The organism is Sphingomonas sp. PEI4 (assembly GCF_056679955.1).
The window spans coordinates 2,690,508-2,801,786 of the sequence record NZ_CM155258.1; the positions used below are offsets into that span (position 1 = coordinate 2,690,508).

At 66.3% G+C, this 111,279-nt stretch carries 109 protein-coding genes (2 of these 109 running past the window's edge); 53 read left to right on the forward strand and 56 right to left on the reverse strand.

Annotated elements, in window-relative coordinates:
* Positions 1–1,429 carry the 5' portion of an AcrB/AcrD/AcrF family protein gene (locus AC1MLZ_RS12510; RefSeq protein WP_480958753.1) on the reverse strand. 374 nt of this gene lie to the left of the window's left edge, so the window shows 1,429 of its 1,803 coding nt (coding positions 1–1,429); the start codon lies at positions 1,427–1,429; the stop codon falls past the left edge of the window.
* A gap of 90 nt (positions 1,430–1,519) precedes the next feature.
* On the opposite strand from AC1MLZ_RS12510, the gene AC1MLZ_RS12515 reads away from it, so the two are divergent.
* Together AC1MLZ_RS12515 and AC1MLZ_RS12520 are read left to right on the forward strand one after the other, a co-directional pair.
* Positions 1,520–1,945 (forward strand): GtrA family protein, encoded by a 426-nt coding sequence (locus AC1MLZ_RS12515; protein ID WP_480958754.1) that lies wholly within the window; start codon positions 1,520–1,522, stop codon positions 1,943–1,945.
* Between the two features lie 28 nt (positions 1,946–1,973).
* Positions 1,974–2,702, forward strand: coding sequence for a class I SAM-dependent methyltransferase (locus AC1MLZ_RS12520; protein ID WP_480958755.1), 729 nt, complete (start codon positions 1,974–1,976; stop codon positions 2,700–2,702).
* A gap of 261 nt (positions 2,703–2,963) precedes the next feature.
* On the opposite strand, the gene AC1MLZ_RS12525 is transcribed toward AC1MLZ_RS12520, so the two are convergent.
* Genes AC1MLZ_RS12525 through AC1MLZ_RS12535 form a run of 3 tightly spaced genes read right to left on the reverse strand, consistent with a single transcriptional unit; the run spans position 2,964 to position 6,546 of the window.
* Positions 2,964–4,016, reverse strand: a complete 1,053-nt coding sequence (locus AC1MLZ_RS12525; RefSeq protein WP_480958756.1) for a glycosyltransferase family 2 protein — start codon at positions 4,014–4,016, stop codon at positions 2,964–2,966.
* Positions 4,017–4,063: 47 nt separating this feature from the next.
* Entirely contained in the window at positions 4,064–6,169 is a 2,106-nt protein-coding gene (locus tag AC1MLZ_RS12530) for a RelA/SpoT family protein (protein WP_480958757.1), read from the reverse strand.
* Between the two features lie 47 nt (positions 6,170–6,216).
* A complete protein-coding gene (locus AC1MLZ_RS12535) occupies positions 6,217–6,546 on the reverse strand; it encodes a CC_3452 family protein (RefSeq protein WP_480958758.1) in 330 nt (109 codons plus the stop codon).
* Between the two features lie 197 nt (positions 6,547–6,743).
* Between AC1MLZ_RS12535 and AC1MLZ_RS12540 the strand changes: the two genes are divergently transcribed.
* Positions 6,744–7,166 carry a winged helix-turn-helix transcriptional regulator gene (locus tag AC1MLZ_RS12540; RefSeq protein ID WP_480961543.1) on the forward strand — a complete coding sequence of 141 codons (423 nt, stop codon included), beginning with the start codon at positions 6,744–6,746 and terminating at the stop codon, positions 7,164–7,166.
* A gap of 90 nt (positions 7,167–7,256) precedes the next feature.
* Here the strand turns inward: AC1MLZ_RS12540 and AC1MLZ_RS12545 are convergent, their stop codons facing one another.
* From AC1MLZ_RS12545 to AC1MLZ_RS12555, 3 genes are read right to left on the reverse strand one after another with little or no spacing between them, the layout of a single operon-like run.
* Positions 7,257–7,682, reverse strand: a complete 426-nt coding sequence (locus tag AC1MLZ_RS12545; RefSeq protein ID WP_480958759.1) for an acyl-CoA thioesterase — start codon at positions 7,680–7,682, stop codon at positions 7,257–7,259.
* 1 nt (position 7,683) lies between these two features.
* Entirely contained in the window at positions 7,684–8,460 is a 777-nt protein-coding gene (locus AC1MLZ_RS12550; RefSeq protein WP_480958760.1) for a sulfite exporter TauE/SafE family protein, read from the reverse strand.
* 7 nt (positions 8,461–8,467) lie between these two features.
* Positions 8,468–9,676: an LL-diaminopimelate aminotransferase gene (locus AC1MLZ_RS12555; RefSeq protein WP_480958761.1), complete on the reverse strand. Its 1,209-nt coding sequence runs from the start codon at positions 9,674–9,676 to the stop codon at positions 8,468–8,470.
* A 324-nt stretch (positions 9,677–10,000) separates the two neighbouring features.
* Here AC1MLZ_RS12555 and AC1MLZ_RS12560 point away from each other — a divergent pair, with 324 nt between their 5' ends.
* The 3 genes from AC1MLZ_RS12560 to clpS all read left to right on the forward strand — a co-directional run bounded on the left by AC1MLZ_RS12560 (position 10,001) and on the right by clpS (position 13,088).
* Entirely contained in the window at positions 10,001–11,713 is a 1,713-nt protein-coding gene (locus tag AC1MLZ_RS12560; RefSeq protein ID WP_480958762.1) for a PHA/PHB synthase family protein, read from the forward strand.
* Between the two features lie 105 nt (positions 11,714–11,818).
* Complete coding sequence (locus AC1MLZ_RS12565; protein ID WP_480958763.1) at positions 11,819–12,547, forward strand: phasin family protein; 729 nt, start codon at positions 11,819–11,821, stop codon at positions 12,545–12,547.
* A gap of 193 nt (positions 12,548–12,740) precedes the next feature.
* The gene (gene clpS / locus AC1MLZ_RS12570) at positions 12,741–13,088 is read left to right on the forward strand and encodes an ATP-dependent Clp protease adapter ClpS (RefSeq protein ID WP_480961544.1); all 348 of its coding nucleotides are present in this window, start codon (positions 12,741–12,743) and stop codon (positions 13,086–13,088) included.
* 155 nt (positions 13,089–13,243) lie between these two features.
* Here clpS and AC1MLZ_RS12575 read toward each other — a convergent pair whose 3' ends face one another.
* A complete protein-coding gene (locus AC1MLZ_RS12575) occupies positions 13,244–13,927 on the reverse strand; it encodes a Crp/Fnr family transcriptional regulator (protein ID WP_480961545.1) in 684 nt (227 codons plus the stop codon).
* 249 nt (positions 13,928–14,176) lie between these two features.
* On the opposite strand from AC1MLZ_RS12575, the gene murA reads away from it, so the two are divergent.
* Positions 14,177–15,460, forward strand: a complete 1,284-nt coding sequence (gene murA, locus AC1MLZ_RS12580; RefSeq protein ID WP_480958764.1) for a UDP-N-acetylglucosamine 1-carboxyvinyltransferase — start codon at positions 14,177–14,179, stop codon at positions 15,458–15,460.
* Positions 15,461–15,848: 388 nt separating this feature from the next.
* Here murA and phbB read toward each other — a convergent pair whose 3' ends face one another.
* The 4 genes from phbB to AC1MLZ_RS12600 all read right to left on the reverse strand — a co-directional run bounded on the left by phbB (position 15,849) and on the right by AC1MLZ_RS12600 (position 21,645).
* Positions 15,849–16,571 (reverse strand): acetoacetyl-CoA reductase, encoded by a 723-nt coding sequence (gene phbB / locus AC1MLZ_RS12585; protein ID WP_480958765.1) that lies wholly within the window; start codon positions 16,569–16,571, stop codon positions 15,849–15,851.
* 33 nt (positions 16,572–16,604) lie between these two features.
* Positions 16,605–17,612 carry a ferrochelatase gene (hemH, locus tag AC1MLZ_RS12590; RefSeq protein ID WP_480958766.1) on the reverse strand — a complete coding sequence of 336 codons (1,008 nt, stop codon included), beginning with the start codon at positions 17,610–17,612 and terminating at the stop codon, positions 16,605–16,607.
* Positions 17,609–19,795 carry a xanthine dehydrogenase family protein molybdopterin-binding subunit gene (locus tag AC1MLZ_RS12595; protein ID WP_480958767.1) on the reverse strand — a complete coding sequence of 729 codons (2,187 nt, stop codon included), beginning with the start codon at positions 19,793–19,795 and terminating at the stop codon, positions 17,609–17,611. Before AC1MLZ_RS12595 ends, hemH begins: the two co-directional genes overlap by 4 nt.
* Positions 19,796–19,956: 161 nt before the next feature.
* Positions 19,957–21,645, reverse strand: coding sequence for a class I adenylate-forming enzyme family protein (locus AC1MLZ_RS12600; protein ID WP_480958768.1), 1,689 nt, complete (start codon positions 21,643–21,645; stop codon positions 19,957–19,959).
* A gap of 70 nt (positions 21,646–21,715) precedes the next feature.
* On the opposite strand from AC1MLZ_RS12600, the gene lgt reads away from it, so the two are divergent.
* The 6 genes from lgt (at position 21,716) to AC1MLZ_RS12630 (ending at position 27,216) form a co-directional block, all read left to right on the forward strand.
* Complete coding sequence (gene lgt, locus AC1MLZ_RS12605; RefSeq protein ID WP_480961546.1) at positions 21,716–22,597, forward strand: prolipoprotein diacylglyceryl transferase; 882 nt, start codon at positions 21,716–21,718, stop codon at positions 22,595–22,597.
* A gap of 90 nt (positions 22,598–22,687) precedes the next feature.
* On the forward strand, positions 22,688–23,725 hold the full coding sequence (locus AC1MLZ_RS12610; protein WP_480958769.1) for a class I SAM-dependent methyltransferase: 1,038 nt from the start codon (positions 22,688–22,690) through the stop codon (positions 23,723–23,725).
* Complete coding sequence (locus AC1MLZ_RS12615; protein ID WP_480958770.1) at positions 23,722–24,234, forward strand: N-acetyltransferase family protein; 513 nt, start codon at positions 23,722–23,724, stop codon at positions 24,232–24,234. The genes AC1MLZ_RS12610 and AC1MLZ_RS12615 overlap by 4 nt, the downstream gene beginning before the upstream one ends.
* Before the next feature lie 159 nt (positions 24,235–24,393).
* Positions 24,394–25,152, forward strand: coding sequence for a peptidoglycan editing factor PgeF (pgeF, locus tag AC1MLZ_RS12620; protein ID WP_480958771.1), 759 nt, complete (start codon positions 24,394–24,396; stop codon positions 25,150–25,152).
* Positions 25,153–25,242: 90 nt separating this feature from the next.
* Positions 25,243–26,577 carry a cystathionine gamma-synthase family protein gene (locus tag AC1MLZ_RS12625; RefSeq protein WP_480958772.1) on the forward strand — a complete coding sequence of 445 codons (1,335 nt, stop codon included), beginning with the start codon at positions 25,243–25,245 and terminating at the stop codon, positions 26,575–26,577.
* 120 nt (positions 26,578–26,697) lie between these two features.
* Positions 26,698–27,216, forward strand: coding sequence for a phosphoribosyltransferase (locus AC1MLZ_RS12630; RefSeq protein ID WP_480958773.1), 519 nt, complete (start codon positions 26,698–26,700; stop codon positions 27,214–27,216).
* A gap of 285 nt (positions 27,217–27,501) precedes the next feature.
* On the opposite strand, the gene AC1MLZ_RS12635 is transcribed toward AC1MLZ_RS12630, so the two are convergent.
* Positions 27,502–27,885 (reverse strand): glycine zipper 2TM domain-containing protein, encoded by a 384-nt coding sequence (locus tag AC1MLZ_RS12635; protein WP_480958774.1) that lies wholly within the window; start codon positions 27,883–27,885, stop codon positions 27,502–27,504.
* A 155-nt stretch (positions 27,886–28,040) separates the two neighbouring features.
* On the opposite strand from AC1MLZ_RS12635, the gene AC1MLZ_RS12640 reads away from it, so the two are divergent.
* Positions 28,041–29,066, forward strand: a complete 1,026-nt coding sequence (locus AC1MLZ_RS12640; protein ID WP_480958775.1) for an esterase-like activity of phytase family protein — start codon at positions 28,041–28,043, stop codon at positions 29,064–29,066.
* Positions 29,067–29,276: 210 nt separating this feature from the next.
* Here the strand turns inward: AC1MLZ_RS12640 and rpmB are convergent, their stop codons facing one another.
* Positions 29,277–29,576, reverse strand: coding sequence for a 50S ribosomal protein L28 (gene rpmB / locus AC1MLZ_RS12645; RefSeq protein WP_056053386.1), 300 nt, complete (start codon positions 29,574–29,576; stop codon positions 29,277–29,279).
* Between the two features lie 160 nt (positions 29,577–29,736).
* Between rpmB and AC1MLZ_RS12650 the strand changes: the two genes are divergently transcribed.
* Both AC1MLZ_RS12650 and AC1MLZ_RS12655 read left to right on the forward strand, forming a co-directional pair.
* Positions 29,737–29,955, forward strand: coding sequence for a hypothetical protein (locus AC1MLZ_RS12650; RefSeq protein WP_480958776.1), 219 nt, complete (start codon positions 29,737–29,739; stop codon positions 29,953–29,955).
* A gap of 60 nt (positions 29,956–30,015) precedes the next feature.
* A complete protein-coding gene (locus AC1MLZ_RS12655) occupies positions 30,016–30,444 on the forward strand; it encodes a nucleoside deaminase (protein WP_480961547.1) in 429 nt (142 codons plus the stop codon).
* Positions 30,445–30,586: 142 nt separating this feature from the next.
* On the opposite strand, the gene pepN is transcribed toward AC1MLZ_RS12655, so the two are convergent.
* On the reverse strand, positions 30,587–33,175 hold the full coding sequence (pepN, locus tag AC1MLZ_RS12660) for an aminopeptidase N (protein WP_480958777.1): 2,589 nt from the start codon (positions 33,173–33,175) through the stop codon (positions 30,587–30,589).
* A gap of 104 nt (positions 33,176–33,279) precedes the next feature.
* On the opposite strand from pepN, the gene AC1MLZ_RS12665 reads away from it, so the two are divergent.
* Both AC1MLZ_RS12665 and AC1MLZ_RS12670 read left to right on the forward strand, forming a co-directional pair.
* Complete coding sequence (locus tag AC1MLZ_RS12665; protein ID WP_480958778.1) at positions 33,280–34,962, forward strand: M28 family metallopeptidase; 1,683 nt, start codon at positions 33,280–33,282, stop codon at positions 34,960–34,962.
* Positions 34,959–35,795 carry a Rossmann-fold NAD(P)-binding domain-containing protein gene (locus AC1MLZ_RS12670; RefSeq protein ID WP_480958779.1) on the forward strand — a complete coding sequence of 279 codons (837 nt, stop codon included), beginning with the start codon at positions 34,959–34,961 and terminating at the stop codon, positions 35,793–35,795. Before AC1MLZ_RS12665 ends, AC1MLZ_RS12670 begins: the two co-directional genes overlap by 4 nt.
* On the opposite strand, the gene AC1MLZ_RS12675 is transcribed toward AC1MLZ_RS12670, so the two are convergent.
* From AC1MLZ_RS12675 to AC1MLZ_RS12685, 3 genes are all read right to left on the reverse strand, one after another.
* A complete protein-coding gene (locus AC1MLZ_RS12675; RefSeq protein ID WP_480958780.1) occupies positions 35,708–36,628 on the reverse strand; it encodes a DMT family transporter in 921 nt (306 codons plus the stop codon). The genes AC1MLZ_RS12670 and AC1MLZ_RS12675 overlap by 88 nt on opposite strands.
* Positions 36,625–37,626 (reverse strand): threonine aldolase family protein, encoded by a 1,002-nt coding sequence (locus AC1MLZ_RS12680; RefSeq protein WP_480958781.1) that lies wholly within the window; start codon positions 37,624–37,626, stop codon positions 36,625–36,627. The genes AC1MLZ_RS12675 and AC1MLZ_RS12680 overlap by 4 nt, the downstream gene beginning before the upstream one ends.
* A gap of 157 nt (positions 37,627–37,783) precedes the next feature.
* Entirely contained in the window at positions 37,784–39,937 is a 2,154-nt protein-coding gene (locus AC1MLZ_RS12685; protein ID WP_480958782.1) for a transglycosylase domain-containing protein, read from the reverse strand.
* A 188-nt stretch (positions 39,938–40,125) separates the two neighbouring features.
* On the opposite strand from AC1MLZ_RS12685, the gene AC1MLZ_RS12690 reads away from it, so the two are divergent.
* On the forward strand, positions 40,126–40,746 hold the full coding sequence (locus AC1MLZ_RS12690) for an NADPH-dependent FMN reductase (RefSeq protein ID WP_480958783.1): 621 nt from the start codon (positions 40,126–40,128) through the stop codon (positions 40,744–40,746).
* Positions 40,747–40,888: 142 nt separating this feature from the next.
* On the opposite strand, the gene AC1MLZ_RS12695 is transcribed toward AC1MLZ_RS12690, so the two are convergent.
* Genes AC1MLZ_RS12695 through AC1MLZ_RS12705 form a run of 3 tightly spaced genes read right to left on the reverse strand, consistent with a single transcriptional unit; the run spans position 40,889 to position 46,887 of the window.
* A complete protein-coding gene (locus AC1MLZ_RS12695; protein ID WP_480958784.1) occupies positions 40,889–42,445 on the reverse strand; it encodes an efflux transporter outer membrane subunit in 1,557 nt (518 codons plus the stop codon).
* Between the two features lie 17 nt (positions 42,446–42,462).
* Positions 42,463–45,660 (reverse strand): efflux RND transporter permease subunit, encoded by a 3,198-nt coding sequence (locus AC1MLZ_RS12700; RefSeq protein WP_480958785.1) that lies wholly within the window; start codon positions 45,658–45,660, stop codon positions 42,463–42,465.
* A 6-nt stretch (positions 45,661–45,666) separates the two neighbouring features.
* A complete protein-coding gene (locus AC1MLZ_RS12705) occupies positions 45,667–46,887 on the reverse strand; it encodes an efflux RND transporter periplasmic adaptor subunit (RefSeq protein ID WP_480958786.1) in 1,221 nt (406 codons plus the stop codon).
* A 213-nt stretch (positions 46,888–47,100) separates the two neighbouring features.
* Here AC1MLZ_RS12705 and AC1MLZ_RS12710 point away from each other — a divergent pair, with 213 nt between their 5' ends.
* Entirely contained in the window at positions 47,101–47,592 is a 492-nt protein-coding gene (locus tag AC1MLZ_RS12710) for a TetR/AcrR family transcriptional regulator (protein WP_480958787.1), read from the forward strand.
* A gap of 11 nt (positions 47,593–47,603) precedes the next feature.
* Here the strand turns inward: AC1MLZ_RS12710 and AC1MLZ_RS12715 are convergent, their stop codons facing one another.
* From AC1MLZ_RS12715 to AC1MLZ_RS12750, 8 genes are all read right to left on the reverse strand, one after another.
* Positions 47,604–48,635: a sensor histidine kinase gene (locus AC1MLZ_RS12715; protein ID WP_480958788.1), complete on the reverse strand. Its 1,032-nt coding sequence runs from the start codon at positions 48,633–48,635 to the stop codon at positions 47,604–47,606.
* The gene (locus tag AC1MLZ_RS12720; protein ID WP_307087643.1) at positions 48,632–49,072 is read right to left on the reverse strand and encodes a response regulator; all 441 of its coding nucleotides are present in this window, start codon (positions 49,070–49,072) and stop codon (positions 48,632–48,634) included. Before AC1MLZ_RS12720 ends, AC1MLZ_RS12715 begins: the two co-directional genes overlap by 4 nt.
* On the reverse strand, positions 49,069–50,574 hold the full coding sequence (locus AC1MLZ_RS12725; protein ID WP_480958789.1) for a sensor histidine kinase: 1,506 nt from the start codon (positions 50,572–50,574) through the stop codon (positions 49,069–49,071). The genes AC1MLZ_RS12720 and AC1MLZ_RS12725 overlap by 4 nt, the downstream gene beginning before the upstream one ends.
* A gap of 60 nt (positions 50,575–50,634) precedes the next feature.
* Positions 50,635–51,414, reverse strand: coding sequence for an exonuclease domain-containing protein (locus tag AC1MLZ_RS12730; RefSeq protein ID WP_480958790.1), 780 nt, complete (start codon positions 51,412–51,414; stop codon positions 50,635–50,637).
* A gap of 27 nt (positions 51,415–51,441) precedes the next feature.
* A complete protein-coding gene (locus tag AC1MLZ_RS12735; RefSeq protein WP_480958791.1) occupies positions 51,442–51,891 on the reverse strand; it encodes a PH domain-containing protein in 450 nt (149 codons plus the stop codon).
* Positions 51,892–52,106: 215 nt separating this feature from the next.
* A complete protein-coding gene (gene pgmG / locus AC1MLZ_RS12740; protein ID WP_480958792.1) occupies positions 52,107–53,480 on the reverse strand; it encodes a phosphoglucomutase/phosphomannomutase PgmG in 1,374 nt (457 codons plus the stop codon).
* A gap of 89 nt (positions 53,481–53,569) precedes the next feature.
* Complete coding sequence (locus AC1MLZ_RS12745) at positions 53,570–53,827, reverse strand: DnaJ domain-containing protein (protein WP_480958793.1); 258 nt, start codon at positions 53,825–53,827, stop codon at positions 53,570–53,572.
* Positions 53,824–54,600, reverse strand: coding sequence for a division plane positioning ATPase MipZ (locus tag AC1MLZ_RS12750; RefSeq protein WP_480958794.1), 777 nt, complete (start codon positions 54,598–54,600; stop codon positions 53,824–53,826). The genes AC1MLZ_RS12745 and AC1MLZ_RS12750 overlap by 4 nt, the downstream gene beginning before the upstream one ends.
* 138 nt (positions 54,601–54,738) lie before the next feature.
* Here AC1MLZ_RS12750 and panC point away from each other — a divergent pair, with 138 nt between their 5' ends.
* Positions 54,739–55,575: a pantoate--beta-alanine ligase gene (gene panC / locus AC1MLZ_RS12755; protein ID WP_480958795.1), complete on the forward strand. Its 837-nt coding sequence runs from the start codon at positions 54,739–54,741 to the stop codon at positions 55,573–55,575.
* Positions 55,576–55,681: 106 nt separating this feature from the next.
* Complete coding sequence (locus AC1MLZ_RS12760; RefSeq protein ID WP_480958796.1) at positions 55,682–55,975, forward strand: hypothetical protein; 294 nt, start codon at positions 55,682–55,684, stop codon at positions 55,973–55,975.
* Positions 55,976–56,154: 179 nt separating this feature from the next.
* Here AC1MLZ_RS12760 and topA read toward each other — a convergent pair whose 3' ends face one another.
* Positions 56,155–58,758 carry a type I DNA topoisomerase gene (gene topA / locus AC1MLZ_RS12765; protein ID WP_480958797.1) on the reverse strand — a complete coding sequence of 868 codons (2,604 nt, stop codon included), beginning with the start codon at positions 58,756–58,758 and terminating at the stop codon, positions 56,155–56,157.
* Positions 58,759–59,294: 536 nt separating this feature from the next.
* Here topA and AC1MLZ_RS12770 point away from each other — a divergent pair.
* On the forward strand, positions 59,295–59,546 hold the full coding sequence (locus tag AC1MLZ_RS12770; protein WP_480958798.1) for a hypothetical protein: 252 nt from the start codon (positions 59,295–59,297) through the stop codon (positions 59,544–59,546).
* Between the two features lies 1 nt (position 59,547).
* Here AC1MLZ_RS12770 and dprA read toward each other — a convergent pair whose 3' ends face one another.
* Both dprA and plsY read right to left on the reverse strand, forming a co-directional pair.
* A complete protein-coding gene (dprA, locus tag AC1MLZ_RS12775; RefSeq protein ID WP_480958799.1) occupies positions 59,548–60,639 on the reverse strand; it encodes a DNA-processing protein DprA in 1,092 nt (363 codons plus the stop codon).
* On the reverse strand, positions 60,632–61,249 hold the full coding sequence (plsY, locus tag AC1MLZ_RS12780; RefSeq protein ID WP_480958800.1) for a glycerol-3-phosphate 1-O-acyltransferase PlsY: 618 nt from the start codon (positions 61,247–61,249) through the stop codon (positions 60,632–60,634). Before plsY ends, dprA begins: the two co-directional genes overlap by 8 nt.
* 295 nt (positions 61,250–61,544) lie before the next feature.
* On the opposite strand from plsY, the gene murI reads away from it, so the two are divergent.
* Entirely contained in the window at positions 61,545–62,333 is a 789-nt protein-coding gene (murI, locus tag AC1MLZ_RS12785) for a glutamate racemase (RefSeq protein WP_480958801.1), read from the forward strand.
* Between the two features lie 136 nt (positions 62,334–62,469).
* Positions 62,470–63,732, forward strand: a complete 1,263-nt coding sequence (hemA, locus tag AC1MLZ_RS12790) for a 5-aminolevulinate synthase (RefSeq protein WP_480961548.1) — start codon at positions 62,470–62,472, stop codon at positions 63,730–63,732.
* A gap of 30 nt (positions 63,733–63,762) precedes the next feature.
* Here hemA and AC1MLZ_RS12795 read toward each other — a convergent pair whose 3' ends face one another.
* The 5 genes from AC1MLZ_RS12795 to AC1MLZ_RS12815 all read right to left on the reverse strand — a co-directional run bounded on the left by AC1MLZ_RS12795 (position 63,763) and on the right by AC1MLZ_RS12815 (position 66,550).
* Entirely contained in the window at positions 63,763–64,320 is a 558-nt protein-coding gene (locus tag AC1MLZ_RS12795) for a Uma2 family endonuclease (RefSeq protein ID WP_480958802.1), read from the reverse strand.
* Positions 64,321–64,371: 51 nt separating this feature from the next.
* Positions 64,372–64,833 carry a DUF3429 domain-containing protein gene (locus AC1MLZ_RS12800; protein WP_480958803.1) on the reverse strand — a complete coding sequence of 154 codons (462 nt, stop codon included), beginning with the start codon at positions 64,831–64,833 and terminating at the stop codon, positions 64,372–64,374.
* Positions 64,833–65,555, reverse strand: coding sequence for an anti-sigma factor (locus AC1MLZ_RS12805; protein WP_480958804.1), 723 nt, complete (start codon positions 65,553–65,555; stop codon positions 64,833–64,835). The genes AC1MLZ_RS12800 and AC1MLZ_RS12805 overlap by 1 nt, the downstream gene beginning before the upstream one ends.
* Positions 65,548–66,066, reverse strand: a complete 519-nt coding sequence (locus AC1MLZ_RS12810) for a sigma-70 family RNA polymerase sigma factor (protein WP_480961549.1) — start codon at positions 66,064–66,066, stop codon at positions 65,548–65,550. The genes AC1MLZ_RS12805 and AC1MLZ_RS12810 overlap by 8 nt, the downstream gene beginning before the upstream one ends.
* Positions 66,067–66,127: 61 nt before the next feature.
* Positions 66,128–66,550, reverse strand: a complete 423-nt coding sequence (locus AC1MLZ_RS12815; RefSeq protein WP_480958805.1) for a hypothetical protein — start codon at positions 66,548–66,550, stop codon at positions 66,128–66,130.
* A gap of 237 nt (positions 66,551–66,787) precedes the next feature.
* Between AC1MLZ_RS12815 and rpiB the strand changes: the two genes are divergently transcribed.
* The 5 genes from rpiB to AC1MLZ_RS12840 all read left to right on the forward strand — a co-directional run bounded on the left by rpiB (position 66,788) and on the right by AC1MLZ_RS12840 (position 70,472).
* Positions 66,788–67,228 carry a ribose 5-phosphate isomerase B gene (rpiB, locus tag AC1MLZ_RS12820; protein ID WP_480958806.1) on the forward strand — a complete coding sequence of 147 codons (441 nt, stop codon included), beginning with the start codon at positions 66,788–66,790 and terminating at the stop codon, positions 67,226–67,228.
* Positions 67,225–68,535, forward strand: coding sequence for a serine hydroxymethyltransferase (locus AC1MLZ_RS12825; protein WP_056487310.1), 1,311 nt, complete (start codon positions 67,225–67,227; stop codon positions 68,533–68,535). The genes rpiB and AC1MLZ_RS12825 overlap by 4 nt, the downstream gene beginning before the upstream one ends.
* A gap of 3 nt (positions 68,536–68,538) precedes the next feature.
* Complete coding sequence (locus AC1MLZ_RS12830; RefSeq protein ID WP_480958807.1) at positions 68,539–68,718, forward strand: hypothetical protein; 180 nt, start codon at positions 68,539–68,541, stop codon at positions 68,716–68,718.
* The gene (gene nrdR, locus AC1MLZ_RS12835; RefSeq protein ID WP_332799855.1) at positions 68,719–69,183 is read left to right on the forward strand and encodes a transcriptional regulator NrdR; all 465 of its coding nucleotides are present in this window, start codon (positions 68,719–68,721) and stop codon (positions 69,181–69,183) included.
* A 203-nt stretch (positions 69,184–69,386) separates the two neighbouring features.
* Positions 69,387–70,472, forward strand: coding sequence for a TrmH family RNA methyltransferase (locus AC1MLZ_RS12840; protein WP_480958808.1), 1,086 nt, complete (start codon positions 69,387–69,389; stop codon positions 70,470–70,472).
* A gap of 112 nt (positions 70,473–70,584) precedes the next feature.
* Here the strand turns inward: AC1MLZ_RS12840 and AC1MLZ_RS12845 are convergent, their stop codons facing one another.
* On the reverse strand, positions 70,585–70,884 hold the full coding sequence (locus AC1MLZ_RS12845; RefSeq protein ID WP_480958809.1) for a chorismate mutase: 300 nt from the start codon (positions 70,882–70,884) through the stop codon (positions 70,585–70,587).
* A 259-nt stretch (positions 70,885–71,143) separates the two neighbouring features.
* Here AC1MLZ_RS12845 and rpsD point away from each other — a divergent pair, with 259 nt between their 5' ends.
* The 3 genes from rpsD to AC1MLZ_RS12860 all read left to right on the forward strand — a co-directional run bounded on the left by rpsD (position 71,144) and on the right by AC1MLZ_RS12860 (position 74,547).
* Positions 71,144–71,758 carry a 30S ribosomal protein S4 gene (rpsD, locus tag AC1MLZ_RS12850; RefSeq protein ID WP_480958810.1) on the forward strand — a complete coding sequence of 205 codons (615 nt, stop codon included), beginning with the start codon at positions 71,144–71,146 and terminating at the stop codon, positions 71,756–71,758.
* 188 nt (positions 71,759–71,946) lie between these two features.
* Positions 71,947–73,578 carry a M28 family peptidase gene (locus AC1MLZ_RS12855; RefSeq protein ID WP_480958811.1) on the forward strand — a complete coding sequence of 544 codons (1,632 nt, stop codon included), beginning with the start codon at positions 71,947–71,949 and terminating at the stop codon, positions 73,576–73,578.
* A complete protein-coding gene (locus tag AC1MLZ_RS12860; RefSeq protein WP_480958812.1) occupies positions 73,579–74,547 on the forward strand; it encodes an agmatine deiminase family protein in 969 nt (322 codons plus the stop codon).
* Positions 74,548–74,793: 246 nt separating this feature from the next.
* Here AC1MLZ_RS12860 and AC1MLZ_RS12865 read toward each other — a convergent pair whose 3' ends face one another.
* The 11 genes from AC1MLZ_RS12865 to coxB form a co-directional block, all read right to left on the reverse strand.
* Complete coding sequence (locus AC1MLZ_RS12865; RefSeq protein ID WP_121904766.1) at positions 74,794–75,663, reverse strand: class I SAM-dependent methyltransferase; 870 nt, start codon at positions 75,661–75,663, stop codon at positions 74,794–74,796.
* Positions 75,664–75,673: 10 nt separating this feature from the next.
* Positions 75,674–77,074 (reverse strand): threonine synthase, encoded by a 1,401-nt coding sequence (gene thrC, locus AC1MLZ_RS12870; RefSeq protein WP_480958813.1) that lies wholly within the window; start codon positions 77,072–77,074, stop codon positions 75,674–75,676.
* Between the two features lie 134 nt (positions 77,075–77,208).
* The gene (locus AC1MLZ_RS12875) at positions 77,209–77,844 is read right to left on the reverse strand and encodes an SURF1 family cytochrome oxidase biogenesis protein (protein WP_480958814.1); all 636 of its coding nucleotides are present in this window, start codon (positions 77,842–77,844) and stop codon (positions 77,209–77,211) included.
* Positions 77,841–78,224, reverse strand: coding sequence for a DUF983 domain-containing protein (locus AC1MLZ_RS12880; RefSeq protein ID WP_480958815.1), 384 nt, complete (start codon positions 78,222–78,224; stop codon positions 77,841–77,843). Before AC1MLZ_RS12880 ends, AC1MLZ_RS12875 begins: the two co-directional genes overlap by 4 nt.
* 297 nt (positions 78,225–78,521) lie before the next feature.
* The gene (locus tag AC1MLZ_RS12885) at positions 78,522–79,448 is read right to left on the reverse strand and encodes a cytochrome c oxidase subunit 3 (RefSeq protein WP_480958816.1); all 927 of its coding nucleotides are present in this window, start codon (positions 79,446–79,448) and stop codon (positions 78,522–78,524) included.
* A gap of 31 nt (positions 79,449–79,479) precedes the next feature.
* Positions 79,480–80,031: a cytochrome c oxidase assembly protein gene (locus AC1MLZ_RS12890; RefSeq protein ID WP_480958817.1), complete on the reverse strand. Its 552-nt coding sequence runs from the start codon at positions 80,029–80,031 to the stop codon at positions 79,480–79,482.
* On the reverse strand, positions 80,031–80,180 hold the full coding sequence (locus AC1MLZ_RS12895) for a hypothetical protein (protein ID WP_480958818.1): 150 nt from the start codon (positions 80,178–80,180) through the stop codon (positions 80,031–80,033). The genes AC1MLZ_RS12890 and AC1MLZ_RS12895 overlap by 1 nt, the downstream gene beginning before the upstream one ends.
* Positions 80,177–81,076, reverse strand: coding sequence for a heme o synthase (locus tag AC1MLZ_RS12900; protein WP_480958819.1), 900 nt, complete (start codon positions 81,074–81,076; stop codon positions 80,177–80,179). Before AC1MLZ_RS12900 ends, AC1MLZ_RS12895 begins: the two co-directional genes overlap by 4 nt.
* 59 nt (positions 81,077–81,135) lie before the next feature.
* Positions 81,136–82,650, reverse strand: a complete 1,515-nt coding sequence (locus AC1MLZ_RS12905) for a hypothetical protein (RefSeq protein ID WP_480958820.1) — start codon at positions 82,648–82,650, stop codon at positions 81,136–81,138.
* 215 nt (positions 82,651–82,865) lie between these two features.
* Positions 82,866–84,530 carry a cytochrome c oxidase subunit I gene (gene ctaD / locus AC1MLZ_RS12910; protein ID WP_480958821.1) on the reverse strand — a complete coding sequence of 555 codons (1,665 nt, stop codon included), beginning with the start codon at positions 84,528–84,530 and terminating at the stop codon, positions 82,866–82,868.
* Between the two features lies 1 nt (position 84,531).
* On the reverse strand, positions 84,532–85,686 hold the full coding sequence (gene coxB / locus AC1MLZ_RS12915; protein WP_480958822.1) for a cytochrome c oxidase subunit II: 1,155 nt from the start codon (positions 85,684–85,686) through the stop codon (positions 84,532–84,534).
* Between the two features lie 228 nt (positions 85,687–85,914).
* Here coxB and pyrE point away from each other — a divergent pair, with 228 nt between their 5' ends.
* From pyrE to AC1MLZ_RS12940, 5 genes are all read left to right on the forward strand, one after another.
* Positions 85,915–86,496 carry an orotate phosphoribosyltransferase gene (pyrE, locus tag AC1MLZ_RS12920; protein WP_480958823.1) on the forward strand — a complete coding sequence of 194 codons (582 nt, stop codon included), beginning with the start codon at positions 85,915–85,917 and terminating at the stop codon, positions 86,494–86,496.
* Entirely contained in the window at positions 86,493–87,221 is a 729-nt protein-coding gene (locus AC1MLZ_RS12925) for a pyridoxine 5'-phosphate synthase (RefSeq protein ID WP_480958824.1), read from the forward strand. The genes pyrE and AC1MLZ_RS12925 overlap by 4 nt, the downstream gene beginning before the upstream one ends.
* A 168-nt stretch (positions 87,222–87,389) precedes the next feature.
* Positions 87,390–87,824: a holo-ACP synthase gene (gene acpS / locus AC1MLZ_RS12930; protein ID WP_480958825.1), complete on the forward strand. Its 435-nt coding sequence runs from the start codon at positions 87,390–87,392 to the stop codon at positions 87,822–87,824.
* On the forward strand, positions 87,821–88,816 hold the full coding sequence (gene lepB, locus AC1MLZ_RS12935) for a signal peptidase I (protein WP_480958826.1): 996 nt from the start codon (positions 87,821–87,823) through the stop codon (positions 88,814–88,816). Before acpS ends, lepB begins: the two co-directional genes overlap by 4 nt.
* 43 nt (positions 88,817–88,859) lie before the next feature.
* Positions 88,860–89,891 (forward strand): AI-2E family transporter, encoded by a 1,032-nt coding sequence (locus AC1MLZ_RS12940; RefSeq protein ID WP_480961550.1) that lies wholly within the window; start codon positions 88,860–88,862, stop codon positions 89,889–89,891.
* Between the two features lie 135 nt (positions 89,892–90,026).
* On the opposite strand, the gene AC1MLZ_RS12945 is transcribed toward AC1MLZ_RS12940, so the two are convergent.
* Positions 90,027–91,091: a glycosyltransferase gene (locus tag AC1MLZ_RS12945; RefSeq protein ID WP_480958827.1), complete on the reverse strand. Its 1,065-nt coding sequence runs from the start codon at positions 91,089–91,091 to the stop codon at positions 90,027–90,029.
* A gap of 190 nt (positions 91,092–91,281) precedes the next feature.
* On the opposite strand from AC1MLZ_RS12945, the gene AC1MLZ_RS12950 reads away from it, so the two are divergent.
* From AC1MLZ_RS12950 to AC1MLZ_RS12960, 3 genes are read left to right on the forward strand one after another with little or no spacing between them, the layout of a single operon-like run.
* Complete coding sequence (locus tag AC1MLZ_RS12950) at positions 91,282–92,214, forward strand: hypothetical protein (RefSeq protein ID WP_480958828.1); 933 nt, start codon at positions 91,282–91,284, stop codon at positions 92,212–92,214.
* Positions 92,211–92,717 carry a DUF2141 domain-containing protein gene (locus AC1MLZ_RS12955; protein WP_480958829.1) on the forward strand — a complete coding sequence of 169 codons (507 nt, stop codon included), beginning with the start codon at positions 92,211–92,213 and terminating at the stop codon, positions 92,715–92,717. Before AC1MLZ_RS12950 ends, AC1MLZ_RS12955 begins: the two co-directional genes overlap by 4 nt.
* A complete protein-coding gene (locus tag AC1MLZ_RS12960) occupies positions 92,717–93,901 on the forward strand; it encodes a glycosyltransferase (protein ID WP_480958830.1) in 1,185 nt (394 codons plus the stop codon). Before AC1MLZ_RS12955 ends, AC1MLZ_RS12960 begins: the two co-directional genes overlap by 1 nt.
* Here AC1MLZ_RS12960 and AC1MLZ_RS12965 read toward each other — a convergent pair.
* Together AC1MLZ_RS12965 and ubiG are read right to left on the reverse strand one after the other, a co-directional pair.
* Positions 93,843–95,255: a glycosyltransferase family 39 protein gene (locus AC1MLZ_RS12965; protein WP_480958831.1), complete on the reverse strand. Its 1,413-nt coding sequence runs from the start codon at positions 95,253–95,255 to the stop codon at positions 93,843–93,845. The two genes, AC1MLZ_RS12960 and AC1MLZ_RS12965, sit on opposite strands and share 59 nt — an antisense overlap.
* 231 nt (positions 95,256–95,486) lie before the next feature.
* On the reverse strand, positions 95,487–96,227 hold the full coding sequence (gene ubiG / locus AC1MLZ_RS12970; protein WP_480958832.1) for a bifunctional 2-polyprenyl-6-hydroxyphenol methylase/3-demethylubiquinol 3-O-methyltransferase UbiG: 741 nt from the start codon (positions 96,225–96,227) through the stop codon (positions 95,487–95,489).
* 52 nt (positions 96,228–96,279) lie between these two features.
* On the opposite strand from ubiG, the gene AC1MLZ_RS12975 reads away from it, so the two are divergent.
* The 9 genes from AC1MLZ_RS12975 (at position 96,280) to pal (ending at position 104,882) form a co-directional block, all read left to right on the forward strand.
* Complete coding sequence (locus AC1MLZ_RS12975) at positions 96,280–97,533, forward strand: aspartate kinase (RefSeq protein ID WP_480961551.1); 1,254 nt, start codon at positions 96,280–96,282, stop codon at positions 97,531–97,533.
* A 136-nt stretch (positions 97,534–97,669) separates the two neighbouring features.
* Complete coding sequence (locus tag AC1MLZ_RS12980; protein WP_480961552.1) at positions 97,670–98,656, forward strand: NAD(P)H-dependent flavin oxidoreductase; 987 nt, start codon at positions 97,670–97,672, stop codon at positions 98,654–98,656.
* A gap of 433 nt (positions 98,657–99,089) precedes the next feature.
* The gene (locus AC1MLZ_RS12985) at positions 99,090–99,848 is read left to right on the forward strand and encodes a hypothetical protein (protein WP_480958833.1); all 759 of its coding nucleotides are present in this window, start codon (positions 99,090–99,092) and stop codon (positions 99,846–99,848) included.
* Between the two features lie 108 nt (positions 99,849–99,956).
* A complete protein-coding gene (locus AC1MLZ_RS12990) occupies positions 99,957–100,415 on the forward strand; it encodes a YbgC/FadM family acyl-CoA thioesterase (RefSeq protein WP_480958834.1) in 459 nt (152 codons plus the stop codon).
* Positions 100,412–101,104, forward strand: coding sequence for a protein TolQ (gene tolQ, locus AC1MLZ_RS12995; protein ID WP_248523962.1), 693 nt, complete (start codon positions 100,412–100,414; stop codon positions 101,102–101,104). The genes AC1MLZ_RS12990 and tolQ overlap by 4 nt, the downstream gene beginning before the upstream one ends.
* A 123-nt stretch (positions 101,105–101,227) precedes the next feature.
* On the forward strand, positions 101,228–101,665 hold the full coding sequence (tolR, locus tag AC1MLZ_RS13000; protein WP_248523964.1) for a protein TolR: 438 nt from the start codon (positions 101,228–101,230) through the stop codon (positions 101,663–101,665).
* Between the two features lie 13 nt (positions 101,666–101,678).
* Positions 101,679–102,713 (forward strand): cell envelope biogenesis protein TolA, encoded by a 1,035-nt coding sequence (locus tag AC1MLZ_RS13005; protein ID WP_480958835.1) that lies wholly within the window; start codon positions 101,679–101,681, stop codon positions 102,711–102,713.
* A gap of 218 nt (positions 102,714–102,931) precedes the next feature.
* On the forward strand, positions 102,932–104,302 hold the full coding sequence (gene tolB / locus AC1MLZ_RS13010; protein WP_480961553.1) for a Tol-Pal system beta propeller repeat protein TolB: 1,371 nt from the start codon (positions 102,932–102,934) through the stop codon (positions 104,300–104,302).
* A gap of 52 nt (positions 104,303–104,354) precedes the next feature.
* Positions 104,355–104,882 (forward strand): peptidoglycan-associated lipoprotein Pal, encoded by a 528-nt coding sequence (gene pal / locus AC1MLZ_RS13015; protein ID WP_480958836.1) that lies wholly within the window; start codon positions 104,355–104,357, stop codon positions 104,880–104,882.
* A 147-nt stretch (positions 104,883–105,029) separates the two neighbouring features.
* Here pal and AC1MLZ_RS13020 read toward each other — a convergent pair whose 3' ends face one another.
* From AC1MLZ_RS13020 to AC1MLZ_RS13035, 4 genes are all read right to left on the reverse strand, one after another.
* Positions 105,030–105,881, reverse strand: coding sequence for a S1/P1 nuclease (locus AC1MLZ_RS13020; protein ID WP_480958837.1), 852 nt, complete (start codon positions 105,879–105,881; stop codon positions 105,030–105,032).
* Positions 105,878–106,798 carry an isoaspartyl peptidase/L-asparaginase family protein gene (locus AC1MLZ_RS13025; RefSeq protein ID WP_480958838.1) on the reverse strand — a complete coding sequence of 307 codons (921 nt, stop codon included), beginning with the start codon at positions 106,796–106,798 and terminating at the stop codon, positions 105,878–105,880. The genes AC1MLZ_RS13020 and AC1MLZ_RS13025 overlap by 4 nt, the downstream gene beginning before the upstream one ends.
* Positions 106,795–107,934 (reverse strand): acyltransferase family protein, encoded by a 1,140-nt coding sequence (locus AC1MLZ_RS13030; RefSeq protein ID WP_480958839.1) that lies wholly within the window; start codon positions 107,932–107,934, stop codon positions 106,795–106,797. Before AC1MLZ_RS13030 ends, AC1MLZ_RS13025 begins: the two co-directional genes overlap by 4 nt.
* A 68-nt stretch (positions 107,935–108,002) precedes the next feature.
* On the reverse strand, positions 108,003–108,524 hold the full coding sequence (locus tag AC1MLZ_RS13035) for a DUF1993 domain-containing protein (RefSeq protein WP_480958840.1): 522 nt from the start codon (positions 108,522–108,524) through the stop codon (positions 108,003–108,005).
* Between the two features lie 115 nt (positions 108,525–108,639).
* Between AC1MLZ_RS13035 and ispG the strand changes: the two genes are divergently transcribed.
* The 3 genes from ispG to AC1MLZ_RS13050 all read left to right on the forward strand — a co-directional run.
* Positions 108,640–109,776 carry a flavodoxin-dependent (E)-4-hydroxy-3-methylbut-2-enyl-diphosphate synthase gene (gene ispG / locus AC1MLZ_RS13040; protein ID WP_480958841.1) on the forward strand — a complete coding sequence of 379 codons (1,137 nt, stop codon included), beginning with the start codon at positions 108,640–108,642 and terminating at the stop codon, positions 109,774–109,776.
* Between the two features lie 433 nt (positions 109,777–110,209).
* Positions 110,210–110,536: a hypothetical protein gene (locus AC1MLZ_RS13045; RefSeq protein WP_480958842.1), complete on the forward strand. Its 327-nt coding sequence runs from the start codon at positions 110,210–110,212 to the stop codon at positions 110,534–110,536.
* Between the two features lie 15 nt (positions 110,537–110,551).
* Positions 110,552–111,279, forward strand: partial view of a DMT family transporter gene (locus AC1MLZ_RS13050; protein WP_480958843.1) — the 5' portion only. 172 nt of this gene lie beyond the right edge of the window; the window shows 728 of its 900 coding nt (coding positions 1–728); its start codon is at positions 110,552–110,554; the stop codon falls past the right edge of the window.

Below are 111,279 nucleotides of genomic sequence, written 5' to 3' on the forward strand. Positions count from 1 at the left end.
AGTTGCCGGTCGCCGAATTGACGCGCTTCTCATAGGGCTTCGGCCGGTCGATCGGGAGGTACTTGATCACCATCCCGGCGAACAGCCCGGAGACGACCAGGAACGCACCGACCGTCCCCAGCACGCGAACGGCAATCGATCGGTTGCCGAGCAGACGCGGCAGGATCAGCCAGCCCAGCGCGGTCGCACCGGGAATCGCCAGCATCTGCGCGGCGGGCCCTGCGCGGACCTGCCACAACAGCATCGCGCAGGCGAACGCGGTGAACAGCGCGACGGCGGTCCAGCCGACGGCACGCGCATCGCGACGTGCCCGCCACGCGGCGAAGATCGCGCCGATCAGGCCGATGATCGGCAGCGATGCCATTGCAAAACCGACCCGGAAGCTGTGCTTGTAGATCGGCTTTGCCTCGCGGACATTGTCCAGCCAGTTGCGTTGCAGCTCGGGCGAGATGCCCTCGGGCCGTCCAAGGCACTGCGGGAAGACGAGGGCAAAGCCGGCGACGATCGCCGCACCGGCCGCGACCGCCAGCGCCAGCCGCATACCGCGCGAGGCCGGGCCGAACCGCGCGAGCAGGAACAGCAGCATCCCCGCCGCGATCATCACGCTCAGCCATACCGGGGTCAGCGCATCGCAGCGCATCGCCTGGTTGGCGTTCGACGCGAACAGCGCGAACCCGAGCGTGCTGCCGCCGCCGAGCGTCAGCGCGTAGATCGACAGGCGCTCGGCCTCCGACCGGTCCCACACCCAGCGCAAGGCGATGATCGCGCCTGCCATCGCCGCGTAGGGCAACAGTTCGAGGCCGATCGACAGCGACACCGCGCTCGCGATGCCGACCATCGCGCCACCGCGACGACCGTTCGGATCGCAGAGGCCAGCGACCGTCAGGCTCAGCATCGCCAGCTGCCAGCCGTGATGATCGATCCGCTCGGGCATGAACATCAGCATCGTGCCGACCGCGCCGACGAGGAACACGATCGCCAGCGGCCATGCATAGGGGCTGATCAATCGCCGCACGGTCGCGCCGATGCCCAGCATCGCGATCGACAGCGGCAGCAGCGGCGCGATACCGCACGCGAGCCGCTCGGCCCAGCTGTTGCTGGTGAACAGGCGGAAGAACAGGATCAGCCCGGCGATCGGCAGGTCGACGATGCGGCTCCAGTGGATGTCGAAACCGACCGGCGGGTTGAGCCGGTAGTTGCGCAGATCGTACCAGCCCTGCCCGTCGAGCAACGCGCGGACCTGCATCAGGCGCATGTTGTCGTCGGTATCGCCGAGCGACAGCCAGCGGATTTGCCCCCAGCGATCGAAGATCGACCAAGCCGCCACCGCCACCCAGGCGAGCAGCGTCAGCGCGATCCAATGCCGATCGAGTTCGTCGAGCAGCGTGTTCCGCAGCGTCGACTGCTCGGGGGGGGGTGCCTGATCCAAAACGCTTTCCTCCAGCCCGCACGCACACTAGATGCGCGGGCTTGTCTTCGCGGTTGCTCTATCGCGGCGCGGGTAAAGAACAAGGCGGGCATGCAGGCGATTTGGCGACACATGGAGCAGATGCGGGCGAGCGGCGTGCTCGGCCAGCTCGTGCGCTTCGGCATCGCCGGCGGTATTTCCAGCGTCGTGTATTCGCTCGTCTACCTGCCGCTGACGGCGTATGTCTTCCCGCCCCGCCAGGCGGTGGCGGCGGTGCCGTTCGCGTTCGCGGTCGCGGTGGTCGTCGGGTTCTTCCTGCACAGCCGCTGGAGCTTCAAGGGCCATGCGAAGGAACCGGGCGCTGGCCGGCATGTGAAGTTCGTGATCGTCCAGGGCTCGGGGCTGGCGCTCAACGCGGTTATTACGTGGATCGGGACGGCACTGCTCCATCTGCATCCGTGGGTTCCGCTGGTCCCCGCCGTTTTCCTCGCCGCGATCGTGACGTTCGTGCTCAACCGTTTCTGGGTTTTCAACTGATGCTTCCAACGAATTGGGCGAACTACTGATGGACCGCATCGTCTACGACCGGATGGCCGCCCACGATTCCACCCACTGGTGGTACCGCGCGCGCCGCGACATCCTGGCCGATTACCTGACCCGCTACGGCGCGTTGCCGAAGGATGCGAAGATCCTCGAGATCGGTTGCGGCACCGGGCATAATCTCCCGATGCTGGCCGAGTTCGGCGAGATCGACGCGATCGAGATCGATCCGGCGGCGCGCGAGATCGCCAGCGAGCGGCTCGGCAAGCCGGTCGGCGCGGCGCCCTTGCCCGAGCTGCCGGGCGTACCGCGTGGCCATTACGACCTGATCGCGGTGCTGGACGTGGTCGAGCATATCCAGGACGACGTCGCTGCGTTGAAGGCGATGGCGGATTGCCTTGCGCCCGGCGGCAAGATCCTGATCGCGGTGCCGGCGCATGCGTGGCTGTGGAGCGCGCACGACGTGGTGAACCATCACCATCGGCGGTATTCGAAGGCGACGTTGCAGGCGGCGATCGAGACGGCCGGGTTGAAGCCGGAAAAGCTCGGCTATTTCAACTCGCTGCTGTTCCCGCTGGCGGCGGCGGCGCGGATCGCAGGACGGATGACCGGGCGCGACGACAGCGACGATTCACCGCCGCCGAAGCTGGTGAATGCGCTGTTCGAGAAGATTTTCCGGCTGGAGCGGCATCTGGTCGGCCGCGTGCCGATGACGCCGGGCGTTTCGATCGTGACGCTGGCGGTGCCGCGGTAAAATAGGCTCGGGCCCTGTCACGCCCCTTTGTCCGTTCGTCCTGAGCGAAGTCGAAGGACAGGTCACGCGCGCAGGTGCTTCGACTTCGCTCAGCACGAACGGAGGGGGGCGCTGGGGCGCACCTCCAACCACCACCCGGGCGAAGGGCCGGGCTCAATTGGAAAGATCGCAGTAACAAAGCGCAGGCCCCAGTTGGCGACGTCCCCCACTGGGCCCCGGCCTCCGCCGGGGTGGTGCGAGAGTTCGGATGAGCGGTGTTCGTCAGTCGGTGCGGATTGGAAGGAACGCTTCAGGCAGCCGCACCACGTCCACCGGTTCCGCGCGAAACCCGAGCGTCGCCTTGCCCTGGATCGGCCCTGCCACGTCAGCCACGATATACAGCGGCCGACGCTTGGACTCGACGTACAGCCGCCCGAGATACTCGCCGATCATCCCCAGCACGAACATCTGCACAGCACCCAGGAACACCGTGACGAGCATCGTCGAGGTCCAGCCCTGCACGGCACTCCCCGATAGCCAGCCGATCGCGATATAGACGAACAGCAGCAGCGACACGCCGGTGAGCGCGAGTCCAGCGTGGCTGGCGAAACGCAGCGGGGCGGTGGAGAAGCCGGTGACGGCGTCGAACGCGAGGCGAATCATCTTCGCCAGCGGGTAGTTCGTCTCGCCGGCCAGCCGCTCCGCGCGGTCATACGGGAAGGGGACCTGCTTGAAGCCGATCCAGGCGACCATGCCGCGGATGAAGCGGGCTTGCTCGGGGAGCGACAGGAATGCGTCGAGCGCGCGCCGGCTCATCAGGCGGAAATCGCCGGTGTCGAGCGGGATCGGCGTATCCGTCATCCGCGTCAGCATGCGGTAGAACGCGGCGGCGGTCGCCTTCTTGAACACGGTTTCGCCGGCGCGCTGGCGGCGTACCGCGTAGACGACGTCGGCTTGGCTAGCCGCCATCGCCGCGCGCATATCGGACAGCAGTTCGGGTGGGTCCTGAAGATCGGCGTCGATGATCAGGATCTGCTCGCCGGCGCACAGGTCCAAGCCGGCGGTGAGTGCCAACTGGTGGCCGTGGTTGCGCGACAGGTTGATCGCGACCAGCCGCGGATCGGCGGCGGCGAGGCGTTGCATCACGGGCCAGCTGTCGTCGCGGGAGCCGTCGTTGATCAGGACGATCTCGTAATCGTCGCCGACCGCGACCTTTGCCGCGCCGGAAATGCGCGCGTGCAGGATGTCGAGGCATGCCGCCTCGTTGTAGCAGGGGACGACGATCGAAAGGGCCGGGATCGAAAGGGCCGGGATCGAAAGGGATGGACGGTTCATCTCCCCCGTCTAGCGTCCGCCGCGCCCGCCGTCATCGACAGATGTTTCTACACCCGCTCCACGGTATGCACCGCATCCGCCGCGCGCAGGCCAGCCATCAGCCGCATGAGTTGTTGCACGTCGTGCACCTCGACATCGATCTCGTTGGTGTGGAAGCTCTTGTCGCGCGTATCGAGCCGCAGGTTGATGATGTTCGCCTTGTGCCCGCCGATGATCGTCGAGACGATGCCGAGCGAACCCGGCTCGTTCTTCACCATCACCGATATGCGTGCGACGGCGCCCTCGGTCTCGTCGCCCCATGCCACGTCGACCCAGTCGGTCTCGTTTTCCGATCGCTCGGCGAGCTCGGCCAGGACCTTGCAGTCGATCGCGTGGACCTCGATCCCGGCATCGGGCCGACGCAACCCGACGATCCGATCGCCCGGTACCGGATGGCAGCACGTCGCCAGGTCGTAGGCGACGCCGGGGGTGAGGCCCTTGATCGAGATCGCGCTCGATTGCGGCGCGAGCGCATGCGTGACGTCCGCGCCCGCCGAGCCGGGCATCAGTGCTTCCATCACCGCGGCATCGGACAGGGTTCGCCGCGCGATCGCGACCATCAGCGAAGAATCGTCGGGCAGCTTCAAGCGCTTCAGGGCATGCGACAGCGCATCCGTCCCGATCTGCGCGGGCAGGCGGGTGACGATATCCTCGTACAAGGTCTGGCCAAGTGCGATCTGCTCGACGCGCTCCTTCTGGCGGAGGTGACGGCGGATCGCGGCGAGCGCCTTGCCGGTCGTCGCGACGTTGAGCCATTGCGGCTGCGGCGACTGGCCCTTTGAGCGCAGGATCTGCACTTGGTCGCCATTCTCGATCACCGTCGACAGCGGCACGACCCGGCCGTTGATCTTTGCGCCGACTGCCTGGTCGCCGAGATCGGTGTGCACCGCATAGGCGAAGTCGATCGAGGTCGCGCCCTTCGGAAGCTGGATCAACTCGCCCTTCGGCGTGAACGCGAAGATGCGATCGGTGTACATCGCCATGCGCGTGTGTTCGAGCAGCTCTTCCGGGCTCTCGGCGGTATCGAGGATCTCGACGAGGTCACGGATCCAGCTGACCTGCCGGTCGCTGCCGTTGATCTGCTGCTTGTAGGCCCAGTGCGCGGCGAGCCCGAACTCGGCCTGTGCATGCATGTCGGCGGTGCGGATCTGGATCTCGATCCGCGCGCTGTCGGCATGGATCACCGAGGTGTGCAGCGACCTGTAGCCGTTGCGCTTGGGCGTCGAGATATAATCCTTGAACCGGCCCGGCACCATCGGCCAGCGCTGGTGGATGATGCCGAGCGTGCGGTAGCAATCCTCCTCGGTCGGAACGATCGCGCGGAACGCCATCACGTCCGAGAGCTGCTCGAAGCTGATGTGCCGCTCCGACATCTTGCGGAAGATCGAATAGGGATGCTTCTCGCGCCCCGAAATCTCCGCCTCGACGCCGGCGCGGGCGAGCACCGATTTCAACCCCGACGCGATTTTCTCGATGCGGTCGCCGTCGCCCTGCTTGAGCTGTTCGAGGCGGCGATTGATCGATTCGGAGGCTTCGGGCTCGAGCTGTTCGAACGCCAGCGACTGCATCTCGCGCATGAACTCGTACATGCCGATCCGCTCGGCGAGCGGCGCGTAGATGTCCATCGTCTCCTTGGCGATGCGACGGCGCTTCTCGGGCTTGGCGATGTGGTGAAGCGTGCGCATGTTGTGGAGGCGGTCGGCGAGCTTCACCAGCAACACGCGGATGTCGTCGGACATCGCGAGGAGGAATTTGCGGAGGTTCTCCGCGGCGCGTTCGTTTTCGGTCTGTGCTTCGATCTTCGACAGCTTCGTCACGCCGTCGACGAGGCGCGCGACTGACGGACCGAACAGCCGCTCGATCTCCTCGGGCGTGGCGACGGTATCCTCGATCGTGTCGTGCAGGATCGCGGTGGCGATCGTCTCCGCGTCGAGATGCAGGTCGGTGAGGATGCCCGCCACCTCGATCGGATGGCTGAAATACGGATCGCCGCTCGCGCGCTTTTGCGACCCGTGCGCCTGCATCGAGAAGACATAGGCGCGGTTCAGCATCGCCTCGTCGGCGTCGGGATCGTAGTCGAGGACGCGATCGACCAGTTCATATTGGCGCAACACAGCCCCTTGATGGGGCCGGGCCGCGCCCTTTTGCAACAAAATCCTCGTTATTTCGCGTGGTTGTTGCACGCGGCCAGCGCTTCGGCGTCATAGGCCTTGCCCGCGACCGTGAAACTGGCGAGCGGCCCGGCGCGCTTGGCGACGGCGGCGCAGAGGATCACGTCGCGTTGTGGCGCCTTGCTCGCGACGAACGCCGCATTCTCCCAGCGCCACGGCGTACCGTTGGTGATGAGCCGCGTGGAGGCGGGCGCCGCGGCGGGGACGGCGATGTAATAATTGACCAGGGTCTGGGCCGATGTCGGTGTCGCGACCAGTGCGACGAACCCCGTCGCCAGAGCGGGGACGGCGGTCAGAAGGGCGCGGGTGATGCGAGACATCGGTCGACTCCTAAAAGGTTTCTAATTGCTACCTATCGAGATGCGTTTTCAGTTGCAACTGAAAACCGACTGCCATTCCCTTCCGGCGTTTCGCTCCGGCATTTTATGCGGTACCGTTGCTGTCCAATAAGGATGACGCCGTGGGAAAATTGCGTGAACCCCTGCTCGAATGCAGTCTGCCCGCCGCGCTGGAGGCGATGGGCGAGCGCTGGTCGTTCCTGATCCTGCGGGCCTCGTTCAACGGCCTGCACCATTTCGAGGAGTTCCAGTCGGAACTGGGAATTGCGCGCAATATCCTCGCAAACCGGCTGGCGCGGCTGGTCGAGCATGGGATTCTCGAGCGGCAGCCTATCCCGGAGGATCGGCGCAAGATCGCCTACGGCCTGACCGACAAGGGCTTCGCGCTGCTCCCGACGATGATCGCGCTGCGGCAATGGGGCGAGCGGTGGGAGACGTGCGTGCCGGCTTTCCCGATCCTGGTCGACGCGCGCGATCGGCGGCCGTTGCAGCCGGTGTCGGTGCGGTCGCATGATGGACGCGTGCTGAGTAAGGGGGATTTGATATGGGCCCTGCCCGGGGATGTGGCCGAGGATGGCGTGGCGGCTGAGGCGGCGGAGTAACCTCTGGCGGTCCATCCTTCCTTGTTCTCCCGCGAAGGCGGGAGCCCAGTCTGGACCCCCGCCTTCGCGGGGGAACACGCTAGCTTCGGATTATTGAGTAGGTAGCGCGTTGAGCACCACGCGGACCCCATCCGGCAGGGGCACCGGCCGCCCGGTTTCCAGATCGACGTGCACGCTGACCATCGTGATTACCGTGTGCAATTCCCCCGTCTCCGCATGCGCGAGTTCGAAGCGCTTCGTCAGGCTGGTCGTGCCGAGTTTCTCGATCCGCACGAACGCCTCGACCGTGTCGCCCAACCGGAACGGCTTGAGGTAATCGATCTCCGTCCGGCGGACGTTGAACTCGGTGGTCGGCCAGATCTCCGGCAGCGCGTCCGCGATCCCGGTCCATTCCCAGAACTCGGTGACTGCGACATCGGCATATTCGAGATAGCGCGAGTTGAAGACGATGCGCTGGCCGTCGATCTCGGCGTAGCGCACGCGGAAGCGGGTGGAGAAGGCGAAGCCCGGCCTCATGTCAGAAGATCAGCTTCACGCCGACCAGCGCCAGCACGGTCGCGAGCACAGGGACCAGCACGCGGTCGGAGACACGCGTCGCGATCAAGCTGCCGACGATGATCCCGGGGATCGAACCGATCAGCAGCGACACGAGCAGGTCGACGTCGACCGAACCGAGGATCCAGTGGCCGATCCCGCCGAGCAATGTCAGCGGTACGGCGTGCGCGATGTCCGAGCCGACCAGTCGGTTGATCGGCAGCGTGGGGTAAAGAATGAGCAGCGCGGTCATGCCGAGCGCGCCAGCCCCGACCGACGTCAGCGAGACCAGCACACCCAAAACCGCGCCGAGCAGGATCGTCAGCATCGCCTGGCGCTCGCCGCCGACCGTGCCGATCCGCGGGGTCAGCCACACGACGATCCGTGCGCGCAGGAACGTCGCGACCGCCGACAGGATCAGCGTGACGCCGAGCACGACGGTGATCGTATGCCCCGTATCGCGCGACCTTTCGCCGAGATGGTTGAGCACCAGTAACGTCGCGATCGCCGCAGGGACGCTGCCGGTGGCAAGCCGCCGCACCACGCGCCAGTCGACCGTCCCGCGCCAGCCATGCACCGTCGTCCCGACCGTCTTGGTCGCCGAAGCGTACAGCAGGTCGGTGCCGACCGCGGTGGCGGGGTGGAAGCCGAAGACGAGCACCAGCAGCGGCGTCATCAGCGACCCGCCGCCGACACCCGTCAGCCCGACGATGAGGCCGACGAGCACGCCGGCCACCGAATATAACGGATTGATATCCACTAAGCGGTCAGCCGGCGCCACGCGCGGGCGTGTTCACGCCCATCGACTGGAGGTATTTCTTCACGTTGCGCGCCGCCTGGCGGAGCCGCTGTTCGTTCTCGACCATTGCGATCCTCACATAGCCCTCGCCGTTTTCGCCGTAGCCCACCCCTGGGGCGACCGCGACGTGCGCGTGAGTCAGCAATTGTTTGGTGAACTCAAGGCTACCTAAATGCGCGAGCGCGGGCGGCAAAGGCGCCCACGCGAACATGCTCGCACGGGGGCTCGGGATATCCCAGCCGGCACGTCCGAAGCTCTCGACCATGACGTCGCGACGCTTGTGATAGAGCTGGCGGTTGCGCTCGACGATGTCCTGCGGGCCGTTGAGTGCGGCGCAGGCGGCGGCCTGGATCGGCGTGAATGCGCCGTAATCGAGGTACGATTTCACCCGGCTCATTGCCGCGATCAACGTCTTGTTGCCGACCGCGAAGCCGATCCGCCAGCCGGCCATCGAATAGGTCTTGCTGAGCGAGGTGAACTCGATCGCGATGTCCTTGGCGCCGGGCACCTGGAGGATCGAGGGGGTCGGATTGCCGTCGTAATACAGCTCGGAATAGGCGAGGTCGGAGATGATCCAGACGTGGTTCTCCTTCGCCCATGCGACGAGCCGCTCGTAGAAAGCGAGATCGACCGCCTCGGCCGTCGGGTTCGACGGATAATTGACGACCAGGATCGACGGGCGCGGGACGGTGAACGCCATCGCGCGTTCGAGGCTCTCGAAATACGCCTCGTCGGGGGTGGTCGGCACCGCGCGGATCGTCGCGCCGGCGATGATGAAGCCGAACGTGTGGATCGGATAGGACGGGTTGGGCGCAAGCACGACGTCGCCGGGCGCGGTGATCGCGGTGGCCAGACTCGCGAGCCCTTCCTTCGAGCCCATCGTCACGACGACCTCGGTCTCGGGATCGACGTCGACGCCGAAGCGGCGGCCGTAATAATTTGCCTGGGCCTTGCGGAGGCCGGGAATGCCCTTCGACTGCGAATAGCCGTGCGCGCCGGGTTTGCGTGCGACTTCGACGAGCTTCTCGATGACGTGCTCGGGGGGCGGCAGATCGGGATTGCCCATGCCGAGATCGATGATGTCCTCCCCGCCCGCGCGCGCCGCCGCCCGCATCGCGTTCACTTCGGCGATGACGTAAGGTGGCAAGCGTTTGATGCGGTAGAAGTCTTCGGACATGATCAGCCTCAAGCTGGAGGAGCGGGTGCTGTACCGCAGGTGAGAGGGGGCGTCATCCGCCTCATTCGTCGTCCGGGCGAAAGCCGGGGTATTCTGGTTCGCTTCAGGTCGATCCTCCCCCGCGAGGGGGAGGTGGCACCGAAGGTGACGGAGGGGGAGGCAGGCGCCGCCTCTGCTCCGTGTCCTCCCCCTCCGTCTGGCAAGGGCCAGCCACCTCCCCCTGGCGGGGGAGGATCGTCAGGTCCCGACGCCGATACTGTTAATGCGGCCACGCTTTCGCTTGACCGATACCTGCGTTAAGCTCTGGAAAAAGCAGAGGACGTCATGGCCGAAACTCCTCCTATTCCGACCCTCCCCGATCTCCAGCACTGGACCTGGGTGATGGGGCGTGCGCAGCAGATGATGATGGAGCAGGGGCTCGCGGCGATGCAGGCCAAGCCCGAGGCGATCCCGGCGATTCCGGGCCTCACCGATCCCGCCACGCTGGAACGCGCGCGCGATTTCTGGACCGAGAGCCTGACGCTGTGGCAGCGCTTTCTCGATCCCGCCATGGCGCCCGAACCCGCCCCCGTCACCGACAAGCGCTTCAAGGCGCCGCAGTGGCGCGAACCCGTGTTCGACCTGATCCGGCAGAGCTATCAGCTGATCGGCGATCACATGCTGCGCGGGGTCGAGGCAATCGACGGCCTCGACCCGAAGCAGAAGGAGCAGTTGCGGTTCGCGACCAAGGGGTTCGTCGATGCCATGAGCCCGACCAATTTCGCGCTGACCAATCCGCAGGTGATCGAGAAGACGATCGAGACGCGCGGCGAGAATCTGCTGAAGGGCCTGCAGAACATGATGGCGGATCTTGCCCGCGGGCAGGTGACGCATACGCCCGACGGCGCGTTCGAGCTCGGCCGCAACCTGGCGATGACGCCGGGCAAGGTGGTGAAACGCACGCCGCTCTACGAGCTGATCCAGTACAGTCCGGCCACCGAGAGCGTGCTGGCGACGCCGCTCGTCATCTTTCCGCCGTGGATCAACCGGTTCTACATTCTCGACCTGACGCCGGAGAAGAGCTTCATCCGCTGGGCGGTGGAGCAGGGCATCACCGTGTTCATGGTGTCGTGGAAATCGGCCGACGCGAGCATGAAGGACGTGGTCTGGGACGATTATGTCGGCGCGCAAGTCGACGCGATCGACACGGTTCGCGCCGCGCTCGACGTGCCGGCTGTGCATACGATCGGGTATTGCGTGGCGGGGACGACGTTGGCCGCGACGCTTGCGCTGCTGGCGGCACGGGGCGAGGCGGCGAAGGTGGCGAGCGCGACGTTCTTTACCGCCCAGGTCGATTTCGCACAGGCGGGCGAACTGCAGCATTTCATCGACGACGAGCAGTTGAAGATGGTCGCGTCGCTATCGCCTGAGGGGTTCCTCGACGGGCGCTACATGGCGACGACGTTCAACCTGTTGCGCGGGCGCGACTTGATCTGGAACTACGTCACACAGAATTACCTGCTGGGGCAGGATTACGTGCCGTTCGACCTGCTTCACTGGAACGGCGACACCACCAACCTGCCGGCGAAATGGCATCTGAGCTATCTGACCGACCTGTACCGCGACAACCTGCTGGTGACGCCGGGGGCGATCAGCGTGGACGGGACGCCGATCGATCTGACCAAGGTTTCCACGCGGAGCTATGTCCAGGCGGGGCGTGAGGATCATATCGCGCCGGCCGAAAGTGTCTGGAAACTCACGCACTTGTTCGCCGGGCCGTTGAAGTTCGTGCTGGCGGGGTCGGGGCATATTGCGGGCGTGGTCAACCCACCGGCTGCGGGCAAGTATCAATATTGGACCAATCCTGGCGCGCACACGACGCTGGAGGACTTCGTTGCCGGCGCGACGGAGACGAAGGGGAGCTGGTGGCCGGATTGGGTCGAATGGTTGCGCGGACATGGCGCCGAGGCGGTCGCGGCGGACGGTGCGCGGCTGCCGGGTGAGGGGGCGCTCGAAGCGCTTGGCGAGGCGCCCGGCGAGTATGTGAAAAGCCGGTAGCGCTACCTTACGCTCACGTCATGGTGCGATGCACAATTAAATTGTGCAGCGCGTAAATTCGTGTACAAAGACCGCGACATAACTCCGAAGAGAGGTGCGTGGATGGTGGATATCGTGAAACGGACGGCCAAGGCCGGATCGAAGCCCGTCGCCGCTGCGAAACCGATCGCTGCCGTCAAGGCCGCGACCGCCAAAACCTTCACCCGGACTGTCGCCAAGCCGGCGAAACCGGCACCCAAGCCGATCGCCAAGACGCCGGCACCTCAACCTCTCGCGGCTGCTTTTGTATCGCCGCACACGGACATTCCCGCCCCGATTCCGGCCGCCGCGCCAACGGGGATCCCAGCTAGCGAAACCCTAGCCAGCGAAACAAAGGACGCCACGATGGACACGATCCAGAGCATCACCGAAAAGACCAAGGCCCTCTTCACGGGCGCGAACACCGCCGAGTTCACCGAGCAGGCCAAGGGCGCGATGGAAAAGTCGGCAAAGATGGCGGAAGATTTCGTCGCCTTCGGCAAGGGCAACGTCGAGGCGCTCGTCGAGTCGTCGAAGATCGCCGCGAAGAACGTCGAGGCGCTCGGCCATGAAGCTGCCGAGTACGCCAAGACCTCGTTCGAGAGCGCGACCGAAGCCGCCAAGACGCTCGCCGCCGCCAAGTCGCCGACCGAGTTCATGAAGCTGCAGGGCGATTATGCGCGCACCGCGTTCGACACGATGATCGCCGAGGGTTCGCGCTCGACCGAGCGTATGCTGAAGATGTTCGGCGAGTTCGCACAGCCGATCTCGAACCGCGTTGCGGTCGCGACCGACAAGATGAAGATCTCGGCGTAAGTTACGCGATGCCGTCTTTGGGCGGCAGGTGACGAAAAAGGGGCGGCCGTCGTGCGACGGTCGCCCCTTTTGCGTTTGCGGTTTTCGCGCGACGTTTGCGGGCGCCCCCTTGCCCTTGCCCCCCGGCATGCCATATTTTGGCAGCATGCTTTTGACCCCTGAAATGACGACTCCCCAGCGGACGGGCGAGCAGATGGCCGAGCGCCGCGACGATGGTGGCGAGGACGGTAACGGCACCGGGGGCGGCACCGGCGCCGGCATCGCGACCAAGACGCGCGCGAAGACCAAACAGCCGACGCCGTACCGCGTGCTGATGCTCAACGACGACTATACGCCGATGGAGTTCGTGGTGCTGTGTCTCCAGCGCTTCTTCCGCATGGACATGGAGGCTGCGACTCGCGTCATGCTGCACGTTCACCAGAAGGGCGTCGGGGTCTGCGGGACGTTCAGTTACGAGGTGGCGGAGACGAAGGTGTCGCAGGTGATGGATTTTGCGAAGCAGAACCAGCATCCGTTGCAGTGCACGCTGGAGAAGGCGTGAGCTTCACCGTTTGAGTTAATCCTCCTCCGCCAGGGGGAGGTGGCACCGAAGGTGACGGAGGGGGAGGCACGCGACCACCTCTGTTCCGTATCCGCCCCCTCCGTCTGGCAAGGGCCAGCCACCTCCCCCTGGCGGGGGAGAATTAGAGAGCGTTTCTACCGCGCCGGTGGCAACCAGCGCAGGTCTAGCCCGTCAAACCGGTCGATGTAGTTCGCGGCTTGCGCCAGTTGCATTTCGTTGAGCAATGTCACCCGGCCCATTTCGCGGCGGATCAGGCCGTCTTCCTCCAACTGCCGCAACATCCGGTTGACGTGGACTGCGGTAAGGCCGGTGGCATCGCCGATCTCCTCCTGCGTCAGGCCGAGCGTGAAGTTGTTGCCCATCGCGCGGTCGCGCATCCGCAATCGGTTGCGCATCTCGATCAGCAGCGCGGCGATCCGTGCCTTGGCCGAGGTGCGGCCGAGTGCGGCGAGACGGTCGGTCAGCGCGACCTTCTCCATCTGATTCATGACCATGATCAGCGCCGACAGCCGCGGGTGATCGGTGACAAGCCCGGTCATCGCCGAACGATCGAACGAGCAGACCGTGCAATCCGTCAGCGCGACCACCGTCTCGGGCGAATCGCGATAGACGAGCGCAGAGACGGCCAGCATGTCGCCGGCATAGAGGAAGCGTAAAATCTGGCGGCTGCCGTCATGGAGCAAGACATAGCTCATCGCCATGCCGCGCTGCAGGATGAAGAGTTCGGCCTGCGGATCATTTTCGCGCACGAGGACGGCACCGCGACGCAAGTCTCGCGGGCGCTCCTCCAACCGCGCTAGCGCAGCCTTCTCGTTCATCGACAGGTCGATGAGATCGCCGACGCGGTCGGCGAAGCAGCTGTGCGGCACTCTGTATTGGTCCCCGATGTTCGGGAACCACAGAGCAAAGCTAGGATTTCCGCGCATTAAAGTCGATCAAGCGGGGGGAAAGCACCACCGAGGGAACGGGGCGTCCCAACGCGCGACTCGACCTTGGTGCAGCGTCCGCCCGTCGCCCGATCGGTGCGCGGCCCTTGCGCGGAACGCCAGCCGCGATAGACACCCCGAATGGACCGTATTCTCATTCGCGGCGGCAATCGCCTGTCCGGGCGCTTGCCCATCTCCGGGGCGAAGAACGCCGCGCTCACGCTGATGCCGTGCGCGCTGCTGACCGAAGAACCGCTGACGCTGCGCAACCTGCCGCGGCTGGCGGACGTCGACGGCTTCGGCCACCTGCTCAACCAGCTTGGCGCATCGACCGCGATCCAGGGGACGCGGCCGGAGGATTTCGGCCGGGTGATGACGATCCGCGCGGGTAACCTTACGTCGACCGAGGCGCCGTACGACATCGTGCGGAAGATGCGCGCGTCGATCCTGGTGCTCGGGCCGCTGCTCGGGCGTGGCGGCGAGGCGACGGTGTCGCTGCCGGGGGGCTGTGCGATCGGCAACCGGCCGATCGACCTGCATCTGCGCGCTTTGGAAGCGATTGGTGCCGAACTCGAGATGGCGGCGGGCTATGTGAAGGCGATTGCGCCGGGCGGGCGCCTGCCGGGCGGACGCTTCCGCTTCCCGATCGTGTCGGTGGGCGCGACCGAGAACGTCGTGATGGCGGCGGTGTTGGCCAAGGGCACGTCGGTGATCGAGAACGCCGCGCGCGAGCCCGAGATCGTCGACCTGTGCAATTGCCTCGTCGCGATGGGTGCGTCGATCGACGGGATCGGTACCGAGACGCTGACGATCGAAGGCCGCGACCGATTGCACGGCGCGACCTATGCGGTGATGCCCGACCGGATCGAGGCGGGCAGCTACGCCTGCGCCGCGGCGATCACCGGCGGCGACCTGGAGCTGGTCGGCGTGGCGATCCCGGACATGGGCGCGACGATCGACGCGCTGGTCGAGGCGGGGGTTTCCGTGACGCCGACCAAGGACGGCGTGCGCATCGCGTCGGACGGCAAGCTGAAACCGCTGACGCTGTCGACTGCGCCGTATCCTGGGTTCGCGACCGACATGCAGGCGCAGTTCATGGCCATGCTGTGCATGGCGGATGGCGCCAGCGTGCTGACCGAGACGATCTTCGAGAACCGCTACATGCACGTGCCGGAGCTGGCGCGGATGGGGGCGGATATCCAGGTGCGTGGGCGGACCGCCGTGGTGCGTGGCGTCGACAAGCTGGTGGGGGCGCAGGTTATGGCGACCGATCTGCGGGCTTCGATGAGCTTGATCTTGGCCGGGCTGGCGGCGGATGGCGAGACGTCTGTGGGTCGGGTGTATCACCTTGATCGCGGGTATGAGCGGTTGGAGGAGAAGCTGAGCGCGGTCGGGGCGGATATCGAGCGCGCTAGCGACGGGTAATGCTTCGGGGGTGAGGTCATTGCTCGATCGGGGCAGCCGACAGCACTGTTCTGGCAAGACACAGTCAAAGACGACCCGTCACCCCGGGCTTGTTCCGGGGTCCACGGCACCGCAAACTCACCATTCTTGATCGTGCGGCACGGTGGATGCCGGAACGAGCCCGGCATGACGGAAAGTGGGGGAGGTCAACCCTTCCTCGTTCCCCCGCGAAGGCGGGGGCCCAGGATCAAGCAAGACCGTCCTCGGTAGTCCGGTAGACATCTACTCAGCGCCGCCGGCAAAGCCGCCGTCGGACGGGTTCGGCCTCGCCGACCCGCCGGCCGTGCCGGGCGCTGTCCGCTTCGCTTTGCTCGCGGGCATCGGCTGCGCTTTGCGCTGCCTGCGCCCGTCAGTACATGTGCTGCCCGCCATTGATGCTCAGCGTAGACCCGGTAACGAACCCGCCCTCTTCCGAGCACAGGAAAGCGACTCCCCGAGCGATCTCGGTCGCCTGGCCCAGTCGCCCGACCGGGATCTTCGCGACGATCTTCTCCAGCACGTCGGCTGGCACCGCCGCCACCATGTCGGTATCGATATACCCCGGCGCAATCGCGTTGACCGTCACGCCCGCGCGCGCGCCCTCCTGCGCCAAGGCTTTCGTGAAGCCGTGGATGCCGGACTTCGCCGCAGCATAGTTCACCTGGCCGTACTGCCCAGCCTGCCCGTTGATCGAGCCGATGTTGACGATCCGCCCCCATTTGCGCGTGCGCATGCCGGGGAACACCGCCTTGGCCATGTTGAAACACCCGCCAAGATTGGTGTCCATCACCTCTTTCCAATCCTGGTACGTCATCTTCAGGATGGTGCCGTCGCGCGTGATGCCGGCGTTGTTCACGACGATATCGACGTCGCCCAGATCGGCAGCGACCTGCGCGCAGCCCGCCTGGCACGCGTCATAATCGGCGACGTCCCACTTGTATGCGGCGATGCCCGTGCGCTCGGTAAACTCCGTCGCGCGCGCGTCATTGCCGGCATAGGTGGCGGCGACGGTCAGGCCCATGTCCTGTAGCGCGAGGCTGATCGCTTCGCCGATTCCGCGCGTACCACCGGTTACAATTGCTACGCGTGCCATCAGTCTCTCCCAGGTTCAGCCTTTTGCCGGAGGCTAGCCAGCCCGCACCCATCCTTCAAGCTCGCGCGCTAAAATGCTGCGCAACATTTCTACGCCGACCGGGCTGTCGTTGAGGCAGGGGAGATAGGCGAAATCCGTGCCGCCGGCTTCCTCGAAGCTCTCGCGCCCGCGGATCGACAGCTCCTCCAGCGTCTCCAGGCAATCGGCGGAGAAGCCGGGTGCGAAGATCGCCACCTTGGTCTTGCCTGCCTTGGCGAGCGCGACGAGCGTCTCGTCGGTCGCCGGGCCGAGCCATTTCTGCGGCCCGAACCGCGACTGGAACGCGATCGTCAGTTCGCGGCCCATACGTTCACCGAGCAACCGCGCGGTCTTCTGGCAGTGGCAATGATACGGATCGCCCAACTGCAACGTGCGCTTCGGCATCCCGTGGAAGCTCGCGACGATCGCATCGGGGGTAAAATCGAGCGCGGCAAGGCCCTCTTCAAGCGAGTCCTTCAACGCATCGATATACAGCGTGTCATCATAGTAAGGCGGGAGCGTGCGGATCGCCGGCTGCCAGCGCAGGCCTGCCAGATGCTTGAACGCCTTGTCGTTCGCGGTCGCGGTCGTTGCTGCGCAATATTGCGGGTAGAGCGGTGCGAGCAGGATACGCTCGCAACCTGCGGCCTTCATGGCCGTCAGTCGGTCCGAGATTGACGGATTGCCGTAGCGCATAGCCCAGTCGACCAGCACTTCCGGTCCGAACGCATCCTTCAACGCCGCCGCCTGCAACCGGGTGATGGCGGCCAGCGGCGAGCCGTCGTCGCGCCAGACCTGCGCATAGGCGTGCGCGGACTTTTTCGGGCGGGTGTTGAGGATGATGCCGCGCAGGATCGGCTGCCACGCGATCTGCGGGATTTCGACGACTCGCGAATCGGACAGGAACTCGCCGAGATAGCGCTTCACCGATTTCGCATCGGGGCCGTCGGGGGTGCCGAGGTTCATCAGCAGCACGCCGATCTTGGGTTTCGGGATCGGGGGGTGGTCTGTGGGCAGGGTCATGGTGCTGGTCTTAAAGGCAAATTGCGGATGCGAAAGCCTGTTGACGCATACAGTGCGTTGGCAATCGCCGGCGCGACCGCGGGGACGCCGAGTTCGCCGACGCCGCCGGGGGCCTCGTCGCTGCGAATCACCTCGACGGTGATGTCGGGCGTGTCGGCGAGGCGGGGCAGGGCGATCGTGTCGAACCCGCGTGCGTCGGCGAGGCCGCGGGTGAAGCCGGTCGATGCGCCAAGCGCGGCGGCCATGCCGAAGATCAGTCCGCCCTCGATCTGTTGCGCCACGATGTCGGGGTTGATCTGCGCGCCGCAATCGACTGCGGCGACGAGGCGGTCGACCACGGGGCGCTGGTCCGCGCCCATGTGCGCCTCTGCCATCACCGCGATATAGCTGCCTCGGAAGGCGTGGGCTGCGATCCCCTGGCCGCTGCCGGCGACGCCGCCGTTCCAGCCGCCAAGTGCCGCCGCGGTCGAGAGGCAGCGCGCGAGTCGCGGTTCGCCGCCGAGCATGCCGATGCGGAACGACATCGGTTCGGACTGCGCCGCGCGCGCGAGTTCGTCGAGGAAGCATTCGGTGAAGAACGCGGTGTAGCCATGCGCGCCGCCGCGAAGGTGGCCGGTGGGGAGGCCGATGTCGGCGGGGTGGTGGTCGATTGCGTAGGCCGGGATGCGGTAGGCGGGCGTTGCGCCGGCCACGGCGTAGCGATCGCCCTTGGTGCCGATCAGCGCGGCTTCGGTGGCGAGTCCCGGCATCATGCGGCGTGCCATCTCGGCGCCGGTGGAGGGGGCGGCGATGTTTGCCGACCAGCCCATGATCGCGCCGTTGGGGGCGAGGCGTGCGGCCATTTTTGCGACTGCGGGCGGGCGGTAGTGGTCGTGGAGCGAGTCTTCGCCGCGCGACCAGACGAGGCTGACCGGGCGGCGGAGTTTGACTGCCAGGACGGCGGCTTGCTCCGCGACGTCGTGTTCGAGTGCTGCGCCGAACGATCCGCCGATCAGCATCGGGTGGACGACGACGGCGTCTTCGCTGAGGTTCGCTGCGCGCGCCGCCGCCGATCGCGCAAGACCGGGGGCTTGAGTCGCTAGCCAGAGTTCGAGGCGGCCGTTGGAGAAGGAGGCGGTTGCGCTGCGTGTCTCGATCGCGGCGTGCAGGCCGAGGCCGGCGCGGTAGGTCGCGGTGACGAGCTTGGCGCCTTGGAAGGTCGCGGCGACGTCGCCTGCGGACGCCATCGGCGTGCCGGGACGTGCGAGCGCGGCGTCTAGCGCTGCATCGATTGACGTGGAGTCGGGTAGGCGGGCGTCGTTCTCGAACCGGGGCGCGAGCGCGTCGAGCGCCTTTTGTGCGGCCCACCATGTCGTTGCTACTGTCGCCACCCAGCGCGGGTTCTCGACTACCGACAATACGCCGCGGATACGGTCGGCGGCGGCGCGGTCGACCTTTGTCAGGTGACCGCCGACCGGGCCCTGGCGAATCGCGGCGTGGACCATGTCGGCGAGGCGGACGTCACCGGCGAAGTTGGCCGAACCGTCGACCTTCGAGGGTGTGTCGAGCCGGGGGACCGACTTGCCGACAAGCTTGCCCGCGCCCTGGATGCCGAGCGGGAGGGGATCGGGGAGGGTGAACTTCGCGGCTTCCTCGGCGAGTTCGGCAAAGCGGATGCGCTTGGCTTGGTATGTGCAAAAGCCGGCGTCGACGTTGACCTGGGTCCAGTCGGCGTCCCAGCGTTTGGCCGCCGCCATGCAGAGCAGCGCGCGGGCGCCTGCGCCGGCCTCGCGGCAGGCTTGCTCGAACATTCGGATCGAACTGGATCCGCCGGTGAGCATGGGTTCCGCGAGGCTGTCCGGGAGGCGGTCGAACAGGCCTTCGAACAGGTCGTGCGTGCCGATTGGGTTGGCGTAGAGCGGGTTGAGGGGGGCGGGCTCGACGCCGATCGTGCGCCAGTCCGCGCCGAGTTCGTCCGCGACGATCTGGGGGAGGGTGGTGTAGACGCCCTGACCGTGTTCGGCTTGCGGGACGGCGACGGTGACGTGGCCGTCGGTGCCGATCTTGAGCCAGGCGCCGAACGGGGTTTCGCCGGGGTTGGCGACGAGGTTGGGAGCGTAGTGGCGCGGCCAGAGGCTCCATGCGACGACGAGACCGATCCCCGCGCCGCCGCCGACGAGTATGCTGCGCCTGTTGATCGTCATGCTGAGCGCTCTAATCCTTCTCCCCTGCGGGGAGAAGGTGGCGCGGCAGCGTCGGATGAGGGGGCGTGGGACTCCGACGCGCCGCCGGGGAGACTCACGCCCCTCACCCTTCCGTCGCCTTCGGCTCCTCCTTCCCTCTCCCCGGAGGGGAGAGGGACAGTTTAGGTTAGCGCTCGGTACGTGGCTTTCAGCGTGACCTTGTCGATCTTCTCCGTCCCCAGTCTTGGCAGCGGCTGCTCCGAAATCCAGATCCGCTGCGGTATCTTGAACGCGGCGATGTGCTGGTGGAGGAACGCGCAGAGATCGTCCGACGTCAGCGTTTCGCCGTCCTGCGGCACGACTACCGCGCCGGGGACCTCGCCGAAGCGTTCGTCCGCGAGGCCGAAGACGGCGGCCTCCGCGACTGCCGGATGCTCGTAGAGCGCCGCCTCGACCTCCTGGCACGAGATGTTCTCGCCGCCGCGGATGATGATGTCCTTCTTGCGGTCGACGATGAACAGATAGCCGTCGTCGTCGAGGTAACCGATGTCGCCGGTGCGGAAATAGCCGTCCGACGTGAACGCCGCGGCGGTCGCGTCGGGGCGGTTCCAATATTCCTTGAAGTTGCAGATCGAGCGGATGCAGACCTCGCCGCGCTGGCCCTGGTCGACTGGGTGGCCGGCATCGTCGAGGATCGCGAGGTCGACCAACGGCGCGCTGGGGCGGCCGGCCGAATTGGGCTTGGCGAGGTAATTGCTGCGCCAGTTGCCGGTGCCGACCGCGTTAGTTTCTGTCAGGCCATAGCCGATCAGCGGCGCGCTTCCGCCCATCTCCTCGTCTATGCGGCGGACGTGATCGACCGGGCGCGGGGCGCCGCCCGCGGCGAAATCTGTGACGGTCGAGAGGTCGTAGTTGGCGCGATCGGGGTGGTTGAGGATCTCGAAGCTCATCAGCGGCACGCCGACGAAATAGGTGACGCCCTCCGCTTCGATCAGCCGCATCGCCTCGCCCGCGTCCCATTTGGGCATCAGCACGAGTTTGCGCCCCATCGCGAAGCTCTGGAGGAACACCGGCACTTCCCCGGTGATGTGGAACAGCGGGATCGTCAGCAGCGTGACCGGCTGGCCGACCGGCGGCGATCCTTGCACGGTGGCGATGCCGAGCATCATCATCGCCTGGCCGAGATAGTTGAAGATGCCCTGCACGACCGCGCGGTGTTCGGAGAGCGCGCCCTTCGACTGGCCGGTCGAACCCGACGTGAAGAGGATCGTCGCGTGATCCTCCGGGCCGAGCAGCGGCAGGTCGGCGGTGTGATCGTCCTTCGCGAACACGGCTCCGAGCGCTTCGGCGAGCGGTCGCGAATCATCGATCTCGACTACCGGCGCGCGCAGGGCCGCGATCTGCATGAGCCGTTTCACGCGCGGCGGATCGGCGAACACGAGCGTGCAATCGACCTCGCCGATAGCCGTCTCCAGTTCCTCCGACTGCCACCATCCGTTGAGCAAAGTCGCGACGCCGCCGGCCATGATGATGCCCATGTAGAGCACGATCCACGACGGCGAATTGCGCATCGCGATCCCGACGCGGTCGCCCTTCGCGATCCCGTACCCGCCGACCAGCGCCCGCGCGCAACGTTCGGCGGCGGCATAGACCTCGCCGAACGTCAGTCGCTCGTCGCCCGAGACGAGGAAGACGGTCTCCCGGTGCTCGTTGGCGTAGTGCGCGAAATAGTAGCTGAGCGCGGGCGGGGCGGCGGCGATCGTCGGCAGCGTGACGCCGAACCGCTCGGCCGAACCGAGCGCCAGCATGCCGTCGGGGGCGGTCAGCGCGGCCATCGTCGAATCCATAGCTAGGTCTAGCTCGGTCCGCATATCGCTCTCCTACTTGGTCTTATCGTTATGGCTCTTTATGCAGGGGCGAACGCGTGGGGAAAAGCCTTTGATCCTGTCGACCATTTCGGCTGCCGTCGGCAGTCACATTCGCTTCGAGGATTTGGGCTTGCATCCCGACGTCTTCTCGATCGGCTTCTTCACGCTGCGCTGGTACAGCCTTGCCTATATCGGCGGGATCCTGCTCGGCTGGTGGTACCTGCTGAAGCTGCTCGCACAGCCCGGCGCACCGATGGCGCGGCGGCATGCCGACGACCTGGTGTTTTACGCGACGCTCGGCATCATCCTTGGCGGGCGACTCGGCTATGTGATCTTCTACGCGCCCGAGATGTTCCTGCATCCGCTGCGGATCTTTAGGCTCTGGGACGGCGGGATGTCGTTCCACGGCGGCGTCATCGGCACGTCGATCGGGCTGATCCTGTTTGCGCGGAAGCACCAGCTCAACTGGTTGCGCGTGCACGATTATATCGCGTGCTGCGTACCGTTCGGACTGTTCTTCGGGCGGCTGGCGAACTTCGTGAATGGCGAGCTCTGGGGTAAGCCGACCGACGTCGCGTGGGGGATCATCTTCGAGCGCACCGTGCCGTTCGGGATGGTCGAGCCGGCGCGGCACCCGAGCCAGCTTTACGAGGCGGGGCTGGAGGGCATAGTCCTGTTCGCGCTGCTGTGGTTCGCGTTCTGGAAGACCAAGGCGCGGTATGACCCGGGCAAGCTCGTCGGGTTGTTCGTGCTCGGCTACGGCCTTGCGCGGTTCACGGCGGAGTTCTTCCGCGAGCCTGATTCGCAGTTGCGGGCCTTTGCCGAGCAAACCGGGCTGCACATGGGCCAGTGGCTGTGCGTGCCGATGATCGTCGGTGGGGCGTATTTGATTGCGACGTCGGCCAAGCGGCGGGTGCGGGTCGAGTCGATCGCGGGGTCGCAGAGCGTCGCTTAACTAGGCCCAACCTACCCTTCTTTGTTCTCCCGCGAAGGCGGGAGCCCAGACTGGATCCCCGCCTTCGCGGGGACACAAGGTTCTTCGTTGATGACTGACACCGCCCTCCCGGAACGCCTTGCCCGTGCGATCGCACTCGCGGGCCCGATCCCCGTCGCGCAGTATATGGCGGCCGCCAACGCGCAGTATTATGCGACACGCGATCCGCTGGGGGCGGGGGGCGATTTCACCACTGCGCCCGAGATCAGCCAGATGTTCGGTGAGCTTGTCGGCCTCTGGTGCGCCGATCTTTGGGACCGCGCGGGGCGGCCTGATGTGGCGTGGGTCGAGCTTGGGCCGGGCCGGGGGACTCTGGCCGCGGATGCGCTGCGGGCGATGGCGAAAGCGGGGTTCGAACCCGAAATACACTTCGTCGAGACCAGTCCAACCCTCCGCAAAGCCCAGGCAGAGCGCGTGCCGGCTGCGGCGTGGCACGACACGATCGATACGCTCCCGACCGATCGGCCGCTGATCGTCGTCGCCAACGAGTTCTTCGATGCGCTGCCGATCCGGCAACTCGTCAAGCGCGAGCAGTGGCACGAACGGCTCGTCGCCGCGCAGGACCTGCTGTTCCTGCCGATCGCGGGGACGCCGCTGCCCGACGCGGTCATTCCCGAACCGTTCCGCGATGCTCCTGCGGGGTCGATCCTCGAAACCTCGCCCGCCGCTGTCACCATCATCCGCGGTCTCGCAAAGCGGATCGCCGCGCAGGGCGGTGCGCTGATCGCGATCGATTATGGCTATGAGGGGCCGGCGCTGGGCGACAGCTTGCAGGCGGTCCGCGGGCATGCCTTCGCGAACCCGTTCGAGGCGCCCGGCGAGCATGACCTGACTGCGCATGTCGACTTCACCACGCTCGCCGCCGCGGCGCAGGCCGAGGGCGCGGTCGCGTGGGGGCCGGTGACGCAGCGCGACCTGCTCGGCGGGCTCGGGATCGATTCGCGGACGTCGACGCTCGCCAAGGCGTCGCCTGGGCGGGCGGAAGCCTTGGCTGCGGATCGGAGGAGGTTGATGGACGACATGGGTATTCTCTTCAAAGCGCTCGCGATTACCGCGCCGAATTGGCCAACCCCGGCGGCATTTGCATGATCGCCTACCGCGATGCCGTGCCAGGCGACGGGGCAGAACTCGCCGCGATGGCGAGGCGGTCGTTCACCGACACGTTCGGCACGCTATATCGGCCCGAAGACCTTGCCGTGTTTCTCGACCAGACTTTCGGGGAGCAGGGGCTGCCGGCACAGCTGTCCGATCCTGCCTTCACGGTGCGCGTGGCGGTGGACGAGTCGGATGCGATCGTCGGGTTTGCCAAGATTGGACCCGTGGCGTTTCCGGGCGACTGGCCGACGACGGCGATCGAACTTCACCAGCTTTACGTGCGTGGTGACCAGCATGGCGCGGGTGTTGGTCCGGCGTTGATGGACTGGGCGATCGATACCGCACAAATCGGTGGGCGGACGGAGATTATCCTCAGCGTGTATGTGGATAACCACCGGGCGCACCGGTTCTACCAGCGCTACGGCTTCGTCGAGATCGGGCGGTATGTGTTCATGGTCGGGGAGCAGCCGGATGATGACCGGATCATGCGGCTGCTGTTGTGACGGTCTGCGCTACCGTTACCGTGCGGAACTACACCACCCCGGCGGAGGCCGGGGCCCAATTGGAAAGGTCGCGGTAACGATGCGCAGTACTCTGTCAGCAACGTCCCCCAATTGGGCCCCGGCCTTCGCCCGGGTGGATAAGTGGGTGGGGCGGTCGATATGACCATCGACGCAATCCGCGCCAAATCCCTCGGCGATGTCCCGCACGGTTTCCTCGGACGTCGTGGCGGCGTGTCCACCGGGGCCTATGCGAGCCTGAACGTCGGCATCGGCTCGGACGACGCTCCTGAGAACATCACCGAGAACCGCCGCCGCGCGGCTGAAGCCGTCCTTCCCGGCGGGAAGCTCGTCGGTCTCTACCAGGTTCATTCCGCCGACGCCGTCACCGTCATCGAGCCATTCGACGACGCGATCCGTCCGCATGCCGACGCTCTGGTCACCAACCGCCCGGGGCTCGCACTCGGTATCCTCACCGCGGATTGCGCGCCCGTGCTGTTCGCCGACCGGGAGGCTGGCGTCGTCGCGGCGGCGCATGCCGGCTGGAAAGGTGCGCTCGGCGGCGTCACCGATGCGACGATTGTCGCAATGGAGGCGATCGGCGCGCACCGCGACCGGATCGTCGCCGCGGTCGGGCCGTGCATCGCGCGCGCGAGCTACGAGGTCGACGACGCGTTCATCCGCCGGTTCTGCGAGGCGGATCCGGAGAACGAGCGCTTCTTCGCCGACGGTCGTGCGGACCATTACCAGTTCGACCTGGAGGCCTATGTCGTCAGCCGGCTTGCGGTCGCGGGGATCGGCCGGATCGAAGCGCTCGGGCTCGATACCTATACCGATGAGGACCGCTTCTTCAGCTATCGGCGCGCGACCCATCGCGGCGAGCCCTCCTATGGGCGTCAGATCAGCATCATCGGCCTGTAACGGGGGCTGTAACGGGTCCCAAATCCCGTACGGCTCGTTTAGGCTCCACGCATCCGGCCCGCGCCAGACGGGCCACGCAGGAGTAGAATGATGGCCAATACCCCGAATGACGCGAACGAAACCGAAGCCGACCTGACCGGGGTCGCCGCGCGGGTCGCGCCGAAACCATCGATCGGCGAGATTGGTGGGCGCAAGCTGAAGCCGTCCACGCTGATGATGGGCCATGGTTACGATCCGGCGCTGTCGGAAGGCTCGCTCAAGCCGCCGATCTTCCTCACCTCGACCTTCGTCTTCCCCAACGCGGCGGCGGGCAAGCGTCACTTCGAAGGCGTCACCGGCAAGCGTCCCGGCGGTGCCGAGGGGCTCGTCTATTCGCGCTTCAACGGGCCGAACCAGGAGATCCTCGAGGATCGCCTCGGCGTTTGGGAAGAGGCGGAGGACGCGCTCGCCTTTTCATCGGGCATGTCGGCGATCGCGACGCTGTTCCTCGCAATGGTAAAGCCGGGCGACACGATCGTCCATTCGGGGCCGTTGTATGCTGCGACCGAGACTCTGATCGGCCGTGTGCTGGGCAAGTTCGGGGTGAAGTGGCTCGACTTCCCAGCGGGCGCGACGCGTGAGGAGATCGACGCGGTTATGACCGAGGCGGCGACCGGCAATGTCGCGCTGATCTATCTGGAAAGCCCGGCGAACCCGACCAACGCTCTGGTCGATGTGGAAGCGGTCGCCGCGAGCCGGGATGCGATCTTCAAGGGCGAGAAGCCACCGATCGCGATCGACAACACATTCCTGGGGCCGCTGTGGTTCCAGCCGCTCAAGCATGGCGCGGATATCGTCGTGTACTCGCTGACGAAATATGTCGGTGGGCATTCGGATCTCGTGGCGGGCGGCGTGCTTGGCACGAAGGAGCACATCAACACGATCCGGACTATGCGGAACACGATCGGGACGATCACCGATCCGAACACCGCGTGGATGTTGCTGCGGTCGCTGGAGACTTTGGAACTGCGGATGAGCCGCGCGGGTGAGAATGCGGCGAAGGTCTGCGGCTTCCTGCGGCATCATCCGAAGGTGGAGCGGGTCGCGTATCTTGGGTTTCTCGAGGATGAGCCGGGCATGGAGCGGCAGGCAGACATCTATCGTCGCCATTGCACCGGTGGCGGCTCGACCTTCTCGCTGTACCTCAAGGGCGGCGAACGCGAGAGCTTCGCGTTCCTCGACGCGCTGAAGATCGCCAAGCTGGCGGTGTCTTTGGGCGGGACCGAGACGTTGGCGAGCCATCCTGCGGGCATGACGCATCTGTCGGTGCCCGATGCGCGGAAGCAGGCGCTGGGGATCACGGACAATCTCGTCCGGATCTCGATCGGGGTGGAGGATCCGGACGATCTGATCGCCGATTTCGAGCAGGCGCTGGAGACGATCTGAGTAGTGTTCTCCCGCGAACGCGGGAGTCCAGGGTCGCGACCGCTGTGCTCGCAACCCTGGGCTCCTGCTTTCGCAGGAGAACGGCTAGCTCTCACAACTGCAAGCCGGTAGCATCTGCCGATGCCGATCTTTACCCCTATCCCGCAGCACGAGTTCGTCGCCGCGATCCACATCCTCGCCGCCAAGCTGGTGGAGGATACCGAGTGGAAACCCGATTACATCATCGGCATCGGTCGTGGTGGGCTCGTGCCGGCGGTATTCCTCAGCCATGCGATCGGGCTGCCGACGCTGTCGGTCGATTATTCGAGCCAGGTGAAGGACTTCGCCGACGAACCGCTGGTAAAGCTCGCCGCGCGCACCCGCGATGGCGAGCGGTTGCTGTTTCTCGACGACATCAACGATTCGGGGCGGACGATCACGCATCTGCGTGGTGCGCTGGCGGCGGCTGGGGCGGTCGAGGGGGCGGTGCGGTTTGCCATGCTGATCGACAATGTCAGTTCGGCCGAGCGGATCGACTATAGCGCGCGGACGATCGACCGGGCGGTGACGAAGGACTGGTTCGTGTTTCCTTGGGAGGCGGTGGCGCCGGCTGCTGCGATTGCCGAGGATGCGGCTGAGGTGCCTGGGCGGATCGCGTAATTGCCGTTCTCCTGTGAACGCAGGAGCCCAGGGTTGCGCGGGCTGGGCTGAGTAACCCTGGATTCCTGCGTTCGCAGGAAAACAGTGGACGAACAAAGGGCCGGCTTCCGAACGGGAAGCCGGCCCTCGCCCTCGATACGCTACGCGAGGGAACTGGGAAACTGGTTGGGCCCGAACGGGCGGGACGTCGGCAAAGCCGTCGTCGGTCGGGTCAGGCGCTGCCTGCCCGCCGTCCGTGCCGGCGATTGCTCGCTTGCGCTCGCACCGGCCTGGGCGTTGCCAGGCCTATCGGCGGCAATACCGGGGGTTATCCGACTTATCGATCGCGTTGCCGGCGAGGCCACCACCGGCGGCGCCGAGGACTGCGCCCAGTGTCCGGTCACCACGACCTGCGACGGTGTGGCCGAGCAAGCCGCCGGCGAGTGCGCCGATGATCGTGCCGCCGGTGTTGTCGCAACCGCGGCGATTGCGCGCGTTGTAGCGGCGGTCGTTGCCGCGATACTCGCGGGAGCCACGGTCGTAACCACGATCGCGGTAGCCACCACCCTGGTAGCCGTCGTAGCCACGCTCGTAGCGCGAGCCATAACGCTGCGCCTCGGCGGCGGCGGGAACGAGGGCGGTCGCACCCAATGCGAGGGCACTGGCGGCGAGGGTAAAAGTCTTGAACATCGTGCGTCTCCCGTTGGGGATTTCGGCGGCGGCGGGGACCGTGCTTCCATCCTCGATGAGGTGCTTATGGGTGATTCGCATTGAGCCGAGCCTGAATGCCTCCGTTATCCGCCGTTCATGCTTTCGCGCGGCGCCGGAGACCCTATGAGGATGCGATGCGGCGCCTGATCACTGTCCTGTTCGTCGCCGTGAGCGTCTGTGCGATCGTGCCGACCTGGTCCGGCGAAGCGCGGCTCGACCTGCTTGGCAGCCGTGCGCAGCTGACTGCGACGCGCGTGATGCTCGACCGCACCAACCCGCGGCATGTGCGCGTCGGCGGGCTCACCTATCTTGGCGGGGTGGTGCTCGACAGCCGCGATCCGGCGTTCGGGGGATTCTCGTCGCTGGACGTCACGCCGGCCGCGACCGGCAATCGCTTCACGGTGCTGAGCGATGGCGGCAACATCGTCCAGTTCGACATGGGCGCCGACTGGCTTCCGCACCGGGTCGCGTTCAAGAACCTGCCGGCAGGGCCTGGCATCGGTTGGGAAAAGCGCGACCGCGACAGCGAATCAATGGCGATCGATCCGGTAACCGGGAAGATCTGGGTCGGCTTCGAGGATGCCAACTCGATCTGGCGCTATGCGTCGGGATTTGCGCGATACGAGGCGCGGGTGGCGCCCGAAGCTATGCAGAAATGGCCTACCAATGGCGGTCCCGAGTCGATGGCGCGGCTGCCCGATGGGCGATTCGTCGTCATCAGCGAGGAGGCGCACGTGCGTCGAACCGACTGGACCGGATCGGAGAAGGAGCGCCTGCATACGCGACAGGCGTTGAACTTCGCGGGCGACCCGACCCAGGCCGCGCCGCCGCTGCGTTTCGCGTACGAACCTTATGGCCGCTACGATCCGTCGGACGTCACCGCATTGCCGAACGGCGACTTGCTCGTGCTCGATCGTGCGTTTCGGCTGCCGTTTACGTTCTCGGTGCGGATTTCGCTGGTGGCAGCGGAGGACGTAGCGGCGGGGCGAATCGCTCGCGGCCGCCTGATCGCGACGATCGACGCGCCGCTGATCCACGACAATTTCGAGGGGATCGATACGACGATCGAGGACGGCAAGACGATCGTGTGGATCGTGTCGGACGACAACCAGATGTTTCTCCAGCGCACGCTGCTGCTGAAGTTCCGGCTGGATCGGTAGCGGACGATACCGGCCGACCGTCATCCCAGCGGAAGCTGGGATCTCCCCGTTCGGGTCGCAGCGCGCGCCAATTGGGATACCCCAGCTTTCGCTGGGGTGACGGACTGGGAAGGAATACCGGGCTGATGCAGAACCGCGCACCTACAAACGCCGACGGCCCGCCCTGCGGTGTGCAGGGCGGGCCGCGGTGATCGCATCACGACGTCGCTGTTAAGCGGCGACTGCCGATGCTGCGATCTTCTTGACGACTTCGCGCTTCAGGCGACGAACGCGGAGCGACAGCTTGTCGTCCGAGACCTTCACCAGCCAATTGTCGAGTCCGCCATTGTGCTCGACGGTGCGCAGGCCGTGCGTCGAAACGCGCAGCTTGACGCCCTTCTCGAGCGAATCGGAGAGCAAAGTGACGTTCTGCAGGTTCGGCAGGAACGTGCGCTTGGTCTTGTTGTTGGCGTGGGAGACGTTGTTCCCGACCATCCGGCCCTTGCCGGTCAGTTCGCAGATGCGCGACATGTGATTACCTATTCAAGTGTCGGGAGGAACCCCGGAAAGGCGCGCGGATAGCTGGCACGCCGGCTTTCGTCAACCGATTGTGCGCAAAACGTGTCTTGCAACCGGCGGCGTCGAGGGACGTTGTTACGCTATCGAACTGTTCGAATAAAGGGGATGTCTCATGCGTACGCTCTTGTCACTGGTCGCGATCGTCGTGCTGGTCGTGGTCGGCCTGATGTATTTCGGGATCATCAACATCGACCAGACTCGCCCGGGAATGGTCCAGACGCCGAAGTTCCAGGCCGACGTCGGCAAGGTCACGCTGGGCACCGAGAACAAGACCGTCGCCGTGCCGACGATCAACGTCGAGAAGCCGGCCAACAGCCAGGCACCGAACTGAGCTTTACCTGAGGGACCGCGCGGGGCAGGGCTCGAGGCCATGTTCCCGGTCCCTGAACCTATGCGCCGCGCGCTCGATGCGGCACGCGATGCGGCGCTGGCCGGGGAAGTTCCGGTTGGCGCCGTTGTCGTTAAAGACGGCGTTATTATAACTGTGGGCGCCAATGCGCCGCGGGCGTTGTGCGATCCTACCGCGCATGCTGAAATCCAGGCGATTCGCGCGGCGGCTCGCGTGCTGGGGAGCGATCGGCTTGAGGGTTGCGATCTTTGGGTGACGCTGGAGCCTTGTGCGATGTGTGCCGGGGCTATCGCTCATGCGCGGATTGCGCGGCTCTATTATGGGGCGGCCGATGCGAAGGGTGGCGCGGTCGAGCATGGACCGCGGTTTTTCGGTCAGCCGACGTGTCACCACCGGCCTGAGATTTACGCGGGGATTGCGGAGACTGAGGCGGCGGCGATCCTGCGGGAATTCTTTGCGAGTCGCCGGTAGGACGTATCGCATGAGACGGCGCCACCACTTGTAATCCGTCATGCCGGGCTCGTTCCGGCATCCACGGCTCCGCACATTCGAGCGATTGAGTTTGCGGAACCGTGGACCCCGGAACCAGTCCGGGGTGACGGAGTGGGTTTGGTCAGCCTTCGAGACTCTTGGACGCTTGTTCGAACAGGTCCTTTGATAGCCCCGGCGTCTGGACGATCCGCTCCAGCTCCGCTCGCATCAGACCTGACCGAATCGAATCGAACCGACGCCAGCGGCCCAGTGGCGGGAGTAGCTTCGCCGCGGTCTGCGGGTTCAGGCGGTCGAGCGCGATCAACTGGTCCGCGAGAAAGCGATAGCCACTCCCGTCGGCATTGTTGAACGCCCGCTGGTTCGCGCCGAATGCGCCGATCAGCGAGCGGGCGCGGTTGGGGTTGTTGAGGGTGAAGTCGGCATGCTCGGCGAGCGCGGCGACTACCGCGCCGGTATCGTTGCGCGACGACTGTGCTTGCGCCTGGAACCACTTGTCGAGCACCAGCGCGTTGTCGCAATATTGGCTGTAGAAGATGTCGAGCGCGGTGGTGCGGATCTCCGACTCGCTGCTCACCAGCGTCGTCAATGCCCCCATCCGATCGGTCATGTTGTCCGCCGAATCGAACTGCGCGAACGCGAGGTCTGCGGCATCCGCTGCGCCACTCGCCGCGATATAGCCGAGCGCGACCGTCCGCAGGCGACGCAGGCCCTTGCCCTCGGGTGTGTAGGCATAGGGCTGACGCTCACCACGCGCGTAGGCCTGCCGCCATTGCGCCTCCAGCCGCGTGCCGAGATCGCGTCGCAACGCCTCGCGTGCGCGGAAGATCGCCTCGGGATCGACGACGGTCATCTGGTCGCCGATGAAGCTCTCCGGCGGCAGCAACACCGCCTCTGCGACGAACGCGAGGTCGAGATCGGTGTTGGCGAGCGTGTTCGCGACCGCGGCGATCACGCCCTCGTGATCCGCGTTCCCTCCCGCCGAGGCGACCAGCGCATCGAGCATCAGCTGCTGCATCGCCTCGTAGCGCGCGAACGGATCGTCATCGTGTGCGCTGAGGAAGGCGAGATCGGCGGCGGTGCGGTTGGTCTCGACCACCACGGGGGCGGAGAAGCCGCGGTTGATCGACAGCACCGGGCGCTCGGCGAGGCCTTCGAACTCGATCGTGTCGAGCGTGTCGTCGAACAGGACGAGCCGTTCTTCCGTCAGCGCCGTACCGGACTCCGCGCCGAACAGCTTCACACGCAACGGCAGGACCATTGGCGACTTCACCGGCTGGCCGGGCGTTGCGGGCACCTGCTGCGCGAGCCGCAGCGTTGCGCGGTCGCCCTCGTGCGACAGGCTCGCCGAAACGCGGGGGGTGCCAGCCTGGGAGTACCAGAGGCGGAACTGGGTGAGGTCGACGTTGCCGCCTTCCTCCATCGAGGTGACGAAATCCTCGCAGGTGGCGGCGGTGCCGTCGTAGCGGTCGAAATACAGGTCGGTGCCGGCGCGGAAGCCTTTCGGACCCAGGATCGCGGCCATCATCCGGATCAGTTCGGCGCCCTTGTTGTAGATGGTCGCGGTGTAGAAGTTCGAGATCTCCTGGTAGGATTCCGGACGCACGGGGTGGGCGAGCGGGCCGGAATCCTCGGGGAACTGCGAGGCGCGCAGACCGCGGACGTCCTCGATGCGCTTGACCGCGCGCGAGCCCTGGTCGGCGGAGAAGCCCTGGTCGCGGTAGACGGTGAAGCCTTCCTTGAGCGACAGCTGGAACCAGTCGCGGCAGGTGATCCGGTTGCCCGACCAGTTGTGGAAATATTCGTGCGCGACGACCGCGGCGATCGCGTCGTAGTCGTAATCGGTCGCGGTATCCGGGTCGGCAAGGATGTAGCGCGAGTTGAAGATGTTGAGGCCCTTGTTCTCCATCGCGCCGAAGTTGAAGTCGTCGACCGCGACGATGTTGAACACGTCCAGGTCGTACTCGCGGCCATAGGTCGTCTCGTCCCACGCCATTGCGAGTTCGAGCGCCTTCAGCGCGTGATCGGTCTTTGGCAGGTCGGCCTGGCGGACCCAGATGCCGAGCGACACCTCGCGACCCGACATCGTCGTGAAGCTGCCGCGGTTTACGGCGAGATCGCCAGCGACGAGCGCGAAGAGGTAGGAGGGTTTCGGGAACGGATCGTGCCAAGTCGCCCAGTGGCGGCCGTCTTCGAGGTCGCCCTGTGCGACCGGATCGCCGTTCGCGAGCAACACAGGGAAGTGCTTCTTGTCCGAGGTCAGGCGGACCGAATAGACGCTGAGGACGTCGGGGCGGTCGGGGAAATAGGTGATGCGGCGAAAGCCTTCCGCCTCGCATTGGGTGCAGAGATTGCCGCCCGAGGCGTAGAGTCCCATCAACTGCGTGTTGCGATCGGGGGCGATCTCGACCTGCGTTTCCACGACATGCGCGGCGCCGGTGAGGGGGATGACGAGCTGTTCGCCGTCGATCCGCCAGTCGTTGATCGCTACGCCATCGACCGTGATCGAGAGCGGCTTCTGTCCTGCGCCGTCGAGCCGGAGCGGTTCGGCGTGAACGCCGTTGCGCGTGACGGACAAGGTCGCGGTGACGCGCGTGGTCGACGGATCGAGGTCGAAATCCAGCTTCGTCTCGGGGACCAGCCACTCGGGCGGGGTGTAATCCTCGCGGCGGATGACGAGCGGGTGGGCGAGACTGTTCTGGATGTCGAGCATATGCCGCGAATATAGGGCCGTGGCCGCCTATCGCCAGCCAAAGCTTGCGCGGGTTTCGGTGCATGCTACGCGGCTGCAACACGTTCCTTTGCAAGGATTTCCGGATGTATCGTCCTCTTGGCGCGCTTGCGGTGCTCGCGCTTTCTACTTCTGCGCTCGCTCAGACTGCGCCGGTGGCGGCACCCAACAACGCCGAGTTGAACGCAAAGCTCGCTGCGCCGCTGCCGGCGGACCAGGCGGCGATGAAGGCGCATGTGCTGTTCCTTGCGTCGGATGCGATGAAGGGGCGTGAGGCTGGCAGCCCCGAGTTCGACATCGCCGCGCAATATGTCGCGGCGCAATTCTATGCCGCGGGGCTTCGTCCGGGTGGCGATGCGGGCGGTTATCTCCAAGCCGTGCCGCTGGTCAGCTATAAGGCGGCGAGCAAGGGCGATTTCGTCTGGACCGGTCGCGGGGTCGCGCAGCCGCTCGTGTTCGGTCAGGATTACGTGCCGGCCGCGAACGGCGCGAAGGCGGAGACCAGCGTTTCGGCGCCCGTGGTCTTCGTCGGCTATGGCATCGATGCGCCGCAATATGGACAGGACGATTACAAGGGCGTCGACGTGCGCGGCAAGATCGTCGCGTATTTCGGCGGCTCGCCCGCGCGGTTTGGGGGCGAGGAGCGCGCGTTCTTCGGGTCGGGCGGCACCAAGGCGGCGATCGCGCAGGCCAAGGGCGCGGTGGGCGTGATCACGTTGGAGAGCCCGCGTTCGGCCAAGGTGCGGACCTTCGCCAAGCTGGCGGACTCCTACGCGACTCCGCGGATGACGTGGGCGAAACCTGATGGGACCGGCAAGGTCGATGCCCCCGGCGCGCCGTCGCTCGGCACGGTGAGCATGGCCGGTGCGGCCAAGCTGTTCGCCGGCGCGAAGACGCCGTGGAGCCGGATCGTCAAGCAGGCGACGGGCGACAACGCCAAGTTCAAGTCGATGCCGCTGGTCGGCACGCTGACGGTCGCGACCAAGACAAGCTTCGTACCCGCGGCGAGCAGCAACGTCGTCGGCGTGATCCCCGGCAGCGATCCGGTGGTCGGCAAGGAAGTCGTCGTGCTGTCGGCGCATCTCGATCACATCGGCATCACTAAGCCCATTAAGGGCGACGCGCTCAACAACGGTGCGCTCGACAACGCGATCGGCATCGCCAGCCTGATCGAGGAGGCCAAGCGCTTTACGGCCAGCGGGCAGGCGCCGAAACGGACCATCGTGTTCCTGGCCGTCACCGGCGAAGAGAAGGGGCTGGTCGGGTCCGATTATTTCAGCAACCACCCGACCGTGCCGCTGACCTCGATCGTCGCGGACGTGAATCTCGACATGCCGATCCTGACGTACAAGTTCGAGGACATGGTGGTGTTCGGTGCCGAGCGTTCCACGTTGGGGCCGATCGTGCGGAAGGCGGTCGCGGCGATCGGCGTCGGCCTGTCGCCCGATCCGATGCCGGAGGAGGGGATCTTCGTCCGCTCGGACCATTTCCGCTTCGTGCAGAAGGGTATCCCGTCGGTGTTCCTGTGGCCGGGTCAGAAGGGCCCGGGCAAGGCTGCGGTCGCGTATTTCATGGCGAATAATTACCACAAGCCGTCGGACGACCTGACGCAGCCGATCCTGTGGGATCAGGGCGTGCGGTTCGTCGATGCGAACTACCGGATCGCGCGCGAGATCGCCGACGGTGCGCAGCGGCCGGTGTGGAACACGGGCGACTATTTCGGGACGCTCTATAAGGGTCCGATGGCTGGCGCAGCGGTGGTAAAATGAGCCGGCTGCTGGTCTTCGGTCTCGGCTACACCGCGTCGCGGCTTGCCGAGCGGCTGGCGGCGGACGGCTGGCACGTCGTCGGTACGACGCGGGACGGGCGCAATGGTACGCTTCGGTTCGACGACACGGATGCGGTGACCGCGGAGATCGCAGCGGCGACGCATATCCTCTCCTCGGTGCCGCCCGAGCATGAGGCGGACCCGGTGCTCGGGCGCTACGGTTCGCTGTTGCTGCGGACGCGCGCGTGGATCGGGTATCTGTCGTCGACGGGGGTGTACGGCGATGCGCAGGGCGCGTGGGTGGACGAGACTGCGCCGATCGGTAGCGGCCGGCGGAGCGCGCGGGCGGCGGCGGATGCGGACTGGCTCGTGATCGGTGCGCGGACGTTTCGATTGCCGGGGATCTATGGTCCCGGGCGCTCGCCGCTCGACCGGGTGCGCGACGGGAAGGCGCACCGGATCGAGCGGCCGGGGCAGGTGTTCAGCCGCGCGCATGTCGACGATATCGTCTCGGGGGTGATCGCCGGGTTTGGCGCGCCGGCGGGGGCGTATAACCTCGCCGATGACGTGCCCGCGTCGCAGAACGACGTGGTGGCGTTCGCGGCGATGCTGCTTGGGATGCCCGCGCCGCCGTTCGTGACGCTCGAGGAGCTGTCGGCGATGGGGCGCGGATTCTATAACGAGAACCGGCGGGTGGCGAATGGGAAGGCCAAGCGCGTGCTCGGCTGGACGCCCGCCTGGCCCGACTACCGTGCCGGCCTGCGTGCGCTGAGTGCGATGACGAGCCCGATGCCGGACAATATCGCGCCGGCGACCGCCAAGGTCGACCAGTGATAACGCTCGAAGATCGTCGATAGCAGCATCGCGATCACGGGGACGATCACGCCCGAATAGGCCGCCTTGGCCGGGCCGATCGCGCGTATGACGTTGAAATAGAGCGGGAAGGCGAGCGCCGACGCGAACACGCCAAGGTAGAGGATGCCGGCGACATAGCCGAAGCGCGCCTCGAACACCGGCGGTCCGGTGGTGATCCAGGCGAATGCCGCGTCGAGGCTCGCACCGATCAGCATCGCGATCGCGAGCGTCGGCGCCATCGGATAGCGTTTCGCAAACGCGCTGCCCTGGATGACGTTGGCGACCGATGCCGAAAGGACGGCGCACAGGGTCAGCACGATGCCGATCGTCGCCGAGCGCGGCCCGTGCGGATCGACCCGCGCCTCGTTCACGAACAGCAACGCGACCCCTGCCATCGCCACCGCGCACCCGACCATTAGTTGGCGCCCGAGGCGTTGCTTGAGGAAGATGCGGCCGAAGATCGCGTTGGGGACGAGCAGGAGCGCGAACACCACCGCGACGAGGCCGGAGGTGACGTAATGCTCGGCGCGGTAGACGAAGTTGAAGTTGAACGTGAACAGCGCGATCCCGATCACCGCTGCGAACGCATAGCCTCGGGCGTCGAATTTGAAGCTCTCGCGCTTGACCGCTGCATAGATCGCCATCGCGATACTGGCGACGAGGAACCGGTAGCTGATCGACCAACTCGCCGGCACCACTGCGATCTGGTCGCGGATGACGAGCCAGGTCGAGCCCCAGATCAGCGTGACGATGCCGAACGGGATCAGTACCGCGGCGCGGGTCGACTGCGGTGGGTCGGTGGGGCCGGTCACAGCTCGCGGATGGCGTCGGCGAGCAGGCCTACCGCGTCCGCCGGGCTGTCCCACGCAGTGACGAGGCGGATTTCGCCGGCTGCCCAGTCGTAGAAGTCGAAGCCTTTTGCGCGGAGAGCCGCGGCTTCGTCCGGCGTGGCGCGGAGGAAGACTTCGTTTGCTTCGACCGGGTGGACGAGGCGGTCGCCCGCCGCGGCGGCGAGTTTTGCCGCGGCATCGTTGGCGGTCTTGGCGTTGGCGAGCCAGAGGTCGTCGTCGAGCATGGCGAGGATCTGTGCGGCGAGGTAGCGGCCCTTCGACAACAACAGGCCGGCGCGCTTGCGGCGGTATTGCGTGACGGCGGCGAGCTCGGGTTTGAAGAAGACCAGGGCCTCCGCGCTCATCGCACCGTTCTTGACGAAGCCGAAGCTCAGCGCGTCGACGCCCGCGCGCCATGTCATGTCGGCGGGCGAGCAGCCGGCGTGGACCATGGCGTTGGCGAAACGCGCGCCGTCCATGTGGAAGCCGAGCCCTCGCTCTTTGGCGAGAGCGCCGATCGCATCGACTTCGTGGGGTTGGTAGACGCGGCCATATTCGGTGGCGTTGGTGATCGAGATCGCGTGCGGCTGGACGCGGTGGACGTCGTCGGGGATCGCGTCGACGACGGTGCGGATCGTGTCGGGGGTCAGCTTGGCGCCGTCGCCGTCGGCGAGGAAGAGCTTGGCGCCGTGGGTGTAGAATTCGGGCGCGCCGCCCTCGTCGTTCTGGATGTGCGCGTCGCGGTGGCAGACGATGCCGCCGTGCGGGGGGCAGAGTGCGGCGAGCGCGAGGCAGTTGGCGGCGGTGCCGGTGGGGACCCACAGGACGGCCACCTCGGTTTCGAAGAGTTCCGACAGACGGCCGTCGAGCTGCTTGCTCCACGCGTCGCCGGCATAGGCTGTGTCGAGCGAGTCGGCGGCGGCTATCGCGGCCATGACGTGGGGGTGGATGGTGGCGGCATTGTCGGAGAAGAAGCGCATGGGTGAGACATGCTGCGATGCGGTGGTGGCGTCAACGGGGGCATCGCGTGCGCTTCTTTTTCGTCATCCTGGGCTCGACCCAGGATCCAGAGCCACGAGAGGTGTCGTTCGTGGCTCTGGATCCTGACTTTCGTCAGGATGACGGAGTGAGGGGGCGCTACTGCCCCTCGTCGAACCCGGGTTCTTCCTCTGGCGGCCGGCGATCGTCGCGGGGCGGCGGGCCCTCTTCCCGGTCGCGACGCGAGGGGCCGACGGAGATGGTGCCGTCCTCGCCCATCTTCAGGTTGAAGCCGAGGCCTTCGATCTCGCCGCCGAGGGGCAGCACCGAATTGTCCTGGTCGTCCGAAGGTAGCGCGTCCGGATCGACTTCCTCGACTGGCGGTGGCGGTGCCGCGACCGGTGCGATCCCGAGCGCGCTCTGCATGAAGTCGCGCCAGATCCGAGCGGGGATGCCGCCGCCCGAAAGGCCGGGGTTGGAGGAATTGTCGTCGTTGCCGACCCACACGCCGACGACCAGATCGCGGGCGAAGCCGACGAACAGCGCATCCTTGTTGTCCGACGTCGTCCCGGTCTTGCCGAATGCGTCGACGGTCAGGTTCGCCTGCCGCCCGGTGCCATCGCGGATCGAGGCGGCGAGCAGGTCGAGCATCTCGTCGTGGATCTTCGACGGCATCTCGGTCGCGCCGCCGGTCAGCGACTGGTACCAGCCCTTTTCGCGCACGTCGGCAAGGCCGCGAGGCTGTACGGGATATTGCTCGCGCGCGATTGCGGCATAGGCGGCGGTCAGTTCGAGCAACGACACCGTCGAGGTGCCGAGGCCGATCGTCGCCTCGCTCGGGATCGGCGTCGAGATGCCGAGATCGCGCGCCGCCTTGATCACCGCTTTCACGCCGACCTGTTGCGTGAGACGCGCGGCAGCGACGTTGGACGAGCGCGCGAACGCCTGGCGCAGCGTGATCGTCCCCTGATAGCGGCCGTCGCTGTTCTTCGGCGTCCAGTCGCCGATCGTCACCGGGCGGTCCTCGATCGTCGAATCGGGTGTCATCCCCTGGCGCATCGCCGCTAGGTACACGAACAGCTTGAAGGTCGAGCCGGGCTGGCGCCGCGCCTGCGTCGCACGGTTGAACGGGCTTTTGCGGTAATTCTTGCCGCCGACCATCGCGACCACGCGGCCATCGGGACGCATCGCCACCAGCGCGACCTGCGCCTCTCGCAATCCAGCGCGCGCGACGGTGCGCTCCGCCGCGCGTTGCAGGCGGGGATCGAGGGTCGTCTGGACGGTCGCCTCGGTCTTGATCTCGCCGGCCTGGTCGCGCGCTTCGGGTAGGATCCAGTCGGCGAAATAGGTGCCGTTGGGGAGTTGCGACGGGCGGCTGCCGAGCACGCGCTGCGGCTGGACGGCGTCGCCCTCCGCCTTGGTGAGGAAGCCGGCATCGACCATCGCGCCGACCACCACGGCTTCACGCTTGCGCGCGCCTTCGAGGTTGGAGGTGGGGGCGAGACGCGATGGTGCCTTAACCAGCCCGGCCAACATCGCCGCCTGGCCGACGTTGAGCTTGTCGGGGGTGCGGCCGAAATAATGCTTGGCCGCCGCGCTGATCCCGTAGGTGTTGTCGCCGAAATAGACGTTCGAGAGATAGCGCGAGAGGATTTCGTTCTTCGACAGCCATGCCTCGAGCCAGAAGGCGATCATCGCCTCGCGGATCTTTCGTGTCGCGGTGCGGTCCGAATCGAGGAAGGCGTTCTTGGCGAGCTGCTGCGTGATCGTCGAGCCGCCCTGACGCACGCCGCCCGAGCCGAGGTTCGCCCAGGCTGCGCGCGCGATGCCGCGTGGGTCGACGCCCCAATGCGAATAGAAACGCCGGTCCTCGATCGCGAGGAACGCCTGCGTGACGTGCGGCGGGAGCTTGGCCGCGTCGACCGACTTGCCGATAATCGCGCCGCGTCGCGCGATCGGGGTGCCGTCGTCGGCGGTGAGCGTGATCGAGGGTGGGGTGGGCGGCTGGAGCGACTTCGACAGCGGCGCGGTGATCGCCAGCCAGATGATCGCGATCACCAGCAGGACGATGCCGATGCCGAAGCCGCGCAGGATCCAGCGACCGATCGGACGCTTGCGTCGTGGCGCGCTGGGGGTGGTGTAGGCCGCGCCGAAGTCGCGATCATAGGGTTCCGGATCTTCGCCGTCCCGCTCGGCTTCATATTTCTGGCGCAGGCGTTCGCGTTCGGTGATCAGCCGCTCGCGCTCATACGCATAGGGCTCGCGATCGCCGCGCGAACTGGAACGGTCGGGGTCGAAGGGATCGGGGCGCATCGGATCGTTCCAGCGGGTCGGCCAACGGGCGGACTTTTAGTGTGTTATCGTTCTATGACAGCTCGGGCAAGCCTATGCGCATGCCTAACGTGTACCGGGGCTTAGCGACAGCATTCGTGGTGCCCGCCGAGCGAGAACCGGTCGAAGCCCTGTTGTCATCGCGCGGCGAAACGGGGAATAGCAGGACGATGACGTTCGAACAGGGTGATATCGTGACCGCTTCCGAAACTCTTCCTGCCGTTCTGCCGCTAGTGGTCGGCATCGGCGGCACGATCGGCGGCGTTTCGTCGACCGAGCGTGCGCTGCGGATCGCACTCGATGCGGTCGAGAAGCAGGGCTATCGCACGCAGATGTTCGGCGGGGCCGACATGGCGCGGCTGCCGCTGTACGATCCGAAGGCGACGACGCGGACCGCGGACGAGCAGGCGTTCGTGGAGGCCGTACGCAGCGCATCGGCGGTGATCATCGCCAGCCCGGGCTATCATGGCAGCATTTCGGGCGTCGTGAAGAACGCGCTCGATCTGCTGGAGGAGACGTCGCGCGACGAGCGGCCGTATCTGGCGGACATGCCGGTCGGGCTGATCGCGACGGCCTATGGTTGGCAGGCGACGGGGAGCACGATCGCCGCGTTGCGCTCGATCGTCCATGCGCTCCGCGGGTGGCCGACGCCGTTTGCCGCCGCGATCAATACGCAGGTGACGAAGTTCGACGACGAGGGCGGCGCGAGCGATCCTGCGGTGGTCGAGCAGTTGCGTCTGGTTGGGCGTCAGGTTGCACGGTTCGCGCCGTTGTCGGAGCCTGCGAACTAGGGCGCTGCAATCCTCCGCCGCGAGGGGGAGGTGTCGCCGTAGGTGACGAAGGGGAAGGCACGGAACAGCGGTTCCTCTCTCCTCCCCCTCAGACTGGCAAGCGCCAGCCACCTCCCCCTGGCGGGGGAGGATTTTCGATCAGCTAGTTTGGCCGGCGAGTGTCGGGGGACACGGGCGTCGTGACCCCGCCGCCGAGAGCGCGGTACAATTCCACCGAATTGCTGTCGCGGGTCAGGCGGGCGGCGAGCAGGCTTTGCTGCGCCGTGTAGAGTGAGCGCTGCGAGTCGAGGGTATTGAGGAACGTGTCGATGCCTGCCCGGAAGCGCAGGTCCGACAACCGGAACGCACCCGCCGCGTTGTCACGCAGCGAGGTCTGCGCCTGAAGCTGTGCGCCGATGGTCCCGCGCCGTGCGAGCGCATCGGCGACTTCGCGGAAGCCTGTCTGGATGCTTCGTTCGTACGTGGCGACGGCGGCATCGCGCGTTGCCTGGGCGTAGCGGAGATTGCCCTTGTTGCGGCCGAAGTCGAACAGCGTCTGGCTGACCGACGGCGCGACCGACCAGTTCTGCGTGCCGCTGCCGAACAGGTTCGACAGGCCGAGGCTGATCGTCCCGAAGGCTGCGGTCAGCGAGATGTTCGGGAAGAACGCCGCGCGCGCCGCGCCGATATTGGCGTTCGCGGCGATCAGCTGATGCTCGGCCGAGGCGATGTCGGGGCGGCGCAACAGAACCTCGGACGGCAGGTTCGACGGCAGGTTCTCCAGCGTCGGGCTGGTCTCTTCGAGCCGCGCGGGAAGCATGTCGGCGGTCAGCGTGGTGCCGGCGAGCAGGTTCAGCGCGTTCTGGTCCTGTGCGATCAGCGTCGTCGCCTCGGCGATGTCCGAGCGGGCCTGGTCGTAGCTGGTGCTGGCCTGGCGGACTTCGAGTTCGGAAGCGATGCCGATCCGGAAGCGGTCCTGCGTGAGCTTCACGGTCTGGCCGAACGCACGCTCGGTATCGCGGGCGATCTTGAGGCGATCCTGGTCCGCCGCCATCGTCAGCCACTGCGTCGCGATCTCGGCGATCAGCGATACCTGGGCTGCGTTGCGGTTTTCCTCTGCGGCGAAATACTGTTCCTGCTGCGACTGGGTCAGGTTGCGGACGCGGCCGAACAGGTCGATTTCCCAAGCCGAGACGCCGACGTTGGCCGAATAGATGTCGGCGCGGCCGCTGGACACTGCGCCGCCGCCCGCACCGCCACCAGTACCGCCGCCTGTTCCGCCACCGCCGGTTCCACCACCGCCGGTTCCACCACCGCCGGTTCCACCACCAGTTCCGCCGCCGGTACCGCCACCGACCACGCCGAACGGCGACTTCTGATAGGTGGCACCGCCGCTGGCTGCGAGCGTCGGGAACAGGTCGGCGCGCTGGACTCGGTATTGCGCGCGGGCCTGGGCAACGTTGGCGACCGAGACACGCAGGTCGCGGTTATTGTCTAGTGCGGTGCGGATCACGCGGCGGAGACGGTCGTCGGTGAAGAACGCCTCCCACGCGGTATCCGCAGGCATGATCGCGCCCGCCGCGTTGGTCGCCGCATAGGCAGGACCGACGGGCGTGGCGACCGGCACCGACAATTCGGGCCGGACGTATTTCGGGGCGAGGTTACACCCGGCGAGCGTGAGCCCGGCGGCGAACGTAAGGGCGGTCTTGCGTGATAGCATGGGGGCGAACATCTGGATCAGGCCTCCTGCGGCCGCTGGTCGTGGGGGGGCGTGGTATTGCCGTCACGGTTGTCGTCATTGCGGACCTGATCGCGGTCTTGCCCCGCGCCGGCCTTGTCCTGCTTGAAGACGCGCTTCACGAGCAGGAAGAACAGCGGCACGAAGAAGATCGCGAGGACGGTCGCGGACAGCATGCCGCCGACCACCGCCCAGCCGATCGCGTTCTGGCCGCCGGCGCCGGCACCGCTCGACAGTGCGAGCGGCAACACGCCGAAGATGAACGCGAACGACGTCATCAGGATCGGGCGAAGGCGAAGCTTTGCCGCCTCGACCGCGGCATCGGCCGCGTTCATCCCGTCGCCCATCTTCTCCTCGGCGAATTCCACGATCAGGATCGCGTTCTTCGCCGCCACGCCGATCGTCGTGATCAGCCCGACCTGGAGGTAGATGTCGTTGTTGAGGCCGAAGAGCCATGCTGCGCCAACCGCGCCGAGGACGCCGAGCGGCACCACCAGCAGGACGGCGATCGGGATCGACCAGCTCTCGTACAGCGCCGCGAGGCAGAGGAACACGATCAGCAGCGACAGCGCATAGACCGTGGTCGACTGGCCGCCCGACAGGTTTTCCTCGTAGCTGAGGCCAGTCCATTCATAGCCGATGCCGGGGGGCAGCTTGGCCGCCATCTCCTCCATCGCCTTGATCGCGGTGCCACTGCTGACGCCCGGCGCCGGCGAACCCATGATCTCGAACGAGGCTACGCCGTTATAGCGCTCGAGTCGCGACGGGCCGTACTGCCAGTTGGTCGTCGAGAAGGACGCGAACGGCGCCATCGCGCCGCTGGTCGTACCGCGGACGTAGAAGTTGCCGAGATCGGCGGGCGAGGTCCGGAACGGTGCGTCGGCCTGCACGAACACCTTCTTCACGCGACCGCGGTCGATGAAGTCGTTGATGTAGGCGCCACCGAACGCGGTGCTGACGGTGGTGTTGATGTCCGCCTGGCTGAGGCCGAGCGCGCCGGCTTCGGCCTGGTCGACGTTCAATTTCAGCTGGGGCGCATCCTCCAGGCCGTTCGGACGGACCTGGATCAGGCGCTTGTCCTGGCTGGCCATGCCGAGCAGCATGTTGCGTGCCTCGAGCAGCTTGTCGTGACCGACGCCGGCATTGTCCTTCAGCATGAAGTCGAAGCCGTTGGCGTTGCCGAGTTCCTGCACGGCGGGCGGCACGAAGCCGATCACCATGCCGGCACGGACACCGGCGAGCGCCTGGTTGGCGCGTCCGGCAACCGCGGCGACGGTGTTCTCCGCGCCCTTGCGATCTTCCCACGGCTTGAGCTGGATGAAGGCGATGCCGACATTCTGGCCCTGGCCGACGAAGCCGAAGCCGCTGATCGTGAAGATGCCCGAGGTGTTGGCCTTCTCGTCGATCAGGAAGTGATCGCGGACCTTGTCCATGGTGCGCGCAGTTTCCTCCATCGGCGTACCCGATGGCATCGAAACCTGCGCGAACATCACGCCCTGATCTTCCTCGGGAAGGAAGCCCGACGGCAGGCGCAGGAAGATGAAGGCCATCGCGACGACGATCACGGCATAGACCAGCATCGTGCGGACCCAGCCCTTCTCGACGCGGCGCAGACCGTTGCCGTATTTGCCGACGCCCTTGTCGAACGTGCGGTTGAACCAGCCGAAGAAGCCCTTCTTCTCGGCGTGACCGTCTTTCGCAGGCTTCAGAATGGTCGCGCAGAGCGCAGGCGTCAGGATCAACGCGACCAGCACCGAGAGCGCCATCGACGACACGATGGTGATCGAGAACTGGCGGAAGATCACGCCGGTCGAGCCGCTGAAGAACGCCATCGGCAGGAACACGGCCGACAGAACGAGGCCGATGCCGACCAGCGCGCCGCTGATCTCGTCCATCGACTTCTTGGCGGCTTCCTTGGGGCTTAGCCCTTCCTCCTGGATCAGGCGCTCGACGTTCTCGACGACGACGATCGCGTCATCGACGAGCAGACCGATCGCCAGCACCATGCCAAACAAGGTCAGTGTGTTGATCGTGAACCCCGCGACCTGGAGCACGGCAAGCGAGCCGAGCAGCACGACCGGGACCGCGATCGTCGGGATCAGCGTGGCGCGGAAATTCTGGAGGAACAGGAACATCACGAGGAAGACGAGGATGATCGCCTCGACCAGCGTGTGGATGACCTGCTCGACCGACAGCCGCACGAACGTCGAGTTGTCGATCGGGAACGCGACCTTGACGTCGGGCGGGAACTGCTTGGCGATCCGCTCGACCTCGGCCTTGACCAGCGTGACGGTATCGAGCGCGTTGGCGCCCGGTGCCAGCTTCACGCCGAAGCCGGCCGCCTGCTTGCCGTTGTAGCGTGCCTGGAAGGAGTAGTTCTCCGAGCCCATCTCGACGCGCGCGACGTCCGACAGGCGCACGGTCGCGCCGCTGGTTGCCGAGCGGACGATGATCGCGCGGAACTGTTCCGGCGTCTGCAAACGCGACTGTGCCGTGACGGTGGCGTTGAGCGACTGGCCCTTCACCGCCGGCAGGCTGCCGACCTGGCCGGCCGAAACCTGGGCGTTCTGTGCGGTCAGCGCCGCGGTGATGTCGGTGACGGTGACGCCGAGATTCGACATCTTGAAGGGGTCGACCCAGATTCGCATCGAATATTGCGCGCCGAACACCTGCGTGTCGCCGACGCCCTTGATGCGGCTCAGCGGATCCTGGAGCTTCGACGCGATCATGTCGCCGAGATCGACCTGGTCGTGCGCGCCATTCTCGGAATAGGCGGCGATCACGAGCAGGAAGTTGGCGGTGGCCTTGGTCACACGAAGACCGGCCTGCTGCACTTCCTGCGGCAGGAGCGGGGTGGCCTGTTGCAGCTTGTTCTGCACCTGGACCTGCGCGATGTCGGGGTCGGTCCCCTGCTCGAAGGTGAGCGTGATCGCGAGGTTGCCCGAGCCGTCCGAGGTCGAGGCGAAGTAGCGAAGGTTGTCGATGCCCTTCATCTGCTGCTCGATGATCTGCGTCGTCGTGTTCTCGAGCGTCTGCGCGTCGGCGCCCGGATAGGACGTCGCGACCGTCACCTTGGGGGCGGCGATCTCAGGGAACTGCGCGATCGGCAGCGACCGGATCGCGAGGATACCGGCCAGCATCAGGATGATGGCGATGACCCATGCGAAGATGGGTCGATCGATGAAATAGCGTGACATGAGCGGTTACTTCCCGGCCTGCGCGGAATTGGCCTGCGCAGACGTGTTGCCGCCCGCGGCGTCGCCGCCACCGCCAGCACCCTGGCCAGCGGCCTTCGTGACCTGCTGCGGAGCGGCCGGCTTGACGGTGGCGCCCGGGCGCAGATTGAGCAGGCCCTCGACGATCAGCTTGTCGCCGGGCTTGAGGCCGCTCGTGACGATCCACTTGTCACCGATCACGCGGTCGGTGGTGACGTTACGCTGTTCGACCTTGTTCTGCGCGTTGACGACCATCGCGGTCGCCCCGCCACGCGGATCGCGGCTGATCCCTGCGGTGGGAGCCATGATCGCCTGGGCACGCGTACCCTCGACCAGCTTGGCGCGGACATACATGCCGGGCAGCAACAGGCCGTTGGGGTTGGGGAAGCTGGCACGCAGCGTCACCGCGCCGGTGGTCTGGTCGACGGTGACCTCGGAGAATTGCAGGCGGCCCTCGATCGGATAGGTCTGGCCGTTGGGAAGGATCAGCTGGACGCGCGCGCTACCGTCGCCGCGGGTCACGCCGCCGGTTGCCATCGCCTGCTTGAGATCGAGCAGCTGCGCGGCGGACTGCACGACGTCGACATAAACGGTGTTGGTGCGCTGGATCGTCGCGAGTGGGTCGGTCTGGCCGGTCTGGACCAGCGCGCCGACGGTCACCAGCGACCGACCGATGCGGCCCGAGATCGGCGCCTTGATACGCGTGAAGCCGACGTTGACCCGGGCCGACTGGACTGCTGCCTGCTGCGCTGCAACATTGGCACGAGCCTGCTGCGCGGACGCGGTTGCGTTGTCCGCCTCCTGCTTGCTCACCGCGTTCAACTGGACGAGCTGACCGTAGCGTTGCGCCTGGAGGCGGGTCGCGTTGATCTGCGACTGGGCCGCGCCGAGCTGGCCCTGCGCGCTGGCGAGTGCCGCGCGGTAGGGGGCGTCCTCGATCGCGTAGAGCACCTGGCCCTTGCTGACCATCGCGCCTTCGGTGAAAAGGCGGTCGCGGACCACGCCGCTGACCTGCGGACGGACTTCCGAGGTCTCTACCGCGGCGATACGCCCGGGAAGTTCGGAGGTGAGCACCACCGATTCCTCGGCGACGGTGACGACGCCGACGGTTGGCGTGGGCGGAGGCGGCGGAGCCTGCTCCTTGCCGCAAGCCGACAGCAGGACCAGCGCGGCCAGTGCCACAGATCCCTTGAGGTTCAATCGCTGCATGTTGAGCATCCCGACGTCCGTGCAGATGAGTTCGTGCGGAATGAACGTTCATTCCGCTTGCGTGGCCGCTATGATCGTGCGAGCGGCGGGTCAACCAAAAAACGCATCGGGAATATGATTTTGAGTGCAGTGCAGCATGAGATGGGGAGTCGGGAGCGTATCGTCGCTGCAGCTCGCCATCTGTTTGCGACCCAAGGGTTTCATCAGACGCCGATGTCCGAACTGGCCATAGCAGCCGGCGTTTCGGTCGGCCAGATCTATCGCCTGTTTGCCGGCAAGAACGCGGTCATCAAGGCGATTGTGATGGAGGATGCAGCGGCCAAGATGGGCGAGCTGCAGACGTTGAACGACTCGGTAAAGTCCGGGGGACTGCCGATCGAGGAAGGGTTCGTCGAACTCGCACGGCGTGCCCTGTCGAAGGGTGACGAGGCGCTGTCGTTCGAGATCATGGCGGAGGCGCATCGCAACGCCGATGTCGCCGACACCATCGCCGACCTGTGCCGCGATTTCCGGCGCATGATCCGCGAACTTGCCGGCGTCGCCAATCCCGACCTTCAGGAGAATGAGCTTGAAGGGGCGGAGGAACTGATCCTCGCGTTCATGTTCGGGCTGGGCCACCGCACTCTGTCTCGGCCAAGGCTGTCGGAGGATGAGACGGCGCGGTTGACTGGGCGAATGATCCTGGCGGCGGTGCGCGCGATCTAAACTCCGGGCGGCTACCGTACCGCCGCGCGGAGGGTGGCGCGGACGCCGGTGTGGGTCGGGTCGTATTCAACGATCGACTGCAGGCTCTGTGCCATTGCGCGGATCAGCTTCGTGCCGAGCCCGGTACCGCGCGGGACGGCGTCTTCGGGGATGCCGCAGCCGTCGTCCTCGACCGCGAGCAGGAAGGCGTCGTCGTCGACCCGGCGCAGCGCCACGCGGACTTCGCCGCCGCCGGTGGGGTAGGCGTATTTGCACGCGTTGGTGACGAGTTCGGTGACGATCACGCCGAGCGACACTGCGCGGTCGGTGGGCAGGCGGATCGGCTCGGCGGCGAGGCTCAAAGCGCGAGGGAGTGCTTCGGTCGACCAAGTCTCGGCGAGTTCGTCGACCAGCGCGCCGAGATATTCCTGCATGTCGACGCTCTCGACGTCGTTGCTGGTGTAGAGCCGGCGGTGGACCTGCGCGATCGCCTGGATGCGACGCTGCGTATCTTCGAGCGCTTCGCGTGCGGACGGATCGGTCAATGCGGTCGCCTGGAGGCGGACCATTGCGGAGACGAGTTGCAGCGAGTTGGCGACGCGGTGGTTGACCTCGCCGAGCAACGCCTCGAGCCGCGCGTTGCTGGCGCGAAGGTCGGCTTCGGCAGCGGCCTTTTCGTGCTTCAGCAACGCGCGTGCGCGCACCTGTTCGAACGAGGCGGCAAGCAGGTCGAAGAAGTCTTCGCCGATCGTCTTCACGACGTAATCCGCCGCCCCCGCCTTCAGCGCGGCGACCGCGATGCGGCCTTCCTCGGAGCCGGTGACGTACACAATGGGGGGCGGATCGGGCAGGCGGCGGAGTGCTTCGAGGGTTTCAAGGCCGTCCATGCCGGGCATGTAGTGGTCGACCGCGATCAGGTCGAAGCGTTCGGCGGCGGCCTTTACGACGCCCTCGGCGCCCGTCTCGGCGACGGTCATCCGGTAGCCGCGACGCTCCAGGGCACGCGCCGCCAGCCGCCGGATCCCGGCGTCGTCGTCGATATAGAGGACGCTTGACCCGCTCACTCGGCTTCGGGAACCTGGATGACCGACAGGAACAGCCCGAGTTGGCGGATCGCCTGCGCGAAGCTCTCATAGTTCACCGGCTTGGTGATGTAGACGTTGCAGCCAAGGTCGTAGCAGCGCTCGATCTCGACCTTGTCGTCGGTGGTGGTGAGCACGACGACCGGCGTGCGGCGCAGCGGGCTGCCCTCCGCCTTGATCCTGGCGAGGATATCGGTGCCGCTCATGTCGGGCAGGTTGAGATCGAGCAGGATCATTGCCGGGCCGCTCTTGGCGGGGCCATCGGCGGCGTTGAACAGGAAATCGAGCGCGGTGGTGCCGTCGGTGAAGTGACGGATATCGTTCAGGATGCCGGCGCGGCGGATGTTCTTCTCGATGAGGCGGGCATGGCCCTCGTCATCCTCGATCATCACGATGCCGACGGTCTTGTGATCGTTCATGCTGCGTCCTGGATGGTCATGTGGGTCGGCAGGTTGAGTCGGAAGGTCGCGCCGTCGCCAAGCGTCGACTGCACGTCGATCGTGCCGCCCAGACGATAGGCGAGTGCGCGGACATGCGCGAGTCCGATACCTTCGCCCGGCTGGTCCTGCGCGCCCGAGCGGCGGAACAGGTCGAACACGCGCTGGTGATCGCGCGGATCGATGCCGCGGCCGTTGTCGACCACCGACAGGATGACGCGGCCGCGTTCGGTGTGGCCCTTGACCGTGATCTCCCCGGGGCGGCCGGGTTTCAGATATTTGGTCGCGTTCTCGATCAGGTTCGACAGGATCTGTTCGAGCGCGAGGCGATCGGTGACGATCGTCGGCATCGGCCGTTCGACTCGCACCACGGCACCGCGATCGTCGACGATGTGCTGCATCGCGCCGACGATCGTGTCGACCAGTTGCGCCGGGTCGATATGCTCGGGGGCGATCGTCCGGCGCCCTTCGCGCGCGAGCTTGAGGATGGCGTTGATCAGCCGGTCCATCTTCTGCGTGGACGTGCGGATGAAGCCGATCGCCTCGGGCAGATCCTCGCGGGCCGCCAGCCGTGCGTCCTCGGTAAGGATGTGCGGCGCCTCGGCCTCGACTCGGTCGACCAGTTCGCCGAGCGGCACCGCGGCGGCAGCGAGTTCGGCGGTGAAGCCCATCACGTTGACCAGCGGCGAGCGCAGATCATGGCTGACGATATAGGCGAAGCGCTGGATTTCCTCGTTCGCGCGGCTGAGATCGGCGGTGCGTTCGGCGACCTGTTCCTCGAGCGTCTCGTTGAGATCGCGCAGGCTGTTGCGCGAGCGGGCGAGGTCGGCGGTGTAGCGGCGAATCAACAGGACCGCGAGGATCGCGACGATCAGCAGCAGCGCCGCAGCGAGTCCGGCGACCGAGAGGAACAGCGCGCTGGTGCGTTCCTGCCGCTCGGTCCGGATCGCGAGCAGGCGAACCTCGTCGGCGGCCATCGCCTGGAGGCGGTAGCGAATGCCGCGCATCAGCGGCACGCTGGCATCGACCGCGAACCGGCGCTGCGCCTCGGCGATCCGGCCCGAGGCGACCAATGTCATCGATTGCGTCCGGAGCGCGCGCAACTGGACGAACCGCGGCTCGATCAAAGCCAGGCGTTCGATCTGGTCCGGGTTGTCGCGGGTCAGATGGCGCAGGTTGCGGATCGAGGGCACGAGATTGCCCGCGGTCCGCGCATAGGCGGTGGCGAACAGCGGTTTGCCGGCCAGTACATAGCCGCGCCGCGCCGTCTCCGACTGTTCCATCAGGATCTGGACCGTCGCGACCGCCTGACGGACGTCCTGCGTGTGGAGGATCTCGGCGGTATAGGTGCGATTGCGGATCGTGATCCAGCCGATCGCGATCGCTGCCGCGGCCAGCGCGATGAAGCCGAGCGTCATGAACGCGACCAGCCACCGTGCGACGCGCCCTTCGGACGATGGCAATTTCAAGCGTACGCGGACCATAGGACATGCGATCTAGGCTGGCGGAGGTCGTTACGCCAGCGATACCGACGGGCCCTTGCTCTAGAGCAACAAGTCTTGCGCGCTGGCCTTGCCGACCCGACCGCCGCCACTACGCCGGTCCATCTCGTGGTTGGCGGTGAAGCGGATGTCGGGGTCGCGATCGGTCATGAACGCCATCAGCGTCTCGTGATCGAGTTCGGACCATTCCTTGCCGCGATCGGGGCCGTAGCGGACGCGCGGGATGAGACCCGGATCGCGCGACCATTCGACCAGTTGCGCAAAGCTCGCCTCGTTGAGCATGTCGCGCAGGTGGAACGCGGTGACGTAGGCGTCGGGGAACGCGCGGTGTGCGGGGAGGCCGCGCTCGTGCTCCATGCCGTGGGGTTTACGCCAGTAGCGCAGCACCTGGTTCGAGAAGCTCGGCGAGTCTGGCCAAAGCCGCAGCGCGCATTTCCAGGTGCAGATCCACTCGGCATCGCGGGTGAGCGCGGGGGTGCAGAATTTCTGCTCGAAGTCGGAACGGTGCGCCGCCAGCGCCAGGCGGCGGGGCCAAGGATCGAGCACCTGGCGCGCACAATCATGCCAATATGGCGCGTCGGCGACATGCTCGTCGAGGATATGGTGGATCGCCTGCGTCACGGGCGGGATCAGCCGGCCGGGGTTGACGAGCAGGCTGCCGCCTTCGCCATAGATCTCCCAGCGGCCATCCTCGCCGAGCGCGACGTCCTGCCAGCCGATCTCGCAGACGCCGTGCGCGGGCGGGGCCGAGCCGGTCGTCTCCAGGTCGACGACCCGGATCATCTGGGGTTGCTGTTTGGGCTTGGGGTAGGGGGGCGCCATGCCCGCCATGTGGGGACAAAAGCGCGCTTAATCCAGCGCGTATGCATCCTCTACGTCCAGTTCGCGGACTCCGCGGCGCTGGCGGGCGCGATCGACGAGCTTGCGCAGGCCTTCGCGGCGGTCGCGCGCCATCGGGATGTCGCGGAGGGTGAACTCGCCGCCGCTGGTCGTGCGGTCGCTGGAGGTGAGGATGATGGTGCCGATGTCGGTCATCTGGTTGAGCAGCGAATAGCCCAGGCGGACGTCCTTGATGCGGTAGAGCTCGATCTCGTCGATCGTCTTGAACAGGATGCCGCGCCTTATGATCAGGCGCTGGTCGGTGATTTCGTAGCTCGCGCTGCGGTTCTTGAGCCAGCGGACGCCGATGATGACGAAGCCGATTCCGGCGAGGCAGGTGAGGAGGGTGCCCCATCCGGCGAAGCTGCCGAGCAGCCAGCGGCGTGTGCTGGAGCGGAATTCGTCGACTGGGCGCTCCACGGTAGGACTCCTTGGGATGGTGGTCGGGACGGTAGGCTGGGGCGGTCGTGAGTCAATCGGTTCGGCGGCCTGTGCAAGTGTAGCGACCGTTCATCCATCTGCACCACCCCGGCGGAGGCCGGGGCCCAGTTGGGGGACGTGGCTAACGAAGGGCGGCGCTTCGTTATTTCCACCTTTCCAACTGGCCCCCGGCCTCCGCCGGGGTGGCGGCCTTGTTACGGTACCGATCTTACAACGCCGCTTGCCGCGAGTTGGTTGTCGACCTCCGCCAGCAGCGTATCAAGCGCCGCCTGGTCCTTAGCCTCGGCCCGCACCGTCAACATCGCCTGCGTGTTCGACGCGCGTAGTAGCCACCAGCCTCCAGCGGTCGTCACGCGCGCGCCATCGGTGAGGTTCACCTCCCCGCCCTCCGACCGAAGCCGCGCGATCACCTCGTCCACCACCGCGAATTTGCGCGTGTCGTCGACCGGAAAGCGCAGGTCGGGCGTCGCGACCAGCGCCGGCATCGCGTCGCGCAGTTCGGTTAGCGAGCGACCCGACAGATGCACCGCGCGGATCAGCCTGACCGCCGCATATTGCGCGTCGTCGAAGCCATAATATTCCCCGGCAAAAAACAGGTGTCCGCTCAGTTCACCGCCGAGTGGCGCGCCGGTGCGGGTCATCGCGGTCTTCATCAGGCTGTGACCGGTGGGCGCCATCACCGCCTCGCCGCCCAACTCGGCGATTCGGTCGAACAGGGCTTGGGACGACTTCACGTCCGCGACGATCGGTGCTCCGGGGTGCTCAGACAGCGCAGGTTCGACCAGAATGGAGAGAATCTGGTCGCCCCAGATCACGCGGCCCAACCCGTCGACCGCGCCGATCCGGTCGCCATCGCCATCGAAGGCCAGTCCGAAATCGAGGTTCTTCTCCGCGACCAGCCTCTTCAGATCGGCGAGGTTCGACTCTTCGGTAGGATCGGGATGATGGTTGGGAAAATTGCCGTCGACATCGGCGAAGATCACATGATGCTCACCCGGCAGGAGTTGCACGAGCTTCTCGATCACCGGGCCGGCGGCGCCGTTGCCGGTATCCCAGCCGATCCGGTACGCGCCGCCCGCATAGCCCGCCATCAGCCGGCCGACATAGGCGTCGAGCACGTCGGCGCGCGTAACTTCGCCCGCGCCTTCGCTCCAGGCACCCGAGGCGGCGAGCGTGGCGAGGTCCTGGATGTCGTCGCCGAAAAATGGCGCGTGGGCGTGCACCATCTTGAAGCCGTTATACTCGGGGGGATTGTGGCTGCCGGTTACCTGGATGCCGCCATCCACCTCTAGCGTGGCCTCGGCGTAATAGAGCATCGGTGAGGTGCTGAGGCCGATGCGGACGACGTCTACGCCGCCTGCTGTTAGGCCGGCGACGAGCGAGGCTTCGAGTTCGGGCGAGGAGTTGCGGCCGTCATAGCCGACCGCCACCCGCGTTCCACCGGCGGCGCGGATGCGGGTGGCGAAGCCGCGGCCGATCGCGATGGCATCGGCGGGGCCCAGCGCTTTGCCGACGATCCCGCGGATGTCGTATTCGCGGAGTGAGGTCGGGTCGAACTGGTGGGTCATTTTTAGATTCCGTTCGTCCTGAGCGAAGTCGAAGGACAGGTTCGAGCCAATGTCCTTCGACTTCGCTCAGGACGAACGGCGGTTGGGTGTTACCGGGGAACGCGCTTCAGCAGTAGGTCGCGCGCCGCATTTACGCGGCGGGTCAGGTCGGTGGAGCCGCCGCGATCGGGGTGGACCGAGGCGATCAGCCGGCGGTGCGCGCTGCGGATCGCGTCGGCGTCCGCGCTGCGGTCAATACCGAGGATCGAGCGCGCCTCCGCTTCATCCGTGACGGCCCGCTGCTTCGGTTTCGGACGCAGATAATGCCACGCCAGCCAGATGAAGAGCGCCGCGACGATCCACTTCACGCAGCGACGCCGGGTGCGTGTTCGGCTACTTCCGGCAACTGCAACGCCGCCATCATCTCGCGCAGTTCCTGGCGTGCGGCGACGTGGGCGAGGCCCATGCTGCCGAACGCCTTCGAATCGATCATCGTCAGGCCGGCGGGGAACATCTCGCGGTAGATCACGCGCTCGCCGAGCCCCGGGATGATCCGGAAGCCGACGCGCTTCGCCAGTTGCGCGAGCGCGTCCGACACGCGGCGCATGTTGCGTGCCTCGATATGCTGGAGGCGGTTGCGCAGCACGACCCAGTCGATGGTCGTGCCATCGGCGCGTGCGCGCTGTTTCCGCGCGTCCCAGATCAGTTCGGAATAAAAGCTCGGGCGCGTCACCTGATAGGTCTCGGGATCGACCTGGCCGATCAGGTCGAAGTCGACGAAGCTGTCGTTCATCGGCGTGACCAAGGTGTTCGCCAGCGCGGCGGCGGTGCGCGCGAACGGATCGTCGCGGCCCGGCGTGTCGACCACAAGGAAGTCCGAGCCTTCGCACAGCGAGTGCCACAGGTCCTCGAACTGGTCCTCGCTTTGGTCCGACAGCGTCGCGTGACGCGGCATCGGCAGCACCGAGCCGTTGCGTTTCATCGTCTCCGCGCGGTTGTCGAGATAGCGGCCGACGGTGCGCTGACGGTGGTCGAGATCGAGACAGGCGACGCGCGCACCCTTCGCGGCGAGCGCGATCGCGACGTGGACCGCAGTCGTCGACTTGCCCGTGCCGCCCTTCTCGTTGGCGAACACGATCACGTGCGTCGATGCCGACGGGGGGACGTGCGTTGAGCTTTGAGGAGAATCCGGGCCCGTGGCCAACGCGCGTTTCCTTATTGATCGTAACAGTCACCCTTCATAGAAGCCGCGACCGCACTTATCGAGTAGGAGTTTCACGTGGACACCCTCCGGGACCTTAATGCGTTGCGCGAGAGCGTCGCCGCCTTCCGTGCGGCGGGGCAGCGCGTCGCGCTCGTCCCGACGATGGGCGCGCTGCACGCCGGCCATGTCGCACTGATCGAGGCGGCGAAGCGGCCGGGGACGAAGGTGGTCGCGTCGATCTTCGTCAACCCGGCGCAGTTCGGGCCGAACGAGGATCTGTCGCGCTATCCGCGGCGCGAGATGGCGGATATCCGGATGCTGACCGAAGCCGGGTGCGACCTGCTCTGGCTGCCGTCGGTCGAGACGATGTATCCTGATGGCTTCGCGACGATGGTCCGTGTCTCGGGCGTCAGCGACGGCTTCGACGGCGCCTCGCGGCCCGGCCATTTCGACGGTGTTGCGACGGTCGTGTCGAAGCTGTTCAACCAGGTCGGGCCCGATGCTGCGTATTTCGGCGAGAAGGATTACCAGCAACTGGCGGTGATCCGGCGGTTCGTCGCCGATCTCGACTTCGCGATCGATATCGTCGGGGTGCCGACGCAGCGCGACGACGACGGCTTGGCGATGTCGTCGCGCAACATCTATCTCGACGACGAGCAGCGCAAGCAGGCGGTGGCCTTGCCGCGCGCGCTGGGCGTCGCCGCGCGGGCGATCGCGAAGGGCGAGGACGTCGACTCGGTTCTGGATGATGCGCGGACGACGTTGGTCGGCGCGGGGTTCACGATCGATTACGTCGCGTTGGCGGATGCCGAGACGCTGGGGGAGAACCCGGCGGCGGATCGCCCGCGGCGGTTGCTGGCGGCGGCGCGGATGGGCGCGACGCGCCTGATCGACAATATCGCGATCGAGTAGGCTTGGCGACCGCCCGGCCGAGTTGTAAAAAGCAGACGTTAACCCATTAACCATTTCGTAGCGGGAATCGCCGCAATCTGTCCTCACGAACTTTGGGGGCAAGACCATGGGCAGTCTCAAGACCGCGAATATTACGATCGAACGCCGTCTGGCGGATGCCGCGCGCGGCGACGACCGGGCGTGTTACGAACTGGGGATGGTGTATTCAACGGGGACTTCGGGCGTCGTCCTCGACCTGATCGAGGCGCACAAGTGGTTCAACCTGGCGGCGGTGTCGGGGAATATCGCCGCGCAGGAATGCCGCGCGGAGATCGCCGAGGACATGACCGCGCGGGAGATTTCGGTGGCGCAGCGCGCCGCGCGGGATTGGATGCAGTTGACGCAGCGGCGGGCGGCTTAATACGGACTGACGCCGTTCCGGGGGTGGGGATGTCTAACCTTCTCCGTCATGCCGGGCTTGTTCCGGCATCCACGGTTCCGCACCCTCGATAGTCGTGAGTTTGCGGAACGGTGGACCCCGGAACACGTCCGGGGTGACGGAAAAGGGGTGGTCGGGGAAATCCCAAACTTTGGTTTCCGTCAGGCTTCCACCTTCTTCTTTGGGGCGGCTTTCTTGGCAGGCGCCTTTTTGGCGGCCGCCTTCTTCGCTGGAGCCTTGGCCTCTGCTGCGTCCTTGGCTGGCGCCTTCTTCGCCGCTGGCTTCTTGGCCGGCGCTTTCTTCTTCTTCGTCGCCGGTGCCGCCGCAGCCCGCGCGTCGATCAGGGACGCCGCTTCCTCAAGCGTCAGCTGGTCCTTCTCGATCGACTTGGGCAAAGTCGCGTTGGTCGTGCCGTCGGTGACGTACGCGCCATAACGCCCCTCCATCAGCTTGATTTCGGCCTCGGTGCGCGGATGGTTGCCGAGTATCTTCAGCGGCGCCTGAGCCCCGCGTGCGGTGCGTCCGCCGCCTGCCGCCGCTTCGGCCAGCTTCACGACTGCGGCGTTCATGCCGGTCTCGAACACGTCATCGGTCGTCGTAAGGCGCGCGTATTTGCCCGCGTGCTTCAGATACGGCCCGAACTTGCCGATCGTGGCGATGATCGGTTCGCCCGTCTCAGGGTGGTTGCCGACCGTCCGCGGGAGCGACAGCAGCTTGACCGCCCACTCCAGATTGAGCTCGCCGATGTCCTTGGGGATCGACGCCATCTTGCGGTCTTCGCCTTCGCCGATCTGCAGATACGGGCCGAAGCGTCCCGACTTGCGCTCGATCGGCTGCCCCGTGTCCGGATGCGTGCCGAGCGTCGACGGGCCGGCATCCGCCTCGGCGTCGCCGCCGGGCTGCGCGAATCGCCGCGTGTATTTGCACTCGGGATAGTTCGAGCAGGCGATGAACGCGCCGAACTTGCCGCCGCGCAGGGCGAGTTGGCCTTCGCCACAGTTGGGGCAGAGGCGGGGATCGCCGCCGTCTGCTTTCGCCGGGAACAGGTACGGTGCGAGGAACACGTCAAGTTCGGCGGTGATCGCGGACGGCTGCTGCTCCATCACCTCGTTGGTGCGCGGCTTGAAATCGCGCCAGAACGCGTCGAGCACCGACTGCCACTGTGCGCGGCCGCCGGAGACGTCGTCGAGCTCCTCCTCGAGCTCGGCGGTGTAGTCGTAGCCGACATATTTCTCGAAGAAGCGTTCGAGGAACGCCGTCACCAGCCGGCCGGATTCCTCGGCGAAGAAGCGGTTCTTCTCGATCCGGACGTAGGCGCGGTCCTTCAGCGTCTTGATGATCGACGCGTAGGTGGACGGGCGGCCGATGCCGAGCTCCTCCATTCGCTTGACCAGCGAGGCTTCGGAGAAGCGCGGCGGCGGCTGGGTGAAGTGCTGCTCGGCGTCAACCTTCTTCTTGGCGGGCGCATCGCCTTCGCGCATCCGCGGCAGGCGGCGGGCGTCCTCGTCGGCAGAATCGTCCGACCCTTCCTCGTACAGCGCTAGGTAGCCGGGGAAGAGCACGACCTGCCCTGTCGCGCGCAGGATGTTGCGGCCGGTGCCGTCGGCCATCTCGACGGTGGTGCGCTCCATGCGGGCGGATGCCATCTGGCTGGCGAGCGCGCGCTTGAAGATCAGGTCGTAGAGGCGCGCGGGATCGCCGCCGCCAGCCTTGTCCTTGTCGAAATCGGTCGGGCGGATCGCCTCGTGCGCTTCCTGTGCGTTCTTCGCCTTCGACTGATATTGGCGGGGCTTGTCGGGCACATAGCTCGCGTCGAAGCGGTTCGCGACGGCGAGGCGTGCCGCGCTGATCGCGCTGCTATCCATCTGCACGCCGTCGGTACGCATGTAGGTGATCGCGCCGTCCTCGTAGAGCCCTTGCGCGATCCGCATCGTGTGATCGGCGGAGAAACCGAGTTTGCGCGATGCCTCCTGCTGGAGGGTGGACGTGGTGAATGGCGGCGGCGGGTTGCGACCGGCGGGCTTGGTCTCGACCGACTGGACCGAGAAATTGCCGTCGAGCACCGCCTGCTTGGCGCGCAGGGCGTCGCCTTCGTTGCCGATCGAGAGGCGGTCGAGCTTGTTGCCCTCGAACTGCGTCAGGCGCGAGGTGAAGGCGGTGCCGTCATGCTCCATGTCGGCCGTCACCGACCAATATTCCTGCGGCTTGAAGACGTCGATCTCGCGCTCGCGCTGGACGATGAGGCGGAGCGACACCGACTGGACACGACCGGCGGACTTGGCGCCGGGCAGCTTGCGCCACAGCACCGGCGAGAGCGTGAAGCCGACGAGATAATCGAGCGCACGGCGGGCGCGGTAGGCGTCGATCAGGTCGTCGTCCAACTCGCGCGGGTTCTTCATCGCCTCGGTGACGGTCGCCTTGGTAATCGCGTTGAAGGTGACGCGCTCGACCTCCTTGGGCAGTGCTTTCCGCGCGCGCAGCACTTCGCGGACGTGCCACGAGATCGCCTCGCCTTCGCGATCCGGATCGGTCGCGAGGATGAGGCGGTCGGCGATCTTGGCGAGATCGGTGATCGCTTTCAGCTGCTTCGACTTGTCCGCGTAATTCTCCCACGTCATCGCGAAGGCGTCGTCGGGATCGACCGAACCGTCCTTGGGCGGCAGGTCGCGGACGTGACCATAGCTGGCCAGGACGCGGTAATCGCTCCCCAGATACTTCTCGATGGTTTTGGCCTTGGCAGGCGATTCGACGATGACAAGCTGCATGGGGAAACCGGGGTCCTTACGTGTACGCGTACGAGGGTGGCGGCGCAGAGGTGGCCGCGTCAACCCGCAGTAAGTTCAGAGTGACGTACAAAGGTGCGGGCGCGGGGAGCTGTTTTCCAGAGGAGCAACCGCGGCGAGTCCATGTTTACCGCAGCCTCCACGATCGTTTCCATAGAGGATCAACGCAATCGTGGTCCCGCCAGACGTCCGATACCGTGTTCGTGCGAACCGGCGTCCTCGGCCTGAAAGCAGGGTATTTCCCGGATTAATTGATCTAGGTTGGTTCGGTATCGTAATAATATGATCAGAAATCAGCAAACTTTACGCCTGTGTTCATCCGACGCGGCCGTACAGTGCGTGGTAATCGAGACCGTCCATCTCTCGACCCTACGGAACTGCTCGGAAGGATTTCGCAGGGCAGACTGGCTCCCGACGCGAATTGCGTCCTTTCGAGAAGGGATCGACGTGCGGCGGGAACGCCACGGTCCGGTGCCGAACGCTCGAGGGTCTGTCATGATCGAGGCGGGAGAGGGATCGTGAACAGCGACGCCTTGACCGTTGCTCGGTGGAAATGTGCGTTTCTTGCCAAGCGGATCGTCGCGCTGCGCGAGCAGGTGGCGCAGTCGTCCGTGCTCGACGAAATCAAGCTGCACCAGAACGAGCTGGACGTCTTGATCGCTACGATCGCGCGGGATTGTGGCGACGATGCAGCGGCTGTCGATCTGCACGTCGACCGGGGCAAGGCCGTTTCTGCCGTCCATGTCCCAGGACCGAGATTGGTCGGTTAGATCAGGTAAGGCTCGCTCGGCCGCCGGCATGGCGTTCGAGTCGCCCGCCCAGTTCGAGTTCAAGCAATACCATGTGGACGACCGCCGGGCTCAAACGCGACTGGCGAATGAGTTCGTCGATCGCGACGGGGACGGGGCCGAGCAGATCGGCGATCCTGCGGCGGTCGGTGTCGCTCGCGTCTTCGGGGGGCGCGGGGGCGTAGGCATCGAGCGGGGAGCGGACCGAGCGCGGATCGAACGGGCGGATCTGTTCGAGGATGTCGGCAGCCGATTGTACCAGCGTGGCGCCTTCGCGGATCAGCAGGTTGCAGCCCTGCGCGCGGGGATCGAGCGGGCTGCCGGGGACGGCCATGACTTCGCGGCCGGACTCGTTGGCGAGGCGTGCGGTGATCAGCGAGCCGGATTTGGGGACGGCCTCGACCACCACCGTGCCGATCGCGAGGCCGGCGATGATGCGATTGCGCGAGGGGAAGTTGCGCGCCTTGGGCTCGGTGCCGGGGGGCTGTTCGGCGAGGAGGAGGCCTTCGGTGGCGACGCGCTCCTGCAACGCGGTGTTGTCGGGCGGGTAGGCGATGTCGATGCCGCTGGCGATGATGCCGATCGTGGCGCCACTGGAGCTGGCTCCCAGCGCGCCGATATGCGCAGCGGTGTCGATCCCGCGGGCGAGGCCGGAGACGATCGTCGTGCCCTCTTCGGCCAATTGAAGCGCGAGTTGGCGGGCGAAGCGGCAGGCGGCGGCGGATGCGTTGCGCGCGCCGACCATCGCTATGCAGGGGCGGGTGGCGTGGGCGATGTCGCCGCGGAGGATGAGCGCCGGGGGTGCGGTCTCGATCTCGGCGAGCAGGCGGGGGTAGTCCGGGTCGTCGAGGAACAGGTATCGTGCCCCGAGCTTGGCGGTTGCGACGATTTCGCGTTCGGCGAGGGCGGCGTCCGCGACTTTTGGTGCGCGTCCGCCGCCGCGCTGGGCGAGCATCGGAAGCGCCTCGATCGCGGCATCCGCGCTGCCGAAGCGGGCGATGAGCTGGCGATAGGTGACCGGTCCGATTCCGGTCGTGCGGATGAGCCGAAGTCTTGAGACCGTCGGGTCAGTCACCCGGTGGTCGTTTTGAGCGGCTGATGCGGGGTTCGGTGCCCGAGAACAGGCGATCGACGTTCTCGCGGTGCTTCCACAGGACGATCAACGCGAGCGCGAGCAGCAGCAGGACGAGGTCGAACCGGCCGAACAAGGCGGCGGCGAACGGCGCGCTGAGCGCGGCCGCCATGCCGGCGACCGAGGATATGCGCAGGCCTGCGAGGAGCCCCAGCCAGACGACCGCGTACACCAGCCCGAGGGGCCAGTGGAGTGCGAGGACGATGCCCATCAGCGTGGCGACGCCCTTGCCACCCTTGAACTTCAGCCAGACGGGATAGCAATGGCCGATGAATGCACCGGTTGCCGCAAGTAGTATGTTGCCGGGGAACAGGTGCGCGACCAGCAGCACGGCGACGGCGCCCTTGGCCATGTCGAGCAGCAGAGTGGCGGCGGCGAGACCTTTCCGCCCGGTGCGCAGGACGTTGGTCGCGCCGATGTTGCCCGAGCCGATCGTGCGTAGATCGCCCGCGCCGCCGAGCCGCGTGAGGATGACGCCGAACGGGATCGAGCCGAGGAGGTAACTCAGCACGAGCGATAGCGTGGGCGCGACCCAGAGAATTTCCGTCTGCAAGTATGTCCCCCGTTCTGAGGGTACTTATAGGCCACGCGTGGCGGACGGCAAATGGCTGGCTGCTGATGATGTTTTGGAGGAGATCGGTCGTCGGCCTTGCGATCCTCCCCCGCCAGGGGGAGGTGGCGCCGAAGGCGTCGGAGGGGGAGGACACGGAGCGACGGTTGCTCTTACCTCCCCCTCCGTCTGGCAAGTGCCAGCCACCTCCCCCTGGCGGGGGAGGATCGTTAGCCATAGCAACCTACGCATCGATCGGCGCTGGTTTGCAAGCCGAGTTCCGTCCTAAAGGCCGGATATGGACCAGCGCCCCATCCTGTTCTTCGATTCCGGCGTCGGCGGACTGTCGATCGTCGGTCCGGCACGTGCGGCGTTGCCCGACGCGCCGTTCGTCTACGCCGCCGACTCGGCCGGCTTCCCTTACGGCACCAAGAGCGAGGCGGAGATCGCGGCGCGGGTGCCGGTGTTGCTGGGACGATTGGCGGAGCGGTATCGGCCGCGGCTGATCGTGATTGCGTGCAATACGGCCTCGACGATCGCCCTGCCGGTGGTGCGTGCGGCGTTGGACTTGCCGGTGGTCGGGACGGTGCCGGCGATCAAGCCGGCCGCGGCGCTGTCGGTCTCGCGGACGATCGGCGTGCTGGGGACCGAGGCGACCGTGCGGCAGGCGTATGTCGATGATCTCGCCGCGAAGTTTGCCGGCGATTGCACGGTGCTGCGCTACGGGTCGGCGGCTTTGGTCGAGATCGCGGAGGCCAAGCTGCACGGTCGGCCCATCGCGCCGGAGCGCTATGCCGCGGTACTCGACGGGCTGTTCTCGCAAGCTGGCGGTGATGGGATCGATGTGATCGTCAACGCCTGCACGCATTTTCCGCTGGTCGAGGCAGAGCTTGCGGCGGCGGCACCCGGCGTACGATTCGTCGATGGTGGTCCCGGGATCGCGCGGCGAATCGTTCACCTGATGCAGGGCGAGTCGTGGTCGGGAGCGGGCGAGGGCATCGCCGTCTTTACCCGGTTGGGCGACGACGAACGCGCGCTCGGACCCGCCTTGGCCGCGCGCGGATTCGCGAGGATCGAGCAGCTTTAACGGGCAACCTGGGACAATGTGGCACCTTGCGTCGCGAGCGCATCGTGGCAATGTGCTGCCAGGATGAGGAAAGCGATCACCGTAAGAGCGGTATTGCGCTGGAAACGAGTGAAAGCGAGGCGTAGTGCCCAAGCCCATGATTACCAACGGCATCTCGGCAACGGATTCTACCTTGGGTCCGCGAGTCGATTATTCGCGCGTGTTCACGCAGGCGATCGACCGGTTGCATGCCGAAGGGCGCTACCGCGTGTTCATCGACATCCTCCGCAACAAGGGCGCGTTTCCGAATGCGCGCTGTTTCGCCGGGCATAACGGGCCAAAGCCGATAACGGTGTGGTGCTCGAACGATTATCTCGCGATGGGCCAGCACCCCAAGGTGATCGCGGCAATGGAAGAGGCGCTGCACGACGTCGGCGCGGGCTCGGGCGGCACGCGCAACATCGGCGGCAATACGCATTACCATGTCGACCTGGAAGGCGAACTCGCCGACCTGCACGGCAAGGAAGCGGCGTTGCTGTTCACCAGCGGCTACGTCTCGAACGAGGCTACGCTGGCGACGCTCGCCAAGGTGCTGCCGGGCTGCATCATCTTTTCCGACGAACTGAATCATGCGTCGATGATCGCCGGCATCCGCAATTCGGGGTGCGAGAAGCGGGTGTTTCGGCACAACGATCTCGCGCATCTGGAGGAGCTGCTGGCGGCGGAAGATCCGAGCGCGCCGAAGCTGATCGCGTTCGAGAGCGTGTATTCGATGGAGGGCGACATCGCGCCGATCTCGGCGGTGTGCGACCTTGCCGACCGGTACAATGCGCTGACCTATTGCGATGAAGTCCATGCGGTCGGGATGTACGGCGCGCGCGGCGGCGGGATCTCGGAGCGCGACGATGTGGCGCACCGGATCACGATCCTTGAGGGGACGCTGGGCAAGGCGTTCGGCGTGATGGGGGGCTATATCGCCGCCGATCGGACGATCGTCGATGTGATCCGCTCCTACGCACCCGGGTTCATCTTCACGACGTCGTTGTCGCCGGTGTTGGTCGCTGGCGTGCTGGCGAGCGTGCGGCATCTGAAGGCGTCGAGCGTCGAGCGCGAGGGGCAGCAGGCCTCCGCCGCGATGCTCAAGGCGATGCTGAAGGATGCCGGGCTGCCGGTGATGATCGGCGACACGCATATCGTGCCGCTGATGGTCGGTGATCCGGTCAAGGCGAAGAAGATCAGCGATGTGCTGCTGGCCGAATACGGGGTGTATGTGCAGCCGATCAACTATCCGACCGTGCCGCGCGGTACCGAGCGGCTGCGGTTCACGCCGGGCCCTGCGCATACCGAGGCTATGATGCGCGAGTTGACCGATGCGTTGGTGGAGATCTGGAGCCGGCTGGACTTGCGCAAGGCCGCTTGAGGCTAAGCTAGCGCGACAGGCCAGCCTGCTTCAGTCGATTGTGATGGTGCCGTCGGTACCGGGAACATCGAGCGGTTCGCCGAACCCTACCGAATGGAACCGCGTGTAATCGCCTTCCACAGGTTTGGCGTAAACGTGCACCACGGACCGGGTGCCATCGACGACCCAGTAATGCGGGATTTCGCCGCGGGCATAGGCGAACCGCTTCATCGTCGTGTCGCGCGCAACCGAGGTTTCGGCGACTTCGATGACCAGCAGGAACGCGTCGGCGATCAGTAGGCGATTGCCCTCAACCGGTTCTCGCAGCACGGCTACGTCACAGCCGAGTACGGTATCATTGCCGAGATCGATGCCGATTTCGCCCATGATCCGCGCTTCGGGTAACAAGCGTGAAAGACGGATGCCGATTTGCATCTGGCGTGCGGCGTGCGCCGTCAAAGGTGGGTTCATCCGTTCGAGTTCCCCATCGACCAGTTCGACCTTGAAGTCGTCGAACGCGCCGGACTCACCCATGCGCAGGAACTCGGCGGTCGTGAAACGCGCTCTGGTCTGCTGATCGGTGCGGAGAATAGCGGCGGATTTATTCATGGCCGATTCGTACCACGAATCCGGAGTGCCTACGAGTCGCCCGGCAAACCCTTAAAGCGCGGCCGCCAGCATCGTCAGGACGCCGAGGCCGAGCGACAACGGCACACGCAGCGCCATCCAGCCGGGCGGCGCTATGCCGGTTCGGACGAGCGTGCGGTCGACCAACAAGGCGCCGATCAGGCTGATGCCGAGCACGACCAGCGAGGGGCCGGGCCAGCGCAGGCCGACCATCCAGGGCCATGCCGTCACCAGTGCGATCAGCGACGGCGCGACGCTCGCGAACCATAGCCAGCGCGGCGGCGAGTCGGCGCGCGCGGCGAGGCCCCACCATAGGCCACCGAGGAAGCTCAGGATCAGCGCGGCATAGGCATAGGCGATCGCCAGCGCGGAGTAGCGGCTTTGCGGATCGCCGCTCAGCAGCAGCGCGACGGCCGCGAGTTGTGGCAGCAGGCCGCTCAGCCCGAGCAGGCGGGCGATCGGCGGGATGCCGCCGGATGCGGGTCGCTTGGTCATCAGACGCGCGCGACCACGCCGGTCGCGATGACCGGGCCGGTCGGCAGGCCGGTCGGCGAGCCGCCGAGTGGTTCGACCGAGATGGCGAGCGTCGCGCCGGGCGCTATGCGGCCGCGGTCGACGCCCTTGGGTGCCAGCGCGGTCGGACGTCCCGAGAGCAGGCCGAGCGAATGCGGCACGCCGTCGCCGCCGATCACCCAGAGCTGCGCGACGCGTGCGTCAGGGACGCCGGGGCCTGCTGCGACGCGGAGCGCGCCGGTGGCAGGATCGTAGACCGCAGCGACGGGCGACTTCGCATCGCCGAGCATCGCGACAAGCACGCTGGTGGGCCGGGCGACGGGAATCGGTTGCGAGACGGGTACCTTCGGCTCGGGCCGAATCATGACGAACAGCAGCAGCGAAGCGGCGATCGCGCTGGTGACGGCGGCGAGCGCCGGCCATGCGAAGCGGCTCGTGCGCGCAAGGGCTGGCGTTCCGTTGAGACTGGCCTCGACCCGTGCGGCAAGATGCGGCGGCGCGGTGCGTTCGGGCCAGAGGTCGAACAGGACGGCAAGGCGCGACCGCCACCATTCGACCTGTGCGGCAAAACCGGGTTCGGCGAGTACACGACGTAGTGCTGTTCCGCGCTCCTCGCCTTCGAGCAGGCCGAGTGCGAGTTCGGCGGCGGCGACGTTTTCGGGCACGCCAGGATCGAGGCCGGTATCGGTGGTCGAATCAACCATCGAGGCAATCCTTCAGGCGTGCGAGGCCGCGGCGTACCCAGCTCTTCATCGTTCCCAGCGGCACGGCGCGCTTTACCGCCAGTTCGGCATAGGTAAGGCCGTCGAAGAACGCGGTGCGGATCGCGTCGCGCTGTTGCGGTTCGAGACCGTCGAGGCATTCGATCAGTTCGCGAGACGATTCGCTGGCGAGCATCCCCGCTTCGGCGCCCTCGCTCGGGTCCGCCACGTCGGGCGCGGCATCCAGCGGACTTGTCCGGCGGATGCCTTGCGCGCGCTGCCAGTCGATGGCGCGGTTGCGCGCGATCGTCGCCAACCAGGTTATCGGGCTCGCGCGGCCGGGTTCCCAGGCACCGGCGCGTTTCCAGATCGTGAGATAGACCTCGTGCAGCACATCCTCCGCGGCTTGGGGCTCGCCGCAGATACGATGGGTGATGCCGAAAAGCTTCGCGCTGGTCAGCGAATAGAGTTCGCGAAACGCGTCGCGGTCCTCCTGGCCGGTACGCAGCAACATCTCGGAGAGGTGCGCGCGGGCGGCGTCGGCGTCTGGGTAGGCTCGGGTCACGGCTGCGAACCTAGCGCCTCGGTTCGTCGCGGCAATAGCCTTCGCCGGGCTTTACGGTGAGGCAGTCGGTTTTGCCGGAGAGATATTTCAGGCCGGTCGCGTCGCCGTTGGTGGGGCGCAGGGTTTCGCGGATGCCACCCCGATCGAAGGATATCGTATCGCCGTTCGCGGTGCCGTCGAACTTGCCCTTGTGGTCGAGATCCCATTGCATCGTGAGGTCGAAATGGCCGGGGGTATCGGTCGGGGCAATGTCGAGGACCATGCCTTCGACGCCGATCCAGCGGCCGGTGTAGTTTGGCGCGTTGGGCTTGGGAGCGGCGACCTTCCGCTCGACCGATCCGGCAGACGTCATGTTGCCGTCGCTGCTGGTATCGGGGGCAGGGCCGGAGCAGGCGGTCAGCGCTGCGGCGGCAAGCAGGGTGAGGGCTTTCATGGATGTCTCCTTTTGCGCGGTCGAGCGACCCCGCATTGTGCTCCGTCGTCCTGTCGAAACGCAGGACCCAGAGTAACGCAGAACTGCGCTTTGTAACCCTGGATCCTGACTTTCGTCAGGATGACGGAGTGAAGGGGGATGCTCGCTGCACATCACGCCCGCGAACAGGTGTGGCAAATTCCGGCTCGGGTGGGTAAGGGGCTGGGCACCCGATCTCCCGTCACAGGATTACGCCAGGTGCGCATCGCCATCGCGTCCGATCACGCTGCCGTCTCGTTGAAAGCGGTGCTTGCCGCTTGGCTGCGCGAGGCGGGGCATGACGTGCTCGATCTCGGACCCGAAGGCACCGCCAGCGTCGATTATCCGGATTACGGTTATAAGCTCGCGTCGGCGATTGCCGATGGTTGCGCGGAACGGGGCATCGCACTGTGCGGCTCCGGGATCGGCATTTCGATCGCCGCCAACCGCAATCCCGCCTGCCGCTGTGCACTCGTCTCCGAACCGCTGTCGGCTAGCTTGGCTCGCATTCACAACGACGCCAACGCCATCGCGATGGGCGCCCGCCTGATCGGCGAGGAAATGGCCAAGGCTTGCGTCGAAGCGTTCCTGTCCGCCGATTTCGCCGGCGGCCGTCATCAACTCCGTGTCGACAAACTTTCTACAAAGGTCCCCGCATGAGCACCCAGCCCCGTGAACTCCATGACGTCCAGCCCGACGGCTTTTTCACGCGCGGCCTCGCCGATGCGGACGCTGCCGTATTCGCTGGCGTCGCCGCCGAACTGGAACGCGAGCAGACGCAGATCGAACTGATCGCATCCGAGAACATCGTCTCGAAAGCAGTGCTCGAGGCGCAGGGCTCGGTGTTCACGAACAAGTATGCGGAAGGGTATCCGGGCAAGCGCTATTACCAGGGCTGCGCGCCGTCGGACACGGTCGAGACGCTCGCGATCGAGCGGGCCAAGCAGATCTTCGGTTGCGGGTTCGTCAACGTGCAGCCGCATTCGGGCGCGCAGGCGAACGGCGCGGTGATGCTCGCGCTGGTCAAGCCGGGCGACACGATCCTGGGCATGAGCCTCGATGCGGGCGGTCACCTGACGCACGGTGCGAAGCCGGCGATGTCGGGCAAGTGGTTCAACGCGGTCCAGTACGGCGTCGACGCGACCACGCACCTGATCGATTACGACCAGGTCGAGGCGCTGGCGGTCGAGCATCAGCCCAAGCTGATCATCGCGGGCGGTTCGGCCTATCCGCGGACGATCGACTTCGCGAAGTTCCGCGCGATCGCGGACAAGGTCGGCGCGTATTTCATGGTCGACATGGCGCATTTCGCCGGGATCGTCGCAGCCGGGCTGCACCCGACGCCGTTCGGTCACGCGCACGTCGTGACGACCACGACGCACAAGACGCTGCGCGGGCCCCGCGGCGGCATGATCATGACCAATGACGAGGCGATCGCGAAGAAGATCAACTCGGCGGTGTTCCCGGGCCTTCAGGGCGGGCCGCTGATGCACGTGATCGCGGCGAAGGCGGTCGCGTTCGGCGAGGCGCTGCAGCCTGACTTCAAGAGCTACATCGCGGCGGTCGTCGAGAACGCGAAAGTGCTTGCTGCAACACTCAAGGAGCGCGGCTCGGACGTCGTTTCGGGCGGGACCGACACGCATCTGGCGCTGATCGATCTGACGCCGCTCGGCATCACCGGGCGTGATGCGGACGAGGCGCTGGAGCGCGCGGGGATCACCTGCAACAAGAACGGCATCCCCAACGATCCGCTGCCGCCGGTGAAGACCAGCGGCATCCGCGTCGGCTCGCCCGCGGGCACGACGCGCGGCTTCGGGCCGGCAGAGTTCCGCGAGATCGGCAACATGGTCGCCGACGTGCTGGACGGCCTCGCCAAAAAGGGCGAGCATGGGGACCCGGAAGTCGAGGCGGACGTTCGGACGCGTGTGCGGGCGTTGTGCGCGCGCTTCCCGATCTATCAAGGATAAGTCATGTCGAAGTTCGAAGACGTCCAGAACGACATCAAGGCGACCCCCGGCCTCGGCAAGAGCATGGCCAAATGGAGCGCGCTCGGCGCGGTCGTGGCGATTCCGGTACCGGTGATCGGCCCGATCTTCGGTGCGCTCGCGGGCGCGGGCTACGCGTACTACAAGGGTAAGAAGAAGGTCTGAATGCGCTGCCCCTTTTGCGGACATGAAGACAGCCAGGTAAAGGACAGCCGCCCCACCGAAGACGGGGCGGCGATCCGGCGCCGGCGGCAGTGCGAAGGCTGCGCCGCGCGTTTCACGACGTTCGAGCGGATACAGCTGCGTGAGCTGTTCGTGTTGAAGAGTGAGGGGCGGCGGGAGCCGTTCGACCGGGAGAAGCTGCTGCGGTCGCTGTCGATCGCGACGCGGAAGCGGGCGATCGAGGCTGGGCGGATCGAGAAACTGGTGAGCGGGATCCAGCGGCGGCTGGAGACGCTGGGCGAGAACGACGTTACGTCGAAGCGGATCGGCGAGATGGTGATGGACGGGCTCAAGGGGCTCGATTCCGTGGCGTATATCCGGTTTGCGAGTGTGTATCGGGATTTCAGCGAGGCGAAGGACTTCGAGGCTTTTGCCGGGAGTGTCGAGGAGGTCGGGCGGGTGGAGTGATCTGGGCTTGTCCTTCGATACGCGCCCTCGACTTCGCTCGATCGCTACTCGGGACGAACGGATTGGGGTGAGGTGCGAGCCTCATGGATACCTCCGCTCGGCCATTCCCACCCAATTCATCAGGCCTGTCACCCCCCACTCCCGTTCGTCCCGAGTAGACGTCGAGCTTGTCGAGATGGCGTATCGAGGGATAAGCCCCATCCATGACATTCTGGGCTTATGTGGTGCGTTGCGCCGACGACAGTTATTACACCGGACACACCGACGATCTTGAGCGGCGGATCGGCCAACACAATCTGGGCGAGATCGCGGGATACACGCAGACGCGCCGCCCGGTGACGCTGATGTGGAGCCAGGAATTCCCCTCGCGCCAGGAGGCGCTCGCGGCGGAGTTTCAGGTCAAGGACTGGTCGCGGAAGAAGAAGGAAGCGCTGTTCCGCGATGATTGGGCGGCGGTCTCGGCTGCGGCGCGGAAGCCAGAGCGTTCGGAACCTGTCCCTCGATACAAGGTCTCGACAAGCTCGACCTCTACTCGGGACGAACGGGATGGGGGGGGCGAAACCCCACCCCCCGTCATCGTCCTCGTCCGCCCGCAGCTCGGCGAAAACATCGGCAAGGCCGCGCGCGCGATGCTGAACTTCGGGCTCGCCGAAATGCGCCTCGTCTCTCCCCGAGACGGCTGGCCCAACCCCTCCGCTGGCCCCGCGGCGAGCGGTGCCGACCGCGTGCTTCAGGATGCCAAGGTCTACGACAGCGTCGCCGCCGCCACCGCCGACTGCGCACAGGTGTTCGCCACCACCGTTCGCAAGCGCGGCGTGACCAAGCCGGTCGTTACCCCCGAACAGGCCGCGACCGAGATCCACGCCGCCCCCGGCCGCTCCGCGATCCTGTTCGGGCCCGAGCGGTCCGGCCTCGAAACCGACGACGTCGCGGTCGCGCGGACGATCATCACGGTGCCGATCAACCCGGAGTTCGGATCGCTCAACCTCGCCCAGGCGGTGATCCTGGTCGCGTATGAGTGGTCGAAGGGCCTCACCGCCGAGCGCGGTCTGTCGCAGCCGTCGATCAACCCGATCATGCCGCCTGCACCGCAGGAGGAGCTCGACGGCATGATCGGGCAGCTCGATGCGATGCTGATGGGGGCCGGGTTCTTCCACCTGCCCGACAAGATGCAGTCGACGCGGCGGACGCTGCGCACGCTGCTGACGAAACCGGGCTGGTCGAGCCAGGAGATCCGGACGCTGCGCGGGGTGCTGTCGTCGCTCGCGGGGAAGAGGCCGCGGACCTGATTTCTGATGCACTCCCTTCCTTTGCCCCCGCTTCCGTTCGCCCTGAGCGAAGTCGAAGGGTGTGCCCCAAGCGACGGTGCTTCGACTTCGCTCAGCACGAACGGAAGTGGGGTTAGCGACGGTCGAACGCCTTCAGTTCATACGCGATCGAGGCCTCGACCAGCCTCTCCCAAAGGTCCGCAACCGCCGCATCCGGCACGCCGAGCTTCACCGCCTCGGCCCGCGCGTTCTCGATCACCTGCGTTTTGCGTGCCTCGTCGCGCACATGCCCGCGCTCGGGCTTGATCCGCGCGGCGGCGTCCATGTAGGCGAAACGCCTGGCGAGTAGCGCGACGAGCTCGCGGTCGAGCGCGTCGACGCCCGCGCGGACCTCGGTCATGGTCGTGCAGTCTGGGCCGGATAGAATAGTCATCGCCGCCTCTTGCCGAGCCGCTCGCAGCCTGTCCAGCGCGACCACCGAGCTTGACTCAGGCGTCCCTCCCGTCTAGGCGCCCGCCTTCGCAATGGCCCTGCACCCCGGTGAAGCGGTGGCCCTGCCTTGTCCGGACCCTTGGGTCTCACGACGACCAGCAGAGCGATACCGGGACAAACCCTGTCTTCCCCGCAAAAGTGGGAACCGGTTTTCGGACCGGGAAGGCAGATACCGTCGTTCGAATTGCCAAGGACTTACTATGTCGAAGCGTCAAAGCGCAAAGTACAAACTCGATCGCCGTATGGGCGAGAACATCTGGGGTCGTCCCAAGTCGCCGGTCAACAAGCGCGAATACGGCCCGGGCCAGCACGGCCAGCGCCGCAAGGGCAAGGTCAGCGATTTCGGTATCCAGCTGCGCGCCAAGCAGAAGCTCAAGGGCTATTACGGCGACGTGACCGAGAAGCAGTTCCGTGCATGCTACCATGAGGCTGCGCGTCTGAAGGGCGATACCTCGCAGAACCTGATCGGCCTGCTCGAGCAGCGCCTCGACATGATCGTCTACCGCGCCAAGTATGCGCCGACGGTCTGGGCTGCGCGTCAGCTCGTGTCGCATGGCCACATCCGGGTCAACGGCGTGAAGTGCAACATCGCATCGCGTCGCTGCTTCGTCGGCGACGAGATCACGCTGGGCGCCAAGGCGCAGGAAATGGCGCTGGTCGTGGAGGCACAGGGCCTTACCGAGCGCGAGATCCCCGACTACGTCGCCGTCGATGGTGCGGCCAAGGTCACCTTCACGCGCGTTCCGACGCTCGACGAAGTGCCTTACCCGGTGAAGATGGAGCCTAACCTCGTCGTCGAATTTTACTCGCGCTAAGCTGAGTAAATTCGTCGACCGGCCGGCGTCGCTCAAGCGACGTCCGACGACGTGGCTTTGCCACGGCGCGGTTTGGAACAAGAAAAGGGCGGTCCTGCGGGGCCGCCCTTTTTCGTTGCGCCTTGTCCCTTCGTGGACATGCGGCCCCAGCTTTGCCAGAACGCGCGCAACTCATCGGGGGAATGACCATGCGCGCTGCCATCCTGTCTCTGTTGCTGCTCGGGACCGCCGCGTCCGCGCAGACGTCTCCGGCGATTTCCGTCGAGACATTGAAGACCGTCACGCAGGTCCTTTCCTCCGACGCTTACGAAGGCCGGGCGCCGACCACGCCCGCCGAGGCGAAGACCGTCGCGTATATCGTCGAGCGGATGAAGGCGGCGGGGCTGAAGCCGGGCAACAAGGGGTCGTGGACGCAGGACGTGCCGATGGTGGAGATCACGGCTGGCAACGTCGCGCCGTTCAACTTCACCGGCGGCAAGACACCCGTCAGCCTGGCCTATCGTACCGACATGGTCGCGGGCACGTACCGCGTGGCGCCGAAATCCGCCGTGGCGAACAGCGACGTGGTGTTCGTCGGCTACGGCATCACCGCGCCTGAGAAGGGCTGGGACGATTATGCCGGCACCGATGTGAAGGGGAAGACGGTGGTCATCCTCATCAACGATGCCGACTGGCAGACGATGTCGCGCGAGGGTCCGTTCGAGGGCCGCGCGATGACGTGGTACGGGCGATGGCCGTACAAGTTCGAGAACGCGGCCAAGCACGGCGCGGCGGCGGCGATCATCGTCCATGATACCGAGCCGGCGGCGTATCCGTGGGCGGTGGTGCAGTCGTCCTGGACCGGGCCGCAGCTGGAACTGGACGAGAAGGGCGATCACCTCGATCAGTCGCAGATCGTCGGCTGGATGCAGAAGCCCGCCGCCGAGCGCGTGTTCGCGAGTGCTGGCAAGGATTATGCGACGCTGGCCGCGGCGGCGAAGGTGAAGGGTTTCAAGGCGGTACCGCTCGGGCTGAAGTTCGCTGGCGGGTTCGACAATACGATCAAGCGTCAGGCGTCGAAGAACGTCATCGGTGTGCTGCCAGGGACGACGGCTCCCAGTGATTACGTGATGTATTCGGCGCACTGGGACCATCTCGGGCGCTGCGACGCGGTCGATGGCGACGACATCTGCAATGGCGCGGCGGACAACGCGACGGGTGTCGCCGGGTTGGTCGCGTTGGCTGAAGCTCAGGTAAAGGCGGGGCGGGCCAAGCGATCGATCGCGTTTCTGGCCGTGACGGCGGAAGAGTCCGGTCTGCTAGGCTCTCGGTATTACGCCGAGCATCCGATCTATCCGCTCGCGCATACGGTCGGCGGGGTGAACATGGACGTGCTGAACGTCGACGGACGGGCGAAGGATTTCGTGCTGGCTGGCGCGGGCAAGTCGGAGATCGAGGATCTGGTAAAGCCGTTCGTTGCCGCCGAGGGCCGCGTGATCGGCGTCGAGGCGAACCCGGAGCGCGGCGGCTATTACCGGTCGGATCACTTCAGCTTCGCCAAGCTGGGCGTGCCGATGCTCGATGGCGGCAGCGGCGAGGACCTCGTCGTCGGCGGCACCGCGGCGGGGCATGCGGCGCGCGAGGATTATGTCGCGCACCGCTATCACAAGCCAGCGGACGAATATGACGCCAAGTGGGACTGGTCGGGCGCGGTCGAGGATCTGGCGATCTATTACGGGCTGGGCCGCAAGCTCGCGGACGATACCAGTCTGTGGCCGAACTGGTATAAGACCGCCGAATTCCGCGGCATCCGTGACCGCGACCGCGCAGGAGCCAAGTAAGTGACCACGACGACTACGCCAGCCGAATGGGCGCACCACAAGGCCGTCTGGATCGGCTTTCCGAGCCATGCCGATCTGTGGCTGGAGGATCTGGAACCCGCGCGGGACGAGGTCGTAGCGTTCGCCAGGGCGGTCCATGCCGGCGGCAAGGGCGAGACGGTGATCCTGGTCGCGGCGGACGTTGGGTCGGCGACCACGGCCAAGCGTCTCGCTCCGTTCGCGAACGTGGTCGTCGAGCCGTTCGGCGACATCTGGCTGCGCGATACTGCGCCTATCATCGTCGGTGACGGCAGCGCGCGCGACTTCCGGTTCAACGGCTGGGGTGGGAAGTACGACTTGCCCGGCGACGACACGATCGGGCAGCGGCTGGCGGCTAGCCGGCACACGCGGATCGAGGCGTGCGACTGGGTGCTGGAGGGTGGTGCGATCGATGGCGATGGGACGGGGACGGTCGTCACCACTCAGCAATGTCTGCTGAACCGCAATCGGAATCCGTCGCTGAGCAAGGCGGACATCGAAGCGCGGTTGGCATCCGACCTCGGCTACACCCGCGTGGTGTGGCTGGGGGATGGGTTGGTCAACGATCACACCGACGGGCATGTCGACAACCTCGCGCGGTTCGTCGGCGAGGGGCGCGTCGCGATCCCCAAGGCGACCGACAACGATCCGAACTGGCAGGTGTATCAGAACGCCGCGCGCGATGCCGAGGCGGCTGGGCTGGAGGTCGTGACGATCCCGTCGCCGGGGCGCGTGCTGCGCGATGAGGAGGTCGTGCCGGCGAGTTATATGAACTTCTATATCGGCAATGCCGCGGTGGTGGTGCCGTTGTATGGCGCGGAGAACGACGCTGCGGCAGTGGTGGCGATCCAGGCGCTGTTTCCGGACCGTGAGGTGGTTGGGCAGCGTGCGGACCACATCCTGACGGGTGGCGGTAGCTTCCACTGCATCTCGCAGCAGATTCCGGGGTGACTTCTGTCTTGTTCCCCCGCGGAGGCGGGGGCCCAGGGTTGCAAGCGATGTCGTTCCTGGCTTTCTGGACCCGCGCCTTCGCGGGGGAACGGTGGGGGGCGTGGATCTCCACCTTTCCATAAAGCACTACCCCGGCGAAGGCCGGGGCCCAATGGGGGGACGTAGCTAACTGAGGACCGCCCTCTGTTGCGCCAACCTTTCCAATTGGACCCCGGCCTTCGCCGGGGTGGTGCTAGGCGGGTCGGTTCAGCGGCTCCAGCGGGCCCAGATTGCGGTGGGGAGCGTCAGGCCGCGCGCTTCTTCGCGGACGCCGAGTTCGCCGACTTCGACCTTGCCGGGGAGGTCCGCAAATACCTGGTTCAGCAATTCGCCGATCGCAAGCGCGGACATGCGGACCGCGTAGACCGTGAGGAACAGGAACCGCGAGTTCTCGTCGAGCAGCTTGCGGCAATCGGCGATCAGCTTCGGTAGATCCTCCTCCAAGCGCCAAACCTCACCCTCAGGCCCGCGCCCATATTTCGGCGGATCGAGCAGGATGCCGTCATAGCGGCGGCCGCGGCGAACCTCACGCGCGACGAACTTCGCCGCGTCGTCGGTCATCCAGCGGATCGGGGCGTCGGCCATGCCGGAGAGTTTCGCGTTGGCCTTGGCCGCCTCGACGGACTTCTTGGACGCGTCGACATGCACCATGCGGACGCCCTTGGTCGCCATCGCCAGCGTGCCGACGCCGGTGTAGCCGAACAAATTCATGCATTCGGGCGAGTCGAGCCCCGCAACCCGCTCGCGCATCCAGCTCCACACCGGCGCCATGTCGGGGAAGAAGCCGAGGTGGCGGAACGGGGTGGTCTGCGCGGTGTAGGACACCTCGTTCCACTTGAGCGTCCAGCCCTCGCGGGGGACGGGCTCCGAGAATTCCCAGCGACCGCCGCCGTCCTCGTCCGAGCCGGGGACGAATTCGCCCTGTGCCTGCCAGTCGGTCGAGGCGGGGGCCCACATCGCCTGCGGTTCGGGGCGGATGAAGCGGAAGCGGCCGTAGCGCTCGAGCTTCTTGCCGTGGCCGGAGTCGATCAGGCCGTAATCCGCCCAGGGTTCGCCGATGAGGGTTTCGAGTTTCATGCTGCCCTCTTCACGCTGACGGCTTTGCGCGTTCGGTGATGTAGGCGGTGATCGCCTCGAACGTCGCCGGGAGGGTGGCGTAACGCTCCTCGCGATCGAACAGGTCGCCGACGCGGGTTGGCAGCGAGGGACGGACGCCGGTCGCGCGCTCGACCGCGTCGCCGAACTTCGCGGGGTGCGCTGTGGCGAGTGTGACGATCGGGACCCCGGCGGGAACTTCGGTACGCAGCGCAGCGGCGAGGCCGATCGCGGTATGCGGGTCGATCACTTGCCCCGCATGCTCGTGCGCCCAGCGCATCGCCAGCGTCATGTCGTCGAGATCGATGCGCTCGCTTTGGAAGAGGGTCGAGGCGCCCTGCGACTGTGCGTTGGTCAGGCGCATAGCCCCCGAGGATTCGAAGCCGGCCATCTGTGCGGCGAGCGCGGTACCGTCGCGGTCGCCGAGGTCGAACAACAGGCGCTCGAAGTTGGAACTCACCTGGATGTCCATCGACGGGGTCGGGGTCTGCTGCACGCCGCCCTTCGAATAATCGCCGGTGCTGAGCGCGCGGTGGAGGATGTCGTTGATGTTGGTCGCGACGACTAGCTTGGCGATGGGGAGGCCCATCTTCGCCGCGACATAGCCGGCGAAGACGTCGCCGAAATTGCCGGTCGGAACTGCGAAGGCGACCTCGCGGTCAGGCGCGCCGAGGCGGACGGCTGCGTAGAAGAAATACACCACCTGCGCCATCAGGCGGGCCCAGTTGATCGAGTTCACCGCCGACAGCGCGAACTTGGTCGAGAAGGCGCGGTCGTTGAACATCGCCTTCACCAGTGCTTGGGCATCGTCGAAGCTGCCCTCGATCGCGATGTTGTAGACGTTGGGGCTGAGCACCGTGGTCATCTGGCGGCGCTGCACGTCGGAGATGCGGCCGACCGGGTGGAGCATGAAGATGTCGATGCCCTCGCGCCCCGCGACCGCGTCGATCGCGGCCGATCCGGTGTCGCCGCTGGTCGCGCCGACGATCGTCAGGCGTTTGTCCGTGCCGGCGAGGAAGCGCTCGAAGAACAGGCCGAGCAGCTGGAGCGCGACGTCCTTGAACGCGAGCGTCGGGCCGTGGAAGAGTTCGAGCAGCCACTGGTCGTGGTCGAGCTGGACCAGCGGCGTGACGGCGGCGTGCGAGAAGCGGCCGTATGCCTGGTCGCAGAGTGCCTTCAGCTCCTCGCGGGTCATCGCGTCGCCAACGAACGGGGTCATCACCGCGACGGCCGTGTCGACGTAGGAGAGGCCGGCGAGTGCGGCGATTTCGTCGCGGGTCATCGTCGGCCACGCCTCGGGAAGGTAGAGGCCACCATCGGATGCGAGGCCGGTAAGCGTCGCCGCTTCGAAGTCGAGGACAGGGGCCGAGCCGCGGGTGCTGATGTAACGCATGGCCAAGCCGGTTAGCGAATGGGGGAGAAAGCGACAAGCTGCGCGCACCTCTCGTTTTCCTGCAAACGCAGAAATCCAGGGTTATGGAGTGATGCGCGCGGTACCCTGGGCTCCTGCGTTCGCAGGAGAACGGCTTATCGCGTAGCGGGTTCTGTCCGCGGCAGGCGGCGCAGCGCCAAAGTGTAGATTATCGCAGCGATGGCGGCAAAAAAGAACCATTGGCCGGCGTAGGCGAGGTGATTGTTGGGGACCGAGGCGATGTCGGGTTTGCCGTTGGGGTTAAGCCCCGGCCCCGTCAGATTGGATGGCGGGGTGTCGGCGACCAGCATCAGGCGCTGCGGCGTGTGATCGAACAGCGATCCGATCAGCGAGCGGCCGTCGGGGGCGTGGCTGATATAGCCGGAGACTTCGCCGCCGGCCCAGTTAACCTTGGTCATCGGATCGCGCGTGGTGCCGAGCTGGACGACCATCCCGGGGCCTTCCGCGCCGGTCCTGCATTGGGCGATCGCACGAAAGCCCGACTTGCCGGCACCGGCGAGCTTGATCTCGGTCGGCTGGAGGCACAGGCCGGAGGCGCGGCGGAACAGCAGCGTCTCGTCGGGGAGGCGCGGGAACGCCATTGGCGGCTTGGCGGGGTTGGCGGCGAGTTGGGCGAGGAACGCTTCCTTTTTCGGGAGGCGGTCGAGCAGTTGCCACAGGCCGAGGCCGATCATCGCCGCGATCGCGAGCGTGACGAGGATGGTCGGGACGAAGGGGATGCGCTTGGTCACGGGTCGATTCGGCCTTCGCGGGCTGCGTTGCGGTATTCGGCGGACATGAGCGCGCCCTTGGCGGCTCGGAGTGACAGGACGACTCCGCCGGCGGTGAAGGGGATCCAGATCAGCATGTGCAGCCAGAGTGGCGGGTGGACTTTGAGTTCCAGCGTGATCGCGAGGATGACAACGAGCGCACCGAGGATCAGCGTCAGGAACGCGGCGGGGCCGTCGCCGACGTTGAACTTGGAGAAGTCGAGCCCGCAGTTCGGGCAGCGGTCGGCGAAGTTGGACCATTTCGCGAAAAGGGTGGGCTTGCCGCAGCGGGGGCACAGACCTTTTAGCGCGACCTGGGCGATCGTGGGGGCGTTGGCGAGGGGATGTGGGTCTTCGGTCATGCGATCAGCTCTCCCGCCCGTCAGACCCGGGCACGCGAGAAGCTTGTTTCCCCGCGAAGGCGGGGATCCAGTCTGGGCTCCCGCCTTCGCGGGAGAACAAGGTTGGCGGGCGAACGTTGGCTTGTGGCAGCGCGGTACCAGAAAACGCCACCACCCCGGCGAAGGCCGGGGCCCAGTTGGGGGACGGCGCTAACGGAGGGCAGCGCTTCGTTACTGCGACCTTTCCACCTGGGCCCCGGCCTTCGCCGGGGTTGTGAATAAGGCCGGAGTGGTGGCTCAACCCTGAACCGGCAAAGCTCAACCGCCGTGGACGGGTGCGCCCCAGCCGCCCCAGACATAGACGGTAACGAACAGGAACAGCCACACGACGTCGACGAAATGCCAGTACCACGCCGCGGCCTCGAAGCCGAAATGCTGGCGGGGGGTGAAGTCGCCCTTGTACGCGCGGACCAGGCAGACGATCAGGAAGATCGTGCCGATCAGCACGTGGAAGCCATGGAAGCCGGTCGCCATGAAGAACGCCGCGCCGTAGTTGATGCCCTTGAACGGGAACGGCGCGTGGACGTATTCATAGGCCTGGATCGAGCTGAACAGCGCGCCGAGGATTACGGTGAGCCACAGGCCCTTGAGCACGCCGTCGCGGTTGCCTACACCGATCAGGCCCCAGGCTCCGGTCTTCTCGCCGCCGCGCTGGTTGTGGATCAGCGCATGGTGCGCCCAGGTCACCGTGGTGCCCGAGGTCAGCAGGATCAGCGTGTTGAGCAGCGGCAGTTCGAACGGGTTGATGACCGTCAGGCCCTTTGGCGGCCACTGCGCGACGATCGCCGCACCGCCTTCGACCGCGCGCGTGACGGTGCCATCAGCGTACGTCATCGCGGTCGGGAACAGCGAGAAGTCGAAGAATGCCCAGAACCAGCCGACGAAGAACATTACTTCGGAGGCGATGAACAGGATCATGCCATAGCGGAAATGGAGCTGCACGACCGGCGTATGGTCGCCCGCACGCGCCTCCTGGATGACCTGCGCCCACCAGCTGTAGAAGGTGAAGAGCAGCCCGGCGAGGCCGATGAAGAAAATCCAGCCGCCGCCGTTGGGCTTGTCGACATGGCCGCCGTGCATCCACATGATGCCGCCGGCCGCCATGATCAGCGCCGAGAACGATCCGACCAGCGGCCAGATGCTCGGCGGCAGGATGTGGTAATCATGGTTCTTGGCGCCGGCCATCGGTACTCCCCTATTCTATTTGGCGTGGGTTCTAGCTCGCCGTCTTCGCAGAATCCACCGGGTAAAACGTATAGCTCAGCGTGATCGTCTGGATATCGGCCGCATCCGGGTCCGTCAGGATCTTCGGATCGACGAAGAAGATCACCGGCATCCGTGCGGTCTCGCCGGGTTTCAGCGTCTGCTCGGTAAAGCAGAAACACTGGATCTTGGTGAAGTACTTGCCGGCCTGTGCGGGCTGAACGTTGAACGTCGCGGTGCCGGTAAGCGGCTTGTTCGACGTGTTGGTGGCCTTGAAGAACGCCATGTCGCGCGCGCCGATGTCGATCGTGTCGGAGCGATTCTCGGGCACGAATTTCCACGGCAGCTTGGGGCTGACGTTGGTGTCGAAGTCGACCGTGATCTTGTGGTCGACCGCGCCGGGGGCGACGAGCCCGCGCTGCGTCGTGCCGTTGAGGCCGGTGACCGAGCAGAACAGGCGGTAGAGCGGCACGCTGGCCCAGGCGAGCCCGGTCATGAAACAGATGAAGAGCACTGCGAGCGCCGCGGTGCGGTTGGTGCGCGACATGGCTCTCCAGCCGGCCATCAGTGCGGCATACCTGCGCGGATCTTCGCGATCGATATGGCGAAGACGAGGATGACGAACGCGCCGAGCAGGATGGCCATGACGCGCGCGCGACCGCGCTGGCGGCTGCGGATCAGGTCTTCCTTGCGGAGGGGGTCGGGCAAGCTCATGCGAACCACCGGTCGACGACCAGCGCGCCGAACATCACGAACAGATACAGGATCGAATATTTGAACAAGCCCTTCTCCGGCTTCATCAGGTCGTCGGCATGCGTCGTGCGCCTTGCGATACGCAAGGCGAGCAGCGCGAACCAGCCGGTGAGCAGCACCGCCGCGATGCCGTAGATCGGCCCAGTCAGCCCGAGCGGCCAGGGGAGGATCGCGACCGCCGCCATCGGGATCGTGTAGAGGCCGATCTGCGTACGCGTGGTGCGCTCGCCTGACACGACGGGGAGCATCGGCACCCCCGCCGCGGCGTAATCGCTCTTCATGAACAGCGCGAGCGCCCAGAAATGGGGGGGCGTCCACAGGAAGACGAACAGGAACAGAAGGACAGGCAGCAGCGCGATGTCGCCGGTCGCGGCAGCCCAGCCGATCAGCGGCGGGAACGCACCGGCCGCGCCACCGATGACGATGTTCTGCGGCGTGCGGCGCTTCAGCCAGACGGTATAGACCAGCACGTAGAACAGGATCGAGACGGTCAGGATCGCCGCTGCGACGATGTTGACCGCGACGCCCATGAACAGGACCGAGAACGCGCCGAGCCCGACCCCGAAATGGAGTGCTGCCTGGCGGTCCATCCGGCCATCGGGCAGCGGACGCTTCTGCGTGCGCCGCATGACCGCGTCGATATCCGACTCGTACCATTGGTTGAGCGCCCCCGCCGCGCCTGCACCAAGCGCGATGCACAGGATCGCGGTGAAGCCGATCACCGGATGTACCCCGACTGGCGCGGCCAGCATCCCGCAGAGGCCGGTGAAGACGACGAGCGTCATCACGCGCGGCTTGGTCAGTGCAAGGAAATCGCGCCAATGCGCCGGCGGCAGGAGGGGGGTGGCAGGAGTCATGGTTCGGGTATTCTATACGCTTCCCGGCATGCGTCGGAAACCCTTCGCGTCGCGCGCGTTCAGCGAGTTGGCCGAGCAACGTGGATCGCGGCAATATCGTCCGCGTAGATCCGTCGCCATGCCGGATCGTGATCGAGCCGCTTGGCCAGCGTCGATTGTGGCGGCAGGATTGTCCAGCCGAACTTCCATTTGGCGTTCGCGGCCCGCCAGCGTGTCGCGTCGCCGCCGAGAATCTCGATGTAATCGAGCGTGAAGGGGTCGCCGTACATATCCGAGCGCCCATCGATATAGGGGCGAATGCCGGCAAAGATGAGCGATCCGCCGAAGCTGTATTCGTTGAAGACGCGCTGGGTGCGCAATGATGGCGGCAGACGGCGCAGCGCGGCGGCGGGGACGCCGGGGCTGTTGGTGCGGGCGACCGGGACCGCGACGCGGTAGGCGATGAGCGCGATCGCGATCGCCAGGACCGCCAAGCCGGCCCGATACGTATCGCGGCGCGCGGTGGGCGATACGCGCGCAACGGTAGCCGCCGCCGGCGTCCAGGCTCTGCCGATCGGTTCGGCGAGGATCAGGACGCCGACGACGACGAGAACGATCTCCTGTCGGGTATGCTGCAAGGCCAGGTGCAGGACCCCGAGCAGGAGCAGCAGGCGAACCGGGGGGATGCGGACGGGCTTTGCCAGGACGAAGAACAGCGTTGCCAGGAGGATCGCTTCGGGGGCGGCGAAGGTCGAGAAATTAGCGGGCTGCCATTCGCCGAGATGCGCCAGCAGTTTCAGGCCGTTGACGTAGAACGGGAAGACGATGCCGTCGAAACCCGCCGGGGTCGCGAGTGCGGCGATGCCGGAACACGCGCCGAATATGCCCCAGCCCAGGATGACAGCGCGCCTGTCGGCGGGGGCGGCGGCGATCAGGGCTTCGAGCGCGAAGACCGCCGCAAGCGCCAGGCCGAAGATGAAGCTGCCATGCGCATTTGCCCAGACGAGCATCAGCAGCACGAGGACAAGCGACGGCGCCCGGCCGCGTTCCCGCGCATGAAGAAGAGCGATCAGCCAGCCCGCGAGCAGAGGCAAAGCGAGGATATGCGGGCGGGCGAGCAATGATGGCGCGATACCCGGCGCGGTCAGCAGCAGTGCGACGATGCTCGCCCGAATGCTCATCCAGCGGCAGAGTTCATAGGCGACGAGCGCGTACAATGCTGCCATCGCCGCGCCGGTCAGCAGGTTGAGGCCGGTCCATCCCGCCGCGCGATAACTTGCGTACATCGCCAGTTCGGACAGCCATTCGTGCGCGACCCATGGGCGTCCTGGGGCGGTGAACGAGAAGGGGTCGTGCGTCGGGACGCTGCCATGCGCAACGATCCAGGCGCCGGTCGCGAGATGCCAGCCGGTGTCGCCGTCGAGCAGCAGGGTCGGGAGGATGATCGTGAAGGCGAACGCTGCGAATCCGACGAGCAGCGCGAAGACCGCGCGGGGCGTGGCCGTCGTGACCTTGGCGACGGGCACTGTTTCATGGGCGGCCGCTGTTTCAGGTGCGAGCAGGTCGGAGGGTGGCGGGCTGAGCGACGTCGTCATGGCGGGAAGAATAGCGCGATTCTCCTCCGGAAAGATGAACGCCGGCTTGGTTGATGTTGGGTGCGTGTCGGTTGGAGATTGCCGAACGAAAAGCGCCCCGGGTTTCCCCGAGGCGTCTTCGTTCTTGGGTGGCACCGACACGGGAGTAAATCCCGTGTCGTCGGACGCGGCGGTGCCGCGCCGGCCGGGCGGGGGCTCGAGAACCCTTGCCCGCCTCAGTCGATCTTCGGCAGGGTCTCGAACTGGTGGTATGGCGGCGGCGAGGAGATCGTCCACTCCAGCGTCGTGGCACCTTCGCCCCAGGGGTTGTCGCCCGCCGGCTTGCCCGCGACCATCGACCAGATCAGGTTGACGAAGAACACCACCATGCCCGCGGCCATGATCATGTAGCCGACCGAGGCGACCGTGTTCCAATGCTCGTACTCTGGCGTGTAGTCCGGGATGCGGCGCGGCATGCCCTGGAGGCCGAGGAAGTGCATCGGGAAGAACATCACGTTCACGCCGACGAAGAACACCCAGAAGTGCAGCTGGCCGAGGAACTCGTTGTACATCTTGCCCGACATCTTCGGGAACCAGTAATAGAAGCCGGCGAACAGCGAGAACACCGCGCCCAGCGACAGCACGTAGTGGAAATGCGCCACCACATAGTAGGTGTCCTGCATGTAATCGTCGATGCCGCCGTTGGCGAGCACCACGCCGGTCACGCCGCCGACGGTGAACATGAAGATGAAGCCGATCGACCAGACCATCGGCGTCTTGAAGGTGAGCGAACCGCCCCACATTGTCGCGATCCAAGAGAAGATCTTGATGCCGGTCGGCACCGCGATGACCATCGTCGCCGCGGTGAAATACATCTTGGTGTTAACGCTGAGGCCGGTGGTGAACATGTGGTGCGCCCACACGACGAACCCGACCACGCCGATCGCGACCATCGCATAGGCCATGCCGAGATAGCCAAAGACCGGCTTGCGGCTGAACGTGGAGATGATCTGGCTGACGATGCCGAAGCCCGGCAGGATCATGATGTAGACTTCGGGATGGCCGAAGAACCAGAACAGATGCTGGTAGAGGACAGGATCGCCGCCACCTGCCGGATCGAAGAACGTCGTGCCGAAGTTGCGATCGGTCAGCAGCATCGTGATCGCCGCGGCCAAGACCGGGAGCGCCAGCAGTAGCAGGAACGCGGTGACGAGCATCGACCACACGAACAGCGGCATCTTGTGCAGCGTCATGCCCGGCGCACGCATGTTGAAGATCGTCGTGATGAAGTTGATCGCGCCGAGGATCGACGATGCGCCCGCGAGATGGAGCGCGAGGATCGCCATGTCGGTCGACGGCCCGGGCTCGCCGTACGTCGAAAGCGGTGCGTAGAGCGTCCAGCCATTGCCTGCGCCACCGAAGAACGGCGAGGCCAGCAGCAGCGTGAAGGCGGGGATCAGCAGCCAGAACGACACGTTGTTCATGCGCGGGAACGCCATGTCGGGCGCACCGATCATGATCGGCACGAACCAGTTGCCAAAGCCACCGACCATCGCCGGCATGACCATGAAGAACACCATGATCAGGCCGTGCGCAGTGATCAGCACGTTCCAGAGATGCAGCGATTCGTCCAGGCTGGCGCTGCCGCCGTGGAGCATGCTCGCCCAGCCCTGCAGATACTGGATGCCGGGATGCGCGAGCTCGGCGCGCATGAGGCCCGATACCGAGCCGCCGATGATCCCCGCGACGATCGCGAAAATCAGGTACAGCGTGCCGATATCCTTGTGGTTGGTCGACATGAACCAACGCGCGAAGAAGCCCGGTTTGTGATCGGTATCGTGGTGATGGTCGTGCGCTTCGTGGGCAACGAAGGCCGACGGGGTGAGAGCGGTGTCGGTCATCTTACAGTCCCGCGTTGCCGGCGCCGGCCGGGTTTGAGGTGGCGCCCTGCGTCGTCGCAGGCGCTGCTGTGGTCACGTTTTCCACGGGGCCGGTGGCGTTGGCGGTTTCCGCCGCCTCCTCGACCTTCGCCGCGGAGCCGTCGGCGCCGGGCTGTGGGATGACCTTGTCGGATGCCTTGCCGGGGGTCGGCATCGTGCCGCCCTTGGCTTTTACCCACGCCGCGAATTGCGCCGGGCTGACCGCCTCGACGGCGATCGGCATGAAGGCATGACGCGCCCCGCAAAGCTCCGAGCACTGGCCGAAATACAGGCCGGGCTTGTCGATCGTGAAGCTCGTCTCGTTCAGGCGACCCGGGATCGCGTCGAGCTTGATCCAGAATGCGGGGACGGCCCAGCTGTGAATCACGTCGTTCGCGGTCGTGATCAAGCGGATCGGTACGCCGACCGGCAGCACGATGCGGTTGTCGGTGGCGAGCAGCGCAGGGCCGTCGGCATCGGTACGCGCGCGCTCACCGGCAGCGACCTCGCCCTTTTCCTTCAGCATGTTAGCGGTGATCTCGAAGCCGCCATTGTCCGGATACTGGTAGGTCCAATACCATTGGTTGCCGATCGCCTTCAGCGTCACGGCGCCCGACGGGGCAGGCTTGAACTGCGCCTGGAGCAGCCCGATCGAGGGGACTGCGATCAGCACCAGGATCACGACCGGGAGCAGCGTCCACAGGATCTCGATGAAGGTGTTGTGCGACGTCTTCGACGGCACCGGATTGGCGGCGCGGCGATAGCGGAACGACACCCAGAACAGGAGCGCGAGGACCAACAGGCAGATGATCGTGATCGTCGGCACCAGGATCGCATTGTGCATCCAGTGCGCGAAGACGCCGTTCTTCGTCACCTGCGGCTGCAGGCCGTAGAGTCCGTCGGTCGGCTGGCCGATCATCGGCTGGGGCGTCATCGCCGGTGCACCGTCCATCGCGAGCTCGGGGCTGGACGGGTTGGCGGTCGGAGTAGCCGCAGCCGTGGTCGGCGCGGTGTTCGACACGCCCGCAGGGCCTGCCGCGGCTTGCGGAGCGGGCGCCGCAGTCGCCGGTTTCGGCGTAGGCTGGGCTGCATGCCCGGCGACACCACCGAGACTCGCCAGTGCGAGCCCCGCTGCCATCGCAAATCCTCTCATCCCCATCTTGCGCATCGTTGTTCTTGACCCCGGTTTATAGCGAACCCGATATCACGGACGCGCGGATGTCTGCTTATGATTTGGGTAGAGCTATACCCAGCGGGGGGGCTTGCCTCAAGCATTGTCTGATTTCGCGCGAACGGAGGGTTCTCGTTGCACGCGGTTTCGCGCGCTCGTATCAGCGCGGCAGACCTTATGGAGCGATGACCCGCGATGACCGAAGACGACGTGCTCGCCGAATTCCGCGCTGCCGAAGCGTTGCTCGAAGGGCATTTCATCCTGTCCTCCGGTTTGCGCAGTTCGCGCTACCTGCAATGCGCGCGCGTGTTGATGGATCCTGCAAGAGGCGCGCGTCTGGCCAAGGCGCTGGTTGCGATGATCCCCGATGAGATTTGTGGGCAGATCGGCGCGGTCGTGTCGCCGGCAATGGGCGGCGTGATCGCGGGGCATGAGATGGCGCGCGCGCTGGGCGTCGAGGCGATGTTCCTCGAGCGGCCCGACGGCGTGTTCGAACTGCGCCGCGGGTTCCGGCTCACGCCCGGCCAGCGCGTGCTGATGATGGAGGACGTCGTCACCACCGGGCTGTCGTCGCGCGAGGCGATCGCGGCGATCGGACGGGCGGGCGGCGTAACCGTGGCGGCCGCGGCGCTGGTCGATCGTTCGAACGGGACGGCGGATCTGGGTGTGCCATTCTTCCCGCTGATCCGGCTCGACGTGCCGACGTATCCGGCGGATGCGTTGCCGCCCGAGCTGGCGGCGATCCCGGCGATCAAGCCCGGCAGCAGGGCGGCATGAGTCGGGATCTCCGCCTCGGCGTCAACATCGATCACGTCGCGACCGTGCGGAACGCGCGGGGGGCGGGGTATCCCGATCCGGTGCGCGCGGCGCTGGTCGCGGCGGCGGCGGGCGCGGACGGGATCACCGCGCATCTGCGGGAGGATCGCCGGCACATCACCGACGACGACATCGCGCGGCTGTCGGCCGAACTGACGATCCCGCTCAACCTGGAGATGGCGGCAACCGACGAAATGCTCGGCATCGCGCTGCGCCACAAGCCGCACGCTGCGTGCATCGTGCCGGAGAAGCGCGAGGAGCTGACCACCGAGGGCGGCCTCGACGTCGCCGGGCATTACGACCGGATGGCGCGGCTGGTCGACGCGCTGGCCGGCGCCGGCATCCGCGTATCGCTGTTCATCGAACCGGACGCGCGCCAGATCGAGGCGGCGGTGCGGCTCAAGGTGCCGGTGATCGAACTGCATACCGGGCTGTATGCGGAACTGTCGGGCGAGGCGCGGACGCTCGAGCTGCGGCGGCTGACCGATGCAGCGGCGCTGGCGGCGAAGAACGGCATCGAGGTGCACGCCGGGCACGGGCTTACGTATGACAATGTCGCGCCGATCGCGGCTATCCGGCAGGTGCGCGAGCTGAACATCGGGCATTTCCTGGTCGGAGAGGCGCTGTTCGTCGGGCTCGGCGAAGCGGTTCGGCTGATGCGCGAGGCTATGGATGCGGCGCGGTAGGCCGAAAGGTTTGTTCACGCGGAGACGCGGAGACGCGGAGCAGAAGGGGGTTTCTGGGAGCCGTCCTGCTTGCTTCTCACCTTCGCCGCGCTTGCGGCTCTCATACTCTCCGCGTCTCCGCGTCTCCGCGCGAACACATTCTTTTGTCTTCCGACCCCAGGCGTCGCGATGATTATCGGGCTCGGGTCCGACCTGTGCAATATCGAGCGGATTGCGGCGTCGGTGGAGCGGTTCGGCGAGCGGTTCGAGCAGCGGGTGTTTACCGATGTCGAGCGGGCGAAGGCGGCGCGGCGGCCTTTCACGAAGGCCGGCACGCTGGCGAAGCGGTTCGCGGCGAAGGAGGCGTTTGCGAAGGCGGTCGGCACCGGGTTTCGTGCGGGCGTCTTCATGCGCGACATCGGCGTGGTCAACGCGGCCAGTGGCGCGCCGACGCTGGCGTTGACCGGGGGCGCCAAAGCGAGGCTTGACGCGTTGACGCCCGAAGGCCACGCCGCACGCGTACATTTGACGATGACGGATGATCATCCGTGGGCGCAGGCCTTCGTGATCATCGAAGCTATACCTCTGATATCCCCGGACATGAGCCAGGATATGAATCGATGAAGGACGCGGCGTTGGACGGCAACGAGTTCCAGGAAAAGCCCCTCGCGCAGGCCCCCCTAGCGCAGACGACCGCGGCCGATACCGCGCCACCGGCCGGCACCACACCGGAAACGACACGCCGCCGCGGCACCGACTGGTGGGGCGAGGTGAAGGGCATATTCTGGCTGATCCTGGTCGTGCTCGGCTTCCACAGCTTCATCGCCAAGCCCTTCTACATCCCCAGCGAATCGATGCTGCCGGGCCTTCGCATCGGCGACCGGCTGGTGGTGACCAAGTTCGCCTATGGCTGGTCGTTCGTGTCGCCGACGATCCCGAACCCGGTCGCGATCTTCAAGGGCGTCGTGCTGCGCCAGCAGGAAGACAGCTGGAGCGTCTCGCTCCCGTTCATCCACGGCCGGCTGTTCGGCTCGCTGCCGACCCGCGGCGACGTGGTGATCGTGACGCCGCCGGGGACGCATAACGACTATATCAAGCGCGTCATCGGCCTGCCCGGCGACAAGCTGGCCGTGCGCGGCGGAATCGTGTTTCTCAACGGCGTCGCGGTGAAGCGCGGCGCGCTGCACGACACGCTGATCCCGGTCGACACCAACAGCCCGTGCAGCGAGATCGACTACCCCGGTGCGCGCGAGACGCTGCCCGATGGTCGCGAGATGTGCCGCCTGCCGACCTATACCGAGACGCTGCCCAACGGCCGCCGCTATGAGACGATCGATCTGGAATCGGACAGCCAGGGCGACAATTTCGCGGAGATCACGATCCCCGCGAACCATGTCTTCCTGATGGGCGACAACCGCGATCGCTCCGCCGACAGCCGGTTCGCGCTGAGCCAGCTCGGCCTCGGCGGGCCGGTGCCGTACGAGAATCTCGGCGGGCGTGCCGAGTTCATCACCTTCAGCCTCGACGGCGATGCGACCTTCAACCCGCTGACCTGGTGGGGATCGCTACGCTCGGACCGCGCCGGCACCTCGCTGCATCCCGCCAAGGTCGATTGACGTGGCCGAACCGCAGGCCGTGACGGAACCTAGCCCGGTCGAGATGCGCGATCCGTTCCTGCGCAAGGAGCTGAAGCGGGCGATCATCTGGCTCGGGCTCGCCTGCGTGATCGCGCTGCTGATCGTGCTGGTCCAGCCGTTGCTGATCATCTTTGCCGGCGTCGTGTTTGCGGCGCTGCTCGATGGCGGCGTGCGGCTGCTCGGGCGGGTGCTGCCGATCGGGCGCGGCTGGCGGTTGCTGATCGTCGTTCTGCTGACGTTCGCGTTCCTGGTCGGCACCTTCGTCCTGACCGGCGTGCAGGTGACCGAACAGGTGACGCAACTGCGCTCGACGCTGGAATCGCAGGCCAATCGCTTCACCGGCTATCTGACCGCGCAAGGGCTGATGCCGGGCGCGTCGGACGTCAACGGGATCGTCAAGCAGGCGCTCGGCTCGGTCGGGCGGGTGACGTCATGGGTGGGCACCGCGATCGGCGCGCTGACCAGCATGTTCATGATCCTGATCCTCGGGCTGTTCATCGCGATGGACCCGGGGACCTATTCGCGCGGGCTCCAGTGGATGGTGCCGATCGACCTGCGACCGGAATTTGCCAAGACGCTGGACAAGATGGGCGACACGTTGCGCAAGCTGCTTGCCGGGCGCCTGCTCGGCATGGCGGTCGAGGGTGTCGCGACCGGTATCGCGCTGACGATCGGTGGCGTGCCGATGGCGATGCTGCTCGGTATCATCGCGGGCATCCTGGCGTTCATCCCGAATGTCGGCGCGATCGTGACTGGCGTGCTGATGGTCGCGGTCGGGTTCAGCGCAGGCGTCGACACGGGGTATTGGGCGATCGGCACGTACTTCGTGGTGCAGACGATCGACGGATACGTGATCGTGCCGATGGTCGCCAAGCGCACGGTGGATTTGCCGCCGGCGTTGACGCTGGGTGCGCAGATCATGGCGAGCGCGATGTTCGGGATATTGGGACTGGCGCTGGCCGATCCGATGACCGCGATGCTGAAGACCGCGCTGGAGCAGCGTTCGGAGCGGGAAGAGGAGACGGCTGAGGTGGTTGGTGAGGCTACGGCCTGATCCAGTTTAGCGTCCCCTTCCTCTTAATCCGGCTCATAGCCCACCCCGGTCATCCCTGCGGACGCGGGGACCCATATCCTCAGAGGTTTGCCAGTATGGGTTCCCGCGTCCGCGGGGATGACGGAGGGTGGAGAGCTACCGCCTTACCAGTTGGTCGAAGAGCGTCAGGTAGAGTTCGGCTGAGTCGGTACCGGGTTGCGCAACCGGGCTTGGTCGCTGCCGAGCCGGGACAAGCCATGCGTCCAACGCTGCAACAAGCGCCGATGCATCCTCACGAGGTACAACCGTGCCGCGATCGCGCCGGTCGACGATCTCCGCCACCGCCGCGCTCGAATCGGTCGAGATTACCGGCGTCCCGACCGAAAGCGCCTCGCGCAACACACCCGGCACCCCTTCGTAATCGGAGGTCAGCGCCAGCACGGTCGCGCGGGCCATCACCGGGAGGGGATCGCCGCTATGGCCGAGCAACAGGACGCGACCCTCCAAACCCAGCGCCTGGATCTGCGCCTCGATCGCTCCCCGCTCGCTCCCTTCGCCAAGGATAACCAGCGGTATCGTCCGGTCCGCCAACAGCGGCAGCGCGGCGATCAGCCGGTCCCAGCGCTTCTGCGGTTCGAGCCGGCCTACGCCCAGAATGAAACGCGCCGGCAGATCGGGCAGCGTGCCGGGGAGCGGCACCGCCGGCGGGTTCGGGATGACGCTCGTCCGCCCGACCATCCGCGTCGCCCGCGCAGCCTCCTCTGCGGTCGCGGGCGTCATCGCCACGAGGTGATCGAGGAAACTGCCGTGCCGCGCCAGCCAGACTTGGTGCGCAGCGTGCATCACCCGGCCATGATCGGCCCGGGCAGGCGCGTTGGACATCTTGGCGACGATCGGCGGACAGGCCTTGCCGAGCCGCAATCGAGTCCAGGCCGCGATGCCGGTATAGAAATTGCCCGGGCAGAAGATCACATCTGGTGCAAGACGCCGCACCACCCCCGGCAATCCGAGCAACCGTGACGGCGCGATAATCTCCAGCCCCTCCGGCAGTTCCGCCGAGAGCGGCCCGGAGATATCCTCGATCGCCAGCGTCACCCGCCGCCCCGCCGCGAGCCAACCGCGCGCGAGGCGCAGTTGCGCGCGCTCGACCCCGCCGCCGCGAAGGTCCTCGGCATAGGTCAGGATGTGCCGCGCGGTCGGTGGTCCGCTCAGGAGTGACATATGGGGGTCATCATGATGCGCGATGGATAAAGCGGAGATCGCGATCGAATGAAACCGACTTTACGTGCATGCGCGCCGACGGGCGGCTATTGGACCGCGCGACAGGTCGCGAGTGGCGGGTGGACCGCGCGACACGTCATGGATGGCGGGCGGCGGAACGGCTTGAGGACAATGGTTTGAGGACCGGCGATTGAACTTCCGTGCGAAAACTGCCGATCGCGACGGCCATGCGGATATCGCGCGCGCCGGTCTCGAGCCGCTGAAGACGATCGGCAGTCGCTGGCCGGCGATCATCGGCGCGGTGCTGACGCTGGCGATGATCGTCGGGCTGGGGCGCGAGTTGCTTGGGCACGGCCTTGTCGGACTCACGCGCTCGGTGCCGCAGGATCCGCGCTTCTATCTGTGCTTCGGCCTGCTCTACATGTCGCCGCCGACCGGGGATTACGTCATCTTCCGCAGGCTATGGGGCATCCCGCTCGGTGGCCTCGTCGCGCTGATCAAGAAGCGGATCGCGAACGAAGTGGTGTTCGGCTATTCGGGCGACGCGTATTTCTATGCCTGGGCGCGGGCCAAGGCGCGAATGGTGGCGTCGCCGTTCGGCGCGGTGAAGGACGTCACCATATTGTCGGCGATCGCGGGCAATGCGGTCACCCTGCTGCTGGTGGCGATCGCGCTGCCGCTCGGCCGGCATCTGCTGACCTCCGACCAGTTCCGGACGGTGCTTGCGTCGGCAGGCGTGACGCTGGCTATCTCGCTGCCGTTCCTGATATTCTCACGCCGCGTATTCTCGTTGCCGCGCGCGAAATTGTGGTGGGTGTTCGGGATCCACTGCATCCGGTTGCTGTGCGGATCGGTGCTGATCGCGTTCGCGTGGCATTTCGCGCTGCCGAGCGTACCGGTGGGGATGTGGCTGTTCCTCGCCGCCGGGCGCCTGCTCGTGTCGCGCCTGCCGCTGGTGCCGAACAAGGACCTGCTGTTTGCCAGCGCCGCGATCCTGTTGATCGGGCAGGACCAGGCCTTGTCGGAACTGATCGCGTTCACCGCCGCTCTGACGCTGCTGGTGCATGTCGTCCTGATCGTGGCGTTCGGCGCGCACTTCATTGCCAATAGGAGCCGCGCATGATTCGATATGCCATCGCCGGAACATTGCTGCTGGCGAGCCCGGCGGGCGCCGAAATGCTCGGCAGCGATGCGGCCGCGTGTCGGCCCGGAGGGGGCCCCGCGATCGCCGTCGAGATCACCGGGCTCAAGGATCGCACCGGCGATCTGCGGCTCGAACTCTACCCGGACCAGGAAGCGGACTTTCTGAAGAACCGCCACAAGCTGATCGCGGAGGGTAAGACGTTCCGGCGGGTGACCGTGCCGACGCCCGCGACCGGGCCGACGTCGATGTGTATCCAGGTGCCGCAGCCGGGTCGCTATGCGTTGTTGCTGACGCACAATCGCGACGGCAAGAGCAAGTTCAGCTTCTGGAACGATGGCGCCGGGTTCGCGAGCAACACGAAGCTCGGGCGGTCGCGTCCCAAGGTCGAGCAGGCGCTGGTCGAGGCCGGAGCCGGCGTGACGACCGTTCATATCACCGCGCAATATCTGCGGGGGCTTGGTGGCTTTGGGCCGATCGGCTGATGCGGATCGTAGACGTCAACGAGTTCTACTCGCCGACCGGCGGCGGCGTGCGGACCTATGTCGACCGGAAGATGGGCATCATGGCGGACATGGGCCATGAACTGATCGTCGTCGCGCCCGGCAAGGAAGACCGCGTCGAGGAGCGGCCGGGCGGCGGGCGGATCCTCTATCTCAAGTCGCCGGGAATGCCGTTCGATCGCAATTACGGGCTTTTCTGGGACGAGGACGCGATCCACCGCGTGCTCGACGATCTCGATCCGGACGTGGTCGAATGCTGCTCGCCGTGGCGGCCCGCCTGGTTCGTCGGCGACTGGGAGGGACGCGCGGTGAAGGCGTTCTTCATGCACAACGACAACATCGCGGCCTATGCGCAGCGCTGGTTCGCGGGCGTTGCGAGCCACGACCAGATCGAGCGCGGGTTCGCCTGGTACAGCCGGTACATGCGGCGCTTCCTCGAGAAATACGATGTCGTCGTCACCAACGGCCCGGCGCTGGAGAAGCGGCTGCGCGCGCGTGGGCTGAGGATCGACGCGGCGATGCCGCTGGGGATCGAGCGCGGGCATTTTTCGCCGGAGTTGCGCGATACGCAGTTGCGCGCGGCGTTGCTGCGGCAGTGCGGGTTGCCCGAGGACGGCATGCTGTTGCTCGGGCTCGGGCGGCATCACGGCGAGAAACGCTGGCCGCTGGTGGTCGATGCGGTGGCGTGCGCGGGGGCGACGCTGCCGGTCGGGTTGATCCTGATCGGCACCGGCGCGCAGACCAAGGCGATCCAGCGGCGGATCGGCGGCTCGCCGCACATCAGGATGTTCGCGCCCGTCTATGACCGCGAGCGGCTCGCGCGGATCATGGCGAGTTGCGATGCGCTGATCCACGGGTCGGAGGCGGAGCCGTTCGGGCTGGTCGCGTCAGAGGCGATGGCATCGGGCCTGCCGCTGATCGTGCCGGATACGGGCGGGTGCGCCGAAGTTGCTGACCCTCACGCCAGCGAGCTTTACGCGGCGCGCGATGCGGAGAGCGCGGCGGCGGCGATCGGGCGGTTGTTCGCGCGGGATCCGGCGATGCTCAGGCGGGCGGCGGCGGTGGCGGCGCGGCACGTGCGCAGCGACCGCGAGCATGCGGTCGAGCTCATGGACTATTATGCGGGACTGGTCGCTGAGAAGCAGGGCGTGCGACGTACAGCGTGAAGCGGGTGCCGGGGACGGAGACCGCTCGATAGCCTTGGCGCCTTGCATAGGTGGCGAGCGCGGCGTCGATCCGGTCGTCGCCGCTGCTCCATGCGCCTTCGCCGCCGGTGAGGATCGCGGGGGGATGGCCGAGTAGGTGCATTCTCGCCTGCGAGACGAGATGAAGCTGATATTCCTGATAGGCGTCCAGCAACGCCGTGCTGCGGAAGTAGAAGGGTCCGGTGGCGAAGCGCGGGTCGATCGCTTGGTCCGGTAGGAATTGCGGGGAAAGCGATGCGACCGGGCCGGTGACGTGCTCACGGTCCAGCGTCTCGCGAACCACGGCGATGTCGCGCATCGCGTGGAGCATCGGGATACCGCCGCTCGCGACGGCTTCGACGGTGGGCGCGAGACCGGCGCAGGCGAAGACGACCGCGGCGATCCGCATCGCCTTGCCGGGCGGGTTGTCGTGCCAGACCAGCGCCAGTCGCACGAATAGTGCAGGCAGCATCGGCAGGAGATATTGCCGCCATGTCGGCACCGGCGCGAGCGCGGCGATCAGGCCGGCGAGGATCAACAGGTCGAGGATGCGGTGCCAGCGGTGGCGTCTGCCGGTCGTGGCGACGATCGCGAGCAGGGCTGGGCCGAGCGCGAGGAACTTGACCGTGTCGATGATCTTCGCCGCGTTCGACAGTTTCCACGGGCGCGCCTGGTACCATTCGGTTGGTGCTTGGCCTGGGAAGCCGAGAACGCCGAACAGGAAGCCTTCGGGGGCTTGGAGGAACAGTGCTGTCGTCAGTGCGACGAAGGGGAGCGTGCCGAGCAGCGTCCACCACGGGCGACGGTCGGCACGGAACAGTGTCCAGATGCCGTAAGTAAGCGCGGGCAGCACGTAGGAGACTTTCGCGGTGGCGGCGGCGGCGAGCAGCGCGCCGATCAGGATCGCGTCGCGGCGGCTTGCCTGGTCGCGTGCGGTTCGGACGATCGCGGGGAGAGCTAGCGCGAGGCAGGCGGCGGGGAGCGCGTCGTTGCGGGCTGTGCCGACGCTGAAGAGAAGGATGTCGCAGGTTGCGAACAGCGCCGCGGCTATGGTGGCGGCGCGGGTGCTGGCGCCGGCGGTACGGGCGGCGTGGTGGACGGCGGCGATGGATGCTGCGCCGAGGAGGGCGTTGGTTAGGCGGAGGGCTGGCCAAGTCCAGATGCCGGCTAGGGCTGCGATCGGGGCGAACAAGTAGGGTTGGAGCGGGGTCTGGAGGTAGGCGAAGTCTTTGTAGGGGAGCAGACCGTGCGCAGTGAGGATGGCGGCGGCGACGTACTGGCTCTCGTCGTGGTCTACTGGGCGGAGGAGCGCGAGTGTGATGAGTAAGATCGCCAACGCTGCGAGCGCCAAGAGCATGTTCACCCGCGAAGGCGGGTGTCCGGTCTGGGCACCCGCCTTCGCGGGTGAACATGGTTGGGGAGGGTAGTGCTTCATTTACTCAGCCCCACCCCGGCGAAGGCCGGGGCCCAATTGGGGGACAGTGATGATTGAGAACGGATCTCCATTACTGCGGCCTTCCCAATTGGGCCCCGGCCTTCGCCGGGGTGGAGGGGCAGAGGCCACGAGTCAGGCTTTTACCGCGGTCAGGAAGTAGTCGAGGCTCGTCGAATCACTGAGCGCAAACCCCGTCGCGGGCGAGAAACTCAACCCCCGCGTGTCCGTCACACGCAATCCCGCATCCTTTAGCAACGCAGTCAGTTCCTCTGGCGTAAGGAACTTGTTCCAGTCGTGCGTGCCCTTGGGAATTACCCCAGCGCCCTCCGCCACGGTGATCATCGCCAACCGCGACAACGGCGTGCGGTTGGGCGTCGACAGGATCAGCAGCCCGCCCTCCGCCAACGTCCGCGCGAGGCCACGCACGAAGCCGACGGGGTCGCTGACATGCTCGATCACTTCGAGGCTGGTGACGAGATCGAACTGGCCGACGAGCCCTTCGACGCCGCCCGCACGGTAGTCGATCGCCAAGCCGCTCTGCGCCGCATGTATCTCGGCCACCGCGATATTCTCGGGCGCCGCATCGATCCCCGTCACCGCCGCGCCAAGCCGCGCGAGCGGTTCGCACAGCAACCCCGCGCCGCAGCCGACGTCGAGCGCGGTCTTTCCCTCAAGCGGCGTGAAGGTCGAGCCATCGCCACCCCAATGCGCATCGACCTGCTCGCGGATGTAGCGCAGCCGCGGCGGGTTGAGCTTGTGGAGCGGGGCCGACGAACCCTTCGGGTCCCACCAGTCCTTCGCCATCGTGCCGAAATGCGCGGCCTCGCGCGGATCGATTGTTGCGCCGTTTACGGTGTCACTTGCCAGTATCATGCGCGCTACCTATCAGGGCCGCCGCTTCGACCCAAAGGGATTTGCGCTGCCAATGGCCCGTATCGTGATGAAATTCGGCGGGACGTCGATGGCTGGGATCGAGCGTATCCGCAACGTCGCCGCGCGCGTGAAGCGCGAAGTCGACGCCGGCAACCAGGTCGCCGTCGTCGTCTCCGCCATGGCCGGCGAGACCGACCGGCTGGTCGGCTTCTGCCGCGAGGCGTCGTCGCTGTACGACGCGAAGGAATATGACGTCGTAGTTTCGGCCGGCGAGCAGATCACGAGCGGCTTGCTCGCGATCGCTTTGCAGGCGGCCGGCTGCAAGGCGCGGTCGTGGTTGGGCTGGCAGTTGCCGATCAACACGTCGGACGCGCACGGCTCGGCACGGATCGGCGAGATCGACACGGCGGCGCTTGATGCGAGCCTCGCCGACGGCGTCGTCGCGGTCATTCCCGGCTTCCAGGGCGTAGCGGACGGCCAGCGGGTCACTACTTTAGGCCGCGGCGGCTCGGATACGTCGGCCGTGGCGATAGCGGCGGCGATGAAGGCCGACCGCTGCGACATCTATACCGACGTCGACGGCGTCTACACGACCGACCCCAGGATCGTGCCGCGTGCGCGTAAACTGAGCAAGGTCACGTATGAAGAGATGCTGGAACTCGCCAGCGTCGGTGCCAAGGTGTTGCAGACGCGGTCTGTCGGTCTGGCGATGAAAGAGAACGTGCGTGTGCGCGTGCTGTCTTCGTTCGAAGACGGGGATACCAATGATGGTCACCGCGGCACGTTGATCGTGGGCGAAGAGGAAATCGACGATATGGAACGCCAGCTCATCACCGGCATCGCGCACGACAAGAACGAGGCGAAGATCACGCTGACGCAGGTCAGCGATCGGCCGGGCTCGGTTGCGGCGATCTTCGCGCCGCTCGCGGACGCGGGGATCAACGTCGACATGATCGTGCAGAACGTCGCGCATTCGACCGGCTCGACTGACGTGACCTTCACGGTACCGGCGGCGGATCTGGCGCGCTCGCTCGACGTGATTGACAAGGCCAAGGCGGCGATTGGCTACGCGACGATCGTGCATGACACGCGCGTTGCCAAGGTCTCGGTGGTCGGTGTGGGGATGCGCAGCCATGCGGGCGTCGCGGCAACGATGTTCACCACACTCGGCGAGCGCGGGATCAATATCCAGGCGATCGCGACGTCGGAGATAAAGGTCAGCGTGCTGATCGAAGAGGATTATACCGAGCTGGCGGTGCGCGTGTTGCACACGGCGTACGGGCTCGATGCCGAGGATGCGGCGTAAAACTCTCCCCTCCCGCTTGCGGGAGGGGTCGGGGGAGGGCTAGGCGGTCGTGATGACCGATATGTCCGCCCCTCAGGCAAACCCCTCCCCCGACCCCTCCCGTAAGACGGGAGGGGAGCAGAGGCTCCAACGCCGGATGGCGCGTGGCGCCGCTTTCCTCGGGTCGGAGGTCGCGATTCTCGGCGGCGCGATGTCTTGGGTGAGCGAGCGTCACCTCGTCTCGGCGATCTCGAACGCGGGCGGGTTCGGCGTGATCGCGTGCGGGGCGATGACGCCCGCGTTGCTCGATACCGAGATCGCCGCGACCAAGGCGATGACCGACAAGCCGTTCGGCGTGAACCTCATCACCATGCACCCCGATCTGTTCGAACTGATCGCGGTCTGCGCCAAGCACAAGGTGGGTCATGTCGTGCTCGCCGGTGGCCTGCCGCCGAAGGGCAGCATCGAGGCGATCAAGGCTACAGGCGCGAAATTGATCGCATTCTCGCCCGCTCTGGCACTCGCAAAGAAGCTCATCCGCTCGGGTGTCGATGCGCTGGTGATCGAGGGGATGGAGGCCGGTGGCCATATTGGCCCGGTCTCGACCAGCGTGCTCGCGCAGGAGATGCTGCCAGAGATCGCGGACCAAGTGCCCGTGTTCGTCGCCGGCGGGATTGGCCGCGGCGAGGCGATCGCGGGGTATCTCGACATGGGCGCGGCGGGCGTCCAGCTCGGTACGCTGTTCGTATGCGCGACCGAATCGATCGCCCATGCCAATTTCAAGAAGGCGTTCATCCGTGCGTCGGCGCGCGATGCGATCGCCAGCGTGCAGATCGATGCGCGTTTGCCGGTAATCCCGGTGCGCGCGCTGAAGAACGCGTCGAGCGAGTTGTTCACGGCGAAGCAGCGGGAGGTTGCCGGGCACCTCGACGGCGGTCGCGTGGAAATGGCCGAGGCGCAGTTGCAGATCGAGCATTACTGGGCGGGTGCGCTGCGCCGTGCGGTGATCGACGGCGATGTCGAGCATGGCTCGGTGATGGCGGGCCAGTCGGTCGGCATGGTCAAGCGCGAGGAGCCGGTCGCCGAGATCATCGGCGGGCTGATGGCGCAGGCAGCGGCAGCGCTGGAAGCGCGCGCGGTTTAACGCACTCTCGATCCTCCCCCGCTAGGGGGAGGTGGCAGGCACTTGCCTGACGGAGGGGGCGGTTAGCGCCGACTTCTGTTCCGTGTCCTCCCCCTCCGTCGCCTGCGGCGCCACCTCCCCCTTGCGGGGGAGGATCGAGAGGGGCGGCATCGTCTTAACGGCGTGATACTTCACCCCAGCACCACCCGGCGAAGGCCGGGGCCCAATTGGGGGACGTCGCTGACTGAGGTCGCGCTCCGTTACTATCACCGGTCCAATTGGGCCCCGGCCTCCGCCGGGGTGGTGGAGTCGCGGGGAACCGGCCCCCCCCAAACTCCAGTACAACCCCCAACCTCGCCCCCTCTCAGCTCACCGCAAAGCGCGTACGGCTTACGTCTCGTTAACCTAATCGCGGCAAACACTGTCCCGTCGGGGGACGTTACGAGGTGTTGCGATGAGTCGTCGGTTTGCTTTGCTGTCCTTTACCGCACTGGGCCTGCTGGCCGGCTGCACGTCGAAGCCGCGGACCGTGGCGCAGGTCGCGCCGCCCGTAATCATGGTGCCGGTGCCCGCGCCGACGATGCCGAAAGGCGCGTCGCCGACGATCGTCATCCCGGTCGCGCTGGCCGACGGCACCTATCCCACGCCGAATCGCAACCTGACGACGTCTGCGAAGGTCTGGCACCTCCGCGCTGCGCTCAACGTCGCCGCGCTCGCGTGCCGTGGGCCGCAGGAATTGACGATCGTCGCAGGCTACAACGCGCTGCTCTCGGCACAGAAGCCGGTGCTCGCCAAGGCCGAGGCGACCTATGCCAGCGAATACAAGTCGGGCGGCGGCGATTGGCAGGATCGCTACGACGATTCGATGACGCGCCTGTACAACTTCTTCTCGCAGTCGCCCGCGCGCGACGATTTTTGCGCGGCGGCGGGGACGGTTCTCGCGCAGAGCGTCGGCGTGTCGGCCGACGCCATGCCGATGTTCGCGGCGCAGAACCTGCCCTTGCTCGAGCGTCCGTTCACCGATTTCTACCGCGCAGTCGATGCGTGGCGCGGTCGGACGGTGCGCCCGGTCCCGCCGCAACTGGTCGCCTCGCGCCAATATGCGTCGAACATGCCGGTGCAGACGATCACGCAGGCGCGTCTCCAGCCGATCTCGCAGCCGGTGCCCCCCGCGCAGCCTCGGCTGAAGCTCGACCCTAGCGTCTTCCAGTAAAATCCTTTGAATCCTCCCCCGCCAGGGCGAGGATAGTAGAGGCGTATCCCCAACATCTTGCAGGCAAAGCTTGGCTTCCCTGCGAAGACTGGGTTAACAGCCGCGGGAATGGCTGAGGTTTCAGATCGTCCGGCGGAAGGCCGCTTCGAAGGGCGCGAGCACCGGTTTCCGGTGCGCGTGTATTTCGAGGACACCGACCTGTCGGGCGCGGTCTATCACGCCAATTACCTGCGCTACATGGAACGCGCCCGATCGGACATGCTGCGGCTCGGCGGGATCGACCAGCGGGCGACGTTCGAAGCGGGCGAAGGCTCCTACGCGATCGCCAGCGTCACCATCCGCTATGCCGCGCCCGCCAAGCTGGACGACGCATTGCTGGTCGTCTCGCGGATCGTGCAGGTCCGCGCGGCCGGGGTCGCCATTCATCAAAGGGTCATGCGCGACGGGCTTGTCTTGGCCGAGGCGGACATTGTGGCGGCATTGGTCGCTCCCAACGGTCGCCCACGCCGCCAGCCACGCGCATGGATCGATATCTACGAACGCCTAGTCTGGCAGGGGGAAGCATGAATCCGGTGTTGACTATGGATAGCGCGACGCTGTCGCCGATCCACTTGTTCCTGCAGGCCGACTGGGTCGTGAAAGGCGTGATGATCGGGCTGCTGCTCGCCAGCATCTGGACCTGGGCGCTGATCGTCGCGTTCTGGCGGCGGATCGGCAAGACGCGCAAGAACATGGTGCGGTTCGAGCGCGATTTCTGGAAGGCCGAGGATATCGACGTCTTCTACAAGGCGGAGGGCGAGAGCGCCTTGCCGTCCGCGCGGGTGTTCGCGGCGGGCGTGACCGAGTGGCGGCGCTCGACCGCGGGCGGCACGATCGACAAGAGCGGCACGCGCGAGCGACTGGCGACGACGATGGGCGCGGCGGTTGCGAGCGAGATCGACACGCTGTCGGACCGGCTGAACGTGCTGGCGACGGTCGGCTCGGTCGCGCCGTTCGTCGGGTTGTTCGGCACGGTGTGGGGCATCATGCGGAGCTTCACCAGCATTGCCGCCGCACAGAACACGTCGCTGGCGGTGGTGGCGCCGGGGATCGCGGAGGCGCTGTTCGCGACCGCCATCGGCCTGTTCGCGGCCATTCCCGCGGTGATCGCGTACAACCGCTTCTCGCACGGGATCAACCGGATCGAGGCGAGCCTCAATCGGTTCGCCGACGGTTTCCACACCACCCTGTCGCGCCAACTGGACGGTTCGCGATGAGCGGCCTTCTTATTCCCCTTCCGCTTGCGGGAGGGGTCAGGGGAGGGGCTTCTATCTCTTCCTCGAACAGTCATTGCGGCACAGCCCTCCCCCGACCCCTCCCGCGAGCGGGAGGGGAGTAGCATGGCGATGAACCTTCCCTCTTCTCGCGGGCGCGGTCGGCGCGCGCCGATGGCGGACATCAACGTCACGCCGCTGGTCGACGTGATGCTGGTGCTGCTGATCATCTTCATGGTGACCGCGCCGCTGATGACCGCAGGCGTGCCCGTGAACCTGCCCGACGCGCGTGCGAAGGCGCTGGACCAGGAGCAGAAGCCCGTCGAGATATCGATGGACGAGACCGGTGCGCTGTTCATCGACCAGGACCAGGTGGCCGACGACGCGCTGCCGATCCGGCTCGCATCGATCGCCGCCAGCCGCGCGGTGGGGGACGAACCGCAGGTGCTGCTGCGCGCGGACCGGAAGCTCGATTACGGCCGCGTGATGCGGGTGATGGGCGAACTCAACCGCGCCGGATTGAACCGCGTCGCGCTCGTGACCGTCGAGGGTAATCAGAACTAATGGCGCTCGGCTGATGGATCGTTCGGAGAAGATCGGCCTGGGCGTCGCGCTGGTCGGGCATGCGGTGCTGTTCGGCCTGTTGTCGCTCGGCTTCCTCAGCGCGCCCGAACCGCCCAAGATCCAGCAGCAGCCGATCGACGTGAGCCTGGTGCCCGACGTCGCGCTGGAGGCGACCGCGCCGCAATCGACCGAGGCGCCCGCGCAATCGATCGCGCCGGACGAGGGCGCGCCCGAGGATGCCGCGCCGCCCGCCCCGCAAGAGGCTGAGCCCGAGCCGCAGCCCGATCCTACACCGCCCGCGCCGCAGCCCAAGCCCGCGCCGCCGAAGCCGGCGCCCAAGCCGCAACCGGCACCGGAACCCGCGCCCAGGCCGCAGCCCAAACCCAAGCCCGCACCACCAAAGCCCGCCGCCAAGCCGGCCCCGGTTGCGAAGCCCGTGGTGAAGCCGCAGCCAGCACCCGCCAAGGCCAAGCCGACCAAGTCCGCTCCGGCAAAATCGGCGCCGGCGAAGACTGCGACGAAATCGAAGGACACAGCCGCCAAGTCGTCGTCGAGTGCTGCCAAGCCCGCCAAGCCGTCGTCAACCAAGGGCAGCGGCTCGACCGCGGACGCCAAGACCTCGCGGCCGCGCGGCTCGCGGCTTGGCGACAATTTCCTCAAGGGGCTGTCGGCCGATCCGTCGCCAAGCAAGTCGGAGTCACCCAAGGCCGCCAAGCTCGGTGCGCAGGCGGCGGCGAACATCGGTTCGGCGATCCTGCGGCAGGTGCAGCCTTGCGCCAATCGCCAGGTCACGCCTGGGCCGGGCGCGGAGCGTATCCGCGTGACGATCAACCTGAAGCTCAACCGCGACGGGACGCTGAAGTCGCGGCCGACGATCACCGGTCATGCCGGCGTCGACGACGACAACCGGCGCTATGTCGATCGCGTCGACGATCTGGCGATCGCGACCTTTGTCGGGTGTTCGCCGCTACGCGGTTTGCCCGACGACCTGTATGACGTGCAGAACGGCTGGAGCAATTTCAGCCTGCGCTACAAACTTCCCGGCTGAGGATGTCCGTTATGACTCGATCGATCCTGGGGTTTTTCCCTTCGCGCCAGCCGCTTCCAGTTGAGAAACGCCACCCCGGCGAAGGCCGGGGCCCAATCGGGAAGGCCAATGTAATGATGCGCAACGCTCCCTTGGCGACGTCCCCCAATTGGGCCCCGGCCTTCGCCGGGGTGGTGTCGGGTGGGCGTAAGGCTCGATCGGTTCTTGCTTCGGTTGGGCTGCTCGCGTTCGTATCCGGTACCGCCTACGCACAGGACGCACCAGCGCCGGCCCCCCAACAAGCCCCCGCCGACCCGGCAGCACCAGCCCCGGCAGGCGATCAGTCCGGCGGCCTCGTGGTCGACGTGACCGGCGGCATCTCCGCGCCGATGCCGATCGCGATTCCGGTCATGCCGACGTCCGCCGTCGTCTCCACGCCGGCAGGCTCGACCGACGTCCTCGGCCGCCAGCTCGCCGAGATCGTCACCAACGACCTCCGCAACTCCGGCCTGTTCACGCCGCTCTCCCCCGGTCAACTCCGCCCGGTCACCTTCCCCGAAGTCACCGCGCCCGGGTTCGATTACTGGGGCAGCACCGGCGCACAGGCGCTGGTGCAGGGCTTCATCCGCGCCAATGGCGACGGCAATCTGACGGTCGGCTGCTACCTCTACGACGTGTCGTCCAAGGCCGAGCTGACGCGCACCGGCTTCGTCGTGTCGCCGTCGGACTGGCGTCGCGCAGGCCATAAATGCGCCGACATGGTCTACACCCGGCTGACCGGCGAAGGCGCGTATTTCGACAGTCGCGTCGTCTATGTGTCCGAGACCGGGCCCAAGGGCCGCCGCATCAAGCGGCTCGCGATCATGGACCAGGACGGTGCCAATCACCGCTTCCTGACCAACGGCCAGTCGATCGTGCTGACGCCGCGGTTCGCGCCGAACCAGCAGTCGATCGTCTATATGAGCTATCTCAACAATCGCCCGGCGATCTATGTCTACGACATCGGATCGGGCAAGCAGCGGCTGGTGGTGGCGAACGCGAACCTGACGTTTGCGCCGCGCTTCTCGCCGGACGGGCGCAACATCCTGTTCTCGATGGCGCAGGGCGGCAATACCGACGTGTACCGCGTCTCGGCGCAGGGTGGCACGCCGCAACGGCTGACCAATTCGCCGGGGATCGACACCGGTGGCAGCTATTCGCCGGACGGCTCGCGAATCGTGTTCGAGAGCGATCGCTCGGGCGGGCAGCAGATTTACGTGATGAATGCCGACGGATCGAACCAGCAGCGGATCAGCTTCGGCGGCGGGCGTTATGCGACGCCGGTATGGAGCCCGCGTGGCGACCTGATCGCGTTCACCAAGCTCGGCGGCGGCTTCCGGATCGGCATCATGAGCCCGAGCGGCGGCGGCGAAAAGCTGCTGACCAACGACTGGCAGGACGAGGGGCCGAGCTGGTCGCCGAACGGTCGCGTGGTCAATTTCTATCGTTCGGGGCGTGGCAGCGGCGGCAAGGCGGATCTCTGGTCGGTCGACCTGACAGGCGTCAATGAACGCAAGATCCCGACGCCGCTGGACGGCTCCGATCCGGCCTGGGGCCCACTTCGTCCGTAAACCTGCTATGGGGGCATAACGGGGACACGAGTTTTTCTACGGGAGACTATCTATGTCGAAGCTTTCCAACATCTTGCTTGCGTGTACCGCACTGATCGCCGTTGCTGGCTGCGCTAAGAAGCGCCCCGAGGTTCTGCCGCCCGCGCCGGTCGATAACAACGCGCCGGTCGATCCCAATGCGGGCATGAACAACGGCAATGTCGGCGGCGCGATCGTGCCGGGTTCGGACGCCGACTTCCAGCGTTCGGTCAGCTCGAACACGGTGAACTTCGGTCTCGACATGTACGACATCGATCCGACCGCACGCGCGATCCTGGACAGCCAGGCGCAGTGGCTGGCGAAGTTCCCGAACCAGCGCATCACGATCGAAGGCCATGCCGACGAGCGCGGCACGCGGGAGTATAACCTCGCGCTCGGCGATCGTCGTGCGAACGCGACGAAGAATTATCTGGCGGCGAAGGGCGTGTCGTCGTCGCGGATGACGACGATCAGCTATGGCAAGGAGCGCCCGGTGGCGATGGGCTCGGACGACCAGAGCTGGGCGGCGAACCGTCGTGCGGTCACGGTTGTGCTGAACTAACGTCTTCTGTCCCTCTCCCCCGCGGGGAGAGGGAAGGAGGAGCCACTTGGCGACGGGAGGGTGAGGGCACGTGCTTTAGTTGGCGCGTGCCCTCACCCTCCCACGCTTCGCGCGGGCCCCTCCCTCTCCCCTGAAGGGAGAGGGGTTTTACCCCAGCGCCTTGTCGAGCAGTTTCGCCAAGCGAATGCCCCCGCGGCGAACCTCTTCGCGCGACACCGGCACCATCTTCGCGATCGTCGCGTCATCCATCTTCACCCGCGCCGGCACCGCACCACACGCGTCCCCGCCAAGCGCCGCCGCATACGCCGTATGTGACGCTTCCCACGACTCCCGGCTCCAGTCGATCACCGTCCCGGCCCCGATCTTCGCCCGCTCGGCCGCCGGATACCGCCTGACTAGCGACGGCGGCGTCGAGATCGCGCGCTCCGCCAGCGGGCCGTCCCAGATCGAATGCAGGTTGAACCGCGCAGGCCCATAAATCCCGTAATCCGCCTTCACGTCGTTGCCGCCCTTGTCGTGGCGGTCGCCGGCGTGGAGCGGCTGGTGGAGATCGCCGACGAAGTGGATCAGGAACGCCAGCGCCTGGACGCGGTCCTTGGGCGGAGTGGCGCGGTCGCGCAGCAACGTTACGTCGCGGTCGATCTGCGCCGAGACGCAATCGCCGTCCTTGCACGCGGGCGTCAGGTCGAACGGCGCGCAGACGTCGGCATTCTGGTAGTGCCAGCTATAGGCGAACCCGAAGCGCGACTTGCCGTCGGCGGTCTTCAGCGGCTTGATGCAGTCCGCCCAGACGCTCGCCTCCTCGATCGTGCCCGCCGGGCATTCGGGCGTGTCGAGCAACGCCTGCTGCGCGAGCAGTCGCCGGATCGCGACCTTGGTCCTGGGCGTGACGTTGGCAAAGGCGATCTGCGCGACGGTCTGGTGGCCGTACTCCCAGAACGCGGTGGCGGGGGAGGCGAGGCCGGTAACGGCCAGGGCGGCGAGGAGATAGCGCTTCATGCCGGCTCGTTAGCGTAGATCGCGACCGTTCGGCTACCCGCTGACGAAGCGCGACCGCGGTACATGCCGACGGTGTTGAAGCCCCACGCCATGTCACCGTCCGGCCCTGCGACGATCACGCCACCGGTGCCGCCGAGCGCCTTCACTTCGGCGAGGACGGCGTCGGCCGCGGTTTGCAGCGATTCGCCCGACAGGCGGACGCGCGCGGCGATCTCATGGCCGACGCCTACGCGGAGGAAGAACTCGCCCGAGCCGGTGCACGACACCGCACAGGCGCGGTCGTCGGCGAAGGTGCCCGCGCCGATCACGGGGGTATCGCCGATCCGGCCCCAGCGCTTGCCGGTGACGCCGCCTGTCGAGGTGGCGGCGGCGACATGGCCGTGCGTGTCGCAGGCGACCGCGCCGACCGTGCCGTATTTCATATCTACGTCGAACCCGCCGCCATCCGCCTGGAACTCCGCGAATTGCCGGCGGCGTTCGTCGGTCGCGAACCAGTCGGCGTCGGCTTGCGGCAAATCACGATCGCGCGAGAACGCGTCGGCGCCCTTGCCGGCGAGAAACACGTGGCGGCCATCGTCGAGGATCGCGCGGGCGAGGCCAACGGGGTTTCGGGTCGCCGTCGCTGCAGCGACTGCCCCTGCCGCTCGGGTGCGTCCGTCCATGATCGCGGCGTCCAGCTCCAGCATGCCGTCGTGCGTGAAGACCGCGCCGCGCCCCGAGTTGAAGTGCGGATCGTCTTCCAGAACGCGCACCGCCGCTTCCACCGCGTCGAGCGCGCTGCCGCCATTCGCCAGCACTTTCGACCCGGCGTCGAGCGCGTTCGACAGGCCGGCTCGCGCGCCTGCGTCCTGCTCTGGCGAGACCATCTCGCTGTCGAGTTTGCCGGCGCCGCCGTGGATGACGAGGGTCCAGGTCATGCAGAGTCTTTCGAGGGTAGGGCGCGAAGGCCGATGAGGGGGCGGAGAGGCACGATGCTGCGACCGATCAGGTAGAAGGCGACGCAGCCGACGATCGTTGCCGCCAGCAGGCACGCGAACTCCACCCCGCCCGGCAGGCCGGCGGGGAGCAGCGCGTACATGGCGAGGACGATGATCGTCTGGTGAATCAGGTAGAAGGGGAACACCGCCTCGGTCAGCATCGGCCGCCAGCGATGGTCGCGGTTCCAATGGCGCTCGGCGATCCCGATCAGCGCGACGATCGCGCCCCATTGCTCGACCGCATGCGCTATGCCGTAGGGCGTGTAGACCCAGCGCGGCGTCACCACGTCCGCCGGCCAGCGCAGCTCGACGCCGATGATGAAGAGATAGCCGAGCAGCGCCGCGATCGCGCCGAACTTCCACCAGCGTGCGATCGCCGCCATCGCCGGCTCGGACCGCGCGAGGCCGAAGCCGAACAGGAAGGCGGGGAAATAGGTGACGTGCGCGATCCAGTCGCCCCACAGCGCCTGCGTCTCGCCGACCATCCGCAGCCACCAGGCATGGACGAACACGAGCCAGGCGACCGGCAGCAGGACGACCGCCCAGCCGCTAAAAATCCGGTCGAACGCGCGTTGCAGCCAGTCGCCGCGGACGACGATCAGCCCGAGCGTGAGGAGAGTGGTGTAGACCCAGAGATAAACGACGAACCAGAGGTGGTTCCAGGTCGGCAGCGACAGCCCGGCGAGCTTGCCGAAGCGGAAATAATCGTGGCTCCAGAACGTCCAATAGCTGCCGGCATAGCCATGCTTGGTGACCAGCTCGACCCAGGGTTGCGGGGGCACGATCACCGCGATGCCGAACAGCAGCGGCACGAGCAGGCGGTAGCAGCGGTTGGCGAAGAACCCGGCCGTGCCGTTCGACCGGGCGAGCAGCGCGCGGCTGGCATAGCCCGAGACGACGAACAGCAACGTCAGCCGCCACGCGTTGCTGGCCAGCATCGGCAGCCGCACCCAGTTCTCGACATGGAGCGACTTCACATGGAAGTTCCACGGCACGAAGACCATGCCGATATGGTACAGGATCAGCAGCGCGAACGCGCCGATCCGCAGCCAGTCCATGCCGAAATGCCGGTTCATCGCGCGGCCCTACGGGGCGAGGGGCGGGGCCGCAAGCGTGCGACGGCCCAGCCGTTCCCCGCGCCGGTTCACGCCTTCATGCGCGGGGTGCCCATGAAGTCGCGCTTGCCGATCGGCACGCCCTGCGCGCGGAGGATCGCGTACGCGGTGCTGGCGTGGAAATAGAAATTGGGCTGCGAGAACGAGAGCAGGAAGTTAGCGCCCGTGAATGGCATGACGAACGTGCCGAACTCGAAGGTCGTGTCGTTGTCGGCGAGCGCATCGAACGCCTCCCGGTCGATCGCTTCCAGCGTGGCGATCGCGTCGCGCATCACGGTGTGAAGGCCGGCGAAATCGGTCGGCCAGGCCGATCGGTCGGGTGCGAAGGTGCCGGCGCGGACGCCTTCGATCCCGCCGACCGAATGCCCGGCGCAGGCCTTCACCTGATACCCGAACGGCAGCATGTCGTCGGCGAGCTTCGCGTCGATCAGAGTCGCGGGCTCGATCCCGCGCTCGACCGCGAACGCCTCGGCCTTGTCGAGCAGCGCGTCGACCGCGCGGAGAATCTGGAGGTTCGAGGGGATCGTCGCATCGTAGAGGGAAAGCGTCATCGACCGGGCTCCTATGTGTCGCGCCGCTATGGCCCACGTTGGCCGCACCAGCCAGCGATGTTCCGTTCGGCCGTGCAAGTCGCTATATACGGCCTCGAACTCCCGAGGAATCCCCATGTCCCTTCGTCCCTGGCGCGATATCACCCGCCGCAAGAGCCGCCAGATCATGGTCGGCAACGTTCCCGTCGGCGGCGATGCGCCGGTCACGGTGCAGACCATGACCAACACGCCGACCGACGACGTGCGCGCGACGGTCGACCAGATCCGGCGCTGCGAAGAGGCGGGCGTCGACATCATCCGCGTCAGCTGCCCCGACGTCGAATCGACCACCGCGCTCAAGCAGATCGTCCGCGCGAGCCGCGTGCCGATCGTCGCGGACATCCATTTCCACTACAAGCGCGCATTGGAAGCGGCGGACGCAGGGGCTGCGTGCCTGCGGATCAACCCCGGCAATATCGGCTCGGCGGCGCGCGTGAAGGAAGTGGTGGACGCGGCCAAGTCCAATGGCTGCGCGATCCGGATCGGCGTCAATGGCGGCTCGCTCGAGCGGCATCTGCTTGAGAAATACGGCGAGCCTTGCCCAGACGCGCTGGTCGAGTCGGCGCTCGATCACATCAAGCTGTTGCAGGACCACGACTTTCACGAGTTCAAGGTCGCTGTGAAAGCGTCCGACCTGTTCCTGGCGGTGGCGGCGTACCAGCAACTCGCCGAACAGGTCGATTGCCCGCTGCATCTCGGCATCACCGAGGCGGGCGGGTTCGTCGGCGGCACGGTGAAATCGGCGATCGGGATGGGCAGCCTGCTCTGGTACGGCATCGGCGACACGATCCGCGTGTCGCTCTCGGCCGAACCGGAAGAGGAAGTCCGCGTCGGGTTCGAGATCCTGAAGGCGCTCGGTATCCGCAACCGCGGCGTCCGCGTCGTGTCGTGCCCTTCCTGCGCGCGCCAGGGCTTCGACGTGATCCGCACGGTCCAGGCGCTGGAAGAACGCTTGCAGCACATCCGCACGCCGATGTCCTTGTCGGTGCTCGGCTGCGTCGTCAACGGCCCGGGCGAGGCGCGCGAGACCGACATCGGGATCACCGGCGGCGGCAACGGCAAGCACATGGTGTACCTGTCGGGCGTCACCGACCACCACGTCCAGGATGCCGACATGGTCGATCACATCGTCCGGTTGGTAGAGGCCAAGGCCGCGGAGATCGACGCAGCGGACGAGGCGATGGCCGCGCTGGTGCCGGTGGCGGCGGAATAGGGGGCTACCATCCGTCATCCTGACGAAAGTCAGGATCCAGGGTAACGAACGCCGACCTCAATGGCTCTGGATCCTGACTTTCGTCAGGATGACGAGGGATAGGGCGCAGGCTTCTTCTCGCTCTCCCGCGAAGGCGGGAGCCCAGGGTAAAAGGCGATGACGGTTGCGGCTCCTGGACCCCCGCCTTCGCGGGGGACCGGTGCTAATGCGGACCTACATCCACGGTCGCTGAAGCTGGCCGATCCTCCCCCGCCAAAGGGAGGTGGCGTCGGAGGGGGAGGACACGGAACATGGGTGACCGCTTACCTCCCCCTCCGTCTGGCAAGTGCCAGCCACCTCCCCCTTGCGGGGGAGGATCGACGGATCGAATGGTGATCCTTTCGGGCAACGTGCGGCGATGGCGTGCCGGTTCGATGCGGCGTATGGGATACGGATGACGACGACCGCCGATCTCGATGCACTGACCGCGCTGGATCAGGCGGCGACGCCCGGGCCTTGGTATGTGCGGGCGATGGATGACGACAATGCATCGTGCGCGACGGCTGTCGCCACGAAGCCCAACACATCCGGCGACAATGACGATCTCTCCGGCTCGACCTATCACGGCGTGGTCGCCGCAACCTCGATCCAGCATCACGACTATGTTGTTCCCGCCGACGGACGGTCGCACGAAAATGCCGCGCTGATCGCGGCCGTCCGGACGGCGCTTCCCGAACTGCTTCGATTGGCGCGGATCGGCGCGGCAGCCGATCGCGCCTGATATCCGCTTGTTCCGATGACACCCCGCACCGTTTCGCCTGCCTTGGCCTTCGCGATCGCCGCGCTGGGCATCGGCCTGTTCTCCATGATGGACGCGGTGATGAAGTCGCTCGTGCTGGCGATCGGCGTCTATAATGCGCTGCTGTGGCGACAGATGGTGAGCGTCGGGCTGGGCGCAATCGCGTGGAAGCTCGGGAGGAGTGGGCGACCTACGGGGCGGGCGTTGAAGCTGCATCTGGCGCGCGGGTTGGTGACGACAGCGATGGCGGTGCTGTTCTTCTGGGGCCTTGCGCGCGTGCCGATGGCGCAGGCGATTTCGCTGACCTACATCGCGCCGATCCTGGCGCTGCTGTTGGGGGCGGTGACGCTGGGCGAGCGGGTCGGGCGCAAGGCGGTGGTCGCGTCGATCGCGGCGTTGGTCGGCGTGCTCGTGGTGATGATCGGGCAGGGGCGCGGCGTCGCGGGGCCGGAGACGTTCCACGGCGCGCTTGCGGTGCTCGGCTCGGCGGTGCTGTATGCGGTGAACCTCGTGATCGCGCGGATGCAGAGCCAAGCGGCGCGACCGGGGGAGATCGCGTTTTTCCAGGCGCTCGTGATAACCGCGACGCTGGCGTTGGCGGCGCCGTGGCTGGCGGTGGTGCCCGAGACCGCGCAGTGGCCCAAGCTCCTGCTGGCGGCGGGGCTCGCGACCGCGTCGCTCTGGCTGCTCGGCTGGGCCTATGCCCACGGCGATACCGGATTCCT

What these genes read in the sequence shown, in the direction of transcription:
- AC1MLZ_RS12845 (WP_480958809.1), bottom strand. Translation starts at nt 70,884, where the DNA reads ATGACTATTCTATCCGGCCCAGACTGCACGACCATGACCGAGGTCCGC.
- pyrE (WP_480958823.1), top strand. Translation starts at nt 85,915, where the DNA reads ATGACCGAAGACGACGTGCTCGCCGAATTCCGCGCTGCCGAAGCGTTG.
- AC1MLZ_RS12635 (WP_480958774.1), bottom strand. Translation starts at nt 27,885, where the DNA reads ATGTTCAAGACTTTTACCCTCGCCGCCAGTGCCCTCGCATTGGGTGCG.
- topA (WP_480958797.1), bottom strand. Translation starts at nt 58,758, where the DNA reads ATGCAGCTTGTCATCGTCGAATCGCCTGCCAAGGCCAAAACCATCGAG.
- AC1MLZ_RS12540 (WP_480961543.1), top strand. Translation starts at nt 6,744, where the DNA reads ATGGGCGAGCGCTGGTCGTTCCTGATCCTGCGGGCCTCGTTCAACGGC.
- nrdR (WP_332799855.1), top strand. Translation starts at nt 68,719, where the DNA reads ATGCGCTGCCCCTTTTGCGGACATGAAGACAGCCAGGTAAAGGACAGC.
- AC1MLZ_RS12685 (WP_480958782.1), bottom strand. Translation starts at nt 39,937, where the DNA reads ATGCGCCCCGATCCCTTCGACCCCGACCGTTCCAGTTCGCGCGGCGAT.
- rpsD (WP_480958810.1), top strand. Translation starts at nt 71,144, where the DNA reads ATGTCGAAGCGTCAAAGCGCAAAGTACAAACTCGATCGCCGTATGGGC.
- ubiG (WP_480958832.1), bottom strand. Translation starts at nt 96,227, where the DNA reads ATGATACTGGCAAGTGACACCGTAAACGGCGCAACAATCGATCCGCGC.
- pal (WP_480958836.1), top strand. Translation starts at nt 104,355, where the DNA reads ATGTCGAAGCTTTCCAACATCTTGCTTGCGTGTACCGCACTGATCGCC.
- AC1MLZ_RS12795 (WP_480958802.1), bottom strand. Translation starts at nt 64,320, where the DNA reads ATGAATAAATCCGCCGCTATTCTCCGCACCGATCAGCAGACCAGAGCG.
- AC1MLZ_RS12670 (WP_480958779.1), top strand. Translation starts at nt 34,959, where the DNA reads ATGAGCCGGCTGCTGGTCTTCGGTCTCGGCTACACCGCGTCGCGGCTT.
- AC1MLZ_RS12890 (WP_480958817.1), bottom strand. Translation starts at nt 80,031, where the DNA reads ATGGCCGGCTGGAGAGCCATGTCGCGCACCAACCGCACCGCGGCGCTC.
- AC1MLZ_RS12885 (WP_480958816.1), bottom strand. Translation starts at nt 79,448, where the DNA reads ATGGCCGGCGCCAAGAACCATGATTACCACATCCTGCCGCCGAGCATC.
- AC1MLZ_RS12720 (WP_307087643.1), bottom strand. Translation starts at nt 49,072, where the DNA reads ATGAACGATCACAAGACCGTCGGCATCGTGATGATCGAGGATGACGAG.
- AC1MLZ_RS12990 (WP_480958834.1), top strand. Translation starts at nt 99,957, where the DNA reads ATGGCTGAGGTTTCAGATCGTCCGGCGGAAGGCCGCTTCGAAGGGCGC.
- AC1MLZ_RS12600 (WP_480958768.1), bottom strand. Translation starts at nt 21,645, where the DNA reads ATGCGGACCGAGCTAGACCTAGCTATGGATTCGACGATGGCCGCGCTG.
- AC1MLZ_RS12545 (WP_480958759.1), bottom strand. Translation starts at nt 7,682, where the DNA reads ATGAGGCCGGGCTTCGCCTTCTCCACCCGCTTCCGCGTGCGCTACGCC.
- AC1MLZ_RS12865 (WP_121904766.1), bottom strand. Translation starts at nt 75,663, where the DNA reads ATGAAACTCGAAACCCTCATCGGCGAACCCTGGGCGGATTACGGCCTG.
- AC1MLZ_RS12515 (WP_480958754.1), top strand. Translation starts at nt 1,520, where the DNA reads ATGCAGGCGATTTGGCGACACATGGAGCAGATGCGGGCGAGCGGCGTG.
- AC1MLZ_RS12880 (WP_480958815.1), bottom strand. Translation starts at nt 78,224, where the DNA reads ATGACCGAAGACCCACATCCCCTCGCCAACGCCCCCACGATCGCCCAG.
- AC1MLZ_RS12940 (WP_480961550.1), top strand. Translation starts at nt 88,860, where the DNA reads ATGCGCGATCCGTTCCTGCGCAAGGAGCTGAAGCGGGCGATCATCTGG.
- AC1MLZ_RS13045 (WP_480958842.1), top strand. Translation starts at nt 110,210, where the DNA reads ATGACGACGACCGCCGATCTCGATGCACTGACCGCGCTGGATCAGGCG.
- AC1MLZ_RS12525 (WP_480958756.1), bottom strand. Translation starts at nt 4,016, where the DNA reads ATGAACCGTCCATCCCTTTCGATCCCGGCCCTTTCGATCCCGGCCCTT.
- AC1MLZ_RS12975 (WP_480961551.1), top strand. Translation starts at nt 96,280, where the DNA reads ATGGCCCGTATCGTGATGAAATTCGGCGGGACGTCGATGGCTGGGATC.
- thrC (WP_480958813.1), bottom strand. Translation starts at nt 77,074, where the DNA reads ATGCGTTACATCAGCACCCGCGGCTCGGCCCCTGTCCTCGACTTCGAA.
- AC1MLZ_RS12705 (WP_480958786.1), bottom strand. Translation starts at nt 46,887, where the DNA reads ATGCAGCGATTGAACCTCAAGGGATCTGTGGCACTGGCCGCGCTGGTC.
- AC1MLZ_RS12555 (WP_480958761.1), bottom strand. Translation starts at nt 9,676, where the DNA reads ATGTCCGAAGACTTCTACCGCATCAAACGCTTGCCACCTTACGTCATC.
- AC1MLZ_RS12710 (WP_480958787.1), top strand. Translation starts at nt 47,101, where the DNA reads ATGTCCGAACTGGCCATAGCAGCCGGCGTTTCGGTCGGCCAGATCTAT.
- AC1MLZ_RS12805 (WP_480958804.1), bottom strand. Translation starts at nt 65,555, where the DNA reads ATGGTTGATTCGACCACCGATACCGGCCTCGATCCTGGCGTGCCCGAA.
- AC1MLZ_RS12825 (WP_056487310.1), top strand. Translation starts at nt 67,225, where the DNA reads ATGAGCACCCAGCCCCGTGAACTCCATGACGTCCAGCCCGACGGCTTT.
- AC1MLZ_RS12960 (WP_480958830.1), top strand. Translation starts at nt 92,717, where the DNA reads ATGCGGATCGTAGACGTCAACGAGTTCTACTCGCCGACCGGCGGCGGC.
- AC1MLZ_RS12655 (WP_480961547.1), top strand. Translation starts at nt 30,016, where the DNA reads ATGCGCCGCGCGCTCGATGCGGCACGCGATGCGGCGCTGGCCGGGGAA.
- rpmB (WP_056053386.1), bottom strand. Translation starts at nt 29,576, where the DNA reads ATGTCGCGCATCTGCGAACTGACCGGCAAGGGCCGGATGGTCGGGAAC.
- hemA (WP_480961548.1), top strand. Translation starts at nt 62,470, where the DNA reads ATGATTACCAACGGCATCTCGGCAACGGATTCTACCTTGGGTCCGCGA.
- AC1MLZ_RS12855 (WP_480958811.1), top strand. Translation starts at nt 71,947, where the DNA reads ATGCGCGCTGCCATCCTGTCTCTGTTGCTGCTCGGGACCGCCGCGTCC.
- AC1MLZ_RS12650 (WP_480958776.1), top strand. Translation starts at nt 29,737, where the DNA reads ATGCGTACGCTCTTGTCACTGGTCGCGATCGTCGTGCTGGTCGTGGTC.
- AC1MLZ_RS13025 (WP_480958838.1), bottom strand. Translation starts at nt 106,798, where the DNA reads ATGACCTGGACCCTCGTCATCCACGGCGGCGCCGGCAAACTCGACAGC.
- AC1MLZ_RS12955 (WP_480958829.1), top strand. Translation starts at nt 92,211, where the DNA reads ATGATTCGATATGCCATCGCCGGAACATTGCTGCTGGCGAGCCCGGCG.
- AC1MLZ_RS12945 (WP_480958827.1), bottom strand. Translation starts at nt 91,091, where the DNA reads ATGTCACTCCTGAGCGGACCACCGACCGCGCGGCACATCCTGACCTAT.
- AC1MLZ_RS12900 (WP_480958819.1), bottom strand. Translation starts at nt 81,076, where the DNA reads ATGACTCCTGCCACCCCCCTCCTGCCGCCGGCGCATTGGCGCGATTTC.
- AC1MLZ_RS13005 (WP_480958835.1), top strand. Translation starts at nt 101,679, where the DNA reads ATGGATCGTTCGGAGAAGATCGGCCTGGGCGTCGCGCTGGTCGGGCAT.
- AC1MLZ_RS12905 (WP_480958820.1), bottom strand. Translation starts at nt 82,650, where the DNA reads ATGACGACGTCGCTCAGCCCGCCACCCTCCGACCTGCTCGCACCTGAA.
- hemH (WP_480958766.1), bottom strand. Translation starts at nt 17,612, where the DNA reads ATGACCCTGCCCACAGACCACCCCCCGATCCCGAAACCCAAGATCGGC.
- AC1MLZ_RS12535 (WP_480958758.1), bottom strand. Translation starts at nt 6,546, where the DNA reads ATGTCTCGCATCACCCGCGCCCTTCTGACCGCCGTCCCCGCTCTGGCG.
- AC1MLZ_RS12560 (WP_480958762.1), top strand. Translation starts at nt 10,001, where the DNA reads ATGGCCGAAACTCCTCCTATTCCGACCCTCCCCGATCTCCAGCACTGG.
- AC1MLZ_RS12815 (WP_480958805.1), bottom strand. Translation starts at nt 66,550, where the DNA reads ATGAAAGCCCTCACCCTGCTTGCCGCCGCAGCGCTGACCGCCTGCTCC.
- AC1MLZ_RS12690 (WP_480958783.1), top strand. Translation starts at nt 40,126, where the DNA reads ATGACGTTCGAACAGGGTGATATCGTGACCGCTTCCGAAACTCTTCCT.
- AC1MLZ_RS12800 (WP_480958803.1), bottom strand. Translation starts at nt 64,833, where the DNA reads ATGACCAAGCGACCCGCATCCGGCGGCATCCCGCCGATCGCCCGCCTG.
- AC1MLZ_RS12700 (WP_480958785.1), bottom strand. Translation starts at nt 45,660, where the DNA reads ATGTCACGCTATTTCATCGATCGACCCATCTTCGCATGGGTCATCGCC.
- ispG (WP_480958841.1), top strand. Translation starts at nt 108,640, where the DNA reads ATGTCCCTTCGTCCCTGGCGCGATATCACCCGCCGCAAGAGCCGCCAG.
- AC1MLZ_RS12840 (WP_480958808.1), top strand. Translation starts at nt 69,387, where the DNA reads ATGACATTCTGGGCTTATGTGGTGCGTTGCGCCGACGACAGTTATTAC.
- AC1MLZ_RS12595 (WP_480958767.1), bottom strand. Translation starts at nt 19,795, where the DNA reads ATGACGATCAACAGGCGCAGCATACTCGTCGGCGGCGGCGCGGGGATC.
- ctaD (WP_480958821.1), bottom strand. Translation starts at nt 84,530, where the DNA reads ATGACCGACACCGCTCTCACCCCGTCGGCCTTCGTTGCCCACGAAGCG.
- AC1MLZ_RS12680 (WP_480958781.1), bottom strand. Translation starts at nt 37,626, where the DNA reads ATGCGCTTCTTCTCCGACAATGCCGCCACCATCCACCCCCACGTCATG.
- AC1MLZ_RS12810 (WP_480961549.1), bottom strand. Translation starts at nt 66,066, where the DNA reads ATGTTGCTGCGTACCGGCCAGGAGGACCGCGACGCGTTTCGCGAACTC.
- pgeF (WP_480958771.1), top strand. Translation starts at nt 24,394, where the DNA reads ATGACCATCGACGCAATCCGCGCCAAATCCCTCGGCGATGTCCCGCAC.
- AC1MLZ_RS13020 (WP_480958837.1), bottom strand. Translation starts at nt 105,881, where the DNA reads ATGAAGCGCTATCTCCTCGCCGCCCTGGCCGTTACCGGCCTCGCCTCC.
- murA (WP_480958764.1), top strand. Translation starts at nt 14,177, where the DNA reads ATGGACCGTATTCTCATTCGCGGCGGCAATCGCCTGTCCGGGCGCTTG.
- AC1MLZ_RS12610 (WP_480958769.1), top strand. Translation starts at nt 22,688, where the DNA reads ATGACTGACACCGCCCTCCCGGAACGCCTTGCCCGTGCGATCGCACTC.
- AC1MLZ_RS12895 (WP_480958818.1), bottom strand. Translation starts at nt 80,180, where the DNA reads ATGAGCTTGCCCGACCCCCTCCGCAAGGAAGACCTGATCCGCAGCCGC.
- AC1MLZ_RS12760 (WP_480958796.1), top strand. Translation starts at nt 55,682, where the DNA reads ATGGGCAGTCTCAAGACCGCGAATATTACGATCGAACGCCGTCTGGCG.
- tolR (WP_248523964.1), top strand. Translation starts at nt 101,228, where the DNA reads ATGGCGATGAACCTTCCCTCTTCTCGCGGGCGCGGTCGGCGCGCGCCG.
- AC1MLZ_RS12520 (WP_480958755.1), top strand. Translation starts at nt 1,974, where the DNA reads ATGGACCGCATCGTCTACGACCGGATGGCCGCCCACGATTCCACCCAC.
- AC1MLZ_RS12730 (WP_480958790.1), bottom strand. Translation starts at nt 51,414, where the DNA reads ATGGCGCCCCCCTACCCCAAGCCCAAACAGCAACCCCAGATGATCCGG.
- AC1MLZ_RS13035 (WP_480958840.1), bottom strand. Translation starts at nt 108,524, where the DNA reads ATGACGCTTTCCCTCTACGATGCGACGATCCCCTCGAACCTCCAGATT.
- AC1MLZ_RS12980 (WP_480961552.1), top strand. Translation starts at nt 97,670, where the DNA reads ATGGCGCGTGGCGCCGCTTTCCTCGGGTCGGAGGTCGCGATTCTCGGC.
- AC1MLZ_RS12830 (WP_480958807.1), top strand. Translation starts at nt 68,539, where the DNA reads ATGTCGAAGTTCGAAGACGTCCAGAACGACATCAAGGCGACCCCCGGC.
- phbB (WP_480958765.1), bottom strand. Translation starts at nt 16,571, where the DNA reads ATGGCACGCGTAGCAATTGTAACCGGTGGTACGCGCGGAATCGGCGAA.
- AC1MLZ_RS12640 (WP_480958775.1), top strand. Translation starts at nt 28,041, where the DNA reads ATGCGGCGCCTGATCACTGTCCTGTTCGTCGCCGTGAGCGTCTGTGCG.
- AC1MLZ_RS12630 (WP_480958773.1), top strand. Translation starts at nt 26,698, where the DNA reads ATGCCGATCTTTACCCCTATCCCGCAGCACGAGTTCGTCGCCGCGATC.
- clpS (WP_480961544.1), top strand. Translation starts at nt 12,741, where the DNA reads ATGGCCGAGCGCCGCGACGATGGTGGCGAGGACGGTAACGGCACCGGG.
- acpS (WP_480958825.1), top strand. Translation starts at nt 87,390, where the DNA reads ATGATTATCGGGCTCGGGTCCGACCTGTGCAATATCGAGCGGATTGCG.
- AC1MLZ_RS12985 (WP_480958833.1), top strand. Translation starts at nt 99,090, where the DNA reads ATGAGTCGTCGGTTTGCTTTGCTGTCCTTTACCGCACTGGGCCTGCTG.
- pepN (WP_480958777.1), bottom strand. Translation starts at nt 33,175, where the DNA reads ATGCTCGACATCCAGAACAGTCTCGCCCACCCGCTCGTCATCCGCCGC.
- AC1MLZ_RS13030 (WP_480958839.1), bottom strand. Translation starts at nt 107,934, where the DNA reads ATGAACCGGCATTTCGGCATGGACTGGCTGCGGATCGGCGCGTTCGCG.
- AC1MLZ_RS12925 (WP_480958824.1), top strand. Translation starts at nt 86,493, where the DNA reads ATGAGTCGGGATCTCCGCCTCGGCGTCAACATCGATCACGTCGCGACC.
- lepB (WP_480958826.1), top strand. Translation starts at nt 87,821, where the DNA reads ATGAAGGACGCGGCGTTGGACGGCAACGAGTTCCAGGAAAAGCCCCTC.
- pgmG (WP_480958792.1), bottom strand. Translation starts at nt 53,480, where the DNA reads ATGACCCACCAGTTCGACCCGACCTCACTCCGCGAATACGACATCCGC.
- AC1MLZ_RS12625 (WP_480958772.1), top strand. Translation starts at nt 25,243, where the DNA reads ATGGCCAATACCCCGAATGACGCGAACGAAACCGAAGCCGACCTGACC.
- coxB (WP_480958822.1), bottom strand. Translation starts at nt 85,686, where the DNA reads ATGGCAGCGGGGCTCGCACTGGCGAGTCTCGGTGGTGTCGCCGGGCAT.
- AC1MLZ_RS12615 (WP_480958770.1), top strand. Translation starts at nt 23,722, where the DNA reads ATGATCGCCTACCGCGATGCCGTGCCAGGCGACGGGGCAGAACTCGCC.
- AC1MLZ_RS12725 (WP_480958789.1), bottom strand. Translation starts at nt 50,574, where the DNA reads ATGGTCCGCGTACGCTTGAAATTGCCATCGTCCGAAGGGCGCGTCGCA.
- AC1MLZ_RS12695 (WP_480958784.1), bottom strand. Translation starts at nt 42,445, where the DNA reads ATGCTATCACGCAAGACCGCCCTTACGTTCGCCGCCGGGCTCACGCTC.
- AC1MLZ_RS12665 (WP_480958778.1), top strand. Translation starts at nt 33,280, where the DNA reads ATGTATCGTCCTCTTGGCGCGCTTGCGGTGCTCGCGCTTTCTACTTCT.
- tolQ (WP_248523962.1), top strand. Translation starts at nt 100,412, where the DNA reads ATGAATCCGGTGTTGACTATGGATAGCGCGACGCTGTCGCCGATCCAC.
- AC1MLZ_RS12575 (WP_480961545.1), bottom strand. Translation starts at nt 13,927, where the DNA reads ATGAACGAGAAGGCTGCGCTAGCGCGGTTGGAGGAGCGCCCGCGAGAC.
- murI (WP_480958801.1), top strand. Translation starts at nt 61,545, where the DNA reads ATGGACCAGCGCCCCATCCTGTTCTTCGATTCCGGCGTCGGCGGACTG.